The organism is Marinomonas sp. 63XJN7_7_ISO-PGPR-S23-202 (assembly GCF_056173505.1).
This window is the reverse complement of sequence record NZ_CM149677.1, coordinates 4585172-4700514: the sequence shown is the minus strand read 5'-3', so window position 1 is coordinate 4700514 and position 115343 is coordinate 4585172. Positions and strand designations below refer to the sequence as shown.

The following is a 115343-nucleotide window of genomic DNA, read 5'->3' as shown; positions in this document are numbered from 1 at the left end:
GGATTTTTGGAGAGTACTATTGAGCATAGATTAATCAGGTGACAGTAATATGACAAAGCAATCGACTGATCCTAGCGTCTTTTTAAGATGTCATACAAAAGCGAGGTGGGATGAATGTATGGTTGAGGCAAAGTGAGTGGCGCAGCTAAAAAACGTTACTCGGATGTTGTATCGGGTTGGAAGCGATAGAAATAGTTCCATAGACAGTAGCCCGTAAAGCCTAATGCGATCACGCCCCAAAATGAGTTACCGCTAGACCATTCCATGTATGTCCAGCCCAGAGCCACTAGGGTTGCTGCGATACGGCGCCATAGTGGGCGCATAAAATTATATTCAGAGGTGTTCACAGTCGAGACTCCTTTATCCATCGACACAGAAAGGCGTTTATTTCAACGGACTGTAGATGAAAGGACAGTCGTGCCTAGCAACGAATAGTAGCCGATTCTACGGGGAAATAACATGGCAAGAGATCCAGGATAAAACACTGGCAAAACAAAGAAAAACGAAAAGCTTATTGGCTTTTCGCTTTGCTGTTACCAAGGGAAATATGACGAGGGCCCGTTAGCTGAGATTGACCACTGACACCTGAGTCAATTTTGTTAATTTGTCCACCACGAGCAAGAAATTCTTGCATTTGCTTTTCAATGGATTCCGAGGTTTCCGATGCAGCGGGTTGCTTCTTTTTCGTCGCCATAGTGCTAATCCTTATATGAGTTGAGCAAAGAGTATACCATATTTTAAAAATGAAATCTTGCTATGGCCTAACGTCGGAAAACGTGTCGCTATTTTACGGCTTTTGGTTTTGCCCTCCTCAGTGGTTTGAATGGGGGTGATAACGCCGCATAATAGGGTTGAATAAGCGTGTCAGCCAGCCAGTAAACTCAATGGGAGAGTCCAGCACCGTAAGGCAAATGCATTCGGCGTCTTTGGTGACCATAGGTTTGTGTTTGTGGCTCGCATCTCGGGTAATAAAATCCCCCTGACGGTAGATGCCACTTTTATCAGAAAAGGCCCCTTCCAACACCAGCGTGATCTCATCACCTGTGTGAGTATGGGTTGGAATGCTGGCACCCGCTTTGATTCGGGTTAACGCGACCTGCGCGCCACCTTCTTCTTGACACAAAGTAGCGATTTTGACCGAAGGAGATAACGACATCCATTTGAGTTTGTCATAGCCAAAGGGAACAAACTGGCGAAGACTTTTTGGGACTTGATAGCCTTGCTCCCACGTTTGGAGTGTTTCTTCGCTCGGCATTTGGTCTGTTACCTCTTGCTCTTTTACTGGCGAACTCATGCCCTCAGAACGGTCTAGTTCTCGCAATTTGTCAAAAAATGACGCTTTCAGATCGACGATATTGGCGTCTTCTGTGGTCGTCTGAGTAAATAGTTGCCCGCCAAGCGTGGTGAGCTTGCGTATTTGTTGTTGGCACTCTTGGCATTGCTCAATATGCGTTGCAATGGACATAGAGTGTGTCAGGCTCAATGAGCCTGCGGCATAATCCGTCAGCATTTCAATGCTTGGGTGGTAGTGAATCGTCATAACTACCTCTTAATATAAATCGTCAGTTTGTGAAGCGCTAAGCGTACACGAGATTTAATGGTGCCTAGAGGCAGGGAAAGTTCTTCCGCCGCTTCTTTGTGCGTTTTACCTTCTAAATACACTTTAGCGAGTACCTGTTGTTGATCCTGTGGCAATTTTGCTAGCCCAACCTGGATACGTTCCTGATCGCGCTTTTGCTGGGCGTCTTTGAACGGATCTGCATTCTCATCTACTACATCGCGCCACAGATATTCCGGGTCAATATTCGATTGATGGCGGCTGTTTTTACGCAAATAATCAATCCGTGCATTACGTGCCAAGGTGAAAATCCATGTATTGAGTGATGCGGCTTCTGGTTTATAGGTATGTGCTTTTCGCCAAACCCGAATCATCACTTCCTGCGCTATGTCATCAGCCATCAGGTTAGCACCGGGCTGAGCGGCTAAACAAAATGCTCTGATTTTAGGCACATAGTGATCGAACAGCCGATTCAGCGCCTCTTGGTCGCGGTTTTGCGAAATGGCGAGCATGTCTTGAACCATGTGGTCATCAGAGTCAATCTGCTTGACGGTGTCCATTCATTACTCCCAGTCTATTGAAATTGAGGTTGATGCCGTTGCTTAAACAAGCATCGCGCTTATTCCCATTGTACGCGCTCGTTTTAAAAAGGGATCACATTGTTGATGCTTTTTTCTTTTTGTTGTTTTAGTTAAAAAGTGATCCAGCTCTTTATACGCTACGTTATATAGATAGCACCACAGTGATACGACTCTCTGTGGGACCGATTAACAGATAAGGGCGGATGCTTCAATGGAATCTCAACAGGCATTAATGAATCGATTTAAAGCATTTTATTTGGATATTAAACAGGTTCCTTTGGCGGATATCGGTGAGTTGTACGCCAATGATGTAATTTTTAAAGATCCGGTACAAGAGGTTCGTGGTATCGAGAAGTTGTATGCCTACATGTCTGATTTATGTTTGAGTGTTCAAAGTGGCCGTTTTGAGTATCTAGATCAACAGGTTAGTGAAAATAAGGCCTACATAAAATGGAATATGCACTTTAAGCATCCTAAACTTGGTAATCAGACGCTCACGGTACGAGGTATGAGTCAGATCGAGTTCAATGATCGTATTTATTACCATGAAGACGTTTATGACCTAGGCTCTATGTTGTACGAGCACATTCCCTTATTAGGGCATGCGGTAAAAGGACTTAAAAAACGCTTAGCGATGCCATCCTAAACGTTAGCTCGATAATAAGGAGGATAGGATGAGTAGCAAAAGTGTGGTTTGGATTACCGGGGCGAGTTCCGGTATCGGTTTGTCACTGGCAAAGCGCTATCTCTATAGTGGCTATCGGGTGATTGTCAGCGCTCGTCATAAAGGGGAACTGGCACCCTTACTTGAGCAAAATGATGCGTTAATTTTTGTCCCGTTTGATGTGTCTGATAACACACAGATCGAGTCTGTTCGTGAAACGTTGTTATCCCATACTGATCATCTAGATTGTGCCATTCTTAACGCGGGCACCTGCGAATATTTTGAAATTGATTCGCCAGACTGGGACATGATGCAGCGGATTATGTCAGTGAACTATCTGGGGTTGGTGCATTGTGTTGAAGCCTGTTTGCCATTATTGCGTAAGGCCGCGAAGCCTCATCTTGTAGGGGTCAGTTCCCAGGCGGTACAAGCGGCGTTTACTAAAACTCAAGCCTATGGTGCCAGCAAGGCAGCCATTCGTTATTTTTTATCGTCATTACGTATCGACTTGAAAAAAGAAAACATCGACGTAACTTGCATTTTACCCGGCTTCGTCGATACCCCTTTAACGCAAAAAAACACCTTTCCAATGCCGTTTTTGATGCCAGCAGAACAAGCGGCCGCTCGCATTGAACGTGCCATAGAACGACGTCCATACGAATATGCGTTTCCTAAACGTTTAAGTGTCATGCTTTGGCTTGCACGACACTTCCCGAAACTTTGGTCGGCGTTAACGGCCCCAAAAGAATAATGATTGATTGCACTTTCACTGACGGGAAAGTGTATGAGGAGTGAATGAGTGAAAATTGCCATAATTGGTTCGGGGATATCGGGTTTAACCAGTGCTTACTTACTACAGCAAGAGCACGAGGTGACCGTATTTGAGTCGGCAGAACGTATTGGTGGCCATACCGCAACCGTTCAGGTGAAAGAGGGCAATACAACACGGAATATCGACACGGGCTTTATCGTCTTTAATGACTGGACCTATCCAAATTTTATTCGTTTGATGGATGAGTTGGGCGTCGAGTCCATTCCCACTGAAATGAGCTTTAGCGTGAGCTGTCAAAGAACCGGATTGGAATACGGCGGAAATAATCTCAATACTCTGTTTGCTCAGCGTCGTAACCTTTTTAATCTGCCCTATTTGGGGATGCTAAAAGACATCATGCGCTTTAATAAGGAAGCCATTGCCGATCTGGAAAGTCATCGTTTAGAAGAAAGTGTGACGTTAGGGGAGTATCTGAAGGAAAAGGGCTATGGCGACCTGTTTGCCAGTCATTATTTGATTCCCATGGGGAGTGCGATTTGGTCGTCTACCTTAGAGGAAATGATGGATTTCCCGCTGTTATTCTTTGTCCGTTTTTTTAAAAATCATGGTTTATTGAGTGTCAATCATCGCCCTCAATGGCGAGTGATCAAGGGCGGCTCTTCGGCTTATCTAACCCCTTTAGTGGCGGCGTTTAACGATAAGATTGTTCTCAATGCAGGGATTCGCCAAGTTGAACGCCTCGCAGATCGGGTGGTTGTGCACTTCGAACAGGGTGAGGCGCAAACCTTTGATCAAGTGATTTTTGCTTGTCACAGTGATGAGGCCTTGGCTTTGCTGGCAGACCCAAGCCAAGATGAAACGGCCATTCTATCGGCCATCCCATATCGAAATAATGAAGTGATATTGCACTCTGACACGCAGTTATTGCCTAAGAAAAAGCTGGCATGGTCCAGTTGGAACTACTACTTAGGTCACGAACAAGGCAAACCTGCAACATTAAGCTATAACATGAATATATTGCAGCGCTTTACTAGTGATACCACTTACATTGTGAGCTTGAATCAGACGGATCTGATTGATGCTAATAAAATTCTAGGGCGTTTTCATTACGCGCATCCCACTTTTACCTTAGAAGGTATTAAGGCCCAAAACCGCTGGCAAGAAATCAATGGTGTCAATCGTACTTGGTTTTGTGGTGCCTATTGGCGCAACGGTTTCCACGAAGACGGATGTTGGAGTGGGGTTCGCGTTGCGCAAGGCTTGGGGGTCGAATGGAAGTAACCTCGCTTATTCAGCACAGTGGCATCTATCAAGGGATGGTGCGTCATCGTCGCTTCTCTCCCCGTTACCATGAATTTCGTTATCAAGTGTTCATGATGTACTTGGATCTGGATGAGTTAGACAGTGTGTTGTCCTTGAGCCCTTGGTGGTCAGCGAAACCTTGGCACTTGGCGCGTTTTAACCGTGCTGACTATTTTGGTGATGAACAACGACCACTGAAAGCCTGTGTGTTAGAGAAAGTGAATAAGGAGCTAGGGACGAGCTTACGGGGCGCGGTGCGAATGCTCACCAACTGTCGCTATTTCGGGTTCATTATTAACCCCATCACCATCTACTACTGCTTTGATGAATATGAGCAATTAAGTGCCATGTTAGTAGAAGTGACCAACACGCCTTGGGGAGAACGTATCGCATATGTCTTATCTTGTGATCCGGGTCGCAATACGCAACGTATCCAATTTAGCAAGCAAATGCATGTGTCGCCATTTCATCCGATGAATCATTTCTATGATTGGCGTAGTTCGACACCCGGTAAAAAGTTGGCGATCCACATGCAAAATAAAGAACAAAACGAAAAACAGCGCTGTGTGTTTGATGCGACTTTATCGTTAAAACGCATCCCTGTGACAAGTTCATCGTTGGCTCGAGTGTTGTTTAACTATCCAATGATGACGATGAAAGTCGCCGCAGGTATTTATTGGCAAGCCGCTAAACTATGGTGGAAACGGGTGCCTTTTTACTCTCACCCTGACTCCCAGTCGGAAAAGGCTTCGAAATAGAAACGCCCAGCAGAGAAATGGCATTTAACAAGAGGCATGGTGAATGAATACAGTGAGTATGAGTAACCAAAAAGTAAAGCGTCGCCCTACTTGGTTTGACGGTATAGCAAAACGCATGGTGTTTGCCATGTTAAATAAATTGGAGGTCGGCCACCTAACCCTTGAAGAGGAAGGTGAGCTATATGAGTTTGGGCAAACAAAAGATAGTGCGGATTACATCGCGCATATAAAAGTACATGATAACGGCGCATATCGCGATATTTGCCTAAACAGCAGTATTGGCTCGGGGGAAGCCTATATGAAAGGCTGGTGGAGCAGCCCTGATATTGTGAGCGTGATTCGTTTAATGGTCGCGAATTTAAGTTTAATCAATAAAATGGACGCTAAACGACCCATTTGGAGTCGTATTGCCGCTAAAATCGCCCATAAACTTAATGCCAATACCCAGCGCGGCTCAAAGAAAAATATTTCTGCTCATTATGACCTTGGCAACGATTTCTTCTCCTTATTTTTAGATCCCACCATGATGTATTCGGCTGCGGTCTATCCAGATTGTAACGCTTCATTGGAGGACGCTGCGACACATAAGCTGGATCGGATTTGTCAGAAACTGCACTTGAGCGAGCAAGATCATCTGTTAGAAATTGGGACTGGCTGGGGAGGCATGGCGATTCATGCTGCCAAATATTATGGCTGTAACGTAACGACCACAACCATTTCCCAAGAGCAGTATGATTTTGCTAAAGCGCGAGTCGAAGCGGAAGGTCTAAGCGATCAAATCACCTTGTTATTAAAAGATTATCGTGAACTCACCGGTCAATACGATAAGCTGGTTTCCATTGAAATGATTGAAGCGGTTGGTCACGAATACTACGACAGCTACTTCACTAAATGCAGTGACTTATTAAAGCCTCATGGTTTGATGGTGATTCAGGCGATCACCATTGCGGATCAGCGCTATGATTACGCGCGCCGCTCCGTGGATTTCATTCAGCGGTATATTTTCCCTGGTGGTTGCTTACCTTCTAACCAAGTTATTGCGCATAAAATTGCACAAAAGACCGATATGCAAATCATTGCCCTAGAGGATATCACAGAGCATTACGCGAAAACCTTGGCTGATTGGCGTGAGCGCTTCCACGCCGCTCGACGAGAGGTGATGGACATGGGCTTTGATGACGTTTTTGTCCGTATGTGGGATTTTTACTTTGCCTATTGTGAAGGCGGGTTTAAAGAAAGGGCCATTAGTACGGGACAGTTTGTATTTGCCAAACCAAACTACCGTTTTGCCCTGGCAAATACCGTCCAATAGGCGACATGATGAAATCCTTGTTGCAAGCCATTTTGTTTCAAGCGACCTGGTTCGCTTGTGTTCTTGGTGGCAGTGTTTATGGGGTATTAGCGACTTTATTGTATTTATTTTTACATGATCATTACTTTTTAAAGAAACGTAAAGAATGGCAATTGATGCTATTGTTTTTCATCCTGGGTGTCATTGTCGACGGCTCATTTTTCCACTTCCATGTCTTTATATCCGCTCATCAAGAGACCGGATTAGCGGCGCTTCCACCGCTATGGCTATTATGTTTGTGGATTTGTGTGGCGACCTTGTTTACTCATAGCTTATCTTTTTTACAAGGGCGATATTGGTTGAGCGCTGGCTTGGGATTTGTTGGGCCGGTATTGAGCTACCTAACGGGATCGAGTATGTCTGATATTGAATTAGCAAAGCCTTTGTGGATAACGCTGGTCAGCATCGGTGCCGTGTGGTCACTTATTTTGCCGTTGGGTGTCTTTTTGTGTGATCAATGGGGATTATATTCTAATGAAGGTCGTATTCATGATTAGGTTATACGCTGGTCGTTTTCAGGTTGTTATTGCCCTTTTGTTAGGGTTGACAGGTAGTCAGTGGGTATTGGCGGATGCCTCTGTGGATCGAGTGGTAGGTAAAGCCTATGACCTGAAAACTGGAGCACTTTTGTATCGTGAAACACATACCCTGAATAATGAGATTCAGAATGTGGAATATTCTGAGCCAGATGGCCAAGTATTCGGGCATAAGAAAATTGACTATAGCCAGTCGAAAATCGCGCCTAGTTACACGCAAGTGAATGGACGCAATGGTGAGGTTATAAAAGTAGTCTCTAATTCACAGAAGATTACCATTTCATATCAAAAAAATCGTGAGTCACAACCTGAAGTGGCTACTTTACCCTATGAACAAGGTATGGTGGTTGACGCTGGTTTTAATAATTTTATAAAAGAATATTGGCAAGCATTGAATAACGGCACCAAGATGGATGTGAAGTTTGTTGTGCCGAGTCGGCTGACGGATATAGGTTTCGTCATTGCCCGCAGTCAGTGTAAACCTGGGACGCAAAAAGGGGCCGAGTGTTTTTCTATGACGCCCCGGGCGTGGTGGGTAAAACTGTTAGTCGATCCTATTGTCGTTGCCTATGACCCCAGCGATAAGCGTTTATTGCGTTACACAGGGCGTGGCAATGTAGCGAACAGAGACGGCGACTACCCAGATGTAGATATCCAATATCAGTATCTAAAAGCCCCTGTAAAAAAATAGTGACCAAAAGGTCATGTCTTAGGAGGCGAAGATGAGCATTCGACCAACTCAACAAGGAGATAGACATGGTGAAAGTGATGGCCAGAACCCTAATAAACCAAAAATGGCGAGTTTGCTTTTGGCTATTGGCTTTGGGGATGTTGAATGCTTGCTCTAGTCCAAATGTAGCGCTTTACGCGAAAAATAAGCCAGAATTCAAATTACAACAGTTCTTTAATGGGCCCTTAACGGCCCATGGTATTGTCAAAAACCGCAGTGGTGAGGTGATCCGTTATTTCAATGCCGATCTTGTTGGCTCATGGAAAAATGGTGTGGGGACGTTAAAGGAGCATTTCCTTTTTAATGATGGGGAAAAACAGCAACGCACTTGGACGCTCACTCCCACAAAAAATGGTCGATATGAATCGACGGCTGGTGATGTTGTTGGTAAAGGGTCGCTAAACATGGCCGGCAATGCGCTCTTTATGAAATACGTTCTGCAAGTGCCCTATGATGGTGATGTGATCAATGTCAATGTGGACGATCGCATGTATATGGTGAATCCAAATGTGGTCATTAACGAATCCGTATTAAGTAAGTTTGGCTTTGATGTTGGCTATCTTACCCTCGTCATTGAGAAAAGAGCATCACCGGAATCCTAGGGCGAATAACCAATATATTTAAAACTAACTATTGGTTTTATAATATTAATCTATTTTTTCTTTTATGGTGTGAGCGTTATAGTTAATGTAGCACTCAAGGAAGAGTGTAAGTGATTACCAACAATTATCACTGGCGGTTTGATGATAGCTAATCTTGCATTCAGCTTCATTCGCACAATCTAAGAAAATGGATGTTGTCAAAACAAAGTGGCAAAAATGGTTTTGTTTTGACGTTAGTTATTGGAAAGCCTTGCAATGTTATAATAAAAGGCCACCTCTGGGGTTTATAGTGCTCTCTTAAAGAAAGTATTTCTGTCCCTTGGGTGGCTTTTTATTGGCACGCTACTGCTTACAAATTGTATTTACCTCTGCCTTCTCTTATCCTTGCTGCGTTGTATCCTATGTTTCTATTTTTTCTGATGAAAGGCGTGTAATGGCCACTCTTGTGTTTCGACTTAAATTTGTGCCTGATGAAGAAGCGGATGATATTCGTCAGCTGCTAGCAGAGCACGACATTCCATTTTATGAAACCTCGGCAGGACGCTGGCAGATCTCTTTAGCGGGGATTTGGGTGAGAGATAAGGAACAAGCACAGAAAGCCTTGGTGCTGATACGAGAAGATCAGATCAAGCGCATGAGTAATCGACCACCACCAACTATGTGGGATTGGATTCTGGGTTATTGTCAGCATGCTCGACAAAACCCTGCGGAAAGTATCTTTACCTTTATTGGTGTTATATTGGTGCTTGCGCTGACGATTTTGCCTTTTTGGGCGTTACTCAAATAATCATTGAAAGGCCTTTATCGTCCTTTCATGTGTTGTGAGTGTGCGACTTATCTGAGTCATTTAGACAGGCACACATTTTTCCTGACTGTGAATCAGTGCTTTGGTGACTTGTCGACGAGTTATGATGCCAATTAAGCGATTGTCTTCTATTACTGGGTAAATTTTTGGTTTGGCTTCAACCATCAATTTTGCCACTTGTAATACATGATCGTTCGGGTTGACCGTCAGCACTTCACTTTGCATGACATCGCCCACCCGCCTTGGTTCGTCGCAATAGTAGGCGCTTTGTACTAGAGAAGGAAGCATGTCCTGCTCCGAGACAAAACCGATCAATTGTCCATGGTTATCGGCCACTGGAGCCCCGGATAACTTATGTTGAGCCAGTCCTAATACACACTGCGTGATGCTGGTTTCTGGATGCACAAAAAACGCACCTCGCGACATCACATCTTTGACTAGCAGTGTTTTCTCCTTCATACGGTTCTCCTTGCGGCTCAGCACAAAACGATTTTGTTGCTCCTTTCAGTCTAGTGGTGGATGCTTTATCCCGCTCTGTTCATCGTGATAAAAATTGTTGTTTTTCTATAACATTTTGTTGTCTTTGTTAACTGGTGACGAGTGTGCGTTTGCGTCGTGCCATGGTCACGCTTAAAAACTGTACGCTGATGGCGCTGGCCACGACCATCAACATGCCGAATAAGCTCAGTGTATCTGCATGGGATGAGGTAATAAGCGAAGGCCACCAGCCGAGTAACACACACAATTCGGTTAATACAAACGCCGTAACAGGGGTGAGGGCAATGGCAGCGCTCACCTGTACCGTTTGCCAGTAGCGTAAGGCTTGGGCGAATGCGCCATAGGCAATCAAGGTGTTGAGACAGCAAAACCCTGTTACTAGCCAATCGCTTAGCGAAATGCCAGAAAACTGGCTTGGTGAGGTAAATGGCAGCATCACAATGGCGGCATAGACATAGACCCCCAATAAAATATTGGAAGGGGATAAGCGGCTAAATAACGATTTTTGGAGCAAGGCGTAGATGGACCACGCCATGGCGGAGACCTGTATGATCGCAAAGCCCACCCAAATGGTATCGGCCTGCTGTGTACCAAAAACAGGGTGGAAGAAGATCAGCATGCCGATGCCTAAGGTAAGAAAACACAGCCACTGTAACCCACTGACTTTTTCTTTGAGAAAGAAAAGACCACCCAGTGCGAGGAACAAGGGGGCGAACTGAAAACTCAGTTGTGCTGAACCAGGCAGTAAATACCGCAAGCTCCAAGCGAAGCTGGTGTAATTGATGATTAAAAAACTGCCTGTGGCGATGAGTCTGCCGTAATCGCGACGTGTTAAGTGGCGAAACTCAGACAGTTTACCCCGTTGCCATTGCCATAGGCCAAGAATAATGCCCGCCACGAAAAAACGCAGCCAAGTCAAGGTAATGGGATCAGCAAATCCAGAGGTGAGCTTGAGTGCAATCGCCAGCATGCCCCAAAATAGAATGGTAATAACGCTGAAAAAAAGTCCATATAAAAAAAGCTGTTTTGGCGTTTGCATTGGGAATTCCTGGTCAGAAAAGTGTCAGTCATGTTTTCTTATTGCCATCATGACTTTCTTTATTGATGAAATCCAATGCATAATCATGCTAACTATTATGCATAAATCGGGTTTTGCTCAATGTTATCGAACGCCTTACAACAATTGGATTTAAAAACACTGACTGGGCTGTTGTATTTGTTGGAGGAACGGCATGTTGGCCGAGCCGCCGCCCGGCTTAATCTGAGTCAATCGGCGATGAGTCGCTTATTGAATCGGTTACGAGAAGCATTTGATGATCCTTTGTTTATTCGCACCGCTCAAGCCATGGTACCCACTGCAAAAGCGATGACCTTAGAAGCGCCGATTAGGCAAATGCTACAAAAAATAGCCAGCTTAGACGAAAGCGGTGCGTTTTCCCCCCATTCCAGTGAGCGAGTGTTTCGTCTGCAAACCACCCATTATCAGGCTCAAGCTTATGTCCCTGCGATTGCCGAGCGCTTTTATCAAGCCGCGCCCCATGCCATATTAGAAACCAGCACCCTCACAGAAGCGAGTTTATTAAGCCAGGCGCAAACCCGTGTGGATGTGGTGTTATGCAGCGAGTACGTGCGAGTGCCGACTTACTTTGAAACCAAGCTACTGGGTTATGAAACGTTTCGCTGTTTGATGGCAAAAGATCATCCATTGGCGAGGCAGGACAGCATTAGTATGGACGATTATTTGGCCTATTCGCACATACTGGTCACCATGGGCGGCTCTGGATGGGTGATCAGTGACAGTGTGCTAGGGGAGCGTGCTCAAGAACGACGCTTTGCTTTGCGTACGCCTTATTTTCTGGCCGCGTTAGAAACCGTTGGTAGAACGCAGCTTCTGATGAGTACCAGTGGCCTGTTGCCCGAGCGTTTTCGAGAACAGTTTGGCTTGGTTATGAAGCCTTTGCCCGTTGCGTTTCCCGATATTCGCTATTTTATTGGCTGGTCAAAATTTGTCTCGCAAGATCCTGCGGCCACTTGGTTCCGTCAGCTGGTGAGGGAGGTGGCAACCAGCTTGATTCCTTATCCTGAATCCGTGATAGATGGAGGGGAGATTTAAGGCCGTCTTTCACTGTACGGGGCAATTTCGGGTATACTGATTTTTTGCTCCAGTATTGACGGTATTATGGCGTTTTCGAAAAACAAATCCTTATCGGGTAAACGTTCGAATAAGTTAGAACTGCACCCTCGCAATCCCCATCAGGCGCGTTATAACTTTGCGCTACTGGCCGACTCATGCCCTGAGTTAGCTCCTTTTGTTCGACTGAATCAATACGGTAATGAGTCCATCGATTTTGCCAATCCCGAGGCGGTCAAAATGCTCAATCGTGCTTTGTTGAGTCACTTTTATGGGGTGTCGTTCTGGGATATCCCACCAGGTTATCTTTGCCCGCCGATTCCAGGACGAGCGGATTATATTCATTACCTCGCCGATTTGCTGGCCGCCAGCAATAACGGTGTGGTACCACGGGGCAAAGGCGTCAAGGCTTTAGATGTAGGAGTGGGCGCCAATTGTGTGTACCCCATTATTGGTCACCAAGAATACGGCTGGCAATTTGTCGGCTCCGATGTGAATCCCGTGGCCGTTGCCACCTCGGAAACCATCGTAAAATCCAACTCTTGTTTAAAAGGCGTGGTCAGCATCCGTCTGCAATCCCAACCAAGTAAATTATTTGATGGTATTTGGCACGACAAAGAGCGTTTTGATCTTGTGCTTTGTAATCCGCCATTTCATACCAGCGAGTCAGCCATGACCGGGGAAACCAAACGCAAATGGCGTGGTGTGAAAGGTGAAGCTCCTAAAACGGAAAAGCCTGTGCTGAATTTTGGTGGCACGGCGGCTGAATTATGGTGTGAAGGCGGTGAGGCGGGTTTTGTCTCGCGCATGGTCAAAGAAAGTGTGCAATACGCTGATCGCTGTTTTTGGTTTACCTCCTTGGTGGCACGGCAGAGTCATCTAGAGTCAATTTATCGGGTATTAAAAGACGTTGGCGCGACACAAGTGCGCACCATTAAAATGGCACAGGGGCAAAAAATCAGTCGGTTTGTCGCCTGGAGCTTTTTGGATGGGAGTCAAATGGCGTATTGGCAAGACAATTACTGGAAAAGCTAATGGTCTTGCCGAGTCGATAAATGGGCGTGTTTAGTGATAAGCACACAGTTGTTTAGCAATTTTAGTGGCCAGTTGCGCGTTATTAAACACAAGGCGAATATTACTCGCTAAACTGTTCCCACCGGTTAACTCCGCCACCCGAGCCAATAAAAAAGGGGTGGAATCCTTGCCAGAAATCCCTTGTTCGTCGAGCTCGCTCAGAGCCTGATTAACGGCCTTGTCGATGGTCGTTTTGTCCATGGCGAATTCTTCTGGAATCGGGTTGGCAATAACCGCCCCGCCATGCAGATTCATGCTCCATTTTGCCTGCAGGAATTCCCCAATGCTTTCCGGTGTAGGCATCGTAAAGTCGACTGTTTGGTCACTTTCACGTGTGTAAAACGCAGGTAGGGATTCGGTTTGATAACCCAATACTGGCACACCATGGGTTTCCAAATATTCCCTTGTTAACGCCAGATCCAAAATGGATTTGGCGCCTGCACACACCACGGCCACATCGGTTTGTGCCAGTTCTTGCAAGTCAGCGGAAATATCAAAAGTTTGCTGAGCGCCACGGTGCACGCCGCCAATACCACCCGTTGCAAAGACCTTAATGCCCGCCATGGCGGCGATAATCATGGTGGCAGCGACGGTGGTGGCACCGTGTTGTTTCGTGGCGACCACATAAGGCAGATCGCGGCGCGAGCATTTGGTCACCGATAAACCTGCTTGGCCTAATACATCAATTTCCGCTTCGCTTAATCCTGCCTTTAAACGACCATCAATAATTGCAATGGTGGCGGGAACGGCGCCGTTGTCGCGAATGATTTTCTCCACTTGTTTCGCCGTTTGTGCGTTCTCAGGCCATGGCATGCCATGGGAGATAATGGTACTTTCCAAAGCCACGACGGGCAGGTTGTTAGCGAGTGCGTGAGCCACTTCAGGGCTGATGTCTAAATACGTATTCATCGTGCTTTAATCCATTCTTGTATGTTATGTGGGGTAAAGTTGGGGTGGTTGGCGTGTTGGGATTCCAGTGTCATGCCCGCACAGGCAAGGCTGAATTCCAGCTGCTGTTGGCGTGGCCAACTTTGGCTTTGGGCGTACATAAAACCCGCCAGTAAGGCATCACCGGCGCCTGTATCGCTAATAGGTGACGTGCTGTAGCAAGGTACCAAAAGACTCTGCTCGTCATCTTGATAGAGCAGTCCCTGGCTGCCTAAGCTGAGTAACACGGCGCTGACCCCTTTGGTTTGCAGGGCTTGCGCAAGCTTTTTAGGGTTGTCTTCCGAGCTTTCTAAAATGGCGCGAGCTTCGTCTTGATTGACCTTGAGCAAATTGAGTTTTGACAGTACGGGGCGGAGCCGTGGCGCTTTGGTAGCGGATACCGCATCGGCAACCCAAAAGGCTTGAAAGTCTTGCTCGCTGAACCATTCAATGGCACTGAGGCTTAAATTGGCTTCGATCAGAATGTATTGGGAAGCATGAAAAAGCGGCAACTTACCGCTAAGTAACGGTTTGTCGAGGGCATCGATAATGTGCATATCAGCGATGGCGGCGACCAATTGCCCTTGGTGATCATTCACTGCCAAATAGGTACTGGTGGGATAATCGGGGTGACGAATCACATGTTGAGTATTGACGCCAGCAAGCCGTGTTTGTTCCAGCATCCAATCTCCAGAGGCATCTAAGCCAGCGATGGACACGAGGGACGCATTGAGTCCAAGCCTTGCCAAGTTTTCCGCAATATTGCGACCCACGCCTCCAGGGCTTTGCGACACATTTCCTGGGTTGGAGTCGTGTGGTAGTAGTGTTGCTGAGCTTTTGCCATGAATATCCAAATTACTACCGCCGACGACCACGATATTGTCTTGCTCCGGCACTATATAGCCTTTTCCCAAAATGAGCCCTTGTCGAGTCAGACGCATAATGTGTCCAGCAATGGACTCTCGGCTCATGCCAAGCATGTCGGCGAGCTGTTGCTGGGACGCCATGGGGTGACGTTTTACGGCATCGAAAACACGAGATTCTATTTCGGTCATAGGGGTACCAATAACTTATGTTATAAATACAAACATAAGTTAAGTATTCTCTTCAGGTCAAGCAAAAAGAATATAAAACCGCTGTTTTATGATGATGAAAATGTTTCTGTTGTGGTTAAAAAGTATCCATTTCGATAGAAACCTTCCCTAGTTATCCATTGACTTGGGTTGCTTTCAGACGCCTACAGGATAAAATCAGATTCATTATTATTTGAGGGTAAGGTAAACGTTATTATGTTGTTTCTAATACGGATATTGTTATTAGTCTTACTAATTATTGGGGTGACACTGGGTGGTATTATTATGTGCCTGTGTACTTTAACCTCAAAAGATAGGGTGTACCGTTTAGGTAAGATATTCTCTAAAGTGGCGACCTTGTTTGGCTTATCCGTAGAAGGGCGAGTATCACCAGAAGCTGAAGTCGTTCCGCAAGCTGTGTATATCGCCAACCACCAGAATAACTTTGACCTGTTCACTGTCGCTGCGGTTTTTCCTAAAGGTACGGTGACGGTAGGGAAAACTAGCCTGCGATGGATTCCTTTCTTTGGTGCGCTGTATTGGGCGAGTGGCAATATTCTTATTAACCGTAATAACAGCAAAAAAGCCATCCAGACAATCGACCAAGTGGTGACCAGTATGAAATCGACAGGATTGTCTATTTGGATGTTTCCAGAAGGCTCCCGTAGCCGAGGTCGTGGCTGGTTGCCTTTTAAACGTGGCGCTTTTCATGCAGCGGTTCAAGCGGGTGTGCCTGTTATCCCTGTGGTGTGCAGTAATACTCATGAGCAAGTGAAACTAAACCGCTGGAATAATGGGAAAGTGATTGTTGAGATGCTACCACCTATTAGCACGGAGGGATTAAAGGAAACCGACGTGGTGAAGCTCATGAGGCAATGTGAGTCACAAATGCATGAAACCAAAGCGCGTTTGGACGAGGAGCTAGCCAAGCGTTAATTGGCTGTTGCTATATCAAGAAGTTGCTCTGTCATGGCGGCTTTGAGAGCGTGATTCGCTGGTAAGCTTTGTGTCGCCCATTCTGGATGTTGACGCGCTTTTTTCCACAGCGGTTTTATCGCGTTAATAATGGTTTTGTTGGTGTCGTTATCGTCATGTTTATTGAGCGTAAAGGCGTGCTGTGAGGCATGACCCCGTTGGTCTAAATGAGCAATCAAGGCTAGGCCGCGTAAACACAAGAGACTCAATGTAGCACTGTCCGCACACAAATAATGGCGCTTGGTAAACTTGCTTTTCAGCGTGTCTTTATAGTGTCGTCCCGTTTGCCATGAAGCCCCAAGAATTGCCCCTAAGGAAGTGGCGGCACCAAGGGATAAGCCGCCAGTCATCACATCTACCCCTGCGCCAATGGCGGCCCCCGTCATGGCACTGGCACCCGTGCTCACGCCCCATGCTTTGAGAGTATCGAGTGCAAAAATATCCTGCTGCCATTGCCCACTTTGCACAGAAAATGCCGCCGGCATGACATCCTCTTCACGAAACTCGTAGAGGGTTAATAATGAATGTATAAATTGACTTTCTAGTTGGCGAATCTGTTGTTCAAAGGCTGTGGCATCGTCTGGTGCTGGTGGGTATCGGTCGCATACTTTGCGACTACTTGCGGCCTGAATCAGTAAGTCGGCAAGGTTATCGATGGCGAAGGTTTTGCGTGAGCGTGCGGCTTCTTCTCGGCTGATGAGCAGTGTTTCTATGTCATCATAGTGGTCTGGCATCAAACTTTGCAAACTCTGATAAAGGCGTTTTTCATCTTCAAAATAAAAGGCGACAGAATCGTAACGCACAACCGCATGAAGGTGGCGCTCTGCTAATACTTGTCGCCATGATGCTAAGTGCACGCTATCGGAGGCGCTAAAGTTTAAAATGGGCACAATGGGTTTACTGGCGCTGGCGAGTAGGGTGAGTTCGTCAAGATATTTCCCCAGCGGTGCTTGGCGAATGTCGATCACGTAGAGGATGATATCGCATTGGTTGAGCTGTTTAAGAATCTTGGCTTCTTGTTCGAAGTGGTCTTCTGCTAAATGGCTTTGACAGAAGGGAGCGATCCAACGGTTCCCTGGGTATTGATCAAAGGGGGCTTGTTGGCGTGCTTCCCATAAGCCAATCGAGTCTTCAAAGCCGGGCGTATCAATTAAGGTCAATAAGGTTTTGTTATTCACCTTGATGGCGACGCTTTCTACATGGCGAGTGGTGCCAGCTTGATTACTGATTTCGCCAAAGTTCTGTTGGCGTAACAAGGTTCGAATCAGTGAGGTTTTGCCCGTATTCGCGTGACCAACGACTAACAGTGAAATCGACATGGCTATTCCTCCTCAGCGAAACGAAAGATAGAATCAGGGTGAATGCCTGCTTCTAATCCAGTGCGTAACCAAGCGTCGACAAACAGTGACGTACTTTTCCCTTCGTCCCCTTCATATGCGTGTTCGCGAATTACCAGAGACACGTTAGGGTGTGCGCTGACCGCTTGAGAAAGAAAGCGTCGTGAGCCTCGGTCTGGGCTGTGGGTACCATCAACCAAAAGATAAAGCGGCTTGTGGTAAGTGGCCTGTAAAAAGGCCTGTTGCTGCGTGGCATCGTTTAATACCATCTGTTCTTCCGCCCCATAAAGGCTTTCTGGGATGGCTTGGCTCCATTCAAATAGGCCCCAAATTTGCCCAAGGGCATGAGTGTCTAGTGGCTGAATGACAGGGTTTTCAGAGTGGGTTGCCTTGTTTACTGAAGCGGGAGATGGAACAGCTCTCTCTTTATCAACCACACGTGCTTCGCTTTGTTCTTTATAGCGTCGTTCAATGGCTTTTTCTTGGGTGTTCTTAGGGAGCGTTAAGCGTTTTATTCGATACATAACGATACTTAAAGTACTCAATAAAAAGCGAGGTAGAACACCATAAAGCATGATACTGGCAAGCAACAGTGTCGCCCAATGCTGACGAGTGCTGGCGGTTTGTGACACCATGTCCACACGGCTGGCCAGTATGTCCAGTTGGTTGGGAACGCTAATGCCAAGCCAATGAGGTAGCGCGCTCAGTTGCTGAGTGATCCAGAGAAATTGCTGGTCGCCTAATAGAGTCGTCTCCCAAACAAAATTGACTTGATTCGTGAGCAGGAGCAGCAAGGTCATTAAAAAACCAGCCAGTAAATAGCTGAACCAAGCGATGTGTGAAATAGAACTCAATAGCCATTTATTAGAATGAGCAGGGCACTGCCAATGCCAAAAGGCCGAACTGGCATCTGTGTTGATATTGGAGTGTTTGCTGATCTTATTATTAATGAAGATTAAGCTGGTCAGTAACACACCTTTTGACTGTCTGGTGTTGTTACCCAGCGCTAACATGCCAATCAACCAAATGATTAGGTTAAGACCATGAAAACCCAGCATCACGATCAATAACCAAAAGATATTCACCTTGCCAGAGGATGACACGGCGAAGGCTGGGGGGACGGCCAATAATCCCAAAAGAAACGTCACAGCGAACAGAAAATAAAGGCCCAGTTTAAAATAGCGTTGTAGTTGTTCGCATTGTGCTAAGTAACTTTTGGCCGGTTTGGTCTCTGCTTGTGCGTTCTTGCCCAAGGGACGAGCGCTTTTCGTTTGCGGATCATCCAGTTTGCTTAAGGCGCCTTCGAGATTGGCTGCACGACTGGGTAAGCGAAAGTCGGTGTGACTTTCTAACCAAGCCGCGATAGACAATTTTCCACGTGTAGACAAAGCCATTTACAAAGATACTCGTTGGATCACAGTCGACGGTTGTCGTTGCATCAAAATCTTACCGTGACGCATATTGAATAATACCTCTCCTTGATTGCGTAGGACGCTGTAATCGTCTTCCCCATTGAGTAAAATGCCGTTGGCAGGATGACCTTCTTTCACACCGTAATTTTTCAACTGCATCAGTTTAGCACTGTTGTCGGTAATAAAATCTAATGCATGAACGAAATCGTCATAGCCCATCATTTGACAGATATGCAGTCCAAAATCCAAGGAGCGTAATAACTTGCCGTTACCCAGAGAATACCAAGGGTCGAAGATGGAATCCTGTGCGAAGCCCACATTCATGCCAGCGGCGGTAAGTTCTTTGACACGGGTTAAACCACGGCGTTTCGGGTAGGAATCAAAGCGGCCTTGCAAGTGGATGCTTTCCGTTGGACAGGAAACAAAGTGAATACCGGAATGTTTTAACAAACGGAACAGTTTGGAGCAGTAGGCATTATCGTAAGAATGCATGGCGGTAGTGTGGCTGGCCGTCACGCGGTCGCCTATGCCTGCTTGCATGGCTTCATGGGCTAAGAATTCTAGGAAACGCGAGTTTGGATCATCGATTTCATCGCAATGCACATCCACTAAACGGTCGTATTTGAGCGCGAGTTGAATCAGGGTTTTTACGGACTTTTCGCCCAGTTCGCGGGTGTATTCAAAATGCGGAATGCCACCAACCACATCCGCACCGATTTCCATGGCTTCTGTCATCAAGGCTTCACCATTGGGGTAGGAATGGATGCCTTCCTGCGGAAACGCGACCACCTGAATATCGAGCACGTCTTTTAGCTTGTCACGCAGTTCGCACAGGGTGCGCATGGCAACCAAAGAGGGATCCGTGGTGTCGATATGTGTGCGAATATGCTGCACGCCATTGTCAATCAGCATGGCTAAGGTGTCTTTCACGCGGCGATGGATGTCGGCAGGGCTTAGCATGGGTTTACGTTGCGACCAACGTTCGATGCCCTCGAACAAGGTACCGCTGCGGTTCCATTCCGGTTCTCCCGCCGTCAGAGCGGCATCGAGATGGATATGGGGCTCAACAAAAGGCGCACAAAACAGCTTACCTTGGGCGTCAATATCGTCGCCGGCAGTGGAGGCGTCTAAAACGACGGGCTGGTCTTGTTGTTGAATTGAAGCAAACAGACCGTTTTCGACTATGATGGTATAAAGTGCTGTTTGCTGTCTTAAGCGTGCATTGATGATCTTCACTTTCCACTCTCCTGATACGTCGTTCTGTTAGTAACCCTAGTCGCCTAGGCTTTTGTTTTACCTGATGCTTTTGCTAAAGGCAAAGGGACAGCGAACGTTTTCTCGCAAACTAACACGTGTCGTGTGTTGCATCTGCCGAGTTCTCCTTGTTGATTCATTAAAACCGTTGGATTGCGATGAGTTACTTGACTTAGTGTATTGTATTCGAAAAGAAGCGATCTTCAGAGTATCAATAAAGGTGTTATAAGCTTTTGTTTTTCATGACCTTATGAGTCAATGAACCTATGGTATGTCAATAAATTAAGTGTAAATCGCGATGGTGGCTATTGTATCTCCTTAGGCTGCGAGTAGAGTGTATTTTTCATACTACCGTTGTGTAAATTGATTGCATTCAGGAATGTATTTATGGCGACATTCGATGATCAACAGAAGCTCACTGATCAAAAAAGGCATCTTCGGGAAAAGGAAAGTGCTACGGTTATGCGGTCAAGTCCCGTGAATGTTTGGAATGAATGGGACCCGCTCGAAGAAGTCATAGTTGGTTCTGCGTTGGGCGCATCAACTAGGATGTTGGATCATTTTTGGGATTATGGTTCTCATATTCCTGGCAATAAACAATTATACCGACGGTTTTATCACGCTCAGCCAGCTCCAACCGAAATGGTTTTAAAAGCCGAGGCAGAGATTGAGGGGGTTATTAAGATCCTTGAAAGCGAAGGGGTCATGGTGCGAAGGCCATCGCCTGCTGACTCGCTTGCCTCCTTTTCTACTCCCTATTGGTCTGAAAAGTCTGGCTACAATGTTATGAATCCACGAGATCTGCTACTGGTAATAGGAGATCAAATCATCGAGAACCCCAGTGCGTGGCGACATCGATATTTTGAGACTTTTGCCTACCGACCTTTGATTCAAGAATACTATCAACGTGGTGCACGTTGGGCCGCAGCTCCCCGTCCCATGCTTCGCGATGAATTATACGATCCTAATGGTATTCGATCAGAACCCAATACCGATCCCAGAACATACCTTACCCGAGAAGATGAGCCAGTATTCGACGCCGCAAGTTTTATTCGCTGCGGAAAGGACATTATTGCACAGCGAGACCAATGTACTAATCTTGCAGGGATTGACTGGCTGCAACGGCACCTTGGTCAGGAGTTTACGATCCATATTATTGAGAATCAGCACAATAACCCTATTCATATAGACAATACTTTTGTTCCTCTTGCACCAGGCCGAGCGATGGTTCATCCGCTATGGTTGCAAAACATTCCGGATGCACTGTCGGATTGGGAATTACTTGTTCCGAATATTCCAATCGTTGACCCCAAACCAAATATGCTAGGCATTATGCCCAGTGTGTCGCCATGGATAGCGCTCAATGTATTGTCACTTGATGAAAAGTAAGCGTGTGGTAAACCACACATTTCAATCTTCTTCAAACTCCCTAAAGTCTGTTGTTTTATTGAATAGGAACAACAGACTCATGTTTACCGCGTCCTCTCAACTTAACGTTACTCTCATTTGTGGTCCCACTGACATGCGTAAAGCCATTGATGGTTTGTCCAATATTGTGGCTTATGACCTTGAAAAAGAATCTTGCAGCGAACAGTTGTTTGTTTTCTGTGGGCGAGCACGTGACAAAGTCAAAATACTGCAATGGTCTAATAATGGTTTTTGGCTGCATTACAAACGATTGGAAAAAGGTCGTTTCCAATGGCCGGGGATTGATGTAAGCGTGTGGCAAACCACACATTTTAATCTTCTTCAAACTCCCTAAAGTCTGTTGTTTTATTGAATAGGAACAACAGGCTCATGTTTACCGCGTCCTCTCAACTTAATGTTACCCTCATTTGTGGTCCCACTGACATGCGCAAAGCCATTGATGGACTCTGCAATATCGTTGCCTATGACCTCGAAAAAGAACCCTGTAGCGAACAATTGTATGTCTTCTGTGGGCGAGCACGTGACAAAGTCAAAATACTGCAATGGTCTAATAATGGTTTTTGGCTGCATTACAAACGATTGGAAAAAGGTCGTTTCCAATGGCCGAGGATTGATGATGAACAGTTGTCACTTCACATCTCACCTCGACAACTTAATTGGTTACTAGATGGCCTGCCTCTTCATTCTCAAGAGGCACATCCACATTTAACCTACCGATATCATGACGAATAGCCCATTTAGTTGGTATAATCCACCTCATGAAAGGGCTTCCTGATGACTTACCCAATGACGTTGAATTGCTCAAGACACTTTTGCTTGAGCAAGCATTATCGTTGGGTGAAAAAGAGGTGCAGTTAGCTCAAAAAGACACACAGCTTGTCGAATGGCAATCCAAGTATGAACTGATTTTAGAGCAATGGCGCTTGGCGCAGCAAAAGCAGTTTGGTAAAAGTTCGGAAGTGTCGCCTGGGCAAGGTGAGCTGTTTGACGAAATGGTGGCAGAGCCGGAAGACACCGACGCTGAGCCTGAAACACAAATCGTCTCTTACACTCGAAAAAAACCGAAGCGCAAACCGTTACCGAAAGACCTTCCGCGCGACATCGTGGTGCTTGATATTGCCGAGTCCGACAAAGTCTGCGCTTGTTGCCAAGGGACGCTTCATCGTATCGGTGAAGACCGTTCTGAAAAATTAGACTTTATCCCAGCACAACTGAAAGTCATCGAAACGCTTCGCCCTAAATATGCGTGTCGCGAGTGCGAACAGACGGGAACACAGAATGCCATCAAACAAGCGGTCATGCCGCCCTGTATTATCCCCAAAGGCATCGCCACCCCGAGCTTGCTGAGTCAAATCATCACAGGAAAGTTCCAGTTCAGCTTGCCCTTGTATCGACAAGAAGCCATGTTCAAGCAATACGGCATTGAGTTAAGCCGACGAACCATGTCGGATTGGATGCAAAAAGGTGCGGATGCCTTACAACCCCTTTATGATCGACTGCACCATATTTTACGACAGCAACCGGTTATCCAAGCGGATGAAACCACGCTCAACGTGATCAAAGAAGCCCGATCTAAATGTTATATGTGGGTGTATTGCACAGGTAAGGATGGACCGGATCCAACGAGCCCAGTCCCCAATATTGTTCTATACGACTTCCAGCCCACGAGACGCGGTCAATGCGCGGTCGACTTTTTACAAGGCTTCGACGGCTATCTTAATGTGGATGGTTACCAAGCGTACGAATCGACCAATGCCAAGCTGGCTGGTTGCTGGGCACACGCACGTCGAAAATTTATTGAAGCAGAAAAAGCCATGCCCAAAGGCAAAGCGGGAAAGGCGACTCTAGCGATCAGCCAAATCAACAAACTCTACGCCGTCGAACATCTAGCCAGCCAAGAGGACACGGTAGAAGGGAGGATAAAAGTCCGACAAGAACATGCTCCCACTATCCTAGCCCAACACAAAGCATGGCTTGAAAAGTCGATCAAACACGTGCCGCCAAGCACCACCCTTGGCAAAGCCATCCAATACAACCTGAATCAATGGGACAAACTCAACATTTACCTAACCGATGGACGGATCAACATCGACAACAATCGCGCTGAACGAGCCATCAAACCCTTCGTCATCGGACGCAAAAACTGGTTGTGTGTGTCACGAAGGAGACATTATGATGTAGAACAGATTGCAGCATAATGAATCCATGCTCTAAGTTGGATGGAGGAAGGCCCTCCGATCAGGATGTTCAGGCGCACTGATCAAACTACCTGATGCTGCTGTTGATTAAGGTCTTCGGTAGTGAGCGACTCAGGAAAAGGCGGAAATACTACCGTCATGTGAGTCTGGAAGAGTCGAACGAAAGTGAACTGTTCGAAGAAGCATCGAAATCTTAGGTGATGTCAAAAAGGGGTTGTACAGCCACCCCCTGATAAGTGTAGTGGATACCTGATAACTGACTACATGGCATCCGGTGTTAAGGCAGCGAGACTTCCAGACAGGCCAGCTTAGGGAACGTGAGAACCTACTGCTAGCACGTATCATACAGTAGGGACGGACAGACTCGTAGTAGTGTCGAATGCGCTGTAATGGCGCTGGAGCGAAGGGGTCTGGGTCGCCGAATTGGTTAGAACACAACTTTTTTTTTTTAAAGAGGATGACGTTTTAATGCAAGGCAAAGCATTTGAGATTCCCAAGTCTCTCGTGTGGCAATCGTATAAATCGGTCAAGCGCAATAAAGGTGCGCCGGGTTGCGATGGCCAAACAATGACGCAATTTGATCACAACAGAGACCGTAATCTTTATAAGATATGGAACCGTTTGTGTTCTGGTAGTTACCTACCGCCACTGGTTCGTGAAAAGCGAATTCCTAAAGCGGATGGTTCAGACAGAATACTGGGTATTCCAACAATCAGTGATCGTATCGCACAAGGGGCAGTCAAGATTTATTTGGAAACACGACTAGATAAGCTATTTCATCATAGCTCATTTGGTTATCGTCCCAATCGATCAGCACATATGGCGTTAACGCAATGTGAGCGTAACTGTCGCTTTAAAAGCTGGGTATTAGAGGTAGATATTAAGGCCTTCTTTGACCACGTTAGTCATGATCTGGTGGTGAAAGCGTTAGAACACCACGATATGCCACGTTGGGTAATATTGTACTGTCGTAGGTGGATGGAAGCCCCCATGATGGACTCAAGCAAAGCTAATACCCTAACCCAGAGTGCGCGTGGTACGCCACAAGGCGGCGTTATCTCGCCCATTTTGGCGAACCTATTTCTTCACTATGCCTTTGATCAATGGATGGACAAACATTGGCGTTATGTACCGTTTGAACGGTATGCAGACGACATAGTATGTCATTGCAGTCGAATGTCAGAGGCGGTGAAGTTAAAGGAAGCGATCCAACGACGAATGGAAGAAGTGGGATTGAGTATCAATGAGAGCAAATCGAATGTGGTCTACATAGATACGTTTCCACGCCATAATGTAAAGAAAGTCTTCACGTTCCTAGGCTATGATTTCAAGGTTAGAACGCTTAGGCGAAAAGACGGTTGTTTGTTTAGAAAATGCGCGGCGGGTGCCTCGATGAGCGCCATGAAACGAATCACTAAAACGATCACGTCGTGGCGAATACATCGATCATCTGGGGCCACATTGAAAGAACTTGCACAGAGGTACAATGCCTCGTTAAGAGGGTGGATACACTACTATGGCAAGTTTTGGTACCGACACTTCAGTTATCGTATCTGGTCTGTTTTTCAATCAAGATTGATTAAATGGGCAAGGTGCAAGCTGAAAATAGGCACGCGAGAAGCGGAGCGCAAGCTTGATCAAGTACGTAAAAGCATGCCAACGCTTTTTGCTCATTGGGAATTACTTCGTGCATCAAATGTGCGACCAAGAGCCGTATGACGGGAGACTGTCACGTACGGTTCTGTGAGCAGCTTGGGGGTGAAACTCCCCCTTGCTGACTCGACTTGCCAATACTGGCAATGGCGCGAGAGCCAGTGCCATGCTTTACAGTATTATCGAAACCGCCAAAGCCAATGGACTTATCCCGTACGATTATTTAGTCAGATTGTTCGACGCACTGCCGAAACGTAAAGAGGGAAAGAATCTGGACGATTTACTGCCTTGGAATATCAAGCTGGCTTAAGTTTGAGAATAAAGATAAAGGGTCTTCCTGCTGCGTCCTTGCAGCGACTGAGTCATCCTGAAAAGAGACAGAGTCTTCATCCTGAAAGCTAAGCAAATCCGTTTGCCCTCTGTCTGATAAATACCTTATCGAGATTATACGTCTGATGCAAGTTAGCAACAGCGAAATAGGTTCAGTCAAAAAACGTAACGTGTCTAGGTGGTGATTGCCGCACGCTTACAGCCTTACCATGCAAAGGTCTCTCCTTATATTCTCTGGCCTCGTAGAGTCCATGGCCCTGAGCAATGTTTATCTGTTCCGGATCAACAGGAAGAGATACACTCTCAGCTAAGGCTTGTTTAACCGCACGATGTAAGCCATCTTGATTACCTTTTACCGCTAAAAGGTAATCGCCTTTTTGTGTCACAATCTGCTTTGCAATATCTTTTTGACATCCCATGGCATCAATAGAGACAAGGCAGACTTTTATATCAAAAAGCTTTAGAAGCTTGGGGATGTCCGTGATTTCATTCGACTTTTCTTCTGTCTTTATTTGCCCCATGGCAACACCATTGGGTGTGGCGAAGGCACTTACCATGTGAATAGCGGATTGACGGTTCTCTCGGTTATAAGAACTTCTGAGTGTTTGCCATCGATGGCGACGATCTCTCCAGCGGTTCGTTTTGACACGGCTTTAGCCCAGCAGATAAAGCATTGTCGAAATTGGGTTGTGTTGAGAATTGATACGAGAAATGGTATCGTGAGTTGGTACACCTTGAGGAAAAAGCCCTTTTTCCTGTAACCAGAGGCGATGCTCTTCTCCAAAATTTTCAATATCCTCCCAGCCAGAAGCTCCACGCTAGTCTGATCTATCATGCCTGCCAGGATGTTAAGAATGTTTGAGCTCTTTAGCCGCCTCGGTTAATAGACCGGTTAACCATTGTAACCCTGGGTCTGCATCCCTCACATTATGCCATTGCATGCCTTCGATAATAGGTGGAAAAGTTTCCCAGGTGTGATGAAGTTTAATAGGGTAAAGCTTGGCGAAGTGCTGCGCGTAGCGACGATGCATGGTGGCGAGTCGTCTGGTGCCCACTACGGCCTGACACAGTGCACCGAATTCTGGGAGCTGGACTTCAACATGCCGCTTCCATCCATTGCTGATGATATGATTGTCTGCAATAGAGGGTCGGCGTTCAAGCCCAAAGGTTGCAACGGCATGGCCGGCGGCAAAAAAGGTTTCTTTATCAATCTTATCGAAGCCGGCTCCTGTCCAACTGATAATGACTTCTTCATCCTGCCAAAGCTCTATAAAGTTATGATTCGGTAATGAGAGTTTTTTAACAATGAGTAACAGGTCTATTTCTGCCCTATCGAAGCATTCATTGGTTTGCTCGTCAAGAGGAATAATTTCGAAGGTCACGGCAGGGGCTAAGGTAGCCGCTTTGGCAATGACCTCGGCGAGCAAGATAGTGTAGGCATAATCAGAAGCGGATATAACAAAGTGGCGTGTTGTTGTCGCCGGGTCAAAACTCCCCGCTCGGGTGATTTCCCCTCGGATTTGCAGTAGTGCTCGGTGAACTGGTTTGGCTAGGGATTCTGCCTTTGGTGTTAGGAACATGCGCCGACCACGTTGCACAAGAAGTTCATCATTGAAATATTCTCGCAATCGCTTCAGTGCACCGGTAACAGCCGGTTGACTTAAATGTATGCGTCTGGCGGCCGCCGAGACGTGCCGCTCTTCAATTAACGCCTCTAGGACCACCAGTAAGTTTAAATCTAATCCGTCGAATCTCATTCGCTGAATCTATCAGTCATACCTATTGCTTGCAAGCATAATTCTGATTGGACGCTTATAGGTATTAATGAAAGAGTAGTCCTATTCTCATCATAGGTGGGTCTTTGTATCTGTCTAAATGAGAGCATTGACGTTTATGTTTTCATTGTGAAATACGACAGTGAATGGCGTGTCTGTCTAGCATGCAGGATATCTGTCCTATAAAAATAATTATGATTAGGTTGAGTATTATGAATACTGATTGCTGTTCGAATAACAATGTCATTTCGGTTAATCAAAAAGGTAAGCATTTGGTGGTGGACATTCATTGCCATTTAAATGTGCCTGCCGCCGACAAAATTGTTCAGGCCAAATATCCTGGTCCACCACCAGGTATCCATGAATTTTCTAGCGAAAAAACCAACGAAGTCAATAAAGCGCAGTTTTGTACAATAGGGGCAACCTTAAACAATATTGATTTGCGCTTGGCGGATATGGATAAGCAGGGAATTGATGTCCAAGTTATCTCCCCAAACCCAGGCCAGTACTTTTATTATACCGATGCAGAAACCGGCTTAAAGGCGGCGCAAGCGGTTAACAATGGTATTGCAGAAGCGATTGCGACTAACCCAGAACGATTTGTCGGTATGGGAACCTTACCGATGCAAGACATTGATAGGGCGATTATAGAAATGACGCGCTGTGCCAAAGAGCTTAATTTGCGTGGTATTGAAATAAACACCAATGTGAATGGTAAAGACTTGCATGATGAAGAGTTAGGCAGGTTTTTTGCTGCGGCCGAAGTGCTTGGTATCTTGCTTTTCATCCACCCACTCGGCTTTACCCATGCAACCCGCATGAAAGAATATTATTTCAATAACCTGATTGGTAACCCATTGGAATCGACATTGGCGGTTGGTCATTTAATTTTTGGCGGTGTTTTAGATCGTTACCCAGGGCTAAAAATCTGTGTGGCCCATGGTGGTGGCTACATTCCCGGTTACTGGGGGCGTATGGATCATGGTTGGCGTGCCCGCGCTGATTGCAGTGAACATTGTAAAGAACTGCCATCCAGTTACCTTCGTAAATTATGGTTCGATACGCTGGTTTTCGACAAGGAACAACTGGCTTCTCTCGTCCGCACTCACGGCTCTGATCGCTTATGTCTGGGGACAGATTATCCTTTTGATATGGCCGAGCCTGATCCGCTAGGATTCCACGATCAGCTGGATGAAGAGGACAAGGCTAAAATTCTAGGGTTAAACGCCGCGGACCTTCTTGGGTTGAGTGTTAAATCTTAATAAAGCCTGAAGAACGGGCGGACTTGAATTTGCCTTAACCTATAAGTGTTGCCAATAGTAAAACTATTATTTTTATATTGGACGCTGATAGGTTTGGGCTTTATATTCATTACAAGGTTAGCGCGAATAGCCGTTTAGGAGGGCAAACCTATTTGTGCGTACCGATGACTTACTCAATTAAAAATAAATATAAAACAGGAGAATAGTATATGCGTATTAAAAGTCCTCATCATGTGAGGTTTCAGGTGCCAGATTTGGACAAAACAGAAGTTTTTGCCCAAGACTTTGGTTTGCTGACAGTAGAGCGAACTGAGCAACGTTTAGTGATGCGTACTGGTGGTGGCGATGCCTTTGCCTATACTGCTGAAAAAGGTGATGAAGCTAAGTTCCTTGGCCTCGCCTTTGAAGTAGAAAGTAAAAGCGATTTAGAAAGCGCTATTAGTGAGCACAGCGCGAGTCCAATTCGCGAGCTAACCACTCCGGGTGGTGGGATTGCCGTTACTCTACTGGATCCTAATGGCTTTGAAATTGATCTCGTTTATGGCATTGAACGAGTTAATCCAGAAGAAGCTTACAAGCACTTAGAAATGAATGCACCAGGTCAATATACTCGTGAAGGTCGTTTTGAGCCTAAACGTAATTTGGGACCTGCGAAATTATTTCGTTTAGGGCATGTGGGCCTATTTATCCCAAGCTTTGCCGAAACACTCCCTTTTTACAAAGAAGTATTAGGTCTCATACCAAGTGATATTTATCACGTTCCAGGTATGCCACAGGCCGAAATTGTCGGTTTTGTTCGACTTGATCGTGGTGAAGAGCTGGTAGATCACCATGTTGTCTCGCTTATGCAAAGCCGAAATGGGGAAGCGTCTTGTCATCATATTAGTTTTGAAGCACAAGACTTTGAAGCTCAGTTTATGACCCATCGTTATTTAGAATCTAAAGAATATGAATTGGTGTGGGGCGTGGGACGCCACCCTCATGGTAGTCATATCTTTGATGTATGGCGCGACCCAGATCGCAATCGCTTTGAAACCTTCTCAGATACTGATCGTATGAAAGCCAGTGACGGTACTCGAGTACATGACATATCTAAAGTAGAGATTGATGTATGGCGTTCCGATCCACCTGATCGCTATTTTGAATAATATCCGTTCGATAATAAATTTAATATAGGAATAGAAATTATGAGTAAATTTATGATGCATAAGGTAAAACCTGCCGTTGAACCTGAAAATATTAACCCTGCTACTGGGTTAGTTGAAGGCACATTTGGTATTGGTACTTATCAATTTAAAAATGAAGCCGTTTTCCCAGGGTTAGTTTTGCCAAATGGGGATGTTTTAAATGTTTCTGATCGTTATGCCGATACCCACGCCATTTTTAACGACTGGGATAATGCTTTGGTTTGGTTAAAAGAAGTTGCAGCGAAACAAGATCGTCCAGCCAAATCTTTAACTGACTTGAATATTTTGCCTGTTTTGGCGCATCCAAACTTTATTTGTGCCGCGTCTAACTATCGTCAGCACGTTGCTGAGATGATGACCTTTAACAAATTCAACCAAGACAAGCGTTTACCGGGTGAAGATGACGAAGCCTTCTTCAATCGTAACTACGAAGAAGTTGACCGTCGTGGCCGTGAAGGCACGCCTTTTTTCTTTACTGGTTTGCATTCCTCTTTATGTGGTGCCAATGACGATGTGCCATTACCTTTAATTGGCGAACAGCCTGATTGGGAGCTAGAGCTTGGTTTTATCCTTGGCAAAGGCGAGCGTTATGTAAAACCTGAAAATGCAGAAGATATGATTGCAGCCTACGTTATCGTGAACGATATCGGTACGGTTGATGAATTTAAACGTGCAGACATCAAATTCAACTTCGACTGGTGTAGTAAGTTCCAACCTAACTTCAAACCTTTCGGGCCTTTTGCTGTCCCTAAAGAGTTTGTTGATCGCAAGAAAATGCAAATCAGGTTAAATGTGAACGGAGAAAAGCGCCAAGATTGGCCAGCAGAAGATATGATCTTCGGCCCATCGCAAGTGCTTTCTCATGCCTCTGAGAGACTTCGACTAATGCCAGGAGACCTTTTCATCATGGGTTCTCCTCCAGGAAATGGTGCAAACTTTGGCGGAGCATGGCTGAAAGAAGGGGATGTCATGGATTCTGAGATTACCTACCTTGGCCGTCAACGTAACAAGATTGTGATAGAAGAGACCGAAGGTAAGTCTGTGACTTACGGCGCCTTCAAAACAGAATGGTAGGCGACTAAGTTACCATTTTAGTACGTTACTACCTTAGTAAGTCGCCATCGTAGGTGGCTTAAAGCCTCCCATCATTGAAAAATAATGGGGGGCTTTTTTCTGCTATAGGCCGAGGTCTTTGCGCGTAATAATCGTGAAAAAGTCTCTTCTAATATTGCTGCTCCACTTGATAAGAGAGAATACGACGATGGATGTTAATACACTGTTTTCTTTGCAGAACAAAGTGATTCTTGTGACCGGATCATCTGGCGGGTTAGGTTCCGCGATTGTCTCTGCTATGCATTCCCATGGCGCTAAGGTCATAGCGTCTGATCGACACAACCACAATAAGCCCCAAAGCGGCGTGGACTTTATTCCCTGTGATCTGAGTCGCAATGAAGACATAGACCAGCTTGTAGAGCGGGCGAAAGCACTTTATGGTCGCATTGATGTTTTGGTGTCAAATGCAGGAATACAAGGTCCGGCGGGCCCGATAGGTGCTACCACGGACGAGGATTGGGATGCTGTAATGTCGATCAACTTAAAAAGCGCGCTACGGCTTTGCTCTGCCTTGCTTCCTGACATGGCGGAACGTGGCCAAGGTTCGGTAATTTTAATGTCGAGTATCGCAGGTTTAAGAGGCAACAAAGCCATCGGGCTTTACGGCTTGTCTAAAGCCGGATTGGCTCAGTTAGCGCGTAACTTGGCAGTGGAGTGGGGGCCGAAAGGGATTCGAGTGAACTGTATTTCTCCCGGCTTGATTCGCACACCTTTAGCCACAGAGTTACTTGAAAACACTCCCTTTATGGAACGTAGATTATCCCTAACGCCACTGCGTCGAGTAGGGGAGCCAGAAGAGATCGCCGGCGTTGCAGTGATGCTCGCCAGCAAGGCTGGTGGCTTTATTTCTGGGCAAAATATTGTCGTGGATGGTGGCACCACGATCAGCGATGGCAGCTAATACAAAAGCATCAAAACAGAAAGATCTTATAAAAAAGGTTCGACCTTCCGGCAGAACCTTTTTATGTTGCTAGGCGGTTACGCTTGCGGTTATCTAAAAGGAACCTCCCACACTATGCCTTTTCAACTAACCTGTTGCCCTATAAATCTAGGGTCAACGTATCGCTCAGCGCTCTTGAACAACAAGGGGTGAATTGATCATTTTGTGCTTTTTCAGCGTCCGTTAAAAAATCATCCCTATGGTCGGGTATGCCATCCGTCACCTTAGTTAAACAAGCGCCACAGATCCCCATTTCACAAGACACATCCACCGCTACGCCAGCCGCATCAATCGCTTCCAGTGCGGTTTGATCCGCCGCCACGTCTAATTCCAAACCAGAGCGACTAAGAATGAGCTTAAAAGCACCATCTCCAGATTCCGACACCTTTGGTTCGGCTTTAAAAACTTCCTTATGCAGGTTTGTGTCCGGCCATGAATTTGCTCTAGCGCTGTCAAATACATAATCCATATAACCCACAGGGCCACAGGTGTACAAATGGGCATTGTTGGTAAAAGCACTTAAGGCATTATTGATTGCGGCGTCGTTTTTTTCACGTTCGCCCGAAAAATGACAGAATACCTTAGCAGCAAATGAACCGCTTTTAAGTTGTTCATAAAATGCCGCTTCAGTTTGTGATTTAGCGTGATAATGCAGTTCAAAATCAATACCAAGACTATCCAGCTCTATCGCCATCGACATAATGGGCGTAATACCGATACCACCCGCAAAGAGCATGACCTTGTCGCTATTCAGGTTGAGCGGAAAAAGATTGCGCGGTTCAGAAATGGTGAGGGTATCGCCAATTTGAACACGGTTATGCAGGGCGACAGAGCCGCCCCTTGATTCCTCATCATTCAGCACGGCAATCTTATAAAACTCATCAGACTGAGTATGATTAATCAACGAATATTGGCGGATCAAACCATCCGCTATATGCACATCAATATGGCTGCCAGTGGTAAAACTAGGCATTTTTTCATTACCTACATGCGCCAGTTCAAAGCTGGCGATGTTAGGTGTTTCTAAGGTTTTATTACGAACAACAACATCAAACATAATGTACCTCAATCGCTTTTAGAGCGATTTAGACGATTCTTAATCACGTCGTCAATTGACCAAGCACCTGGGCCTGCGAATAGGAAGTAAAAAAAGACGAAACAGAACATAATAGTAAGCTCCCCGCCATTCACCACGGGGAAAAAGGCTTTGGCAGGATAAAACATAAAGTACGCCACCGCCATTTGACCGGATAGTAGGAAGGCCACACTGCGAGTACACAAGCCCACTAGCAGACAAAAACCACCAAAGAACTCTAAAACGCCAGCAACGCCGACTAAACTAAATAACTCTAATGGACCTTGGTTATGGCCACCGGGTGGGTAATGGAAAAGTTTTTGCGCACCATGTTGCATAAACAAAAATGCGCTAATGACTCGTAGAGCGGCACGGCTGTATATTTCATATTTAGATAACATCATTGACGACTTCCTTTTTTATTTTTTTGGGTAGGGATGATGTGAATAAGTTTTTTTGATTGAGCCTTAGCAGATTTATTCGCACCTTGTTTTAAGCTTGAAAGCCTGACAGAGACGCTGATTAAGGCTCTCTGTCACGGCGGCTTAACGTTTACGCTTCTTCTAAGGGAATGTTTTCTGCCGCTAACATGGCTTCAATTCTCCGACGCACTTGTACGGCGGGTTTGTCGGCACCAACCAATAACTCTCTTTGTTGTGTGACGGCATAATCGAGGCGTTTTTCAACCGCATTAATGGCGACCACATCCTGACCACGAATTTTCTGGTCGGCGGCAAGTTGGAAGTTATCTAACGCTTCATCACCGAGTCTGAAGTTACGAGTAGAAAAACCAAAATAGTGGGTCGTGGTATCGGTTTCTGGGGTAATGCCGTGCAAAATCATTAACGCGCCTAATTCTTTTGGCACTTCTGCTTTACCGGGTACTTTAGTAATAATAGGCAAGCTGGTTGATATGAACTCAGGGCCAAAAAAGTCACTTTTAATCCAGAAATCGGCAAGGCCTTCGAATTCGGCTTCGGAACCAAACACCATTTTAAAATAGTCGTTCCAAGGCGCTTTTCCTGCTCTAGAGACGCGATAGCTTCTCTCACGGTCTTCCGTTTCGATTGGAATATCCGCCATCGCATCTTTACCGGCAATATGGTGATGCACATAGGGTAGGTGAGTAAGGTCCATCAAGTTATCGACCAACAACTGTGACCGACCTTCAAGATGAAAATAATTAGCAGAATGGAACTGACAATCTGGTTGTTCTAAACCAAAGTCTTCATAAGGAGGGATGAGATCAACATCACACCTGTCTTCATCGCCCATCCAGATCCAACAAATTGGCCCTTTCTCGACGATTTTATACACAGGCTGACAAATGTTACCAGTAACTTTAGGTTGAGAAGGGATTTGGATGCAATCGCCGTTATCGGCAAACTTAAAGCCATGATAACCACATACAATGTTATCCCCCTCTACTCGGCCTTCAACTAAAGGCAAATAACGATGTGGGCATAGTCCATACATGGCAACGGGCGTTCCGTCTTCTTTACGATACATAACAACTGGCTTGTTAAGCATGGTACGTTCCATTGGTTCACGGGTAATTTCAGTAGAGAACGCCGCCATGTACCAACGGTTTTTGACGATAGAACTTTTGTATTTGAATGGATACATAATGATAACTTTCCTATCTTTATTTTTATAATATAGGCGACCACTTCCTGCCCGGAGTGATCTTATTCAGTAAAATCTTACCGATGACATATCACTTCACACTGCGTTATAGCGTTAATAGCGGCGATGATTTTTCAGCAATATAACAATGCAAATCACGATGCACCAATCCTTAACAGCGCTAGCTGGTATCGCTAATTTCAATAGTAGAGGGCGAGCTTAAGTACCGCGCTTACTGGCTTAGTTAAGGTCGCCGTAAAATACATTCTATTTATTGACGAAAAGACATCTTTAAAATAGATTAACAAGACTCCTATATAACGATAAAAATAATGGTAAAGAGCTATGCGATTTAAAGGCCTAGATTTAAATCTGTTGGTCGCATTAGACGCGCTTATTGCGGAGCGCAATATAACGCGAGCAGGCGAGCGTATTCATCTGAGTCAGTCAGGCATGAGCTCAGCAGTCTCTCGGTTACGGGAATACTTTGATGACGAGTTATTTGTGCAAGTCGGTAGAGAACTGATCCCTACTTCCTTAGCAGAGACGCTGGCAAAGCCGGTACGTCGGATCCTTGTCGAGATGGAAAACACCATCATTAACCAGCCGAAATTTGACCCAACAACCGATGATCGTTGTTATCAAATTGTCGCCTCGGAACTCACCACCATGGTGCTAATGACTAGCGTTATTAGCCGCTTGGCTCACGAAGCACCCAATATACGCTTAGAGCTGTCATCCACCAGTGATATCGAATTAATCGACAAGGGCAGTGTTGACCTGATGTTTATCCCTCGTCAATTTGTTTTAGAAGACCACCCCTACGATGAACTCTATCAAGAAGGCTATAAATGCATTTGCTGGGAAGGCAATACCTCGATAGGTGACAAAATCACCTTTGAGGATTATCAAACAGCAGGTCATGTTGCCGTAAGCTATGGTAAAAATCACTCCCCCGCCTTTGATGGGTGGTTTATGAGCAACTATGGCATCAGTCGCAGAGTCGAAATTACCACCACCAACCTGCTTGCGCCGCCGGCACTGATTATTGGTACTCAGCGTATCGCCACCGTCCATAGTCGGCTAGCCAGCATAGTGCGCAAATCTCTGCCTATAAAAATTTTAGAGCCACCCATGAATATCCCCATGCTAACGCAAACTATGCAGTACAACCGTAACCGCGAAAACGATGCTGGCCTGACTTGGCTACGACAACTCATCGTAGACGTTGCTAAAACCATTTGACGTCGCAAAGACCATTTAATGGTTTTTATAACAATCCAAGAGCGAGGGCGGGAAACACAATATACTTTTAAGCACTTATTGTTTCGTATCCCGCCGAAATGCCAGTGGTGATTTCCCCATTCGTTGATTAAAAATGCGTCTAAAGCTACGGTCAGAGGTCCAACCTACCATTTCTGTAATGTCGCTTATCGAGTGCTTTGTCGTTTGCAGGAGTTCCGCTGCTAACTGTATACGCCAGTTGCTTAAATAGGCTATGGGGCCAACGCCAACTAATTGTTGGAAGCGTTGTGCAAAACTGGATCGAGACATTCCTGCATGACTCGCAAGTAGAGTGACGCTCCACTGTTTTTCTGGGTGTCGATGAATCGCGGCTAAGGCTTTACCGATTTTTTTATCCAATAAACCTGGCAGCCAACCTTTGGGGTGCTTTGTTTCTGACAAGATATAAGAGCGAAGTTGGCCGATGATAATCAACTCTACTAATTGAGCTGCAATAGCCACAAAACCCGGTTGCTTATTACTGGCATCCTGACTAAGAAAAGCAATGGCAGATTGAAAGGAGGGAAACTCCGTCCCTTGGTACTGTCGCAGAATGATCGCGCTGGGTAATGCCTTTAATAGGTCGAGTTGCACATTAGGCTGAAATTCAAAGGCAAAGGAGAGCAGTGTTGTCTTTGCCCCGCCGCCGCCCCAACTTACCTGATGCAATTCACTCGGCAGGTAGTGATCAAAACCTGCAAAATTATCTCCTTTCCATAGGGCGTGTAATGGTGCTATCGGTGCATTATCAGACGAGTAGAAATTAAACTCACCTCCGATCGGAACCAGAACAGAGTCACCGGCGAGCAATAATTCTGGCTCACTGTCAGGCGCAGAAAACCAAAGCTCTCCTGCAACAATATTAAAGCAATACCCCGCTGGGAATGACTGGGTTTCAAAACCCCAAGGTTCACTCAACTGCCAGTTCGAGATAATAGTAGAGCGTAATTTCAGCGATAAAAGTACGTCACTCAGTAAATCCATAATGAAGTCTATACGTTTATTTTTGGATTATATGACCGATAATATGGATTATGTGGTGTATATTGTCCAATTTATATCTCCTATTCTGTTCTTCCAATAAAAATAAGAAGGATAAGGGCATGAAATTTCTTCGAAATACGTGGTATTGCGCTGGTTGGAGCCACGACTTACTAGATAAACCATTATCTATTACATTACTTAATGAACCTGTTGTGCTTTACCGCGGAGAAGATGGCACAGCAATCGCTTTAGAAGATCGATGTCCTCATCGGTTTGCACCTCTAAGCAAAGGCAAAGTACAAGGCAATAATATTGCTTGTGGGTATCATGGTTTGGTATTCGATTCTAAAGGAAACGGGACGCACAACCCCCATGGCGATGGAACCATCCCGAAGGGGTGCAGCGTTAAAAATTACCCAGTCATTGAAGCACAAGGCGTGATATGGATTTGGATGGGCGAGGCAAGCCAAGCAGACCCTGCCAGTATTATCGATATTGGTGAGAGCGATAACCGTGAAGGTTGGACAGCAGTACATGGTTACCTCAATGTAAAATGCCACTACGAATTAGTGGCAGATAACCTGCTCGACCTGAGCCATGTTCCTTACTTACATTCTTTTCTTGCCTCGGATGGAGAGCCGCCAGCAGGTTTTAGAGAGGAGCGTAAAGTAGAAGTAGACGGCAATACCGTGTGGTCCATGCACTGGAATTATAACTGCCCAGTGTCGCCATTATTTTCTCTGCTTTGGGACGACGCTCCCGCGATTGGTACTCTGCGTGCTCATATGTGCTGGCAGCCCCCTGGTGTGCTGTATTTGGATACAGGCTTTTCAGCAGAAAATGGCACCATTGAAGACGGTGCCTGTTTCCCCGGTATTCATTTAATTACCCCAGAAACCGAGCATTCCTCCCACTATTTCTATGCGGTTGCCCGCAATAAGAAACTTGACGATGCCGGTTTAAGTGAAGGTATACGCACTCAAATCAATAACGCGTTCGAGTTTGAAGACGAACCTATGGTCGAAGCGTGTCATGAACGCATGCCAGAAACAGATTTGATCGCACTAAAACCCGTGTACCTTCCCGGTGATGTGGCTGGTATGCGTGCGAGGCGCAAATTACAGGAATTGATCCAAGCCGAAACAAGTGAATAAAAAATAAGCTTACAGATAAAGTAAGAGCCTACTTGTTCTACTTTAAAGAGGCTGAGTGTTAAAGGAATACACTCAGCCTTAGTCGACTTATTTTCTTCTTTAATGGCTGTTTGTCTTTTGGGGCATTTCCACCGTGTTAAGTCACAATGTAAGTGTTCGCCGAGGGCAATTCTAGGGGAGATAATCCTCCTTCTTTTTAATCGTCTTAAGTAGGTAGATAAGAGAAGTGTTGTAAAAAAGGGAATGCCTTAGAAAAGGTATTCCCTTTTTTGTTTCTAGCGATTTTCTGTTTACGACAAATCAACACCACCTGCAAAAATAAACTCTCGCAGTAACTTAGCGGTTTTCACATTCACCTTAAACGGTGAAATAACCTCGCCTTCACTGGCTTCAAAATAGGTCTTGGCTTTGGCTTTATCCACCGACTCTTTTAATGCATCAAAACGGCCAAACTCATTAATATTGTCTGCCGTCACATGGGTGTTCATCATGGCTTTTAATTGCAGCGCATCCACACCAAGGGCATTAACCAGTTTATTAATTTGTTCCAGCTTTTCTTTCGATTGGTATTCGCTAATGTACTGCCTAAAGCTTTTGTCCGCTTCTGGCGTGACATCGCCACGTTGCACATCGTTTAGGAATATATTGGCTTGTTTTTGCTCATCCTGAGTTAATGATGCAAAGGATTGATGTAACTCATCCACAGCCCTTTGAATATCGGCATAGCCTGTCCCAGAACGTAGTGTTTTTAAGTATTTATCGAAACGGGTATTCATATAATCCGCATCAATCTTACCCGTATCAATTTCGGTTAGATGGTTGGCAATGTCAAAAGGAACTTCGTCTTCACCCTCACCACCTCCAGAACTTGTGGGCAGTTCTTTATAACGCAATGCGATCACTAAATAGTGCTGTTCATTAAAGCTCAGTTCAATATCACTTAGTGTTTTTAATTTGTCATCATCCCAAGTAAAGCGCTGAATTCTCGCCGCTTCTAAATATTCATTCAGCTGTCTAAACAACTTAGCGAATTGCCCTCGCACGGCATTGTCATCAGGCAATTTTTCAAAGTTATGCACACCAGCGTTTTTAAATAACTGCTCAATCTCAGCAAAAGTGTCATTCATTTTTTTAAGATTAGCGTCGAGCTTATCGGCATACAAACCAATCGCCTTATCACCTGAATACAACTTAACCGCATCGTTAATATTGCGTTCCATTGTGTGCGGATAACGATAATAACGAACGGTGCCAAAGGGTTTATCTGGCCCAAATAAACGATTGGTACGAGAAAATCCTTGAATAACCGTTTCATACGTCAGCACCTTATCCAGATACAAGGTATTGAGCCATTTTGAATCGAAACCGGTGAGCATTTGATCCACCACAATCAGCACATCAATTTGCTGTTCTGGCGTTTGGTCAATGCGTAAATAAGGCTTTTTATGGGGCCACGTCTTTCTTAAATTTAGCATGACTTGCCAAACTATAATCAAAACCATAACGGGCATTATAGTCTTCAATAATTTCCACTAACCCCGCTTGCTTAAAGGCTGATTTAGTTTGGTAGTCATCCCCCTCGGGAATAGTCGGGTCAAATAAGGCCGTGACTTTTAATCCATGACTTGCTTCATCAGCGGCCTGTTTAAATAAACGATAATAGTGAATCGCATCGGCAATACTATGGGTGGCTAAAATGGCATGAAACTTATTGTTTCGGCTGAGTGCTGGCCATTGTTCTAATAAGTCCGCCACCACCTGCTTTTTATGCCCATCAGCATATTGTGACTGTGGCACCTCATCTTCAATGCCTTTAACGTACTTACCTGCATCATCGGTATAACCCGCCATTGGCACATCATTAAGATATTTATAATACACCGCTGCTTTTTTAGGGTCGTTAAGCGCCTCGCTTTCGGTATTGGCTTTGGCTTTTAACAAACCCACTTCACGGCGTAAGTCACCTTTTTTAAAGGTTTCAACCATATACGGATCAAACCCAAGTACGTTTTTATCCCGTATGCCATCGGCAATACTGTAACGATGTAACTCATCACCAAACACCATAGCCGTGGTGCTTTTTTTCTTTTGGTTTTCGTCATGGATCGGCGTACCAGTAAAACCAAAAAACAAGGCGTTAGGAAAGGTCGCTTTAATGCTAATGAGCATATCGCCAAAGGTAGAACGGTGCGCTTCATCAACAATAAACACCAAGCGTTTGTTATTGATGGTGGCTATATCATCACTGTTTAAGCTAATGCCTTCATCGTTCACGTCTTGATTAATATTACTCATTTTTTGAATCGAGCTAACAATCAAGGTATTGGCAGGATCACTGCTTTTTAACTTAGTCACCAATACGCCGCTGTTTTCTGTGGCTTGCACGCTTTCATCATCACCCGCAAAACCTTGGTATTCCCGTAGCGATTGCACACCCAATTCAATACGATCCATCAAAAAAATCACTTTATCGGCATCTTTTGATTGGGCAATCAGTTGTGCCGATTTAAAACTGGTCATGGTTTTACCCGACCCCGTGGTATGCCACACATAACCCCCTAAAGGGTTTGGTGCTGACCAGTTGGTTTTTGCTACTTTGTCAGAGATTGCATTGGCGGCATAATACTGATAGCTGCGCATCACTTTTAGCACACCATCTGAGCCATCGGCCACGGTATAAAAACCAATTAACTTATGCGCCATAGGGATAGACAATAAACTCGTGGTGATTGCCTTCCACTTGTTGATCGGCTCGTTATTAAAGTCTGCCCATGTAAAATAATAATCCGAGTTAAAGCGACCGTCTTGCCCTGCATTGGCAAAGTACAGGGTTTCTTCTGGTGACATGGCCACAAACACCTGCACCAAGGCAAACAAGCCCGTGAATACACCCTCAGCGGAATATTTTTCTATTTGATTGGTGGCATGGCTAATGGGCACACCGCTGCGTTTTAGCTCGATGTGAATCAGCGGCATGCCGTTAATCAGCAGCATGACATCGCCACGGCGATCATTGAGAATGTTGGACGTTTTAGCAAAGCGCGGCTGTTGTACTATTTGATAACGACTTTGCCCGCCTGATATTTCATGACGGTCGTATATTTTTAGGCTCACCTCTTTACCTAAGTGCAAGGGATCCGCAGGGTTATCACGGGTAATCGACACGGTTTTGCCGTTAATAAAACCATTGAGTTTAAGCGGCGTTTTTAACTCGCGTATTTGCTCAATAATTTGCTGCATTTCGGTGTGGGTTAATTCGGCCCCATTTAAGCGATCTACCGTGTCGTTATTCTCAAATAAAATCTTCGCCCAGTTTTTGAGTAAGTCGGCCTCGGTCGGGTTTTTCAACACGCCATTTTTCCAGCCTTTGTTGTTTTTTAATTCTGCGATTAAGGCGGCTTCAAATTTAGCTTCGCTGGTGAATGTCATGGTGCGTCCTTATACAAACATTTTTTCTAAACAAGCTTGTTTAATGTTGTTGAGCTTGGTGAGCTGGGCTTGGTGTTGAGAGATAAGCGTGTCGAGGTGTGTGAAGAGCAGGCCTATTTTGGTTTGTTCATCCACACAAGTTGGAACCGTTACGTTTACAGTCGCCAAAGATTTTTGACTAACACCTTGAGCGGTACCCCCACTTGATAATGATGTGAATTTTCTTTGTATCGATGGTGTTCTAAGCATTACAGCTAAAAAATTTTCTTCTACTAACTCAGGCTTTACTCTAAATGCCATTGTTCTTTGACTAAGAATATACTTTTTATCATCTGGAACTTGAGCTACATTCCCCATCGGAGCCTCAGTTGTAAAAAGCACTTGGTTTTTATGCAGCTCATTCCCCTGCATCCACTTTTCATATAGCTCATTATTCCCATAATGTGCATCTAGACTCATGTCAATAAATCCATTCTTTACATTCAAGGCTGATAACGCCAGATACCCCGTTACGCTCCAGTCTAAGCCCAGTTTTTTAGGCGTTCTACCTCTAAAGTCAATTATTCTTTCAAAATTATCAAGTAGTTTTCTCTCCTCCCACTCCCCACTAAAGCCTTTAAAGCGAATAGCGGGTTCGGTTTGGCCTTGTTGCGGGAAGCATTTTTCCAGCAGGGATTTTTTAATGTTTAACAGCTTGTCGTGCTTGTGCTGATGCTGGGCGATGAGGGTATCGAGCTGTTGGAAGGTATTGCCTATCTTGGTTTGTTCTTTACTTGTAGGCGGCTCAGGTATTTTAACCTTACTTATTTCGTTCATATTGATTTTTTTAGGAAACGCAATATGTAAAGTTCTGTGCCAAATATCTTTCCTTACTGTATTACTCGTAATGCTATTTTTAAGAAAATAAGGGTCTAACCCTGAGGTATCCCCACAAAATCTCAATATAGATCAAAAAGTTAGTGAAAGAAGGGAACGTTCATAGCCCTTGGTGATCAATTATTTCGCCAAAAACAAACTTTCACTGAGAGCTATGAACGCAACCGCTATATTGAACAAAATCCTCCCCATTGTCAGCCCTAACATGCATAAATCTCGGCTTAAAGCCTTATCCGCTTGTGTGCTTAGCCTTGCCGAAGGGAGTTTTTGCTCTGTCACCAACATTGGCAGAGGAATCCGATCAAAGGCCTTTGAGAAGCATCGAATTAAACGTTCAGACAGGCTGTTATCCAATCATTCATTACGCCAAGAGGCCCTGACAATATATGCCTCAATGTGTCAAATATTTATCCCTCAAAAACAGCCAATCATAAGTGTCGATTGGTCAGATCTTGATGCTCGTGGAGAACATTTTTTAATTCGTGCGACAACCGCTTTTGAAGGTCGTCCTATTACGCTCTATGAAGAAGTACACGACAGGCTCACGAAAGAAAAATCAAAGACACATAAGTATTTTTTGAAAAGGCTGAAAGCCCTAATACCTGACACGGCAAAGCCCGTTATTGTTACCGATGCAGGTTTTAAGACACCTTGGCTGGATGCCGTCGCTGATTTGGGGTGGGACTATGTAGGACGAGTGCGTAAGCCACGAAAATACTATGATCAAAAGAAGCAATCGTGGCGTTGCATCTCGACACTTTATTCTAAAGCAAGCTCTCGCCCGAAAAGAATATCACTGATTCATCGCCAAACGAACCCAATCACTAACGAGTTTGTGCTCTATAAAAGTCAGCCAAAAGGGCGTCATTCAACGAATCAAAAAGGCAAAATTAGAACCTCGAAAACTTCTCTTACAGCAGCGAGAGGTGCTAAAGATCCGTGGTTATTAGTATCTTCTCTTCCTGTGAATCGACATTTTTCTAAGCGTTGTGTCAACGCATACAAAACTCGGATGCAAATAGAAGAAGGTTTTCGGGATATGAAAAGCAGTCGTTTTGGTTTGGGATTTGAGCAGAACAATACTCGCAAAATGGATCGGTTGAAAAACCTTATTTTACTGGCCACGTTGGCGTCGATGATACTCATTCTTATAGGAAGTGTTGTTGCTTCGAAAGGCTATTCCTACCGATTTCAAAGCAACAGCACGCGAAGTCGCCGAGTTCTGTCTTACTTTTATTTAGGAAAGCGAGCAATCCATACAGACTTAAATATCCCCAAAGCAGACTGGCAAACTGGAATACGACAGTTTGCAGACCAACTTGGGGTATTGGAATGCTAATTAAATTTGTGGGGAGAGACTGTAACTAATTTTGTGTAACTGCCTACCACAACATATTCTATTAAGAATTAAGGATAGGTAGATGCAAATGAACAAAAAAGAACTTGAAGCGTTCGCAAAAGAAGCCGCCAAGGGAATTAAAACGCCTGAGGATCTCAACGAATTTAGCCAAATGCTGAAGAAGATTACCGTTGAAGCGGCATTGAATGCAGAAATGGATGACCATCTGGGTTACGAGAGACATCAAAAGTCCACCTCAACCAATAGTCGTAATGGCAAGAATAGCAAGCGTATTAAGACGGAAGATGGTGAGTTTGAACTGGATACGCCTCGTGACCGAGAAGGCTCTTTTGAACCCAAGCTGGTCAAAAAACACCAATCCCGATTCACTTCTATGGACGATAAAATCCTGTGGCTCTATGCGCAAGGCATGAGTACCCGAGACATCGTCAATGCCTTCGATGAATGGTATGGTGCCGAGATATCTCCAACACTGGTATCACGCGTTACCAATGCGGTCATTGAGCAAGTGACTGAATGGCAAGCACGCCCTTTGGATGCCATCTACCCCATTGTGTATCTTGATTGTATTGTGTTGAAAATCCGCCAAGATAAACGCGTCATCAATAAATCGATCTTCTTGGCACTCGGTATCAACACTGAAGGTCATAAAGAACTCATGGGCATGTGGATTGCGGAGAACGAAGGTGCGAAGTTCTGGCTCAACGTCCTCACTGAGCTTCAGCAGCGCGGCGTAGAAGATATTCTCATCGCTTGTGTTGATGGTCTAAAAGGCTTCCCAGAAGCCATCAATGCTGTTTTCCCACAAACTAACATCCAACTGTGCATCGTACACATGGTACGCAACTCATTGAAATATGTATCATGGAAAGACTATAAAGCAGTGACGGCGGATTTAAAGCAAGTTTACCGCTCCGCAACGGAAGAAGAAGCCTTGCTAGAGTTAGATCGTTTCGGCGACATCTGGGACGATCAATACCCGCAAATTACCAAATCATGGCGCAATCACTGGCATCACCTCAATACGTTGTTTAATTACCCTGACGATATCCGAAAAGCGATCTACACAACGAATGCGATTGAGTCCCTGAACAGTGTTATCCGTAGAGCCATTAAAAAACGTAAAGTCTTCCCAAGCGATGATTCTGCGAGGAAAATGGTATACCTTGCCATTAAAGAAGCCAGTAAGAAATGGACGATGCCAATTCAGAACTGGCGCCAAGCAATGAGTCGATTTATTATTGAGTTCGAGGAGCGTCTCGAAAAGCACCTTAACTAAATGGCAGTTACACAGAATCTGTTACAGGGTCTGTGGGGATACCTCAGGGTCTAACCCTTTATACTTCAATAAAGCTAGTGTCACATAAAATGCTTTTGGCGTATTAGTCTCCACCACATTTGCTGTTCCTACATCCCCTATACGCGTCATCAATACATCATTTTTTTGAGGAAAAACTTTAAAGTCTCTTTCAAAATCACTTTTAGGTATAAACTTTTTCGACTTTAAGGTTTTAATGTTTTCAACAGAAAGAAACATTACACCTGAACTTCTATAGCGGGGTGTTTGATGCGTGCCATCATAAACATTAACCACCTCTCCAAGAGTTCTTTCCTCCCATTCCCCACTAAACCCCTCAAACCGAATCGCAGGCACGTTGTTCTCTGTAGTCATCTTATTCACCCAACAAAAAGCGTTGTAGTTCGTCTAAGCCTTGCTGGTCAAACTCATTTGCGGTGAGTTCGCCTAATAGTCCCGCTAGGGCCTGCTCGCTTTGAGTGATGTCTTTGGCAACATCGGCGCAGGTGGTGGCGTATTTTTCGGCCAGTGCGTGCACTTGGCTGGTGAGGCGAAAAATGAGTTGGCTAGGCAGTTGGCTCAGTTCATGTAATAACGGCGTTATCCATTTGGCGTGCAGCAGGTCGCAGGCTTGCTCATCGCTTAAACTTTCTATCGTGCGTTTGGTTTTTAGGTGCAGCGCGTCGGTGTCGGCTTTTATGGCTTTTTTCAGTGCTTTGTCTTCGTTGATTAAGCCATCGACTTGCAAGATTTTGGCTTGATAGCTGTGTTCACTGTCGCCGTGTTCATTAAAGCCACCGTTTGTTTTGGCGGCTTGTTTCAGTTGCTTCGCGGCTTTGGCAACTGCGGCATTAATAAAGCTATCGCCGCCTTCATTAATAATGTCATTAACGGCATCGGTTTCTTTGTCGTCTTCGCTTAGGCTTTCAAAAATGGCTTCGATTTCACCGCTAATGTCAGCAAGGCGGGTTTCTTTTTGTTTGAGTGCTGCCAGGTCATCACTCAATAACTCGGTTTGCACGAGATCAAACGGTAACACATGCCCAAGCCAGCCTTCTTGTACTTCGGTGTCTTTGCCTTTCACTTTTTTGATGACCATATTCGGGTCAACCTGTTTGCTGGCGGCAAAGCCTTCGGTTTGCAAAATCTCTAAATCAGTCGCCATGATTTGCCATTGATTATTCAGCAGTTGATACGCCTGATATTTGTCGATTAAATCAATGCCATTCACTGCTGTATTAGCCATGCGCGTAAATAAAGCACTGCTGAGTTTGGCCTCGTGTTGGTTGATGTTGATACGGCTTAGGCTATCGGCTTGTGTTAGCGGTGTAATCAATTCCTTATGTAGATAGCCATCAAAATCACTAAAGGCCTGTTCATAGACTTGGGCAAAGTGGGTGACTTCGCTGTGTTGGGTAATGGTGGTGTTCATGTCATCCACCGCTACGGCTAAATCCACATAGTGGCTCGATTTATCGCTAAACAAGGCGGCGCGTAAGCCAGGAAAGGCGTGCCAATAGTCATCAAACTGGCTGAGTTCACTCACGGGCATGCCGCCTAGCATGGTGGCGTGTAAATCCCATGTGTCTGCTGCGGGGGCAGAATCGACATAGCGCGGAATATTCAGGTTGTAGTCGTTATCGCGCAGGGTTTGCTTGCTAACTAATTGAGAAAACTTAGGGTTGTTCTCTCTATTGATCACGGTATCGCTAATGCGTTTAATGTCAGACGCTTGCAGTTTGTTGTTTTTGCCGACTTTTAAGAAGTGTTTTGAGGCATCCACAATCAGCACGTCGCTTCGTTCACGTTTTTGGCGTAACACTAAAATAACGGTGGGAATGCCAGTGCCAAAGAAGATATTGGCAGGCAGGCCGATAATGGCATCAATGTGATTGTGTTCTATCAGTTGCTTACGGATTTGACCTTCTTCTCCGCCTCTAAAGAGCACGCCGTGGGGTAAGACAATGGTCATCATGCCATCGGGCTTTAGGTGATATAAATCGTGTAGCAAAAAGGCATAATCGGCTTTGGTTTTAGGCGCAAGACCAAAGCGTGAGTAACGTGGGTCGGCGTCTTTATGTTCTGGATCCCATTGTTGAGAATAGGGCGGATTAGACACTACCGCATCGACATATAAGGTTTTATAGGATGCGGTGGGGTCGTTTTCATCAAAGAATGGCCAATCGTCTTCTAGGGTGTCGCCGTTACGGGTAATGATGTTGTCGGGCTTAATGCCACGCATGATGAGGTTCATGCGGGTTAAGTTGTAGGTGTTGGCTTTTAGCTCTTGGGCATAGTATTCAATATTGTCTTGACCATCACTGTGTTTGGCGACGCTGTTACCAATGTTGATCAACAGGGAGCCACTACCACTTGTTGGATCGTAGATGCGAATTTTGTCTTGGTCTTTCACATGGTGGGCGATAATTTCTGACATGAGTAAGGAGACTTCATGGGGTGTATAAAACTCCCCTGCTTTTTTGCCTGCGTTGGAGGCAAATTTTTCAATCAAGTATTCGTAAATATAACCCAGCACGTCATAGTCTTGCTTGCTATCCATTGGGATGTCTTTAATCAGTTGCAGCAAGTCACTGATGGCTTTGGTTTGTTTGGCGGCGCTTTCGCCAAGTTTGCTTAGGCCGGTTTGCAAGGTGGTAAAGATGCCATCGTATAATTTTTTATGTTTGGTGGAGATGAGGCGTTCAAAGGCAGACAGCGCATCACGCACGTCGGCCACATCAAAATCACGGCCTTTATCTAACCATGTTGAAAACAGATTGTCGTGGGCAATGAAGTAGCCAAGTGGCTCTCTGAGATGATCGACTATTTCTTGGTCATCCTCATTAAGCTGGGCAATTTCAGCATCAGACATGCCTTCCGCTTTTGCAAAGGAAACCATTCGGTCAGACAGGTATTTGTAGAAAATAAAGCCTAATATGTAATCTTTGTATTCGTTGGCTTCTATTTTTGACCGCATTTGGTTAGCGGATTCCCAAATTTTGGCGGCGAGTTGTTGTTTGTTCATAAAGACAATACGTTCCTAATTTTTGTAAAAAAGAGTACTGAGCCTTTTTTTATTACAGCTCTTCGGTTTTAAATTCGCTGTAGCCTTCGTAGTAGTAGCTTACGTCTATGCCTTTCATAAATACCGCACGGTCGTGGATTTTATCGGTTAGGGCTTCTTTGAGTAACACTTTGATTTCAATGTCTTTGACGACGCTACGCTGCATGGCTGAGAGGTAATCGTCTTTGTCTACTAGGTTCCAGTCTATAACTTGTTTGACCTCGTTCTTGAGTATCAGGTCAAGCCATATTCGTGTAGCGCGGCCATTGCCTTCGCGGAATGGGTGGGGGCGATGTTCATTTCTACGTATTTCTCGATGATCTCGTCCACAGTGCCTTGGGGTATGGCGTCGATGTGTTTGAGCGAAGGTTCTAGATACATGAGCGGAGCAAATCGGCTTACATTTTCAGAATCAGCACCTTTAGCGATGTTTACCTCACGAATTTTGCCAGCAAAGTGGTAAATATCATCAAATAAATAGGCGTGGATATAAGCTAACCCTTCAAACGTACCGACCTCAGCTTTTTCTATGTCATGAGAGTCAAACAGCTGCTTGGCTTTTTGTTTACTGAGTTTTTCTTCTGCTTTCGCCAGTTCTATTTGGTCAGTGATATTGAGTTTATTATCCAATAGCATCTTAAATACCTTCTATTTGCACACTTTTGGCTATATCTGGTTAATTCAGATCGAAGAATTCTTCGTCTATTTTCTTAATATGTAGCGTCTCTTGTGTATGGCAGCCTATGTTATAGCTCAGCATTAAATTCGCAAGCTGTTTGCCGTTTATAAGTACCACTTGTGCGCTGAACTTTTGTGATTCAGTTATGGCGTTAGCTGTGAAGTCTGATGTGGTAACAAAAATACCTTTTCTTGATTTCACTTTGTCTAAGGCTCCCGCGAAACTGTTCATTTGTTCTGGCGTTATGTTGCGGCCTTCAGCGTAACGTTTTGCTTGGATGTAAATTTGTTCAACACCCAATGGATCTTGGTTAATTACGCCGTCTACACCACCATCGTATGCGCCACCTAAGCGATGCGCAGAACCATTCATGCCGTAACCCATTGCTAATAATAAGTCGATAAGCAGCTGTTCGAAGAAAGCAGGGGAGACGTTGCGGGTTTTGCTGAGTAGGTCGTCTGCCAGTGTGTCGTTAATGGTTTTGTAGGCGCGTCTTAGCGCTTCGTCTGGTGTGTCTGTTGTATCTGGAATAGCGATCGTTTCATCATTTTGAGTGTCTGCAACGGCTGTTTTGTCGGTCTTTGTTCCGTTGCTGGTGTTGGTAAAGTCGATGAATTCTTCAAACTGTTTTAAGTAGTGGTTGTTTATTTCTGCGTTTGAGTCGCTAAGGGCATTTAAACCACGTTGGGTAATGGTAAAGTGCGCACGGCGTGGGCTGTCGATGAGCCCCGCTTTGGCTAAATACGTACGCGCCCAGCCAACACGGTTATCAATAATGGCTTGTTTGCCGCTAGGTAGCGGTTCGGTTCTTTCTTCTTCAGTAAGCTGAAAATGATCGCTGATTCCATTGATGATATCGCGAAGTTTCACCTCTGTGCCGTTGGCTTGTTTCAGTAGGGTGAGAAAAGGCTTCATGCATTCTTGGTAGTTTGGAATCACGTCTTTTCCTTAAGCAGTCTTTGGTTGTGAATTATCTTACCTTAAACGGTGTCGGTTTTCTTTAAGGAAAGATTGCATAACAGTCCTTTTCGCGGACGCTTTTTTGAAGGGAAGGTGGGTAGTAGACAGAAAAAAGGAGCGCTTTATTCAGGGCGCTCCTTTTTTTGGCTTTGTTGTGTTTAAAGCTTAATGTTTAACGTTTAGTCTTCAAAAATCGCTACGGCGCGGATAAAGCCCGCCGAGCCATTTTTGATTTTATAAGGGAAGCAAGACACCATGAAGCCGTCGGCAGGTAGGCTTTCTAGGTTAGACAGTTTTTCCATTTGTCCGTAGCCAATATCTCGTCCGGCTTTATGGCCTTCCCAAATGATGGAGGCATCGCCTGATTCGATAAACCTTTCTCTGGTGTACATAAACGGAGCGTCCCAACTCCATGCGTCGGTTCCGACGACTCTTACACCACGTTCTAGTAAATACAGAGTGGCTTCACGCCCCATGCCAACGCCTGCGGCTAAATAGCCCGGTTCGCCGTAAATGGCCCCAGCACGAGTATTAACCAAGACTATGTCTAATGGCTGTAGTTCGTGGTTAATGCGTTTTAGCTCGGCTTCTACTTCGGCAGCGGTAATAATGTGACCATCAGGGAGGTCGCGGAAGTCCAACTTCACGCCCGGTTGCAAACACCAGTCTAATGGCAGTTCATCGATACCATAAGCGGGCTTGCCGCCATCTGTGGTAGAAGCATAATGCCAAGGCGCATCCATGTGAGTACCGTTGTGTGCGCTCATTACCATTTTTTCGACCGCCCACGCTTCGTCACCCGGCATGTCTTCTTTTTTCAGACCGGGGAACATGTTCGCCATTTCTGGCCAGCCTTCTTGGTGATCTGTGTAATCAATTTTTGGTAACAGCGGAGGTGGGTCTGTGTATGGGTTGTTGTCTAATGTGACGGACAAGTCGACAATGCGTCGAGTGCTAGATGGTTTCATTGGGTATACCTCTTGTTATTATTTTTGAGTCTCTTGCACTAGGTCGTGAATACAATAATTGTGCAAAGGTCTCTATTATTATTTTTAAAACTAGGCGTCATAGTAGGAAAAAAACAGCTGTTCATTAAGTTGATAATAGCCACGCAACCTGTTGATAAAATCCACTTGACTTTTATGGAAAAAACTAATTTATATTGTGTTTGCTATGTCGATGTATCTTTCAGTTGCTTAATGATTCTGCGAGCTCGGTTCGCGCCCACATCAACGTGTATGTCGATCATTTTTTTGTCGCCAAAGTGTTTCATATTGGCGTATTGTGCTTCGATAACGACCTTGTCTTCATCAAAGGTTAATGCGGTTTGTTCGATAACCAGCTTCATGTTTTCTGCTCGATTGCTGGTCGGGTTACTGGCCTGTGTCCAAATGTAGAAACTGGTTTCGTCGGTTTCTGGGGTAACACCATGGAAACCTTTCAGATGGAAACCGCCACGATTAGGGTCATCCAAAGAATCCGTATTGACATCCACCGCCCCTGTCCAGATTTCCAGATGAGAAGGGTGAAAGATAATCTCTTGCCAGCGATCAACCTGACCTTTAAAAGGATAAGCATCGGTGTAAGTTGGAGGTGGTGTCGAGTTAGGCATATAGCGGGTTACTTGAACAGAGTCGCCTTCTTGCTCTACTTTCATTTCGGCATTCATATGAATTTTGGCATTACCGCCAATGGTATGCACGTGAACATATCCAAGGTGGCTTAAATCTAATAGGTTGTCATGGATCAGTTGGTAGGGTGCTTCATAATGATAAACATCACCATCATATAAATAGCGTTCATCCGTATGAACTTTATATTTAGGCGGCTCGCAAGTAGGTTGAGGGTTGTCTTTAGAGCCGAACCAAATCCAGATAATAGAGTCTTGTTCTTTGACTGGGTAAGCAGACACTTTCGCTTTAGAAGGAATTTTATCTTGCCCAGGAATTTCTATGCATTTACCAGAACTATCGAACAGTAATCCATGGTAACCACAGCGTATGCCGGTTTCTTCTAGTGTGCCTAGAGATAAAGGTAAAGCTCGGTGGCAGCAACGATCTTCTAATGCGCCAACTTGGCCATCAAGAGCGCGGTAAAGTACCACGGCTTCGTTTAGCAAAGTACGCGCTAAGGGCTTATCTTGTACTTCTTTGCTTAATGCCGCCACGTACCACATATCGAGCGGGAAAGACGAGCGGTCAGGTATGGGAGCGGCTGTCATTGTTTTAGGATTCACTTGTTCGACTATCATGATGACCTCTTATTATGGAAGGGCTTTGTTGGCTGCGTTATTAGCTGTGTTATAAATCGATGCTGAGCGAATCGGTCACAGCTCGTGAGCAGCAAGGGGTAAATTGATCATTGAGTGATTTCTCACTGTCGGTAAGAAATTGATCTCGGTGGTCTGGCGTGCCATCGATCACCTTGGTGATGCAAGCACCGCAAACGCCTTGTTCGCATGAGGAGTCCAGCTCAATATCGGCGTCTTCTAATACTTCTAGCACGGTTTTATCGGCTGGTATTTCAAGGCTAATGTCAGAGCGAACCAGGTTAAGGGTAAAGCGCTTGTCGCTGTCGTCGAGTTCGATAGGCGCGGCATTAAAGACTTCCTTATGCAGATTGTCATCTGACCAGCCCTGCGACTTGGCCGTAGAAAAAATAAACGCCATAAAGCCATTTGGCCCACAGGTATAAAGATGCTTATCGGTGTGTGTCTCACCTAACGCCTTCTTCACAGCGGCGGTTTTGTCATTTGTGGTGTCGCTAAAATGGAAAAACACCTTATCCGCGAAACTCGACGCCATCAGCGCTTGATGAAATGCCGCACTGTTTTTGGAGTGAGCAAAATAATGCAGTTCAAAATCTTGGCCTAGCGCGTTGAGCACATGGGCCATAGATAATAAAGGCGTGATGCCTATGCCACCCGCCAACAGCACAGTGCGTTGGCTGTCTGTTTTTAGGGGGAATAGATTGCGAGCCGCTGAGATGTGAACCGTATCGCCTACCTGAAAAGAGTCATAAACCGTGACAGAACCACCACGAGAGTTCGCGTCTTTTAACATGGCAATCTTATAGGTGTGGTGATCTTTAGGGGCGTTGTATAAAGAATATTGGCGTACGATACTGTCGTTCACCTGTACATCAATATGCGATCCAGCTTCAAAAGCGGGCAGAGCAGAACCGTTCTTTTTACCGAGTTCAAAACTGAGAATATCAGCTGTTTCTTGTTTTTTACTGAGAATAGACACTTCCAACATAGAGCGGCCTTTGCGTATTTTTATATGGCGTTATTGGGTTGTTATTAATATAGTTGCGGTATCAACTATATTGCCGATCTAGTTGTTATGGCAACTAGATTTATGTGGTTATTTTAGGCTTATGGTTTTAGCTTTTTTAAATCAACCAGTTACCCAAAAAAACAGCGGGACTAAAATAAAGCAGGAAAGTTCACTCAATGAAACGCTTTTCATCCTTGGCAAGCATGAGTAGCATGACCGCCTCGGATGACTCGCCACAGGCAACAGAAAAAATAGCAAAAACAAACAACACGGGCCGATACCCAGAGAGCAGGGCAATGACGAAGCAATCAAGCGGAAAAAAACAACGGGCAAGGGCAAAAAAACAACTGGATTTAGACCACTACGTGCCGGCACTGGTGACCTTTCTCGCCAACAAACTGTCTAGCGGCGCCTCGGCCTGTTATCGAAAACACTTCGACGTGGGCGTGGTGGAATGGCGCTTATTGGCCCTATTGAAAGTCGAAAAAAACATCACCGCCAACCGCATGTGCCAAGTCATAGGTCTAGACAAAGCCGCCGTAAGCCGCGCCCTAAAGCTATTAAACGAACGTGGCTCCGTGACCTTCATTAAAGATGAAAAAGATGGCCGCTCCTCCTTGGTGTGCTTAACCCAAGACGGCGAAAAACTGCACGACAAAATACTGTGTGTTGCCCTAGAACGGGAAGCCCTACTACTGGGCGACCTAGCACCAGAAGAACTCGATACCTTGGTCATGGTACTGCAAAAACTCAACGCCAGAGTGGGGTTGGTCAACGCCTTTGAGCCGAGTGAGGGGGGGTAGAGCTGAGGTATCTCCACGAATTTAAACCATAAAACCGTCCCCCTTTATCAGTTCCTCAGCGAATTTCCGATTTCCTTCTCGCTATAGTTTGAGGGTGGTTTTTAAATTCGTAGACAGTGCTCTTTTTCCCAGAAAAAAGTGAGAGAGTACTCTGCGTATGCGAATGCTAGAAGATTGAAAACGATAAGCTAACCCAGCCAGTTCAACCACTACAGTTTTTCCTGCCAAATATAGAAAAGTGGTATTTGATGTGGCAGTAGACCAAGAACTAAAAGCTATTTGCTTGGAGATCAGGGTGAGAGCGTGAACATATTTTGATCAGCACGGCCCTATCTCACTCATTCTTCTGCCACGACTTTTAGGCCTGCCTCTAGCGCCTTATCTAAATCAGGGCGAGAGCGTGAACGTTTTTTGAACAGAAAGGCTCAATATTGTTGCTCATAAAACAGACAAAAAGTATGAGAGTTTAGCTGATACGCAATAGATGTATTCAAAATTGAGCTGTAATTTTCGCCCTAACACATCCAATTAGGTTAAAAATCAAGCAGCTCAGTTGATTATAAAGTATTCACGCTCTTGCCCTGTTATCTAAATACGCTATATCCATACTGGCGATTTTCTGTTTGCGCCGAATACTGGTTTTTTTGGTCGTTTCGGCTCGTAACATGTTTAAAGCAAAATGTATCATGGTGGCTAATATTTCGGCTGATTCTCCGTTATAGATTGGACATTTGTCTTCATTCATAGAGACATCAAGCACCCAGTGTAGGCTATTTTCTATGCCCCAATGACCCCGAACGGCTCCAGCAAATCTGGATAGGTCTAATTCAGCATAACTGATGTAGTAGCGGTATTCTAAAGAGTATTGCTGGCTTTTCTTTTCAAAGCGATACCCCAAGGCGACGCCAATACTTTTCAAGCCTGTCCATTCTTCGAATGACCCGACTAAAGCGGTAGCTGGTAATACCTTGAGACCTTTGCACGAAATGTTTTTAAATATGAGAATATAAACCGACACTCACAATCAATAGATCACCCCAATGGCTTGGAAAAATATTAAACAGCGTAGCTTAGCCGATGCGATGTTTGTTACACACGAAGCAATCAAAGAATTAGATGGACTAAATGAGCTCATTAATTGGTCCCGTGTAGAACCGCATTTATCACAGATCCATACTAGCCCTAGAGGCGAGAAAGCGTGGCCGCCTTTATTTATGTTTAAAGCTCTCTTACTTCAGTGTTGGTATAACCTGAGTGATCCTCAATTGGAAAAACAGCTCGCGAGGGACTTGTTATTCAGACGTTTTGTTGAGTTAGATTTATCGGAATCCGTCCCAGATCACAGTACATTTTGGCGCTTTCGTCAAACACTTGAAAAGTTGGAGTTAATGGAGGTACTTCTGTCAGAGATTAACCAGCAACTGAGTGAACAAGGCTTATATATCAAAATGGGCGAGGTCAGCATTATCGATGCCAGCGTGATCGAAGCCAACCGAAGTCGCCCTAATAAGGGAAAGGGTGGCGGTTCTACTCAAGATTCTGAAGCGGATTGGAACGTCAAAAACGGCTCAGATGGAAAGCGTAAAAGTACCTATGGCTTTAAGGCCCATCTGTGTGTGGATGAAGATGGGCCTTAAAGCAACGGATTACAGTAAAGGCAGCTCGCACGATTCGAATCACTTTATAGGGTTGCTAACGGGCGATGAACCCGCTGCTTACGCAGACAGCGCTTATCAGAGTGAAAAACATGAACAGTGGCTGGACAACCATGGTATTGAAAATCGCATGACCAAGCGGGCTTATCGAAATCGACCTTTGTCAGAAAAAGAGAAACGGTTTAACCGACTTCATAACGGTGTCCGCAGTACGGTTGAACGAGTGATTGGTGTCTTAAAGCAACACAATGGTATGGCAAAAGCGGGTTACCTTGGGATAGTTCGAAACCGTACACGTTTTGAACTGATGAGTGTAGCCCACAATATCAAACGAGGGTTCTCGATACAGCAAGAAAGTTGCGCCTAAAACGGGGGAAAGGTGATGGATATTCACTTACCTAGAAGTATTTAGGCCTAAATATACCCCCAAATACCTCAAAAATGCGCGGTTAGGAATTTGGTTTGAGCGAAGCCTTACCATGCAAAGGTCTCATTAAATGCAATAGGTCGAGGGTTTTTCAGGGGCGAATAATTGAATCTAATCATTCGATTTCATAAATACATTACTTCATTTTTAATGACTTGATATAAGGTTGGTTCGTGATATTTTTACCCTATAAATAAAAATAATAACGTAGGAATGGAAATATCTATGATGAATCAGTGCCAATACAAGACAGTAAAGTCTTTCTCTCAATGTAAACTTCCCTCGCTTTGTTTAAATTTGGTTGCCGCCTCGTTATTGAGTGTTTCAGTCGCTGCTCAGGCGGACAATACTCAAGCGGTGCCCGATACTCAAAGCCAAACTCGTCCTAATATTCTATTGATCGTCGCAGACGATTTGGGATACTCGGATCTGAGTGCGTTTGGTAGTGAAATCCAAACCCCCAATATTGATGCGTTAGCAAAACAGGGTCGCATGCTCACCAACTTTCATACCGCTGCTGTTTGCTCGCCGACTCGAGCTAGCCTGATGACTGGAGTTGATCATCACCTAGCTGGCATTGGTAATATGGCGGAAGTTGTAGGGCTTAATATTCTTCAAAATAAACCGATTAATGCGCCTTGGGGAAAATCTAATTCTTATGATTTTGATGATATTCCCGACCAATACGATGGCCATTTGAGCAAAAATACAGAAACCATTGCTGAGCTTTTGTCTGATGCTGGTTATCATACTTATATGGTAGGTAAGTGGCATTTGGGGTATGACGTGAAAGCACCAAATGCGAAACAAAAGCGTTGGTTTAGAGTCGATAAAAGTGCGTTACCACATGCTAGAGGGTTTGAAAAAAGTTACATATTAGTGGATGGTGCGGGTTCTCATTTTGCGCCTTCTACACCGCCAACCCCCCTTGATTTGACGCTTTATTCTGAGAATGGTCATGTATTTCCTGCCAAGAAATTACCGAAAAATTTTTATTCTACAGAGTTTTATACCAATAAGCTGATTAGCGATATTGATGCCGACCATGCGGATGGAAAACCTTTCTTTGCTTATGCGGCCTATACATCTCCTCATTGGCCTTTGCAAGCGCCTCAGGCTGATATTGATGCTCAAAAAGGGCGTTATGATGTGGGTTACGATGTGATTAGAAAGCAGCGTCTTGCTCGAATGAAAAAGTTAGGGTTATTAAAAGATGTTGATCAGCCTAATACTGGATCGATTGGGCCAAAACGTTGGAATCAGTTGACTCCGACCGAAAAACTAAAACAAGCTAAGGCCATGGAAATCTATGCGGCGATGGTGACCAACTTAGATCGACATATAGGCAAACTGATTACCCATCTTAAAAGCATTCACGAATACAACAACACATTGATTGTCTTTATGTCAGATAATGGGGCAGAAGGCGCGCCTGCTTTCTTATTGCCTATTCCTGGCACGAAAGTGGATAATTCTTTGAATAATATGGGCAAACCAGGCTCTGTTGTGGCTTATGGCCCTCGTTGGGCAGAAGTGAGTTCAACACCATTTCGCTTATTTAAAGGGTTTACTGGTGCAGAAGGAGGCACTTCTTCTCCTCTTATTATTAAGTTGAATGGTCAAACAGATCATCGGCCGGCATCATCGGCCCGTATGCAAGTGACTGATATTTTACCTACCTTGCTGGATGCGGCTGGGGTCCCTTTGCCAGGATCAACCTATAAAGGTAAAACGATTTATCCTCCTAAAGGAATCTCTTTCTTACCCGCTTTAGAACAACCTAATGGCTTTACGAACGTGCATGCGAAAGGGACGGTGTTGGCTGATGAGCTAATGGGAGCAAGTTATGTTGTACGTGACCGTTGGAAATTGGCACAGCAACCGCCTTTGGGCAAAAAACCTGTTTTTCGAAAAAATGTGCCTTTTGCTTTGTATGACATAACGAAAGACAGAGGCGAAATGAAGGATGTGGCTGCTCAGCATCCGAAAGTGGTAACGGAGCTGAAAAAAGATTATCAGAATTACGTTATCCAGAACAAGGTGTTAGAGCAAGCTGCCTCTTACAATGGTCGATAATAAATACTGGTTAGGTGGGTATGAGATGGTGGATATGCAACGGATTAACAACTTTGGCGTCATGGCCAAGCCCAGCAGCTCGGTATGCAATATAGACTGTACTTACTGTTTCTATCTGGAAAAAGAGCACCTTTATCCAGATAGGAAAAAGCAGTGGCGAATGAATGACGGCACCTTAGAAAACTATATTCGTGATCAAATTCAATCTCAGAAAGGGGATGTTATTGACTTTGTTTGGCAAGGAGGGGAGCCCACATTATTAGGTGTGGACTTCTTTCGCCAAGCAATGGCGTTGCAAGAGCAATATCGAGGTCATAAATCGGTAACCAATGCTTTGCAAACTAATGCCACCTTACTGGATGATGATTGGGCAAGATTCCTTAAAGAGCACCAGTTTTTGGTGGGTGTTTCCATTGATGGCGATCGTATTAGTAATGATACGTATCGACTTTCTCGTAAGGGAAAAAGTACTTTCGACGAGACTTTAGCTGGCATTGAATTACTCAAAAAATACCGAGTGGATTTTAATACTCTGACGGTTGTGAATGCAGAAAATGTCAAACGTCCATTGAATGTGTATGCTTTTCTAAAGCGTATCGGCTCTCAATACATGCAGTTTATTCCCTTGGTTGAGCGTCAAGCGATTCGTCCTGATCGTAATGGCTTAACGCTTATCCAGCCTACGTTTGAAGGGGAGTCCAATCTGGCTGAATGGTCGGTTCCGGCTAAAGCGTATGGTAAGTTTCTTAATACGATTTTTGATCATTGGGTCCAACATGATCTGGGCAAAATTTTTGTCATGAACTTTGAACAAACCATGAGTCAGCTTGTTGGACGTCCCGGTGCTTGTGTGTTTAATGAAACATGTGGCAATGGTTTGGCTATGGAATCGAATGGGGATGTGTATTCCTGTGATCACTATGTGTACCCAGAGCACAAACTGGGGAATGTGAATGAATCCTCATTGATCGATTTGGTTAACTTGCCGAAAAATCTGACATTCGGTCAAGATAAATTGACTAATATCAGTGTAGATTGCCTGCATTGTGAGGTGCGCTCTGTTTGTCATGGCGGGTGTCCAAAGCATCGCTTTGAATTCTCTAGCGATGGACGATTTAATCGTAATTATTTGTGTGATGGGTTTAAAACTCACTTTACTCATGTTGTGCCTAAAATGGCTGAAACCATCGGTTTGTTGAACCATCAACAGCCGATGAAGAAAATCAAGCATGAGATAAAGCGTAAATTCTATTCTTGAGGAGGTGATACAAAGGGCCTTATGGTAAGGCCCTTTGTAACAAGTAATGTTTTAATTATCCGCATTCATGTTGATGGTGGCGGTTTTGAGAATATTTCTTAGCCAGATAAGTCCTTCGTCGTTGTTTCTGTATTGGTGCCATTGAACACATTGTTGCATAGCAGGAATGTCAAAGGGTAAAGGTAGGATTTTAAGTGGCCATACTTTGGCCATTTTTTTGGCTAATCGGGCATGAATTGTTACGATATTTTCTGAGCCAATGACCATCGCAGGTAAGGCGACAAAGCTAAACGTCGTTGCGACTAAACGTCTTTTTATACCGTATTTTTGGGTAAATGAGGTTTCAAAAAAGTCTTTATTAATGCCTGCTGGCCGCATCAGAATATGACCCGCTTGGGCATACTTCTCTGGGGTTAATTTTCCTTTAGCGATCTCGCTGTAGCGCCATACGACACAGACAAACTCTTCATCATGAAGCACATCTCTTGGATGGTCTTTGGACATAAAGTCGGCAGGAATGATGAGTAAATCGGCGTTGCCTTTTTCCAGCTGTTCGTGTGGATTAACGACCTGTGCTAAAAATTGAAAACGTGCCGTGCTTTTTTGTTTACTGATGATCTCCAGTGCGTGAGGGGCAAGTACTGTTTGCGTATAATCTGAGCAGAAAATACTAAAGATGCGATCTGTGGTCATCGGGTCAAACGTGGGTTGGACTAGTATTGTGCTTTCTATGTTGTTCAAAGCGTTTCGTACATTCGTTTTGAGGCTTTCACCTAATGGGGTGATGACCATCTTCCGACCAATTTGGGTCAACAAATCGTCTTCAAAATAATCCCTTAATCGAGCAAGAGAATTGCTGAGAGCAGAAGGGCTCATATTGAGTTTTTCAGCGCCTTTGGTAATGCTTTGTTCGGTGAGTAGTGTGTCTAACGCTACCAATAGATTTAGGTCGAGTTTTTTAAAGCGCATGTTGATTCTCATTTCTTAATTATTTTTTTAGTATTCGATGGTATCGAATGGTTGATGTAATTTAAAGGGCTTTTCTGAAAGATCGTGGTTTAATATCATGCAGTTTGCCCATCTACCCATGAGAGCCTATCTATGGCCGCAGAATGGAGGATGAGGCCTTGTCTATCAAAAAACATGGAGACAGATATGGATAAGCCCAGCATTTTAACCGAGGTGCCTAATATCGCCCCAGGTGTGATTCCCGACGAAGTAAACTTGATGAATTCGGTAAATCTGGAAGGGTTGGACGTTCAGTATGCTTATCATTCCGGGCGAGCTTATAAGTTAACATTTTATGATGATCGGGTTTCGTTTACTCAACTTGATGCAGGACATATTCCTACCTTGACGGTTCCGTACCGAGCTAAAAAAATCCGTAAGGGGATGTTTTTGGTTCATTGGTTAGTCCCTGGGAGAATAGGCCATGTGACTCTCATTTTGGATCTAGATAATAGGTGTATTCATGCTTCAGCACTCATGCCTGGGCAAATGGAACTTTTTGATGAGGGTCCTATTGTTGATGTAAAACATGGCACATACACACAATAATCAGTTAACCGCACTTAGGTTTAAAGTCTATGAAATACTTTAACCAGTATCGTGACTTTTTGTGGCTCAATAGGGAATGATAAAGCGACGGTGATGATTGATGTTGTGAGCAAGCGCAGCATCAATTCATTTGTTATAATGCGACCAGCTTGTGCGGCTACTGAACTCTAATGTTTGCTTTCATATCAGTGCCATATTTCCTCACTTTTTCTCGTCTTTTACAGCGTGCCCCTCATGTTATTAGTTGCAGCGTTTTAACGCATGAAGGGAGCGCACCTTTATCAAGACTTAGGCTTGTCACTATGTTTCAAAGCCGCTTTCTTATTTTCATAGGACACCGTGTCATGGTGACACTCATGCTCACTTTGATGGTGTCTTTAATGATGTTCTATTTCGCTGGTTGGCGATGAAAGTCAGTAAGCAGCAGAAGCGATTGTTTTAAAATGCATCTGATTCTCATTACGGAATATTGTTGTCAACCATTCGATGGGGTCGAATGGTTGATTTAATTTAAAGGGTTTTCCTGAGTCATCGAGGTCATTTACCTTTATCGTGTTCTTGAAAGATAAAAATAAAAACTGAGAGGAAGAACAAGTGAAAACAATCAACTCAACGCCATTTCGACTCAAAGCTTTGGCTATTGCTGTCGTTTCTAGTGCTTCAACTGCTTACGGGTTTGAAATTGATACAAACAACCCTGATATCAGGGCGAGCCTCGACAATACGATCAAATACAGCACGGCGGTTCGAACGAAGAGTGCCTCCTCGGGGCTTACTCAGGGGCAAGCTGCTGCTAATTTTAATGATGGGGATAATAATTTTGATAAGGGTCTGGTGTCCGACCGTTTAGACTTGTTGTCTGAATTTGATTTGTCTTACAAAAATGTTGGTGCGCGTGTCAGTGCAGCGGCGTGGTATGACGATGTTTATCATCACCATACCGATAACGATATGGGGAATTCGTCAGCAAATCACTCACCAGCTAATGAATTTTCAGATCATACCAAAAAGGTCATGGGCGGCGATGCTGAGATCCTTGATGCCTTTGTGTACGGCCGGTTTCCGGTAAAAGAGGGTATGGAAGGTACGATTCGTGCGGGGCGTTTTAGTCAGCTTTGGGGCGAAAGTTTATTTTTTGGCTCTAATGGTATTGCTGGTGGTCAATCGCCAGTGGATGTGGTGAAGCTCTCTTCTGTCCCTAATTCCCAGTTCAAAGAGACCATCCGCCCAACAGGAAAAGTGTCTATAGACCTGCCTCTTTCAGAGTCTGTTTCAGTCGGTGCCTATGTTGGTTATGAATGGGAAAAGTCTCGTTTTCTACCCGCAGGCTCTTATCTTTCTACAGGTGATACGTTAGGTGGTGAAAGACTGCTTGCAGGGCAAAACGGCAGCTTTGCTAAGACTAATGATGAAAAAGGGTCTGACTCTGGTCAATATGGTGTGGAACTTAAGTGGAGCAATTACGATATTGATGCGGATTTTGGTTTGTATGCGATTCGTTACAATGCCACAGCACCTAGTAATCTTTACACCATTCTCAATTCTTCTTTTCAACCTAGTCAATATAAGTTTGCTTATGCAGATGGTATCGAAGCTTATGGTGCCAGTATGGCAAAAAGTGTTGGTATTTGGAGTTTAGCCGGCGAGGTTTCTTATCGCCATAATACGCCTTTATCCAGTACGTCACAAACCATATCACCTTCAACCCCACAATACGATAACGACAATAATCCAGGGTATGCGGTGGGTGAAACCGCCCATGCTCAGTTTTCTTGGATTGCCAGTCTTGGGCCAAGTTTCATTTCTAACGAAGCCAGCTTTCTTGGTGAGGTCGCTTGGAATACTCGCGTAAAAACCACCAAAAATAAAAGCATGTTAAATCCGAACGCAGATCGTTCTGCGGTCGGTATGAGAGTGGTATTTAAACCCACGTACCGTCAATTATTTGATGGAGTAGATGTATCACCTTCGATTGGTTATGGCCATACCTGGGGTAAATCTTCTGCGGTTGGCCCATCATTTGGCGTCGATGGTGGTGGAGACATCAACCTTGGTGTTAGTGCAATTTACTTAAATCGCTGGAAGGGGTCGTTAAGTTACATCAGGTACTTAGGGGATGAAGGTGTTTTCAATGAACAGGCAAGCAATGGCTCTAATGCAACCTTCAAACAATCACAAAAAGACCGAGATTTCATCTCTGCTTCTGTAAGTACGACGTTTTAATTTATGGAGACTGGCAATGTATAAAAATAAAAAACATGCGTTCAGTATTTTGTTTGCAGCAATGGCGTTAAGTTGTTTTTCAGTATTAACTCATGCGGCGGTAAGTGCAGAACAAGCGGCACGACTTGGTGCTGATTTAACACCTTTTGGTGCCGAAAAAGCAGGTAGCAGTGACGGAATGATTCCCGCTTGGACGGGGGGGTTTAATCATCCAATTAAAGGCGAAGTGCTAGGTGGTAAGCGTCTTGACCCTTATAAAGATGAGAAACCGTTATATACCGTTACGTTTCAAAACATGGCGAAGTATGCGGATCATTTAACAGATGGCGTTAAAGCCATGCTGAAAAAATACCCTAATACCTATCGCCTGAATGTCTACCCAACTCATAGAACCGCAACCGCACCAGGGTGGGTGTATGACTTTACAAAGCAAAATGCTTTAAAGGCTAAGTTAGAAGGACAGAAGGTCGTGGGGGCGTATGGTGGTATTCCCTTTCCGATTCCTCATAATGGTTTAGAAGCCATCAACAATCATCGCTTATCTTGGCGTGGAGTGAGCTGGGAAACTGACGTTAACCAGTACCAAATTACCTCTAGCGGCAAAGTCGTCTTGACCACAGACGGCCTCTTGAAGGTACAAAAGCCTTATTACTTTGAAGAAGGTTCAAGCAAGGATTTCGATGGCTATTTTTACGAAATCAACTTAGAAAACTATGGTCCGCCAATTCGCGCAGGTGAGCGTATTGTAGGTCGTACTAACTTAGATGCTGATAAATCAAAGTCTTATGTGTATTTGGCTGGTCAGCGTCGTGTGCGCCGATTACCTAATGCTTGTTGTGATACGCCGACGCCAGCGACGGCTGGTTTGATGTCATTTGATGAATTAAGTGTGTTTTCTGGTCGTACTGATGTCTTTGATTGGAAGTTGTTAGGCAAAAAAGAAATGCTGATTCCTTACAACGAAAATCGCTTTCTACAGTACCCAGATAAAGACATCATTACAGGCCATTTTTTGAATCCAGAAGCGGTGCGTTGGGAAATGCATAGGGTTTGGGTTGTCGAAGCTACTCTGGCTAAGGGCAAACGGCACCAAGCTGCTCGTAGTATGTATTACCTTGATGAAGATACTTGGCAAGCAGTATTAGGCGATCGTTGGGATTCAAAAGGACAGTTATGGAAAACGTTGTGGCAGTTAAATTACATCATGCCGGAATTCCCCGGTACTATTCCACAAACTTTTGGCTTCTATAACCTGTTATCAGGAGAAGCTTATGTGGCCAATGTCATGAACGACAAACGATTCCAAAATAAGCCAGTGAAGCGTTTCCCAACCAGTACCTTTACCGGACAAGGTTTGGCACGCCAAGGCAATAGATAAGATGAATTTGATGTTCATTTGAGCAAAAAACTGAGCATCTTAGGGCGAGTTTAGCTTTTATTTTCCTTTAAGTTAGCTGGCCTCTAGATGCGTTTTATACGGACTTTAGAGTCGCTATTGGAGTATTTATGTTTCGTTACTTTCCTACTAATTATCCATGGGATCTTTCTATTAATCTGGCTTTAGAGATGGGTGCTAGAATCGGTGAGATTGAAGAAATGTGTTCGCCGCTTCATGAGGCGGCTAAAGCGAAAGACGCCACTGGCTCTAAAGCTTTTCGTGATAGCTGGGAGCGCATGGCTGACAAACTCTGTGAATTAGCAAAAGAAGATGAAGAACGTGGTCGTTTCATATCTGCGGGTGATAAATACGGCCGTGCTGCGACGTATTATTCAACCGCTGAGCGTTTGCAGGGACATGGCTCACCGGGTCGCGTTATGTTATACCAGCGTTTTCAAGAAGTGTTTTTACTGGGTCTTAAACTTGCCAAAGAAAATTGTGAACGTGTTGAAATTCCCTATGAGGGAACGCATCTGTCTGCTTTGTATGTGCGTGCAGAAGGCGTTGACGGTAAGGCGCCCGTATTGGTTCAAGTGAATGGCTTAGATTCAACCAAAGAAATGAAATACCGCGTTGGCTTACCTGTGTGGCTAGCGAAACGCGGTGTGTCGTCTTTGATTGTCGATCAGCCAGGTACAGGTGAAGCAATTCGTTTGCAAGGTTTAACCGCGCGTTACGACAGTGAGCATTGGGCGAGCCGTGTGGTCGATTGGTTGGAGACACGCGAAGAAATTGATGCCAAACGCATTGGGATGGAAGGGGTGTCATTAGGTGGTTATTACTGCCCTCGTGCCGTGGCTTTCGAACCACGTTTCGCCTGCGGTGTTGTTTGGGGGGCAAACCATGATTGGCGTGATGTGCAAAAACGTCGTCTTGAAAAAGAGGGGAGTTTCCCTGTTCCACACTATTGGGAGCATGTGCGTTGGGTGTGGGGAGCGAAAGACATGGATGATTTCATGGACATTGCTGAGAAGGTCCATCTTGATGGTGTGCTAGATCGAATTAAGGTGCCGTTCCTAGTAACTCATGGTGAAAAAGATTCACAAATTCCATTGAAATGGGCGCACCGTACTTACGAGCAGCTAATCAATAGCCCAAATAGAGAGCTGAAGGTCTTTACCAATCGTGAAGGAGGTGTTCAGCATTCTAGTTTTGACAATTCTGCGAATGCAGGGGCTTACATCGCCGATTGGGTGGCAGAAACTCTGAATGGCCATACGGCTTAAGCGAAAAGAGGATAACAACAATGAAGATAGTCGGATTAGAAACCATCATTTTTGGTGTGGAAGATGTTCCAGCTTGTTCCACATTTTTAACGGATTATGGATTGATCCCAGTTGACGTTACGGAGACGGGTGGTCGTTTTGAGGCGCTAGATGGCACCGCCGTGGTGTTAGCTCAGGCCTCTGACGCAAGTATTCCGGCCAGCATCGGTAATGGCTGCATGATGCGAAAAACCGTGATGGGGGTTGCAGATCAACACACCATCGAAGCGATTAAAGAAGAGCTTGGTAAAGATCGAGAAGTGCGTACTCTGGCAGATGGTGCTATTGAGTCAACTGATGACTCAGGTTTTGTGATTGGTTTTCAAGTGACGCAACGTAAAACGCTGCATCTTGCTGGTGAAATTTCTAACGTACCAGGCTCGCCCTTCCAACGACCTGTAAACCACCTTGCTGTGCAAGATGACGTTGAGCAAATTCGTCCTCGTACCTTGTCGCATATCGTGTATTTCGTACCGGACCCCGTTAAAGCGGAGGCCTTTTATGTTGAGCGATTAGGTTTTCGTTGTACTGATCGCTTTGAAGGAACAGGGCCATTTTTACAACCAGCTGGCACGTTGGATCACCACACTCATTTTCTCATTGGTGCGCCACCATTTATGCAAGGCGTTGAGCACTTTACATTCCATTTCGGTGGGCCAACCGAAATGATGCAAAACGGTACTCGTTTTATTGAAAAGGGGTATCAAGCTTTTTGGGGCCCCGGTCGCCATATTTTTGGTTCTAACTGGTTTTGGTACTTTAACAGTCCATTTGCCTGTCACATCGAAATGGATGCAGACATGGATTTACATGATGAAAACTGGATTCCTCGTGTCGCTACATCGGATGCAGATACATCACAAACATTCCTAATGCGACATAGAGGTAAGTGGGCACCGGGTAAGGATTCAGGAAAGAATGGCGCTTATGAATAGCTCGATGAAACCTTTGTTCGAGACTTCTTGAAAAGGTTTCAATATTTAAGTAATGACAAATATAAAAAGTGCTTTTGGGGTGTGGTAGAGAGCCCTATATCCACCCCATTAGACACTTAGAAGCGACTTGTGTCGCCACCACCAGATAACAATAAATAAAGTGGATGGTAATAGTATGTTGATGATATCTGTGAGTTGTAGTATGTCTTCTTTTATGGATAAAAGAAAAATCGCCTCCTTTAGAGGGGGTGTATTATGAGCTATCGTTTTGGCTTTAAAGGCAATGTCGCACTGATGATTTCCAATTGTGCTGGTATGCTAGATTTAGTGGCCTTACCTTTATGGGTTGGCATTTTGGTGGCTTCTTATCATTTTAACAGTCAGCAAGCTGGTGGCTTAGTTACCTTGTTTTTGCTTGGTGCATTCTGTGCCAGTGTGTTGATTGCCCCGTGTTTTAACCGATTGAATCGTCGGTTAGTGTCCACGTCCGGTTTTATCTGCGCAGGATTGTGTTTCTTCGCCGCATCTCAAGTCGTCAGTTATGTTCAGTTGGCTGTTTTACATATTGTGGCCGGAATCAGCGCGAGTTGTGCGTTAAGCATGGCTCATGGCACCTTTGCACGAGGCGAGAACCCACATCGGTTATTTTCCATTGCTGGCTTTACTCTTGGGATAATGGGCTTCATTTTTATGGGGGTCACGCCGAACATTACTAAAGTTGCTGGTGGACACTCGTTGTTCATTATTTTTGGCGGTATTATGACGATTGCGTCTCTTGTATGCGCGTTCGCTTTTCCATCCTTACGCTTTTCCGAAGACGCATCGAAAAACGCACATCGCGTAACGAAACCGCTGACGAACATTCCGCTCAGTGTTTGGTTTGGTATGGTTGGCATCAGTCTAATGGCGGTTACTCAGGCGATGACGTTTAGCTTTATGGAGCGAGTAGGTCATTATCGAGGTTTTAGTCCAGACTCAATCACGGTGGTATTGGTGGTGTTGGCGTTGATTAATATCGCCGCGGCTGCTTTGGCGGGCATTTTTGAAAAGCGTCTGTCTGTTCGTGTTGTGTTGTTTTTTGGCCCTGCGTTACAAATTCTCTTATCCAATATTATGATGAACGCAACCGGTTTTGCTTTTTATGCGGTGTCGGCAGCGTGCTTTGTTTCCTTAATGATCTTCACTCATACCTTTGTTTTTGGTCTGCTTGCTCGTTTAGATACGTCTGGTCGAGCCATGGCCGCAACGCCTGCCATGCTGATGATTGGCGCGGCTGTTGGCCCTGTATTAGGCGGTACCATTATTAAATTATCGGGTTACTCCGGTATTGGTTTGGCGGCTTTGTTGTTCGGTACGATTAGTATCATTTGCTTCATATGTGTCTTTCGTCGAAGTGTCACCGTGGCTCAATCTGAGTCTGTGTTATGAGGGACACTATGTTTTATAAAAATAAAACGGTCGCAATGCTGGCGAGCTCTCATTTTTACCGTTGGTTCATGGCTTGTTCGCTGTTGGTTTTTTTGCTTTGTCGAGCGGGTAGCTCCTATGCCGCCGTTGCTGATGCCATTAATCGCCCAGCGACTTTGTCCAAATTAGGGGCACATTCCGTTCTTTTGGATGCGGCACTTGTTGGTAAACAGATCATTGCGGTTGGAGAAAGAGGATTGATCCTACGCTCTGATGACAATGGTTCAACGTGGCATCAACTTCCTTCACCTGTGAGTGTGACATTAACGGGAGTGAAATTTTTTGATACAAAAAATGGTTATGTTATTGGTCATGGCGGTATTGTTTTGCGAACCACAGACGGTGGAGCCACCTGGCATCGACAGTTAAATGGTCGTCAGCTAGCGGCGAATGTGCTTATTCAAGCGCAAAAAAGTCAAGATCAACCCGCTATCAAACGGGCAAAACGACTGGTTGCAGATGGGCCCGATAAACCTTTCTTAGACATGTTATTACTTGGGCCGAAACACCTTGTTGTGGTTGGTGCGTATGGTTTTGCTTTTGAGAGCAAAAATGCTGGAAAAACTTGGGTATCTTGGATGGGGCGTATTGATAACCCATTCGGTTTGCATTTATACAGCATTCGTAAACAAGGTGATCGTATTTTAATCGCTGGTGAGCAGGGCTTTGTTGCACTTTCTAATAATGATGGGCAAACGTTCAAAACAGTAGAAACGCCTTATGCAGGCAGCTTTTTTACCGCTCAGCTAATAGGAAAAAAGCAAATCGTGCTAGCAGGATTGCGTGGTAATACCTTCATATCAAACAATAATGGTCAAGACTGGAAAAAAGTAAAAAATCCTGTGAGCTCGTCGATTGTCGCATCGATGGTTCAACCCAATGGCCGACTTATTATGGCCGATCAGGCGGGTATTTTGTTGGGCTTGAAAAATAACATGCTGGTGCCGTTGATACGAAAACGTCTCCCTTCTCTGACGAATATTATTGAAACATCACAAAACAGTGTGTTGGCGTTAAGTATTCAAGGACCGATTAGGATGGGAGAGTTAAAATGAAGCATCAGACGTCAGAGTCCGTATCACCAGAAGAGGATTTTGATCCTAAGACAGGGTCTTTTATTGAACGGGCATTATTTAACCACCGTTTGATCGTTATTATCATCTGTACATTGTTGACAGGGTTATTGGGTTGGCAAGCGACCAAACTAACGATTAATGCGAGTTTTAAAAAAACCTTGCCGACGCATCAAGCGTATATTCAAAATTATCTGAAATACCAAAATGAATTAACAGGGTTAGGAAACGCATTACGGATTGCGGTTGTGAATCCCAAAGGTAGTATTTACGATGCGCATTATTTAGAGTTATTGCGTCAATTTAGCGATGAAGTGTTTCTTTTACCTGGTGTCGATCGAGTACAAATGAAGTCCTTATGGACGCCATCCACACGTTGGATTGGTATCACGGAAGAAGGGCTTGACGGTGGTCCGGTTATTCCAGAAGACTACGACGGCTCGCCCGCCAGTCTACAAGAGCTAAAAGCGAATGTGGCGCGTTCTGGACAAATTGGTCGATTGGTTGCAAAGGATGCCCATTCCACCATTATTTACATGCCGTTATTAAGTCAAGATGCCAGGGGCAAACCATTGGATTACGCAAAATATTCCAAAGCACTGGATTCGTTGCGTGATAAATATCAGAAAAAAGGTCTAGAAATCCATATTACTGGTTTTACCAAGGTGATGGGTGATCTCATCGCGGGAGTTCAATCGGTATTGTGGTTTTTTGCCTTGGCCGTGTTGATCGCGACCATCATGGTGTATTGGTATACACGCTGCGTTCGCTCTACCGTATTGGTGGTGTTTGCTTCCTTATTGGCGGTGGTTTGGCAGCTTGGGATACTGCCGGCGTTGGGGTATGTCTTGAACCCTTATTCGATTCTGGTTCCGTTTCTCGTGTTCGCCATTGGCATGAGTCATGGGGCACAGAAAATGAACGGCATTATGCAGGATGTTGGTCGTGGCTTTGATAAATTGGTGGCGGCACGCCTTACCTTCCGACGTTTATTTCTCGCTGGCTTAACCGCATTGTTGGCAGATGCCGTTGGTTTTGCCGTTTTGTTGGTGATTGATATTAAGGTGATTCAAGAGTTGGCCATTGCTGCCTCTATTGGGGTCGCGGTATTGATTTTTACTAACCTGATTTTATTGCCGATTATGCTGTCTTATGTTGGGGTCGGCAAAAAAGCGGCACAACGTAGTGTCATAAATGACATTGATTCCGCGCAGTCAAAAAAAGCCCCAGTGCTTTGGGTCTGGTTAGATAAATTTACCCAGCGCAAATGGGCGACTGGTGCGATCATCGGTGGGGTGCTGTTGGCTGTCGGTGCCTTTGCATTAAGTACCCATTTAAAAATTGGCGATCTTGATCAAGGAGCGCCAGAGCTACGTAAAGACAGCCGCTATAATCAAGATGTGGCGTTCATGAATCAGTATTATGCTGCGTCCAGTGATGTGTTGGCGATTATGGTGAAAACGCCAGATGGTGCCTGTTCGCAGTACGATACATTGAAAAAAGTAGATGCACTTGAATGGCAATTGCGGCAGTTACCCGGCGTGGAATCAACGAATTCACTGGCGTTGCTATCACGTCGTGTCTTATCGGGTTTAAACGAAGGTAATCCGAAATGGTATGAGTTCTTGCCGAATCAAAGTATGTTGAATTACATCACGGCTGGCGCACCTCGCGGTTTGTATAACAGCAGTTGTAATTTGTTGACACTTTATGTGTACTTAAAGGATCACAAAGCCGACACCCTAAGCAATATTGTGAATCACGTTACTGCCTTTGCCAAAGACAACGACACTAAAAATGTCAAATTCTTATTAGCAGCAGGTAGTGCGGGCATTCAAGCAGCGACCAACATCTCAGTGAAAGCCGCTTGGTATCAAATGCTGTTTTTGGTTTATGGTGCTGTTGCCTTGTTGTCTTTTATTACTTTTCGTTCAATTAAAGCCGTTATCGTGGCGATTCTGCCTCTTATGCTGACATCGATTATGGTGGAAGCTTTGATGGTGTTGCTTGGTATGGGGGTCAAGGTCGCTACATTGCCAGTGATTGCACTAGGGGTAGGGATTGGTATCGACTATGCCTTGTATATTTTATCCATCACTTTAATGGGATTACGTCAAGGCAACAGCTTGTCTACCTCTTACTTAAGAGCCCTTAATTTCACTGGTAAAGTGGTGATGTTGACGGGGATTACCTTGTCCGTTGGCGTTATTACTTGGGTGGCCAGTCCCATTAAATTCCAAGCGGATATGGGTTTACTACTCGCCTTTATGTTCATTTGGAATATGCTCGGCGCGCTGATTTTACTGCCTGCCCTTGCGCATTTTTTGCTCAAAACGAAATACGCAGGCAGTCTAGAAAGCAAGAATGAGCTTGAGGTATGAATCAGGAGACTGAGGTGAAAATACTGTGTCATATTAATGACCTTGAAGAAGGGGGGGCAAAAGGCTTTTTGGAAAACGATACAGGGCATGATTTGTTCTTCGTTGTAAAAAAAGAAGGTCGGCTATACGCGTGGCGTAATGCTTGCCCACATGTTGATGGCGCACCCATGGCATGGCGCAAAGACGCTTATATGGATGCACAAAAAACACACGTTACCTGTCATGCCCATGGCGCATTATTCGATGCAAAAACAGGTTTGTGTATCCAAGGCCCTTGTCTTGGTGAAAGTTTAGAGCGTATGCCTGTTCGCGTTAGTCAAACAGGCGATGTGACGATTTTATTAACCGATATTAGTTAACAATCTTTAGCGCTAATAATTGAGCTAGAACAACAAAAATAAGGAGTAGCAAGATGGCTGCAGTAAACAAAGTATTAGTCATTGGTGGTGGTTTCTCTGGCATGTCCGCAGCGATCAAAATGCGCAGTCATGGCATTGACGTGGACCTAGTAGAGATTGATCCAGAATGGTGTGAACTGGGTGCAGGGATCACCATTAACGGGGCTTCAATGCGCGCACTAGAAAACCTTGGATTGTACGATCAAGTGGTAGAACAAGGTTGCGTGACAGATGGCGTCGCTATTCATCTAGCTCACGGCCCACTAATAATGGAATTACCAACACCAAGCCCTGTTGGGTCAACCGTTGGTGGCAGTGGTGGTATTTTCCGTCCAACGCTGGCGCGCATTATGTCAAGCGCGACCCTTGAGTCTGGTGTCAATGTGCGTTTGGGTTGTACCTATACCGAGATCAAGCAAGAGCCAACCAGTGCCACGGTCACTTTTACCGATGGTAGCACGCAAACTTATGATCTAGTGGTCGGTGCCGATGGTGTGCATTCGACAATCCGCAAAGAATTCTTCCCTGAAGAAGCCGATCCTGAATACATAGGTCAAGGGGTATGGCGTGCCATTATGCCGCGCCCAGCCGAGATAGACCGTGTTCATATGTGGATGGGGAATCACCTAAAACTGGGTGTGAATCCGGTGTCTGATACCCATATGTATATGTTTATTACCGAAGATCGTCCTACTAAAGAACATATAGATAAGGCAACTTGGCCACAGGTCTTTGCAGGCTTAATGGAAGAATTTCCAAACCCAACGGTGAAAGCACTGATTCCTCATGCTTTGGCAGAAGGCGCAAATATAGATTATCGCCCGTTGGCTAATCTGTTAGTGAAAGCGCCTTGGAACCGTGGTCGTTTGATCATGATCGGCGATACGGTTGCCGCGACCACGCCACACTTAGCATCGGGTGCGGGTATTGGTATCGAGAGTGGCATCGTGTTGGCGGATGAACTTGCCGGCAATGAGGACCTTAATGTGGCGCTGGATAAATTCCATGAACGCCGCTGGGAGCGTTGCCGCATGGTGGTCGAAAACTCGGCTCGCTTGTGTCATATCGAAATCAATGGCGGCGACAAAACCGAGCATTCAAAAATTATGGGACAGTCCATGATGACGTTAAGTCAACCGATTTAAAGCCTAGACTCTAACTCCCTTAGGCAGTGTGATGGTGTCTGCAACTGATCACTGCCTCTTTTTAAATATCAGAAACCTTTGCGCTATATCGAGTAAAGATTTCTATAAGTGTTTTAACTCTCTCAAGCATTAAAGGAGCCGCCATGAGCTTTCCCGATATTTATCGAGTTGTTACGGGGCATGATGAAAATGGCAAATCCATTATTGTCGAAAATGGCCCACTCAAAACCGTTATGGACCTAGAAGCCGTACCCGGAACGACATTCCATGAAGTGTGGAGCACCAGCCATACACCAGCGCCTATTTCCCATATACAAACAGACCCAACACTTGGCCCTGTTGTGTTACCTCCTGCTCCTGAGGGCACTCGCATTCGCTATGTAGACATACCGCCAGACAGCGAGGAGTTCTTAAATCAGGGACATGGAAAAATGAAAGACATGTTTTCTAAAGTGGGTGACGAAAGCGCATCAACGGTAAAAGACGACTCACCACACCCACTTATGCACCGTACTGAATCCATTGATTACGGCATCGTCATCGAAGGGGAACTAACCCTTATCGTCGACAAAGACGAAGCCATTTTAAAACCTGGTAGTGTTGTTGTTCAGCACGGCACTAACCATGCTTGGGCGAATCGATCAGGAAAAATGTGCCGTATTTTGTTCATCCTAGTGGGTGGTCAATACGATAACGAATTGGCTAACGACATACTTTAAAAAAGAATTTCAAAAGAGCTAAAAATGAGCTTAAAAAGCGAATCAAGGAGAATTTTATGAAATTTGCCACTTTGCCTAATGGCACTCTAGATGGCCGTTTAATCATTGTTTCGAAGGACTTAACCAAAGCAGTAGACGCAAGCTCTATTGTTCCTAATTTATTATCCGCCGTACAAAACTGGCAAAATAAATGGATAGACCTGCAAGCCATGTATGACCTTTTGAATGCAGGAAAACTGGATTCGGCTTTTGACTTTGCCCCATCCGCTTGTATTGCGCCATTACCAAGAAGCCCACAATGGCTAGACGCCTCGGCTTTTTTGAACCACGGAAAATTGATGGAAGAAGCCTTTAACACAGACCCGATTGCTGACTTCGATACGATTCCTGTGATGTATCAAGGCGCCAGCGATGACTTTCAAGGCCCAACGGTAGACATTCCCATGCCAAGCGAAGCCGACGGCATCGACTTTGAAGGGGAATTTGGCGTGGTGATGGCCGCAGTGCCTATGTCAGCAACACCGGAGGAAGCCGCCAAATCGATACGCTTGATAGTGCAAATTAACGACTGGAGCTTACGTGCCCTTGGGCCACGTGAAATGAACTCAGGCTTTGGCTTCTTACAAGCTAAACCCTCTTCTAGCTTCGCGCCTGTGGCGGTAACGCCTGACGAACTAGGTGATGCCTGGGCAAATGGCCGAGTGAACATGCCATTGCACGTAAGTTGGAATGGCGAACGTTTCGGCGAGCCCCACGGCAGCGAAATGAACTTCTCCTTCCCGCAACTTATGGCACACGCCGCTCGCAGCCGTAAACTGATGGCTGGCTGTATTTTAGGTTCTGGCACCGTATCGAATAGTGCTCGTGAAGCGGGTTCTGCCTGTATTTCTGAGCGCCGTGTCATCGAAAAAATCGACCTTGGAGAAATCAAAACCACATTTATGAAATTTGGCGACACAGTACGCATGCAAGCTAAATTTGATGATGGAACCGATGGTCCATTCGGCGTAATCGAACAAAAAGTGGTTTCTAACTAATCAGAAGGGTTAGGCGATGCATGTAGTGATAACGGGTGCGAATGGATTTGTCGGCCAAGGGTTAACAAAGCGATTACTTGAGGTCGGCCAAATAGGGCAGCAAAGCATCACCCGTTTGACCTTACTTGATCGACAGTTTGACGAGGCGCTTTTTAACGAAGCGTCTTTCACTGAAACCGGCGCTATCAAGATGGAAAAATACGCGGGTGATCTGGCCGATGACGCTTGGTTGTGGGACACTCTGAGCGCTGCCACCATAGATGTGTTTTTTCATTTAGCCAGTATTCCCGGTGGTATGGCAGAACAAAACGAAAGTTTAGCCCGTCATGTCAATATTGATGCCACCATGACCTTGCTGGAGATTGCTAAGGCACAAACGGAAAATGGCCAAGGTAAACCCGTCTTTGTGTTTGCCAGCAGTATCGCGGTGTTTGGTAAAATGCCGGATTGGGTCAGCGACGACACGCAGCTTAAGCCTCAGCTCAGCTATGGTGCCCATAAAATAGTCGGTGAAGTAATGATCAACGATTTTAGCCGTCGTGGTTGGGTCGATGGTCGCTCCTTACGCCTAGCAGGGGTACTGGCACGTCCACCGGCAGAAACCGGTCAGCTATCGGCCTTCTTGAGTGACATTATTCGCGAACTATCCCAAGGCCATGAGTTTGTGTGCCCTATGTCGCCGCAAGCGAAAACTTGGGGCTCTTCCTTGGCGAATATCATCGATAACCTCATCCATGGTGCTGTGGTAGAAGAAAGCAAAATACAAGATCACCGAACACTGACCTTGCCGACACTCTGTTTTAGCATGGCAGAGTTGGTGGTGGCGATTGGCTCGGTTTATCAACAACCTACGGATGAGCTTATTCGTTATGAAGTGAACCCAATGATTGAAACCCTGTTTGGTTGTTTTCCTCCCCTAGAAACACCAGCGGCGGATGGTGCTGGTTTTCAGCATGATGGGGATTTGAACAAGCTAGTAGAAAGGGCGTTGTAAGTAGGTAGGTTTTCAAATGTCATAAAACGATATTAGTTTATACCTGTTAAAACTAGACGTTTTTAACAGGTATGCTTTCAGGGCAAGAGCGTGAATGTTTTTCAACCAATTCAGTGTCAATTTAGTGGGTTGACTTGCTAATAAGTCTAGAGCAGTCTTACGCCTTTTTAAGGTGAAAATTCTGGACATTGACGCTTTTTCTCAGCATTTCAAGAACATTCAAGACCCACGACAAGCGGCTAAAATCACCTATTCTCTGTTTGATGTTCTATTTTTATCAATTTGTAGTGTGATTAGCGGAGCTTCTGGCTGGGAGGACATTGAAGATTTTGGAGAAGCACATCGCCTCTGGTTACAGGAAAAAGGGCTTTTTCTTCAAGGTGTGCCCACTCACGATACCATTGCTCGCATCATTTCTCGGCTCAACACCACTCAGTTTCGACAATGCTTTATTAACTGGGCGAAATCTGTCTCAAAACGAACCTCTGGGGAAGATCATTGCCATCGATGGCAAAACACTCAGAGGTTCTTATAACCGAGAGGATCGCCAATCTGCCATTCACATGGTCAGTGCCTTTGCGACACGCAATGGTGTCGTCATGGGGCAAATAAAGACAGAAGAAAAATCGAATGAAATCACGGCTATCCCAGCGTTATTAAGGCTTTTGGATATAAAAGGTTGTCTTGTTTCTATTGATGCCATGGGGTGTCAGAAAGACATTGCAAAGCAGATTGTGACACAAAAAGGTGATTACCTTTTAGCGGTAAAAGGCAACCAAGATGGCTTGCACCGAGCGGTTAAACAAGCCTTGGCTGAGAGTATTTCTCTTCCTGTTGATCCGAAACAGATACAAATTACTCAGGGGCATGGGCGCTACGAGGCCAGAGAATATAAGGTATTACCTGCTACGGCTTTAGTGGGGGAATTTGACGAATGGGCAGGGTTGAAAACCATTGGCGTCGCCATGGGGTACCGCTTTGAAAAGAAAGCCCTGCAATACTCTTTAGAATACCGCTATTACATCAGTTCTGCAGACTTAGACACATCCCGATTTGCCGATGCAGTTCGAGGCCATTGGGGCATAGAAAATAGCCTACACTGGGTGCTTGATGTCTCTATGAATGAAGACAAATGTCCAATTTATCATGGAGAATCGGCCGAAATATTAGCCACGATGAGGCATTTTGCTTTAAACATGCTGCGAGCCGAAACGAGCAAAAAAGCCAGTATTCGGCGCAAACAAAAAATCGCCAGTATGGACATAGCGTATTTAGATAAGGTGCTAGCGGCAGGTCTAAAAGTCGTGGCAGAAGAATGAGTGAGATAGGGCCGTTCTGATCAAAATATGTTCACGCTCTCGCCCTGCGGAAATATTGAGTATTCTCACTACCCTTTATAGATTCATTTTTTTCAAAAACACCATTTCCCCAAAGCTTAACGGTAAGTTTTTTAGCTACATCACCTTTTGAACCCTTTATTCTACTTTCTTTTACGTTTTTGCCTATTCTCTCCTCTTCCCAAGCTTCAGTACCTTGAAACTCTGGAAACCTTAACGCGGGAACCAACCCTTTTTCCTTTACGTTACATAGCGGATGAACCATCGCTCGGCCTGGTGCAAGAGGAACAAAAGTATTGTCTATATGAATAGGGTTATTGTGCTGATTCTCAATAATATGGATCGTAAACTCCTGACCAAGGTGCCGTTGCAGCCAGTCAATCCCTGCAAGATTAGTACATTGGTCTCGCTGTGCAATAATGTCCTTTCCGCAGCGAATAAAACTTGCGGCGTCGAATACTGGCTCATCTTCTCGGGTAAGGTATGTTCTGGGATCGGTATTGGGTTCTGATCGAATACCATTAGGATCGTATAATTCATCGCGAAGCATGGGACGGGGAGCTGCGGCCCAACGTGCACCACGTTGATAGTATTCTTGAATCAAAGGTCGGTAGGCAAAAGTCTCAAAATATCGATGTCGCCACGCACTGGGGTTCTCGATGATTTGATCTCCTATTACCAGTAGCAGATCTCGTGGATTCATAACATTGTAGCCAGACTTTTCAGACCAATAGGGAGTAGAAAAGGAGGCAAGCGAGTCAGCAGGCGATGGCCTTCGCACCATGACCCCTTCGCTTTCAAGGATCTTAATAACCCCCTCAATCTCTGCCTCGGCTTTTAAAACCATTTCGGTTGGAGCTGGCTGAGCGTGATAAAACCGTCGGTATAATTGTTTATTGCCAGGAATATGAGAACCATAATCCCAAAAATGATCCAACATCCTAGTTGATGCGCCCAACGCAGAACCAACTATGACTTCTTCGAGCGGGTCCCATTCATTCCAAACATTCACGGGACTTGACCGCATAACCGTAGCACTTTCCTTTTCCCGAAGATGCCTTTTTTGATCAGTGAGCTTCTGTTGATCATCGAATGTCGCCATAAATACATTCCTGAATGCAATCAATTTACACAACGGTAGTATGAAAAATACACTCTACTCGCAGCCTAAGGAGATACAATAGCCACCATCGCGATTTACACTTAATTTATTGACATACCATAGGTTCATTGACTCATAAGGTCATGAAAAACAAAAGCTTATAACACCTTTATTGATACTCTGAAGATCGCTTCTTTTCGAATACAATACACTAAGTCAAGTAACTCATCGCAATCCAACGGTTTTAATGAATCAACAAGGAGAACTCGGCAGATGCAACACACGACACGTGTTAGTTTGCGAGAAAACGTTCGCTGTCCCTTTGCCTTTAGCAAAAGCATCAGGTAAAACAAAAGCCTAGGCGACTAGGGTTACTAACAGAACGACGTATCAGGAGAGTGGAAAGTGAAGATCATCAATGCACGCTTAAGACAGCAAACAGCACTTTATACCATCATAGTCGAAAACGGTCTGTTTGCTTCAATTCAACAACAAGACCAGCCCGTCGTTTTAGACGCCTCCACTGCCGGCGACGATATTGACGCCCAAGGTAAGCTGTTTTGTGCGCCTTTTGTTGAGCCCCATATCCATCTCGATGCCGCTCTGACGGCGGGAGAACCGGAATGGAACCGCAGCGGTACCTTGTTCGAGGGCATCGAACGTTGGTCGCAACGTAAACCCATGCTAAGCCCTGCCGACATCCATCGCCGCGTGAAAGACACCTTAGCCATGCTGATTGACAATGGCGTGCAGCATATTCGCACGCATATCGACACCACGGATCCCTCTTTGGTTGCCATGCGCACCCTGTGCGAACTGCGTGACAAGCTAAAAGACGTGCTCGATATTCAGGTGGTCGCGTTTCCGCAGGAAGGCATCCATTCCTACCCCAATGGTGAAGCCTTGATGACAGAAGCCATGGAAATCGGTGCGGATGTGGTTGGTGGCATTCCGCATTTTGAATACACCCGCGAACTGGGCGAAAAGTCCGTAAAAACCCTGATTCAACTCGCGCTCAAATACGACCGTTTAGTGGATGTGCATTGCGATGAAATCGATGATCCAAACTCGCGTTTCCTAGAATTCTTAGCCCATGAAGCCATGCAAGCAGGCATAGGCGACCGCGTGACGGCCACGCCTAGGCTTTTGTTTTACCTGATGCTTTTGCTAAAGGCAAAGGGGCAGCCGTTTTCACTGAGCGAATGGCAAAATGACTTTGAATGTCTTTTACATGGGGTAACGATTGCAATGCTTTTAAAATGCGCTCGTAATCTTGTAAATCCACTGCCACCACTTCCAAACGGTAATCAGCAATGCCTGATACTAAATGTGCGCTGATAATGTCGTCCATTGCTAATATCGCGTTTTCAAAGGCAATGTGTTTGTCGTCCGCATGGCTTTTTAAGCGCACTTCGACAAATACCGTCATGGAAAAGCCCGCTTTCTGCCGATCAATGCGAGCATGGTAACCTTCGATGACCCCCGCGTCTTCTAGTTGCTTTACACGACGTAAACAAGGGGAGGGGGAAAGATGAATTTCCTCTGCCAACGCTACGTTGGTTAGCCGTCCATCGGATTGCAGATGAGAGAGTATTTCTAAGTCAGTTTTATCCATTTTGGCACACTTAGTATTTTATCTATTGAATATAGGCATCTTATGCTAAAAATCTTACTTTTTGGAGTGTGAATAGCAAGGACATGCTCCCCCATCTACCTTGATAATAGGCTAAATATTGTTTAGCGAGGTGGATATGTCTCAGGTCGTCACACACAGCACGTCATCAAATGTGGCTCAAGAGCCACCCAAATACAAACAATACGCCACAGGCTGGGGCTTTCGCTTTGGGTTGGTCGCCGCCTTGGTGAGCATCTTGATTTGGGCATCGTGGCTTGTCAGTATGCGCGCAGACATGACCAATTCATTAACAGTATTTGATTTGGGAATTCTGCGTTTCTCACCGCCTGCATTATTATTGTTCCCTTTTCTCTGGCGCGCTCGGGCACAAGTCAAAGCAGTACCGCCTATTTTGCTTTTGGGCATTATTTGTGGAGCGGGTCTGCCATTTTTCTACTTAAGTGCAACCGGTTTGCGCTATGCCCCCGCCTCCCATGCGGGCTTGTTAATCTTGGGGGCTTATCCCTTTTTTGTGACCTTGTTGGCGGTGCTGTTTTATCAAGAAACTGTGAGCCGAGCCCGTAAAATCGGCTTGAGTTTTGTGTGTACGGGTGTGATTCTTTTGCTCGTTTTGTCGTTATTAACCGCCCCTGCGGGCACGTGGAAAGGGGATTTACTTCTATTGGGCGCCAGTGTTTTTTGGGCCATTTATACTGTTAGTCTGCGTATTGCTGGCTTGCCACCGCTAGTGTCTACGGCTCTGATGGGGCTGTCTTCAACCGTTATTCTGCTCTTTATGTGGGGAACAGGGTTGGTTTCCTGCCATTTGGCGGATGCATCGTGGGATATGTTGGCGGGTCAACTGGTTGTGCAAAGTCTATTAGTGGGGTTATTAACTGGCTTCACCTATGGTTACGCCATCCATAAATTGGGGGCGGAAAACATGGCGGCCATCGGCGCTTTTACCCCTGTCCTCGCGGCACTGATTGCCATTCCTGTGCTGGGCGAGCACCTAGAAGGCTACTCCGTCGTTGGTCTGATACTTGTCAGCGTTGGTGTTGTCATCGCCAGCGGTATATTGAAACAGCGCAAGTGAGGCTGAAGATCCGTAGAGGCTGTATTGGATACAGCCTGCTAATCAGATATTAGTCTACTGAGATTCGGCTCATTGGTTCTCACTATTTTGGTGGGTGATGACAGATAGCAGTTTGATGGGGATTTCGAGCAGTTCTTCTGGGCCGTGTGGGATTCCTGAATTGAACGACAGAGAGTCGCCTTTTTCAAGGTGATAAAGTTTGTTGCCGTGACGATACATGATTTCGCCTTCTAGGATATAAATAAACTCTTGTCCAGGGTGTGAAAAAGTAGGAAATACCTCACTCGCGTCATCCATGGAAATCAAGAATGGCTCGACTAACTGGGTTTCACCCCGGGTGTAGTTTAATAAATGATAGGTATGTCCCTTTTCCGTGCCGCGCCGGACCACTTCCATTCCTTGTCCTGACTTAGTATGTTGAGCCCCACCTTCTGGCCGATCATAATCCGCAAACAGTTGTGAAATGGACAAGCCTATGGCATCACATAGTCGTCCTAATGTGTCCAAACTGGTAGAGACTTGTGCGTTCTCAATTTTACTGACCATACCTTGGCTTAGTTTAGCGATTCTGGCGACGTCCGCAATTTTAAGGCCCTGAGCAATGCGTTTACGTTTTACCTGCATAGCGATGTAGTCTTCTAGCTTAAGTCGTGGGGAGCCGACTCGCTCCTGGCTAATCTCTCCTTCTTTTAGTGCCTTAATATGTCTCGATGGAGCGTCTTTTTTCATTTTGGAGGCCTTAAATCATAATGGTACAGATTGTATCCGTTTTTCGTTTTAGGGTGGTGTCCTGTGGAGATAGAACTATATTCCTGTAAGAAATTTTAATTTTCCTTCCGTTAAATGTCGTCAGGCTCATTGCTTTCTTTTAAAGAATGGTACTTTCTTTGTGGGAAATGTTTAAGTGGGCTCGATCAAATAACGTATTTCCAATGTATTCCATAGGTCTGCAAATGCACTTAGGGTTTGTGGGTAAGTGACGATTTTGTCTTTACCATTGTCTTCAATGTCTTCTCCCACTCTTGCTGAACACAGTCATATCCACAAACTGCTCTCGCGTTTATTTATCTTAGTTTTTTTGTTGTTTATTCGGGTTTTTAATTTATAACATCATGATTTTAAAAATAAAAAAATACTTTAATTATCCTTTTTAGGTAGTGCTAAGGAGGTATTTCTAATCCGAAAGAGGCTCTGTAAAGTGAATGGATATTGGCTAAATATTACAAAAAAAGGAACCGTTAATTATGACAAATTCATGGCGTCGAACTGTCCTTGCACCAAGACATTTGGCATTGGGCTCAAAACTGGAAGATTGGAACGGTATGGAAACCGCATGGACTTATGAGACAAGTGTCGAATCGTCTTATGAAGCAATCCGTACCAAAGCGGGATTAATGGATGTATCAGGTTTAAAAAAGGTTCACTATGTTGGTCCTCACGCCGAAAAACTGATTGATTACGCCACAACGCGGGATATATCTAAGCTGTATCCTGGTAAATCGGTTTATGCTTCGATGCTGAACGAACAAGGCAAATTTGTCGATGACTGTATTATTTATCGAACAGGTCCGACGGCGTTTATGGTGGTTCATGGTGCGGGGCGCGGCTATGAAATGCTGACAAGTGCGGCTCAAGGGTTACAAGTCGCGGTTTTATTTGACGATGATCTACATGATATTTCCCTTCAAGGCCCTCTTGCTGTGGATTTCTTGGAAAAATACCTTCCAGAGGTACGTACGCTTCCTTACTTTCATCACATGCAAACTCGCTTGTTTGGTTACCCTGTCATGATTTCTCGAACCGGTTACACCGGTGAGCGAGGCTACGAGATATTTTGTAAAGCGTCTGATGTGACCGCCATTTGGGACACCATTCTTGAAGATGGTGCCCCGATGGGCATCAAACCTTGCTGTTTTATGGCGTTAGATATGCTGCGAGTAGAGAGTAGTTTGCTGTTCTTCCCAGATGATAACTCAGAAACCTACCCATTCGAGGATGAGTCCGCTGGCGATACCTTGTGGGAATTGGGTTTGGATTTCACAGTTTCCAAAGACAAAACCGAGTTCCGTGGTGCGGCGGAGCATTTCCGTTTGAAAGGTAAAGAACGCTTTAAAATCTTTGGCGTGCTTCTGGAGGGTGAAGTCGCAGCACAAGCGGGTGACACACTTTGGGCAGAGGGCAAAGAAGTGGGGGTGATCACCTGTGCTATGTATTCCCCACTGTCTAAAAAATCCATGGCGATTGCTCGATTTAACGTGGCTTATGCTGAGCAAGGCACACCATTAGCGGTGAAGGGCAGCCTTAACGTGTCTGCTATCGCCCATGTTTTACCATTTTATGATCCTGATAAGAAAAAACGCACAGTGAAAGATTAATTGACTTAACCATGTTAATGGGTCTTCAGGCTAAGGAGGAGAATATGGGGACGGATGTGAAAAGCAAACCGTGCTATCAATCTATCGACATTGATCCGGTGACAAGCTGTGATTTGTTTGTTGGTGAAAATGGTCGATCTGGAAAGATGATGGAACTGTTTGAACAGTCGGATGCCAATAAAAAACTCAGTTTGAATCTAAGTTTGCGTGATTGGTCGACTGAGGCAGCAAACAAGCAGCCGCCTCATTCGTTAGTTCAAGTGCTATCTGAGTTGCCGATGACTTCCAAAATTTACCTATTTGGATCAGAGGCGTTTATGTGGGATGTACATAATTTTGCCTTGAATGCGGGTTTTGTGTCTGAGCAGATTCGTCTCCATGAACCTACCTCGTCAGTGAGACGTGTGTTCTGTACCCACTGCTATGGTGTGATGGAAGACGTTAGTGTTACGCCAGTAACATGTCAAGGGTGTGGTTTATTGCTATTGGTGAGAGATCATTTCTCCCGTCACCATGGTGCGTATGTCGGTTTAAATATCAATGCTGAAGACCCGTCTGAACGGTTTGAGGAGGAGGTATTGTAATGAGCAATCACACCATTCAAGTGCGTATTACGCAAATTAAACATGTTGCGCCAGCGATTCGAGAATTTAGCTTAATGGCCGAAGATGGCAGTGATCTATTGCCATTTTCTTCAGGTTCCCATGTGGTGGTGGTCATGCGAGACGGTGACGCTGTCTGGCGTAATGCCTATTCTTTGATTAGTGATCCAAGTGATTTATCTCAGTATAAAATTGCTGTGCGCTTGCAAGATCCGTCCCGTGGGGGCTCAGCCTTTATGCACCGTGTGGTAAAAGAAGGGGATGTATTGGCCATTCATGCACCAACCAACTTCTTTGCGCCACCTAGAGCGGCGAGAAAACATCTCTTGCTCGCGGGCGGCGTGGGCATTACTCCATTCATGTCTTATTTGCCCCACTTATTGTCCTCAAACAGTGAAGTGGAGCTCCATTATATGTATCACAGCAGCAAAACGGGTGCCTATCGCCAAGAGCTAAGAGAACGGCTTGGTGATCGACTGTTTTGCTACGACTCAGATGAGGGTGTGCGCTGTGATCTGCACGAGGTTTTGTCGAATCAACCAGTGGGTAGCCATGTCTCTATCTGTGGGCCGCAAAGTTTGATTGATGGCGTGTTGGAATTGGCTGAACAATTGGGCTGGCCAAGAGAGGCGATTCATTTTGAAACCTTCAAGGCACCAGAACCCGGTCAGCCATTCGATATCGAATTGAAGCAATCAGGGCGGCGGCTTCATGTCAAAGGGGAGCGCAGTATTCTAGAAACATTGGAAGCGGCGAATGTGGCTATCGAAAGTTCCTGTCGTGGTGGTGTGTGCGGACGATGCTTTACAGCGGTGTTAGCCGGTGACATTGAGCACCGTGATGAGTTTCTATCCGCTGATGAAAAAGCCAGTCAAACATGCATTATGCCGTGTGTTTCTCGTGCTCTTGGTAAAACGTTAGTCTTAGATTTGTAGGAGTGTTGAGATATGCGATTAGCGCCTAAACCGGTTCAAACGTTCCGAAATGATTTCACCTATCGTAATTCTAAAAACGCGATAGAACGCTTTCCGTTTCCGTTTCCAGAAGACGAATACCGCTACTCGGTCAATATTGAGCCACACCAGTCTAAAGGTGGTGCTGGGTCCGTGTACGAGTATTTTTATGATGTCGATGAACATTACTTGTCTGAAATGGCGGAGCGCTCGATCGTGATGGAAGAGCGCCCATCAAGCTGTCTCATGTTGCCTCACATGGATTTAGCGTGCTGGGATTTCATCGACGTGACGATGCATTCTCTGGCGAAGGATTATCCTGATTACTTTGCCTTAGAGAAACAGGGCGATCAATGGCTGTGGAAAAATCATCTATTAGAACGTGAAGATCGATTCACTTTTGGTGATTCGAGCACCTTACCTGAAGCGCCATTAGCTTATATGGGTAAGCAAGTGCAGGGGGATATTGCCTTGTTGGATCAGCGTGAAAACAATTTGTTTATGGATGCTGGGTTAATTACCTGCCCTGCCGATTGGTCGTTAGCGTTTAATGTCGGGATGACTTTTGCTCAATGGCATGGTCCTGTTCCCTTTGTGCATAGTGATGGCATTATTGATCGTGCGTTGAAGTTTCTAATGTCGATTCCTCAAAAGCAGCCTACGCGTCGTTTAAATTGGACGTTAACTATCAACCCAAGAATGGATACTTCGCCAGAAACGTACCCTAATTGGGGCAGTGATCGGACCACCGTCACACCTGAAAACATCGGTGAGAAAGTTTATCTAAGAGTAGAGCTACAGGTATTTGACCGTATGCCGCGCAGTAATGCACTGATGATGAATATTCGTACCTATTTGATCAGTATGAATGATCTGGTGACCAATCCGCAATGGGCGCAACGGATGCATCGAACCATGCGATCTTTACCGCCAGAACTTGTTGATTACAAAGGGTTAACTCGCTACCACTCCATGTTGGTAGAGTGGTTGTCGCAGTTTGATCAACAACCACTTACTAGTCTAGCAAGATAAGTATGAGCAATATAAGGGCGCCGCATTCCTGCGGCGTTGTTATGATCTGTCAGAATGACTGACGTGATGGCGTGACTCCATTGTCTGTTGGCTGGCATCGAGCATTGCTTGAATCTGGTGAGTGGCGTTCTGGGTTTGGTTTGCGAGTTGTTTTACTTCGTTGGCAACCACTGCAAAGCCGCGTCCTGCGTCGCCTGCTCGTGCAGCTTCAATGGTGGCGTTGAGCGCCAGTAAGTTGGTACCACTTGAAATATTGGTGATCACATTGACAATGTGAGATATCTGCTCGTAGTTAGACTTCATTTGCTCATACTCTTGCCATTGCGCGGCCTCTGTCTCTTTTTCTACAGAGATATCCGCTGCACTACCTACGACTCTAAGCAGAGTACCATCCTTGTCTCGTAGGCAAGCACCACGCTCTCGAAACCAAATGTACTCTCCATTTTTGTGTTTCATGCGATATTCGGTGACATATTCATGAGATGGGTCATCGCTTACCATTAACTGGTTAAAAGCACTCATGGTAGCGTTAAGATCGTCTGGATGAGCAACTGAGAAGTAGCTATCCCAGCCATCTGGAAACTCTTCCTTTGAGTATCCTATTAGCTCTCTAAACTTACTTGACCAAGTAATAACATTGGCTTCGTTATCTGGGTCCCCTTCGATGACTTTGAGATCCCAATATCCCTCGGAGATAACGGTTTGTGCTAGTTCCCAAGCACTTTGATTTTGCTTAAGTATTTGATATTCCTGTTGCAGACTTTCGTGATGGGATAAATCGTGTTTAAGCGCATCTATTTGTTGCTGGGCCTCCTGTAACTGAGCTTTGTTATCTTGTAACTCGTATTCTACCTCCTCTAATTCATTTTCTAGTGAACGGATGCGAGCTTCTAGGGATCGCTCAGTTTCTTTTTTAATGCCCCATAACGTCTGTATTTTGTTGATGATTGCGGTGTAGGAGGTATCGCCGCTTGTTGATTTATGATGGTCTGGTACTGGTTCATTATTCATTAACTCATCAATCGCTTCGCTGATTTTGTGTAGAGACGGCTTCAAGTGATTAAAAAATGGCATGATGGGAGCCTACATTGTTTAACATTAAAATGAGTGAAGAGAACCTGATTTTGATTCGCCTTTCGGCCAAGGGTGAAAACCGATTGTGGAGAGAATCGGTTTTTCCCGAGTCACTAACATATTGATAGGTTTATAGATCGCCAAGATAGGCTGCTAGAGAGTCATCTAAAGCATCAATCCATGGGGTATGATGTGTTGGTGACATAGTGCCTGTCATGAGTGAGCGATAAGAATGATTGCGGAACCCCATAATGTCCTCCTTCTTATGATGTTTCCATTCTAGGAACGTTTGACGTACCCCTTCTATATCGAATGTTGGGTAGTCCGTTGCTTCAATCAGCTCAAGAATGTAGTCACCTTGGAAGGTAAACATTTCTTCAGCGGTGACTAGGGTCGACTCGCGCTCGCGCCATAGTAGGCTGTGCTCAAGCATGTCTTGGTAGGTGTTTGGTAATTTGATACGGTCTAGAATAATGTCGCGGACGTACCACGCTTGGGCGTCGAACATATTGAAGGTGTACCACTGGTCTTGCATGCCAAGGTAAAAGAGCTGCGGATTCTTTTCCCATACCACTCCCTTATATAACCCAAGTGGCCAGAGACGGTTGTCGGTTTTTAAGCACAGAGATTCTGGTAAGAATGGGAAGTGATGGAGGTAGCCAGTACAAAGGATAATGGCATCAATATGCTTTGAGGTTCCGTCGCCAAAAAAGGCCATGTCACCTTCTACTTTTTCCAGTAATGGTTTTTCTTCCCAGTTATCAGGCCATTTAAAACCCATGGGGGAAGAGCGGTAGCAAGAGGTGATGGTTTTAGCGCCATATTTATAGCACTGTGAACCCACGTCTTCGGCAGAGTAGCTGCTGCCAACAATAAGAACGTCTTTGCCTTTGAACTCTAGGGCATCACGGAAGTCGTGGGCATGTAAAATGCGTCCGCCAAAGCTTTCAAATCCTGAAAAATAAGGGGTTTTAGGAGTAGAAAAGTGCCCGGAGGCGATGACAACGTAGTCAAATTCCTCGGTATAAATGGTATCGTTTGTGTGATCGTGTACTGAAACTGAGAATTGTTTTGTCACTTCATCGAATGTGACGTTGCGTACCGCCGTATTAAAACGGATATATCGACGAACGTCGGCCTTTTCGACTCGTCCTTTAATGTAGTCCCACAGCACTTCTCTAGGAGGGTAAGAGGCTATGGGTTTACCAAAGTGCTCTTCAAAACTGTAATCAGCAAACTCTAGGCATTCTTTTGGGCCATTTGACCAAAGGTAGCGATACATGCTGCTATGGACGGGTTCGCCGTTTTCATCTAATCCTGTTCGCCATGTGTAATTCCATTGTCCTCCCCAGTCTTGCTGTTTTTCAAAACAAACCATATCTGGAATGCTTGCCCCTTTCGCGTGGGCCGATTGGAAGGCACGTAGTTGAGCTAAACCACTTGGTCCGGCACCAATAATTGCAATACGTTTTGACATTGTATTTCTCCTGTCTTCTGTGAGCGATGTTCCGTTAACCACATCATTACAAACAGAGTAAGAATTATTTCGTGTCGGTGATATTCCTCAAAAAGGATAAGTAAAAGAGGGTATAAGAGTAACGCTAGAGGGTTTAAATAAAGGGAGTCTGGTAATAAGCCGTTGCGTATCAGCCTTGCTTTTGTACTTTTTGACTTTTAGTGCAGGGATTAAGGCAGTTTGAGAATAAGGCCTTCTATACTCAATACCGCGCCTGTTGCAGAATAAATGCCTTGACCTTTTTCGATAACGTTTTGATAGTGGCCATCTGTGTGACGGAGCCGATAATTCAATTCAAAGTATCTGTGTTGCTGGATCGCAAGTTGTACTTGTTCCCAAACGTGTTGGGCATCGTCAGGGTGAATCAAATCACCAAATGAGAATTGAGTTTGGTTAATGAGTTGTTCTGGAGTATAGCCCGTTAGTTCAAAGCAGCCGTCGCTGACATATTCCATCGTCCATTGCATATTGTTACGGCCACGATACAGGATAGCAGGCATACGGCTAACCAGTCCCGAAAGATTACGATGCCCAGCTTTGTGTATCTCAAGTTGCTGCATTTTGTACGTGACATCACTCAATATCATGGTTATTGGGGAGTCTTGCTGGGGGTGCATAAGCTGAAGTTGCACTTCGGACCACTTTACTTCTTGATCAGGGGGGAGAATACGCAGTGTGAGCTGGGTCGATTTTAAGTCATGAACAAGCGACTGAATCGCGTAGTGCCACTTAGCATGATCATCTGGATGAATGTAATCAATAAACAGTGAATCGAGGATATACTTACTAGGGCGCTTAATGATATTGGACCAGCAGGTGTTAAAGTGTTGTATAGCATAATTGTGGTCCAGCACTAAAACGGCGTCATTTAGGCTATTGAGTACAATCTCTGGCTCTTGATAATAGGATTTTTTCTTTTTTTTAAGGAATAAAAAATCGAGTCCAATCATATAGCTACTCCGACTGGCTACTTTGGTTGGCGTGGGCCCATGCTGCCAGTTCGAGTCGTGATCCTAAATTCAGTTTTCGTAATAGATTTTTAACATACACTTTTACCGTGCCGTCACTGATGCCTAATTCTCGGGCAATAAGCTTATTGCTCATTCCTTGGGTAATCAGCTGAAGTGTTTGTTTTTCTCGTTCTGTGAGTTCTAGTTGGTTGTCTTGGGGGGAATTACGTGAAGCGACATTGGAACCTTGACTAATATAGCGGGCAAGCATTGTTACGCCTGTTGAGTCGATGGCAATATTATCTTCGCGCAAAGTATCGAGACGGCTGATAATCTCATCGGGACTTGAGTTTTTTAATAGATAGCCGTTCGCCCCCAAGGTAATGGCTTCAAATAATTCAGAGCTGTCATCTGAAGCGGTAATAATGACGACCTTAAGCGGATACTGGGAGGCTTTGACTTCTTTTAGTATATCGATGCCTGAAATTTTCGGCATGTGTAAGTCGAGCAGTAACAGATCCGTTTGAAGAGGAAAGGGGGAGTGCAAAAATTCAATGCCATCATCAAAATCTGCCACAACTTCAAATATATTGCTCTCATTGAGCAATTCTACTAAACCTCGCCGAAACAATGGGTGATCGTCTACGACGACGACTTTTGTCGCTTCTCGACCTATCATGATGTTACCTCAGGTATGCTCACGTCTACACGAGTTCCGCCGCCTTCTCGTTGGGAAACGTTTAATGTTGCTGATAGCTTCTGGGCCCTTTCGTGCATTATTTTTAGTCCGAAGCAATCGTGGCGCTTCTTTTCTTGTATGCCCTGACCATTATCTTCTATGCGAATCAACAGACGGCCATCATCGTGTTTTTTAATAGTAACCCGAGCATGAGTCGCATGAGCGTGGCGCACAATATTGCTGAGTGCTTCGCGAATGATATAAATTGCTTGTCCATCGTTCGATGTGGTCAAGTGATCACTTACGCGATTATCGAGCTCGAATACAATGCTGGAACGCTGCTCGAAATCCTTAATCGCATTATTAATAAGTGTGCTCAGATTGTCTGATTCTAGTGTGGTGCGGGAGGTTGTAATGATATCTCGCACTTGTCGGTAAGCGAGTTTCACTTGTGTCGCGACTTCCTCACTGACATCCATAGCGGCGCTATGTTCCATGGTTTTGCATTCCTGTACTAATTGGCATGACTTTATTCTTAGATAACCTAAGGTTTGTGCCAGGGTGTCATGTAATTCTGCCGCATAGCTTGCATGAATACTGTCTACCGTTTCTTGAACCTTTGCTTGCTGCTGATGCCAAGCCCCTAATCCTTCCTCAAGCGCACAGACTACTTTCTCCAGATGGAACTGAATTTTTTCCTCAGAAGGTTTGGCTTGTTTAAACGCGAGAACTAACCAGGTTTTTTGACTCAAGGTAGATGTGTGTTTGCTGTAATGAATGGCTGCAATATGAAACGCAAGTGCTTGGGAGTTTTGAATAAAGGTGGCTGAGTGATTGAGTGAGTGGGGAGAGAGTAGCTTGTTGATATTTTGTAATAGTGTTGGATTAGGAACGAGATGTTTGGCGTGAAGCCACTGGGTACGCTTTGTTGTGGGACTCAACACAAATATGTCTGCATTGAGCCTTGCTTGAATATAGCTCTGCACCTCTTTGAGCTCAACGGCTAACGATTGATTAATGTCAGTACTCAAGGCGAGATTGAGGATTAATCGATCAAAGCTCTCAATTGAATGTTGCCTATCAATCGTTTTTTTCCTTGAGAAGAGCTTTGGAAAACCATTATGCAATAACAAAGATAGAGAGTTAGCCATCGAGCTTTCAACCATTTAGTTAAGGAGTGACTGGTCATAGAGAGTAAGCAGTTAGTGTGCCAAGTGCGGCAAAATGGATGGGATAGAGGCGGGATACTCCTTAGGTCTTACCCCTTACTGAGCATTGAATAAAAAAACACCATGAGTAAATATTTTTAACTGTTGAGAATTATTTGTGGTGTGTTTTGTTGAGTTTCTAAAGCGCACCAATGTGGACCTAAGACCTCAAATTTGCATCTTTTCAGTTCGACTGATGACGTAATAGATGTGTTAACGCATGTGGGAAGTAAAGATGAATAGGCAGCAACGTCAGCAAAATGACCATCTAGTAGTCGGCAAGGTTCGCTGTCATAGGGTCGACAGTCAAAGCGCTGTGCGATTACACATTAAGTCGGGTGAGTCTCTTGAAATTAGCTCCTTTGATCAGCAGCAAGCTTGTGAATTGCTTGTTTTGACGGAGACAGCTAACGCGAAAGAGTTGCCTGGGTATGATCTCGTGGCTGCAAACAATGCGCTTGCTCAAATTGAGCAGGACACGTTGTCGGGTGAGTACTTACGTCAATTATTGGCGGATTGGAATATATCGTTGGATGCGCTTTATCATGCCTATGCGTTTTCAAGTACCGAGTTGCCGACGGTGTATCTTGATGAAGATGTGACCGTGATTGTGTTGTGCTGTGGCCCTAATATGGCTGTCGATGATCAGCAGCCAATCACTGAGCTTATGGTGACACATCACCTAGTTGACACTTCAGGTTACGATGATTTACCCGCTCCGTTAGCGACACCGATTCACGAGTATCGGGTGCCTCGCTGTACGGCACAAAGCTATGTCGTCAAAAAGGGCGAATGGATACAAATTATTGATGTCGAAGGGGAACAATGCTCAGACTTTGTTGCGCTAGATTACCATGCTTTGCAAGAAGGGGTTGAGGTACTGATTGATGCGGCTGCCACACGCACGACGGGCAGTCGAACGACTCCGCAACCAGGGCTACATTCCAAATTTCAAGACTCAAATCAGCTGACAATGCTTGAGTTGGTACAAGACACGGTAGGTCGGCATGACAGCTTTTTATTCGCCTGTAACTCGAAGTTCTACGAAGATCATGGTTATTTAGGTCATGTTAACTGCACGGACAATATCAATAGCGTGTTATCCAAATACGGTGTCGAACCTCGCCTAGGTTGGCCCGCAATTAACTTTTTTTTCAATACTCAAGCCAGCGATTGCGGTCAGATCGGGTCTGAACAGCCGTTCTCGAAAGCGGGGGATTATATTTTGTTACGGGCCAGTCGTGACCTTTTGTGTGTTTCTACCGCATGCCCTGATGACATAGATCCCGCTAATGGCTGGAACCCAACGGACATACATGTGCGTGTATACGCAGCGGATTCTGAATTTTCACGTTCCATTGGACACAGGCTTACCCCACAGGACTTGCCTCGTATGACTAAGCAAACAGGTTTTTATTCACGTACCTCTGCATTAACCAAGCAATTTATTGAATACCGAGGGTATTGGGTGGCTTCACAATACGAAAATTGGGGAGCTAACACGGAGTATCTCGCCTGTCGCGAAAAAGTTGCCATGATTGATTTATCGCCTTTGCGTAAGTTTGAAGTCTTAGGGCCGGATGCAGAGGCATTTCTGCAAATGGCCTTGACTCGAAATGTGCGGCGTATGTCGGTGAACGAAATAGTCTATTCGGCTATGTGTCACGAAACAGGAGGCATGATTGATGATGGCACCTTGTTTCGCATGGGGGAGCAGGCATTTCGTTGGGTTTGTGGCGATGCATACAGTGGTGTGTGGCTGCGTGAGCTTGCCCAACGAACGGGCCATCGAGTCAATATTCGAGAATCAACGGACCAAATTCACAACGTTGCCGTGCAAGGACCCAATAGTCGGGCTTTGCTTCAAAAGCTTATCTGGACAGCAGAGCATCAAACCTCACTGGTTGATCTCAAATGGTTTCACTTTTTAGTCGGTCGATTGGGGGCTGAAGATGGCATCCCTTTGATGGTCTCTCGCACTGGCTATACCGGAGAGTTAGGCTTTGAAGTGTGGTGTCATCCTGACAATGCCCCACAAGTGTGGGACGCCATTTGGCAAGCAGGGCAAGAGTTTGATATTGCTCCAATGGGTTTTGATGCGCTTGATATGTTGCGTATCGAAGCTGGCTTAATCTTTGCTGACCATGAATTCAATACCGAGATCAATCCCTTTGAAGCGGGGATTGGCTTTACCACCCCTCTTAAAACACAAGAAGAAGATTTTGTTGGCCGTAGAGCCATTGAGCAGCAGGCACCCGCTAGCCGGCATCGTTTGGTTGGGCTGTTTATTCAGGAGAACGATTTAGTTCGTCATGGTGATCGAGTCTTTAATGGGCGTTTTCCTGTCGGTGTTGTCACTAGCTCTATGTATTCCCCTTTGTTGAAAAAACAAATTGCCATGTGCCGTATGTCTCCAGGGTTCGTCGAGCCCGGAGTGGCTCTTGAAATTGGTCAATTGGACGGTCATAAAAAGCGCATCAAAGTGGAGGTGACCTCGCTGCCGTTTTATGACCCTGAAAGGACTCGGGTACGAAGTTAGTGCCTTCCTTAGTGATGGCTATGCCCGTTGCGGCAACGTAGGTAAAAGAGCGTTTCATAACATTAAATAACGATGAGAGGAACATATCATGGAACAAATAGCACCGACGTTATCTGGGCTTCAGGCGCAGATAACCACGATGAACTCCGTCAATATGGAAGTTTTTTATTGGTGGTGTACAGCGTTGATGATCATTATTCATGCTGGATTTCTAGCGTATGAAATGGGGGCTTCGAGGCTTAAAAATACTTTAGCGTCAGGGGTGAAAAACATCTTAGCGTTTGCATTTATTATCCCTACTTTCTTTTTCTTTGGCTGGTGGATTTACCTCGCTATGTACAATGGTTTTACTCCAGACTTTGCCGCAGCAAAAGCAGGAGTACCTTGGTCGGCATCAATGGGGCCAAATTTGTCGGATCAATCTAACGGCATATTCTGGGGGGCATTTGTGTTGTTTGCCGCGACAACGGCCTCTATCTTTTCCGGTGCCGTGATCGAGCGTATTAGGATGAGTGCGTTTCTAATACTCGCCATTATATTAGGTTCTGTTTTGTGGGTTTTAGCGGCGGCTTGGGGCTGGCATCCTGATGGCTGGCTTACGAAAGACTGGGGCTTTCATGATTTTGGTGCTGCCGGTTGCGTACATATGGTTGCGGGATTCTTTGCGTTGGGCGTGACAATTAACCTTGGTGCACGTATTGGACGTTTCTCCAAAGAAGGTACCCCCATTGATATCAAAGGCCACAATATGCCCATGACAGTCATTGGCTTAATGCTAATTATTGTTGGTTTCTTCGGCTTTCTGGGCGGCTGTATTATTTATAATGGTTCTACAGGATGGACAACGATATATGGCACACCTGTGACGTTATCTGCCATTAGTTTTAACACTTTGATGGCCGCTTCTGGAGGGATTATCGGTGCGTACTTTATTACACGCCAACCGTTCTGGATGATGTCCGGTGCTCTAGTTGGTGTCATTTCATCTGCTCCCGGTTTAGACCTTTATTACCCTCCGTTAGCTTTTTTGATTGCAATGTTTGCCGGCGTTGTAGCCCCTTTAGCCGATAAATATTTAACCGAGAAATTTAAAGTTGATGATGCTGTCGGCGCTTTTGCTGTTCATGGTGTGGGTGGCATGATTGGTGTTATTGCTTTGGGTGTATTTAGTGGCTTTCCAAATGTTATTCAAGGAGCGCCAAATGTTTCTTTCTTAGGGCAATTAATAGGGGCATTCGTGATGGCGGCACTTGGTTTTATTCCTGGGTACGGATTGTCTTATGTGATGGCCAAGTTCGGCTTTTTACGAGTGCCACCAAAAGCAGAAATCGCTGGATTAGATTTGGTAGAAGTATCACTGGAAGCTTACCCATCGGAAATGCCACATATTCATTCAGACGTCGACGAAAAACCGTTTAAAGATCCAAATATTCAATCCCCACTGTCTATCTAGGAGACATATTATGAATGCGAGTCCAATTACAACATGGCATGGTGCTGAAGCCTACTTTACTTTTGCCAATAGTCCGTCCGCTCTGGCGGTTATCCTATCGCTCTCGGTCATCGTGACGTTCGGCGTAGTGGCATTAAGTGTGGTCCATGAAAACAAGACTTATATTGATTATAAGTAGAGTCATCAACTTTTAAATAGGGTGTTGAAAAGGTCAATGGTCTTTCTCAACACCCAGTATTTCATGGATATCCTGAAGTGATGAAAAGTCTGCTGTGTCTGAATCAAAAGAGTTTGTTCTCGCAGCACTGATTGCCTCCCTGTGCTTGTCGAACACCTAGAAGGCGACTTAGTCGTTGGTCTGATATTTGTCAGCATCGGCGTAGTCATCGCCAACGGTATTTTGAAGAAGCGTTAGTCTGTGTGATCACCTCAGTACATTTCACCCCGCTTGCCCACAGTAAGCGGGGTTTTGTCTTTTTAGGAGCGCCATCAGCTCATAGCTTTTGATTTTTAGAGTTATTGGGGTTATACAATAAAGCAATGAGTTTTTAAGGGTTATCGGAGTTATTATGATTTTTCCTAAGGAAAGGAATGGCGAAAAGGATTTATATGAAAAGCCGAGAGGTAATCCAGATGCTAGTCGAAGATGGATGGTATGAAGTTAGAGTAAAGGGCAGCCACGTGCAGTTTAAGCATCCTAATAAAAAAGGCACAGTGACCGTTCCCCATCCAAAGAAAGATTTACCGATTGGTACTTTTAACAGCATAAAGAAACAAGCTCAGCTTTATTAATAGCTTTAGCAGAGGTGCGAACCATGAAATACCCAATTGTATTACATACCGATAATGGCGTTAGCTACGGCGTGACTGTGCCAGATGTGCCCGGCTGCTTTTCGGCTGGCGATACATTTGATGAAGCACTAGAAATGGTCGAAGAAGCGATCTTTTCTCATCTTGAGCTTTTGTTGGAAGACGGTGAAGACATTCCAACCGCCAGCCCAATCTCTGTTCATAAAGACAACCCAGACTACGCCAATGGTGTGTGGGCGGTGATTGACGTGGACATCACGCCATTGCTGGGTAAAAGTGAAAAAATCAACGTCACCTTACCACATTTGCTGATCACCAAAATCGATAAAATGGTGGCGGCTAATCCAAAATACAAATCCCGTTCTGGCTTCTTAGCCGAGGCGTCTAAGAAAGTGCTACAGCTAACCTAAATAGATTTTTTAGGAGTAGATATAAATGCCAATGATTAGTCGGATAAAAAAAGAAGATATGGATCCTAAAGTCTATAACTTATTTGTTGCTATCGTTTTCGCAATGGAACAAATCAAATTTAGGTTTGAATCTATAGAAAAAGAGGTTTGTTCACACTATCAGGCTAATACATCTCAGATACTTGCTTTGGGCTGGGATGTAATTGATTGGGCAGAAAAACTAAGAAAGTTGCTCAATGTAGGGAGAGGGCTAAAGAGGAAAGACAGTTGGTTTAAGGAAATAGATAGAATATTATCGGCGCTGAAAGATGTCAGAAATTTTATCCAGCATTTTGATAAAGAAATTAATAAGCCCGAATATATCGACGTTACACTAATGGGAGAGTTGCATCTTAGGCTTACTGGAAAATATCACCCGCATCTTGGTTCTTTGTCGTTTAATGCTAGAGGAGGAATGGATAGATTTAAAATAATTCAACTAGAATGCGCTAATAAACAGTTTAATTATGATTGGATTTCGATGTCGGGAGATGTTGTCGATAGTGCTACGATCAAACTGGGTGGTTCAAGTGTCGATTTGAGATCTTTAGTTTCTCAGGTTCATCATGCTAGACAGGGTTTTAATGAGCATCTTGTAAAACAGTATTGGAAAAAGCCAACTACCTGAGAGGTAGTTGGCTTATTAACATTACGCATCAATACGTTTGTATTTAATACGTGTTGGTGTGGCATCTTTACCGGTACGAGACTTGTAGTCGGCTTCGTATTCTTGGTAGTTCCCTTCGAAGAAGACGGCTTTCGAGTCGCCTTCGTAGGCCAAGATGTGGGTTGCTACACGGTCTAGGAACCAACGGTCGTGGGAAATCACAACGGCAGAGCCTGGGAAGGCGAGAAGCGCGTCTTCCAGTGCACGTAAGGTTTCGACATCAAGGTCGTTGGTCGGTTCGTCCAATAGCAAGACGTTGCCGCCTTCTTTCAAAAGTTTGGCAAGGTGCAAACGGTTACGCTCACCACCGGATAGGTGTTTGACCAATTTTTGTTGGTCAGAACCTTTGAAGTTGAAGCGGCCGATATAAGCACGGGAAGGTACTTTCCAGCCGTTCACTGTGATCATGTCTTGGCCATCGGAAATTTCTTCGAAAACCGTTTTTTCGCCGTCCAGTTCACGCATTTGATCAACGTAAGCGAGTTGAACGGTTTCCCCAATGGTCACGGTACCTGAGTCGGGTTGCTCAAGACCAGCAATCATTTTGAAGAGTGTGGATTTACCCGCACCGTTACCACCGATCACACCGACGATCGCCCCTGGTGGTACGACCATATTAAAGTCTTCCACCAAAACGCGGCCATCGAACCCTTTGGAAACGTTCTCGATTTCGATGACTTTGTTACCTAGGCGTGGGCCAGGTGGAATGTACAATTCGTTGGTTTCGTTGCGTTCTTGGAACTCTTTTGAGTTCATTTCTTCGAAACGGGCCAAACGGGCTTTGGATTTGGACTGACGACCTTTGGCGTTTTGTCGAACCCACTCAAGCTCAGATTTGATGGCTTTTTGGTGAGACGCTTGTTGTTTTGCTTCGGTTTGTAGCCGAGCGTCTTTTTGTTCCAACCAAGAAGAGTAGTTGCCTTCGTATGGAATACCGTGGCCACGGTCAAGCTCAAGAATCCAGCCTGCTGCGTTATCAAGGAAGTAGCGGTCGTGGGTAATGGCGACCACGGTGCCTGGGTAATCTTTCAAGAAACGCTCTAGCCAAGCAACGGACTCGGCATCCAAATGGTTGGTTGGCTCGTCGAGCAGGATCATGTCCGGTTTGTCTAGCAGCAGACGACATAGGGCAACACGGCGACGCTCACCCCCGGATAAATGCTCAACGTTGGCATCCCAAGGTGGCAGACGCAGGGCATCGGCGGCGACTTCTAGCGCACGGTCTAGATTGTGGCCATCTTTTGCTGTGATCAGGTTTTCAAGCTCGGCTTGTTCAGCGGCCAGCGCGTCAAAGTCCGCATCCGGATCCGCATACGCCGCGTACACATCATCTAGACGAACAAGGGCATTTTTTACGTCGGCAACGGATTCTTCCACAATGCCACGCACATCTTTCGATGGGTCCAGTTCCGGTTCTTGTGGCAAGTAGCCCACTTTTAACCCAGGCATGGGGCGGGCTTCACCGTTGTATTCCTGATCAACCCCCGCCATGATGCGCAGAAGCGTCGATTTACCTGAGCCGTTAAGCCCTAAAACACCGATTTTCGCGCCGGGGAAGAAAGAGAGGGAAATGTCTTTGAGAATTTCGCGTTTAGGGGGAACGACTTTCCCTACGCGGTTCATGCTGTAAACAAACTGAGCCATAAGCGAGTAGTTTCCTGATAAATGGTTTGATAGCTAGTGTAATAAACTGATTGTCTGAATAAAATGCCCACAGAGCGATTTCGTTACGCTCGGTTTGTGAGGAGTTTCAATGCAATAAAGTTCGCTAAGAATAGCACACTTCCTGTTAGTTCAGAATAACGCCCCCGGCCTGCCTTATTGGCCGCTGAGCACAATTAAAGCGGCGCCAATCACAACTAAACTGGCTCCTATCCAGGCACCAAGTGCAGGACGTTGTTTGGTGGTGATCCAAAGCCCAGGCAAAATCAATACGGGGACAATGGCGGATAATGTCGTGACGATTCCGACATCGGCGTGACCAACGCCCCATACTAAGACGCTCATACCGACGACCATGCCGATGGTTGCCAAGGCGGTAATACCGATAAAATCTGAGCGGGTTAATTCCGAAAAAGGTAGGCTACTGGCAGGCCTTCTATGACGATAATAAAGCCCATAAGCCAGCAGTAAGGCGATGGCACCAGCGCTGACTCGTACCGTCGATACAGCGATGGGGTCGGCACCATCCAACAAGGCGGGTTTGCTTAATAGAGCACCACAGGCTTGGCCTAGGGCACCACCAAGAGCGAAGAGGACGCCAGTACTGAGCTTACCTTTGGTTTGCTCCCACTCGTGCAGTTGCTCACGCCTTTTGCCGAATAGAATCGCGATAATGACGCCACTGAATACTAAACCACAGGCAAACAGCTGTGTCAGTGAGAGGGTTTCGTTGAGAAAAAGCCAGCTGAGGAAAATCGACATAGGGGCATTGGTAGCAAATAACACACCCGTTCGACGCGGCCCCAGACGGTGAACGGCCGTAAATAGCATGGTATCACCAAGGAAAATGCCCAGCAGCCCAGAGAGAATCACTAATGGTGAGTGTTGCCATAAAGACGCATCAAAACGTTGGCCGAGTAGGCTAATCAAGATCAGAAGACAACTGGCAATGGTAATACGTATTGTGTTGAAACGCATGGTACCGAAACGATGTATGAGTCTTGGAGCCATCAAACTTGAAATGGTCCAGCATAGGGCGGCAACCAGACCTGATAATTCTGCGAAAGGCATGATAATTCCTTATGAACGACTGGCTGTTCGTTATTTAGAACAAAAGCCGATCTCTGTTAATGGCTTACAATAAAACCGACTTCCTGTTAATAAGGCTGACATCATGGCGCGCAGTGTCACGGTATGTACCATGATATAAATCACCGTCTGCTAAGATGGCCAAGTGTTGATTGGTAGCTATATTAAGGTGAGATTGGTATGATTCCGAGTATAAAATAGAGCCGTTTAATTGGTTTGTAAACTTCATTTTTTACTCATTTTGGAACCGTCATGCGATGCCCGTTTTGTGGAATGCAAGATACCAAAGTTCTTGACTCCCGCCTAGTATCTGAAGGAGCGCAAGTGCGCCGTCGTCGCACCTGTAGTCATTGTCAGGAGCGTTTCACCACGTTTGAAGTCGCCGAGCTCCAAATGCCTAAACTCATAAAAAGTGATGGCAGTCGTGAGCCTTTTGATGAGGATAAGCTGCGTAGTGGCATTCTTAAAGCGATAGAGAAACGCCCTGTTAGCAGCGAATCGATTGAAACGGCGATCTCACGAATTAAAGAAAAAATGCAAGCAACGGGTGAGCGTGAATTACCGTCTCGTTGGACGGGGGAGGCGGTTATGGAAGAACTGCAGCGCCTAGATCAAGTGGCGTACGTGCGGTTTGCTTCTGTCTATCGAAGCTTTAAAGACATTAGTGAGTTTCGTGATGCCATTGATCATCTTGAAAATCGTCGAGACAGTGGGTCACTGTCTGACGTCAAACAAGAAGGGAAATAAGTTATGATTCAGAATCATGAATACTGGATGGCGAAAGCCATTAAACAGGCTCAAAAAGGTCTTTATTCTACCCATCCTAACCCTCGTGTTGGCTGTGTAATAGTGAAAGACGGGGCGTTACTCGGTCAGGGCTATCATGTTCGAGCGGGAGAAGGTCATGCTGAGGTGAATGCCTTAGCCGATGCGAAGAGCCGAGGGAATCAAGATATCACGGGTGCCACCGCCTATGTGACACTTGAGCCTTGCAGTCATCACGGAAAAACACCACCTTGTGCCGACGCACTAATTAAAGCGGGCATCTCCTGCTTGGTTTATGGGATGCAGGACCCAAACCCAGAAGTGTCGGGCAATGGTTTGAAGCGTATCGCCAAAGCCGGTATTGAAGTGGTTGGCCCAATTTTAAAAGCACAATGTGAAGCCTTAAATCCTGGTTTTATCAAGCGGATGCGCGAAGGGTTGCCTTTTATTCGGGTGAAGCTTGCCATGAGTGTGGATGGTCGGACTGCGATGGAATCCGGTGAAAGTCAATGGATTACGGGACCAAATGCGCGTCATGATGTACAGCGTTTACGGGCTCAAAGCGATGCAGTTGTGACTGGGATAGGCTCTGTCTTGGCGGATAATCCAAGTATGACAGTGCGCATTGACCATAACGATCAACCTGTAGACGCTAAAACGGTGCGTCAACCATTGCGTGTGGTAATGGATACGGCTTTATCTATTTTACCGGACGCCAAGATTCTTTTTCCCACACAGCAAGCCTGTGTATTTTGCGTGGAAGAAGAAGTGGAATCCGAGTACTTGGATCTCTTACAAGAGCGGGGCGTGAGGGTACGCTTTGCGAATCGTGGCGAGGATGGTCGATTGGATTTGTTGACCACCATGGAACAATTGGCCGATGATGGCATTAACGAAGTACTCGTTGAAACCGGAGCGGAACTTGCTGGGGGGGTTTTACAGGCAGGCTTGGTGGATGAAATTGTCGTGTATATGGCTCCTAAGTTACTCGGATCAAGCGCACGTCCGATGTTCCAATTGCCTTTGGATACCATGGCGGAAGCTTTGGATCTGGAACTTAAATCGGTACGCCAAGTTGGCCAAGATGTGCGCTTGGTCTATGTGCCACAATACCTTGAATACGATGATGGGCTGTTGGACATTGATGAATGGGGCGTGGCGCAAGACGCTTAACCTGCGAACAAACGATAGCTTGTCCTAACAATAAGAAGTGAGATTACGATGGCGTTAAACAGTGTAGAAGAAATTTTAGCCGATATCCGTCAAGGTAAAATGGTCATCTTGATGGATGACGAGGACCGAGAAAACGAAGGGGACATAATCGTCGCTGCCGAGTGCATTACGCCAGAGATTATCAACTTTATGGCAGTCCATGCCCGTGGCTTGATTTGCCTAACGTTAACGCCTGAGCGTTGTAAGCAATTAAATCTCCCTTTGATGGTCAACGACAATGGTACGGTGTATTCCACCAATTTCACGCTGTCTATCGAAGCGGCTGAAGGGGTAACCACTGGTATTTCGGCAGCCGATCGTGCACTGACGGTAAAACGTGCCGTAATGGCGAATGCCAAACCTTCCGATATCGTTCAGCCAGGTCATGTTTTCCCATTGATGGCTCGTGCGGGCGGGGTATTAAGTCGAGCGGGTCATACAGAAGCCGGATGTGATTTAGCGCGTATGGCAGGCTACGAAGGGGCCTCTGTGATCGTGGAAATCATTAATGACGATGGCACTATGGCAAGAAGACCAGATTTAGAGAAGTTTGCCGAGAAACATGGCTTAAAAATTGGTACAATCGCTGACCTGATCCATTATCGCACGTTAAATGAGACCACCGTAGAACGTGAAAGCGAGAGCGTGGTACAAACGGAAGCGGGCGAGTTCAACTTAATTACTTATCGCGATACCGTTCAAGGGCTTTCTCACCTTGCGTTTGTGAAGGGTGAGATTGCTGCGGATGAACCGACGTTAGTGCGTGTGCATGTGGCGGATCCAGCACGTGATTTTGCTGGCATTATTGGTGAATCGGATGAGCCGCGTTGGTCCATGAGTAAAGCATTGGATTATATCGGGCACGCTGGCAAAGGTGTGGTTGTCTTAGTGGACACCCATGACAAACCGATGGATTTAGCGAGTAGCTTTGCCACATCGATTCATCCACCGGCAGGTAAAGGGCCGGATCAGAGTGGTTCCGGTACGTATTTGACGGTTGGGACTGGATCACAAATTTTGCGCGACCTTGGCATTCGTAAAATGTGCTTACTAAGCTCGCCTAAAAAGTTCTCCGTGACAGGGTTTGACCTTGAAGCAGTAGAGTTTATTCCTTACGCGGGGGCGCCTGACGCAACCGTTAAGCAAGATTAGAAGAGAGGTTGTCATGAAGGATATTACGACTTACGAAGGGCATTTTTCAGCGCCTGGTGCGAAATTTGCGCTCGTAGTTGGCCGTTTTAACAGCTATGTTGTTGAAAGTTTGTTAGATGGTGCGGTTGATACTTTGATTCGTCATGGTATTCGCAAAGAAGATTTGACGATTGTTCGTGCCCCTGGTGCCTTTGAGATTCCGGTGATCGTTAAGAAAGTAGCGGATCAAGGTAAGTACGATGGCATCATTGCATTAGGTGCGGTCATTCGAGGTGGTACGCCGCATTTTGAGTATGTGGCAGGTGAATGTGTGAGTGGCCTTAGCCACGTTGCATTACAATATGGTATTCCGGTGTCGTTTGGCGTGTTAACCGTCGACACCATTGAGCAGGCGATTGAGCGTGCGGGCACGAAAGCGGGCAACAAAGGGGCAGAAGCGGCAATCTCTGCTCTTGAGACCGTGGCTGTCCTACGTAGTCTGGATAACTGAGGCAAAAAATGAGCGAAGTGGAAACAACCAACGACCAAAACCCGGCACCGAAACGTAAGGATAAAAAACCTTCACGTTCTCAGATGCGCAGCGCGTCTCGTGGTTTGGCATTACAAGCGGTCTACCAATGGCAGATGAACCAATCTTCTGTTAGTGAGATCGAAACACAATTCACCTTGGATCAAGACATGAGTGCTTGTGACAAGCTGTATTTTCGTGAATTGCTGCAGGGCGTTACCAGCCGTGCAAAAAAACTGGATGACCTGTTCGAAGAGTTGTTAGATCGCCCTTTGAGCGAGCTCGATCCCATTGAATTGGCTGTGTTACGCCTTGGCGCGTTTGAATTGTCTGAGCGTTTGGATGTTCCCTATCGTGTTGCGATCAACGAAGGCGTGGAATTGGCGAAAGGCTTTGGCGCAACCGAAAGCCATAAATATGTCAATGGTATTTTGGATAAGCTGGCTCAGCGTCTTCGTCGTGAAGAAATCGCTGCTCGTCGACAGTCCAATAAGTAATCAATAAACGGTGAGTTAATGCTCACCGAAAGTATGATTAACTGATAGTTTAAAACCCCATTATTCGTTAGTGAATAATGGGGTTTTTTATGTCAGCTGTTCGTCCTTTCTCTAACCCTTTCAAGTTAAACAAAATATTACGTATCAACACCAAAACCCCATAAGCATTCCGCCAGCTTTTGACTAACCTGAAAAGAGAGTAGGCGATCAAAGTGAGAAAGCGTATGAGAGGAAGCGTTTTTACTAACTTCCAAGAAATGGTGGAAGAGCAATTTGGGATTTCATGTTGGGAAACCTTGCTGGCAAATTGTGACTTACCCAGCGGCGGTATTTATACCGCATCTGAAAACTATGATGACCAAGAGATTCTGTCTCTGGTGGTTGCTTTGTCAGATGACACCAATATCCCGGTGAATCAACTCGTCGAAGCCTTTGGTCGTTATTTGTATAAAGGTCTAATGCACAGCTTGCCGCCCTCAATGAGAGATTACCCGGATCTTTGGACGCTGTTAGAGGCGGTGGATTCTGTGATTCACGTGGAAGTACATAAGCTCTACCCTGATGCGGTGACACCTAAATTAATTGTTCAAGAGAAGTTTGATACAGGCGTGAAGCTATATTATCAGTCGCCTCGTAAAATGTGTTTATTAGCCATTGGCTTGGTGCATCAGGCGGCGGAAAGTTTTGGAATGTCTGTTTCCATAACACATGAATGTTGTATGCATGAAGGGGCAGATCACTGTCTATTGCTGGTCGAGCAAGAACAGGTCAAGCAAGACTAAATTTTCAGGGGGGCGATCATGGATTATGAAGCGGCTTTTTTACGTGAACGCACCGCTCGCAAAAGAGCTGAGAGTATCCTCGAGGACAAAAGTCGAGAACTCCATTTGGCCAATCAATCTTTGAATGACAATGTGGAATCCCTGGAACTGGCTCTGCGAGAAAATAAGTTTCTTATTCACATTGGCCGTTATGGCCTTGAAAAACCGCGATTACGGGACTTTTTGCCAACGATAGTGAAGGATATGTTGCGCTTGAGTGAAGTGCCATTTGCTGTGTACTTTCATTTTCCCTTTGATCCTAATCAAGCGGATTTTCGTTCTGATTTACTGCGTAATGAAGAAAATTTAAGTATGGGAAATGCTTCTATTGCTCGCTCCGACTTAGATTTGTTGGCCTGTGAGATTGAGGAGAAGGTTAGAGAGTCAAGAAGAACGCATTTTCAAACGGTAGCGGTGACGATTGATAACGTCGCCATCGATACGGCAGTGGCTCTGCCCATTATCAGCTTGGACTATCTTAGTGGCATCATTATTTTGTTTAGCCAAGGGTTAACATCAAGACAGCAAAAAGAAATCGAAATGTTCCGCGTTGGTATGAAGCAGCTGGCGATTATGATGGAACACCGTTATCAAGAAGATAAATTGTTGGCGAGCTATGAAAACGTCAAAGTTGCCAATGATGCGCTGAAAGAGACCCAAAAAAAGTTAGTGCAATCGGAAAAAATGGCTACCGTTGGTCAGTTATCAGCAGGTATTGCACACGAAATTAATAATCCGATGGGATTTATTAAAAGCAATATGGGGGCCTTGAGTGGGTATGTTGATGATTTTGTTGAGTATGTGACAGCGGTAAAGTCATTGGTGGATCAGGCCTTGTTAAGATGTGACTCGCTAAGTGAATCGGCTAAAGTGTTGGATACCCTGTGGCGGGATATTGATATGGAGTTTTTGTTGGAGGATAGTAAGAGCTTACTCGAAGAGTCCCAACATGGTGTGAAAAGAATTCTGGATATTGTGGGTGGGTTAAAGCGCTTTTCGCGGCAATCGGATCATCAAAAAGAGCAGTGCGATATTGTTAGCATCATTGATGAAGCCTTAAACATGGCCCATAACGAGCTTAAATATAAGGGAAAAGTCATCAAAAAAATGGAAACTGTTCAACCTGTGATGGGGAAAAGTGGCGAATTGTTGCAGGTGTTTTTAAACCTGTTCGTGAACGCTTCTCATGCGATGAATGAGCAGGGTAAGTTGACGGTGAGTGTTGAGAATAAAGAGAACGGTGTACAGATTAGTGTCGCCGATAATGGCAGTGGCATTGATCCCAAACACTTGGACTCTATTTTTAACCCTTTCTTTACAACGAAAGAAGTGGGGGTAGGGACAGGGTTGGGCTTGTCTATTTCTTATGGAATCGTTGAAGCGCATAACGGCACGATCGATGTAACGAGTGAGCTTGGTATAGGCACGGTATTTAGTATTTGGTTGCCTTACCTGAGGTAGCAGTACAACGATCTCTGAAGAGGGAGAGTGAAGATGACAAATACAATGATTGATCAGACTCATGTGGTAGAGGTTCCCAGTATATTACTGGTCGATGACGAGGCAAATGTGCTTTCATCCCTGCGTCGGCTCTTCCGTAAACTCAAGTGCACCATATACATTGCCAATAGTGGTCAAGAAGGACTGGACACTCTTAAAGAGCACACCATTGATGTGATCATTAGTGACGCACGTATGCCCGAGATGACAGGGCCCGAATTTCTGGCGATTGTCGCCGACACCTACCCAGACACAACCCGTATTCTCCTTACTGGTTATGCCGATATAAGTGCGATTGTGGATGCCGTGAATCGAGGAAAAGTCTCTCACTATGTTGAAAAGCCGTGGGACGATGAGAGCTTAATATCTTTAGTGGAAAGTGCGCTGACAAACACCCAACTAAAGAAACAAAATGCGCAATTACAACGTGTGGTACAAGAACAAAATACGAAGCTTAAAGCGCTGAATGACTCTTTAGAAGCGACCGTGAAGGAACGCTCCTCCAAAATTATTCAAATTAATGAAAACTTAAAAGAAAACTACCGTAATGTCATTGATTTGTTCGCTGGGTTGCTGGACATGCGTCAGCCTAAATCTGAGATACATGTGCCTGATATTGTATCATTGGTAAGAGATATGGGCACTCGTTTGCAGATGACTGAGAAAGAAGTGGATGTTCTACAAGGCGCGGCCAAAATGCGCTATATCGGTCAAGTGTGTTTGTCTGATGAGATTCTGAAAATTCCATACGAGGAATTAACACCCGAGCAAAAGGAAGAATACGAACAGTATCCTATGATGGGCAGTACCTTATTAACCTGTGTTCGGCAACTATGGCCGATGGCTGAAGTTATTCTTCAGCATAAAGAATACTTAAATGGTAAAGGCTTTCCTAATGGGGACTGGGAAAAGTTTATATCGAGGAGTGCGCAAATATTAACAGTAGCGAACGACTACATAGAATTGATGAATGGTCGGATGCTAGCAGAGCCTTTAACTCATGTTGAAGCATTGCGTTATTTAAGTGCTCGAGTGGGTGAAAATTACGCAGCAGATATTGTCGAAACCCTGAAAGTAGTGTTGTCGACTTATCAATTAGAGGAACCCATCAATGACCAGCGAATCTGGTCGCAACAGTTGGTTCCTGGCATGGTGTTATCGAGAAACCTAGAAAACCATAAAGGGGCTTTTTTGCTGTCTAAAGGGCATGTGCTGACTGCACACATCATTGAAAAACTGGTTGAATTGGAGCAACAATCTAAGGCTGAATTTAAGTTTTTTGTGATTGTTCCAGAGGGAGTGACCATTCCAGAAAAGTAGGGGCTGCAGCCCCTTCTTTCTTTCGGACAGCCACATGGATAGTTATCGAGTATATTAGGTTTTATTCCATTACCCTTCTAGTAATAGGCACCATTAAAAATATTTTTGTAGCCAAATAAAGTATTTAATTTTATCTGCTAATCTTTTTCTATCTTATTGATTCCTCTATAAAAAATATCAAAACAATTTTTTATATAACCTATTTCGCTTTTTAACTTCTCTTTTTAATTATGGTGTAATTTTTTTGTCGTTTTTTTGTCATTATAAAAAACTACTATGACCAAGCAGTCAGGATTGATAAGCGTTTTTTATTTTTTGCAGTCTAAATTTTTAGTGCTGTATAGATTTTTATTGTCATTTTAATGGTGTTTTAAATTATGCGAAGTTGGAACGAGCCCACTAAGAAGCGTCTTCATATTGAAATTATTCCAATGATTGATGTGATGATGTTTTTATTGGTTTTTTTTATTTTGATTAGCTTGAATGTTATACCTGCATTGGGAATTAAAACATCTCTTCCTGAATCAGGCCACGCTCAAGTATTAAAGCCTCAAAATAACGCTATTATCACCTTGGGCAAAAATGACAGATTGCAGTTAGATGGGAAAGATATATCGAAAAGCAAAATGCTTGATAGTTTAAAGCAGCTAAAAGAGAAGAATAAAAATTTAGTGATTATTATTCGATGCGATAAAGGAATCGACGTCCAGCGCTTAGTGTCGATAATGGATTTGCTAAAAGGCAGTGGCTTTAAATCCATTTCTATCGCAACAAAAAATAAAAACTAATAAGAACGACAATATGTTTTTTATATATAAAAATCGTTATTTTCTGGCATGTTTGCCAGTTTTTATAGTGTTAGGTTTTTGTCTATATTTGATACAGCAACCTTCATTAGACATAAAACAAAAATATGACCTATCAACTGTTAATGTCGCCCTTGTGAATGCTGCTTATGCTAATACTTCAAGCTCAGCTCCTAACCCTGTTGAAACTCCTCGGCCAAAGGTAATAGAAACGCCACCACCTCAGCCTGTTGAGCCGCCAGAAAAGAAGATAGAAGAAACGCCAAAGCCAGTTGAGAAGCCAAAACCAAGGTTGGTTGAGAAACCAAAGCCAAAACCGGTTGAGAAGCCAAAGCCAAAGCCGGTTGAGAAGCCAAAACCAAAACCGGTTGAGAAACCAAAGCCAAAGCCGGTTGAGAAACCAAAGCCAAAGCCGGTTGAGAAACCAAAGCCAAAGCCGGTTGAGAAACCAAAGCCAAAGCCGGTTGAGAAACCAAAGCCAAAGCCGGTTGAGAAGCCCAAACCAAAGCCGGTTGAAAAGCCCAAACCAAAGCCGGTTAAAGCATCTCCAAAAATTAAAAATATAAAAACAGATAAAAATAAAGTGGCTAATAATGAAAAATCGTTAATGAAAACTCGATCTGATAAAAAAATATCAGGGAAAGTAGGCTCTGAAGTGATTTCTAAAGAAAAAGGCATGCATGCCTCTTCAAATCAATCACCTTCGTTAGAGGCTGAATATATACAAAACATACGTTCAGAATTGGAAAACTATAAGCAATATCCAAGAGGGAGAGCGGCCTCATTACAACGACCACAAGGAAGTGTTGTTGTATGGCTTAAAGTAGATAGAGCGGGAAATATTATAGATCGAGGGATAGAAAAAAAATCTCGTAGTATGTTGCTTAATAGAGCAGCTTATCAAAGTCTAAGACGGATAGAACACGTGGCACCTTTTCCAAAAGGTAGTTTTGATGGACATAACTATTATCGATTTACAGCGACATTTGTATATACGGTTGGTCAATAAGGTATCAATGAGTTGACGATCCGTTCATAAATTATTAAGAGGAGTTAATAAATGAACAATGGTAGGTTTTTCCTAGGACTAATGGGCGTTGGCTTAATTGGTAGCGTATCCAGCTATGTATTTGCTAGTGACTCAGTCGATGTCGGCACAGTGAGTGTGGAAGGACAAGCGAAGGACAGCGGACAAATGGTCCAGGAAGACGCTGCCAAAGCTCGTTCTACCGTCACAAAGGAAGCATTGAATAAACAGGCGTCGACAGAAAATGGCATTGATAAATTAAAATATACACCTGGTATGTCTGTTATCAGTAATGATGATACGGGTCTTAGTGGTTTTCAATTCACTATGCGAGGCATGGATGCAAGCCAAATAGGAGTGACAATGGATGGTATTCCTATTAATGACTCAGGCAATTATAAGGTATATCCTAACTTGTTAGGTGACCCTGAAAATCTGGAGGAAGTTTTTGTTACTCAAGGTACGTCAGACAGCGATGCTCCCCATATAGGATCTAGTGGTGGCAATATAGGATTGGTTTCTGTAAGACCAACGAAAGATTCAGGGGCTTTTGTTAAACAGATTTTCGGCAGTCATAACTTAAAGAAAACATTTGTACGTTTCAATACTGGTAATATTGGTGGTTTTGAAAACTATTTATCTCTGTCTCACGCCACCTCGGAAAAATGGAAAGGTCCTGGTGATATAAAAGCAGATAAAATAGAGCTTAACTCTCTTTGGAGAGGAGATGATGGAAATAGCGTTAATGCTATTATTAAATGGCATAGGCAAGAAGGTATTGAATATGGAACACCAACATTATCTCAATATCATGCCAACCACAAATTCGACCTTCCTGATAGAATAGAAACTAAAACTAAAAATGGCTCTCGATATATTTCAGGTAGCTATTATAAGCAAGCTCAGAACCCGTTTGAAAATATCACCTCTTCCGTTACTGGACGGTTTCATATTAGTGACTCTTTGCTTTTTACCGTTTCTCCCTATTTCTATGTGGCAAATGGTGGAGGGGCGTCAGCATTTATTCAGAATCTAAACAGTGGTTCTAATAAAGGTGGCATATATGATCTTAGTAATCTAAAAACTTCAAATCAATATAAAGAAGATGGCGTATTGACATCAGGTAGCTACTATCGCCCCTTTTGGACTGAAACCTGGCGCCCAGGTATTACGACAAAATTCGATTGGGCTTCCAGTATGGTCAATAATGTTGAAGTGGGCTACTGGTATGAACGAGCAAGACAACGTCAAAGTAAGCCTTATATTCCTCTTAATAGTGATGGTAGTCCATCAGATATATGGGCTAATTTCGATAACCCTAATCAAGTGAAAGATGCGAATGGTAGAACCGTTCAAGGGCGCCAGTATATTACGATTACGCCAGCGCAAAAGATTTTCTTAAATGATACTTGGAATGCCACCGATAATTTGACTTTATTTGGAGGTGTAAATTATACCCATGTTAAGCGCGAAGGTAATAATAAAGGAAGCTTGTTTGATCAACCTAAAAAAGTGTCGGCCACTTATTCCCATGTATTACCGAATGCAAGTGTTAAATATCAAGTGAATAATAATAATTCGGTTTTTTATAATGTATCTGAAAATATGCGTACACCACAAAATTATGCTCTTTATAATGCTGGTGATTCTATTAGTACAAAACCAGAGCTAAGTTGGAATAATGAGTTAGGCTGGCGTTATCAATCAGATGCTATCAACTACAGTGCTACACTCTATCATTTAGCCTTTACGAATAGACAAATTTCTACTAAAAACAGTGATAACCAATATATTATGAAAAATATTGGTAAAGTGGTTAACTCGGGAATAGAACTTGAGCTTAGTGGTCTGCTTCCTCAGAACTTTAATTATTATGCTTCTTATACTTATACAAAGTCTGAGCAAAAAAATGATATATCCTCTAATGGCGTGACTTTGCCAACAAAAGGTAATCAAGTTGCTGGGGTACCAAAGCATATACTTAACCTTATGTTAGGATATGATAATGGTATCTATTATGGGTCACTAGCTGAGCATATTGTAGGGAAACAATACGGCGATATGACAAACGAACAGTCTATTCCTGGTTACGGTATTCTTGATCTTTCGCTAGGCTATCGTATTCCATATGTATCTACGACAATAAAAAAACCAACAGTGCGTTTATCTGTCAATAACTTGCTCAATAAAGACTACCTTTCTGGTGTTGATTCGAACTCTTTCTCTTCACAAAAACATACAAGTAATGGTAATACCTATAAAGCGAGTAGCCCACGATATTTAGTGGGGGAGGAGCGTTTTTTTGAGGTTTCACTAGAAGCTAGTTTTTAATTTAGTCTAAGAAAAATTGTTTTCAAATCAATTTTTTATTGTTAATAGGGTTTTTCATGAATATAGATATGAATTTTATACATGACGCAACATTTTACATCATGTATTTTGCTTCCATTGTTGGTGTTTTTGTTATTGTTGAGAGAAGTATTTATTTTTCGTTTACCTTGCGTCAGTCTCGTAAGCTTGAAAAAGTATTAAAACAGCGGATTCGCCAATTTGATGATATTCCGGAGACAGTTCGAAGTAAGAATTGTTTACCTCTTGCTCTACTGAAAGAGTTTTTTGAAGGGGTTGGCGAAGTCAGTTCCCATAATGAATTGGAAGATTTAAGCCAAGCCATTTACATCTCAATGAGAGGGCTGCTCGTCAAAAGGTTGTGGATTTTAGAGGCTATCGTTGCCGGGGCTCCATTGCTTGGTTTGCTGGGCACTATTTTTGGTATTATTGATACATTCAAAGCGTTGGCGGAGTCTGGAGTATCTGACCCTAGTTTGGTGTCTAAGAGTATTGGTTCGGCTTTATATGCAACGGCGTTAGGTATTGGTATTGCCGTTGTGGGGCTGACCTTCAATCATCGTCTACAAGATCGCCTTGAGCTGATTAATGATCACTTAAAAATACTGTTACTTCGTGCTGGTTTAGATATTAAGGAGCAAAAATAGCCCCAAAAGGGGTGATAAATTATTCACAATTTAGTTTACTATGATTTCTCTGGTTTCTATAAGGTTTTATATTTTTATAAAATATTACTGTCATGGATGACTATTAGACTTTCTATTGTGGGTACAAAAACTTACCTACATTTAGAAGGCACTCGGTTCATATTATTAAATAATTATTCTTAATTTTTACCTCTCTCAAATGACGAAATAAATGCAGTTTCTGGAGCTAGTGCAGGTGCTATTGCGGGGTTTGTCGAAGGTGGGCCAGTTGGAGCTGTTGTGGGATGAGGTATAGGCTATGCGAGTTATGAGATTGGTGAATGGTTGGATTCACGAGCCAAGAAAGTGCAGAGCTATTTAATAATGGCTCTGCACTACTTATGGAAAATATAAAGAGGTGTTTTGTGATGTTGAAATTTTTCGAGAGGCTTTTGGTTTTTCTAGGAAAAAACCGTATAGTTATTTTTACAGGGCTTATACTTCCATCTCTATTTGGTGTTATCTTCTCAGTGCAAATACCTGAGTTGTTTTTATTAATATGGTATGTTTTTTTAGGAGTGGTTGTAGCTGCTAGGTATCGCAATAAAAAAGATAATATAGGATGGTCAATCTATCCTATTGTTATAATATCAATACTTATATTATACAAAGTAAGTTATTTTTTGGGAGAGTGGGCGGATAAATTAATTCATCATTAAATTTTTTTGTTTTTTTACCTGAACTAAAACAGGAAAATAATTCGCTATTTTGGAGTTTCTATAGTAGAGGAAAACTTTATTTTTGCTCATCATAGATCTCTAAAGAAAAGGTAAGCGTTTGATTTTTAGGAGAGGAGTTGTTGCAAGAAATAATATTTTTCCAATAGAGTATGTTTTTCTATTTGGCTCCTTCGTTAATGCTAGCTTCAAACCTTATTCTTATATTGATGTTGTCAATTAGGTGTCACACGAGTGGTGATTGCTCATAGACAAGAGTCTATTCAGTTAGCAGAAAAAATATTTGATGTGGCTAATGCTAATATCCATCAAGCGGTGACTCAGCCAATAACAATTTAACAGTGCCATTCTTAGAAGTCTGACTCCACTCTGTTTTTTCTTTTTTTCTGAAAGCCAACAATATAGATTACTGCTCAATATGTAATCTGGACATAGGGTGAAGAGTAATTGAAAAGGTGTTTCTTATTAGACGATACCTTCTTTATTTTTATAAAAATCCCTGGTCGATGTCCTGTGTTGTTCACTTAAGAAGAGAGCGTTGAGATCTACAGCTTAGCGGCTTTTTGAGATTTTAACCGTTTGAGGTGTTGCTGTCCTCTCGAGCGTCTTTCAAAAAAACACCATTCTCTGGGAGTGTACTTTGGTGATAAATTTCTTCAATAAACGTTAACGTCACAAATCAGGGGCGGTCCGTTATCACGCGATAGGCCTTGTTTTGCTTCTGACATCCACTCCACAATCTAGTATCCTTCTGCTTTCACATTACACTTGCCAAACATCAGGATGATGATCTGGTCGGTTATGTCAGTAGTAAGGGTAGGTTTTTGAAAGAATTCGAGTTGATCAAACATATCTTCCAGGCCTCGATGATGGCGAATACGCGTGGTCGTGAGGATATTTTGCTGGGGATTGGGGACGATTGCGCTCAGGTACAGGTGCCAGCAGGGCAAAGTCTAGTGTTTTCCATGGATACCTTGGTGGAAGGGCGACATTTTCCTTTTGATGCGGATCCTGTGGATATTGGTTATCGAGCGGTGGCAACCTGTGTGAGCGACTTGGCTGCTATGGGGGCAAAGCCCGCTTTTTTTACCTTGGGACTGACGATTCAGGAGTCGGATCCCCAGTGGTTAGCAGGGTTAGCCCAAGGGATGGCGGAGTTGGCCGAACCAATAGGGCTGATTCTAGTGGGTGGAGATACCACTAAAGGGCCGTTAACCCTTACTTTGCAAGTACATGGATACGTGGAGGCTGATCAAGTACCATTACGAGCTAATGCCAAAGTCGGTGACGATATCTACATCACTGGTTTATTGGGCGATGCCGCTGCCGCTGTTCCAATCGTGACTGGAGAGCTGCATGTGACCAGTGAACGATTTGATTATTTTTATGAGCGCTTTTGGCGGCCTCAACCTCGCTTAATTGCTGGTATGGCGCTTAAACGTGTTGTGCATTCCATGATGGATATTTCCGATGGCTTAGCACAAGATATTCAGCATATTTTAACGGCTTCCAACGTGGGAGCGCATTTGGAAGCAAACGCTTTGCCAATTTCGTCAGAGTTAGTGGCGTGGCAACCCGAGTCGGCGTTATCATTAGCCTTAACAGGTGGTGATGATTATGAGTTGTGTTTTACTGCCCCATCAAGCGCTGCCCAAGACATTCAACTGATCAT

Annotated in this window: 104 protein-coding genes and 7 pseudogenes (1 of these 111 cut by a window edge); 70 read left to right on the top strand and 41 right to left on the bottom strand. The window is 44.7% G+C overall.

What is annotated here, in order from left to right:
• Positions 1-155 precede the first annotated feature (155 nt).
• From AC0VYG_RS21640 to AC0VYG_RS21625, 4 genes are all read right to left on the bottom strand, one after another.
• Positions 156-347 carry a hypothetical protein gene (locus AC0VYG_RS21640; RefSeq protein ID WP_475429943.1) on the bottom strand — a complete coding sequence of 64 codons (192 nt, stop codon included), beginning with the start codon at positions 345-347 and terminating at the stop codon, positions 156-158.
• Between the two features lie 164 nt (positions 348-511).
• Entirely contained in the window at positions 512-694 is a 183-nt protein-coding gene (locus AC0VYG_RS21635; protein ID WP_067018828.1) for a hypothetical protein, read from the bottom strand.
• Positions 695-811: 117 nt separating this feature from the next.
• Entirely contained in the window at positions 812-1540 is a 729-nt protein-coding gene (locus tag AC0VYG_RS21630; RefSeq protein ID WP_475429942.1) for a ChrR family anti-sigma-E factor, read from the bottom strand.
• 2 nt (positions 1541-1542) lie between these two features.
• Entirely contained in the window at positions 1543-2118 is a 576-nt protein-coding gene (locus AC0VYG_RS21625; protein WP_475429941.1) for a sigma-70 family RNA polymerase sigma factor, read from the bottom strand.
• Positions 2119-2350: 232 nt separating this feature from the next.
• Between AC0VYG_RS21625 and AC0VYG_RS21620 the strand changes: the two genes are divergently transcribed.
• From AC0VYG_RS21620 to AC0VYG_RS21580, 9 genes are all read left to right on the top strand, one after another.
• Positions 2351-2785, top strand: coding sequence for a nuclear transport factor 2 family protein (locus tag AC0VYG_RS21620; RefSeq protein ID WP_475429940.1), 435 nt, complete (start codon positions 2351-2353; stop codon positions 2783-2785).
• Between the two features lie 28 nt (positions 2786-2813).
• Positions 2814-3554: an SDR family NAD(P)-dependent oxidoreductase gene (locus AC0VYG_RS21615; protein WP_475429939.1), complete on the top strand. Its 741-nt coding sequence runs from the start codon at positions 2814-2816 to the stop codon at positions 3552-3554.
• Positions 3555-3602: 48 nt separating this feature from the next.
• Positions 3603-4856, top strand: a complete 1254-nt coding sequence (locus AC0VYG_RS21610) for an NAD(P)/FAD-dependent oxidoreductase (RefSeq protein ID WP_475429938.1) — start codon at positions 3603-3605, stop codon at positions 4854-4856.
• Positions 4847-5635 carry a DUF1365 domain-containing protein gene (locus AC0VYG_RS21605; RefSeq protein WP_475429937.1) on the top strand — a complete coding sequence of 263 codons (789 nt, stop codon included), beginning with the start codon at positions 4847-4849 and terminating at the stop codon, positions 5633-5635. The genes AC0VYG_RS21610 and AC0VYG_RS21605 overlap by 10 nt, the downstream gene beginning before the upstream one ends.
• Before the next feature lie 43 nt (positions 5636-5678).
• Positions 5679-6947: a class I SAM-dependent methyltransferase gene (locus tag AC0VYG_RS21600; protein WP_475429936.1), complete on the top strand. Its 1269-nt coding sequence runs from the start codon at positions 5679-5681 to the stop codon at positions 6945-6947.
• 5 nt (positions 6948-6952) lie between these two features.
• Positions 6953-7483, top strand: coding sequence for a DUF2878 domain-containing protein (locus AC0VYG_RS21595; protein ID WP_475429935.1), 531 nt, complete (start codon positions 6953-6955; stop codon positions 7481-7483).
• Positions 7476-8213, top strand: a complete 738-nt coding sequence (locus AC0VYG_RS21590) for a hypothetical protein (RefSeq protein ID WP_475429934.1) — start codon at positions 7476-7478, stop codon at positions 8211-8213. The genes AC0VYG_RS21595 and AC0VYG_RS21590 overlap by 8 nt, the downstream gene beginning before the upstream one ends.
• Before the next feature lie 65 nt (positions 8214-8278).
• Positions 8279-8854 (top strand): DUF3833 domain-containing protein, encoded by a 576-nt coding sequence (locus tag AC0VYG_RS21585; protein ID WP_475429933.1) that lies wholly within the window; start codon positions 8279-8281, stop codon positions 8852-8854.
• Positions 8855-9287: 433 nt separating this feature from the next.
• On the top strand, positions 9288-9641 hold the full coding sequence (locus tag AC0VYG_RS21580; protein ID WP_475449878.1) for a DUF6164 family protein: 354 nt from the start codon (positions 9288-9290) through the stop codon (positions 9639-9641).
• Positions 9642-9701: 60 nt separating this feature from the next.
• On the opposite strand, the gene AC0VYG_RS21575 is transcribed toward AC0VYG_RS21580, so the two are convergent.
• Positions 9702-10118 carry a CBS domain-containing protein gene (locus tag AC0VYG_RS21575; RefSeq protein ID WP_475429931.1) on the bottom strand — a complete coding sequence of 139 codons (417 nt, stop codon included), beginning with the start codon at positions 10116-10118 and terminating at the stop codon, positions 9702-9704.
• Positions 10119-10245: 127 nt separating this feature from the next.
• Positions 10246-11196: a DMT family transporter gene (locus tag AC0VYG_RS21570; RefSeq protein ID WP_475429930.1), complete on the bottom strand. Its 951-nt coding sequence runs from the start codon at positions 11194-11196 to the stop codon at positions 10246-10248.
• A 120-nt stretch (positions 11197-11316) separates the two neighbouring features.
• Here AC0VYG_RS21570 and AC0VYG_RS21565 point away from each other — a divergent pair, with 120 nt between their 5' ends.
• Together AC0VYG_RS21565 and rlmF are read left to right on the top strand one after the other, a co-directional pair.
• Complete coding sequence (locus AC0VYG_RS21565; RefSeq protein WP_475429929.1) at positions 11317-12270, top strand: LysR family transcriptional regulator; 954 nt, start codon at positions 11317-11319, stop codon at positions 12268-12270.
• A gap of 66 nt (positions 12271-12336) precedes the next feature.
• On the top strand, positions 12337-13323 hold the full coding sequence (gene rlmF / locus AC0VYG_RS21560; RefSeq protein ID WP_475429928.1) for a 23S rRNA (adenine(1618)-N(6))-methyltransferase RlmF: 987 nt from the start codon (positions 12337-12339) through the stop codon (positions 13321-13323).
• A 30-nt stretch (positions 13324-13353) separates the two neighbouring features.
• On the opposite strand, the gene AC0VYG_RS21555 is transcribed toward rlmF, so the two are convergent.
• On the bottom strand, positions 13354-14271 hold the full coding sequence (locus AC0VYG_RS21555) for a pseudouridine-5'-phosphate glycosidase (RefSeq protein WP_475429927.1): 918 nt from the start codon (positions 14269-14271) through the stop codon (positions 13354-13356).
• Positions 14268-15344 (bottom strand): PfkB family carbohydrate kinase, encoded by a 1077-nt coding sequence (locus tag AC0VYG_RS21550; protein WP_475429926.1) that lies wholly within the window; start codon positions 15342-15344, stop codon positions 14268-14270. The genes AC0VYG_RS21555 and AC0VYG_RS21550 overlap by 4 nt, the downstream gene beginning before the upstream one ends.
• 234 nt (positions 15345-15578) lie before the next feature.
• Here AC0VYG_RS21550 and AC0VYG_RS21545 point away from each other — a divergent pair, with 234 nt between their 5' ends.
• Positions 15579-16298, top strand: a complete 720-nt coding sequence (locus AC0VYG_RS21545; RefSeq protein ID WP_475429925.1) for a 1-acylglycerol-3-phosphate O-acyltransferase — start codon at positions 15579-15581, stop codon at positions 16296-16298.
• Here AC0VYG_RS21545 and AC0VYG_RS21540 read toward each other — a convergent pair.
• From AC0VYG_RS21540 to codA, 3 genes are read right to left on the bottom strand one after another with little or no spacing between them, the layout of a single operon-like run.
• Complete coding sequence (locus AC0VYG_RS21540) at positions 16295-17656, bottom strand: DUF3482 domain-containing protein (RefSeq protein WP_475429924.1); 1362 nt, start codon at positions 17654-17656, stop codon at positions 16295-16297. The two genes, AC0VYG_RS21545 and AC0VYG_RS21540, sit on opposite strands and share 4 nt — an antisense overlap.
• Before the next feature lie 2 nt (positions 17657-17658).
• Positions 17659-19068 carry a DUF2868 domain-containing protein gene (locus AC0VYG_RS21535; RefSeq protein WP_475429923.1) on the bottom strand — a complete coding sequence of 470 codons (1410 nt, stop codon included), beginning with the start codon at positions 19066-19068 and terminating at the stop codon, positions 17659-17661.
• Positions 19069-20322 carry a cytosine deaminase gene (gene codA, locus AC0VYG_RS21530; RefSeq protein ID WP_475429922.1) on the bottom strand — a complete coding sequence of 418 codons (1254 nt, stop codon included), beginning with the start codon at positions 20320-20322 and terminating at the stop codon, positions 19069-19071.
• A gap of 405 nt (positions 20323-20727) precedes the next feature.
• Between codA and AC0VYG_RS21525 the strand changes: the two genes are divergently transcribed.
• From AC0VYG_RS21525 to AC0VYG_RS21500, 6 genes and pseudogenes are all read left to right on the top strand, one after another.
• Positions 20728-21729 carry a hypothetical protein gene (locus tag AC0VYG_RS21525; RefSeq protein ID WP_475429921.1) on the top strand — a complete coding sequence of 334 codons (1002 nt, stop codon included), beginning with the start codon at positions 20728-20730 and terminating at the stop codon, positions 21727-21729.
• A gap of 79 nt (positions 21730-21808) precedes the next feature.
• The gene (gene tnpB / locus AC0VYG_RS21520) at positions 21809-22102 is read left to right on the top strand and encodes an IS66 family insertion sequence element accessory protein TnpB (protein WP_475429920.1); all 294 of its coding nucleotides are present in this window, start codon (positions 21809-21811) and stop codon (positions 22100-22102) included.
• A gap of 35 nt (positions 22103-22137) precedes the next feature.
• On the top strand, positions 22138-22500 hold the full coding sequence (gene tnpB, locus AC0VYG_RS21515) for an IS66 family insertion sequence element accessory protein TnpB (protein WP_475429919.1): 363 nt from the start codon (positions 22138-22140) through the stop codon (positions 22498-22500).
• A 26-nt stretch (positions 22501-22526) separates the two neighbouring features.
• Positions 22527-23966, top strand: a complete 1440-nt coding sequence (gene tnpC / locus AC0VYG_RS21510) for an IS66 family transposase (protein ID WP_475429918.1) — start codon at positions 22527-22529, stop codon at positions 23964-23966.
• Positions 23967-24434: 468 nt separating this feature from the next.
• Positions 24435-25685 carry a group II intron reverse transcriptase/maturase gene (ltrA, locus tag AC0VYG_RS21505; RefSeq protein WP_475429917.1) on the top strand — a complete coding sequence of 417 codons (1251 nt, stop codon included), beginning with the start codon at positions 24435-24437 and terminating at the stop codon, positions 25683-25685.
• 79 nt (positions 25686-25764) lie between these two features.
• A pseudogene (locus AC0VYG_RS21500) lies at positions 25765-25929 on the top strand (transposase domain-containing protein); the annotation flags it as partial.
• Between the two features lie 172 nt (positions 25930-26101).
• Here AC0VYG_RS21500 and AC0VYG_RS21495 read toward each other — a convergent pair.
• From AC0VYG_RS21495 to AC0VYG_RS21485, 3 genes and pseudogenes are all read right to left on the bottom strand, one after another.
• Positions 26102-26542, bottom strand: a pseudogene (locus AC0VYG_RS21495) (ISAs1 family transposase); the annotation flags it as partial.
• Positions 26543-26602: 60 nt separating this feature from the next.
• Positions 26603-26752: pseudogene (locus AC0VYG_RS21490) on the bottom strand (hypothetical protein); the annotation flags it as partial.
• Positions 26753-26797: 45 nt separating this feature from the next.
• A complete protein-coding gene (locus AC0VYG_RS21485; protein WP_475429916.1) occupies positions 26798-27706 on the bottom strand; it encodes a LysR family transcriptional regulator in 909 nt (302 codons plus the stop codon).
• Between the two features lie 230 nt (positions 27707-27936).
• Between AC0VYG_RS21485 and AC0VYG_RS21480 the strand changes: the two genes are divergently transcribed.
• The 4 genes from AC0VYG_RS21480 to AC0VYG_RS21465 all read left to right on the top strand — a co-directional run bounded on the left by AC0VYG_RS21480 (position 27937) and on the right by AC0VYG_RS21465 (position 32187).
• On the top strand, positions 27937-28986 hold the full coding sequence (locus tag AC0VYG_RS21480; RefSeq protein WP_475429915.1) for an amidohydrolase family protein: 1050 nt from the start codon (positions 27937-27939) through the stop codon (positions 28984-28986).
• A 209-nt stretch (positions 28987-29195) separates the two neighbouring features.
• Complete coding sequence (locus AC0VYG_RS21475; protein ID WP_475429914.1) at positions 29196-30134, top strand: VOC family protein; 939 nt, start codon at positions 29196-29198, stop codon at positions 30132-30134.
• Positions 30135-30173: 39 nt separating this feature from the next.
• Positions 30174-31247, top strand: coding sequence for a fumarylacetoacetate hydrolase family protein (locus tag AC0VYG_RS21470; protein ID WP_475429913.1), 1074 nt, complete (start codon positions 30174-30176; stop codon positions 31245-31247).
• 187 nt (positions 31248-31434) lie between these two features.
• Positions 31435-32187, top strand: a complete 753-nt coding sequence (locus AC0VYG_RS21465) for an SDR family NAD(P)-dependent oxidoreductase (RefSeq protein ID WP_475429912.1) — start codon at positions 31435-31437, stop codon at positions 32185-32187.
• Positions 32188-32326: 139 nt separating this feature from the next.
• Here the strand turns inward: AC0VYG_RS21465 and AC0VYG_RS21460 are convergent, their stop codons facing one another.
• The 3 genes from AC0VYG_RS21460 to AC0VYG_RS21450 all read right to left on the bottom strand — a co-directional run bounded on the left by AC0VYG_RS21460 (position 32327) and on the right by AC0VYG_RS21450 (position 34927).
• Positions 32327-33283, bottom strand: coding sequence for a PDR/VanB family oxidoreductase (locus tag AC0VYG_RS21460; protein WP_475429911.1), 957 nt, complete (start codon positions 33281-33283; stop codon positions 32327-32329).
• A gap of 8 nt (positions 33284-33291) precedes the next feature.
• Entirely contained in the window at positions 33292-33705 is a 414-nt protein-coding gene (locus tag AC0VYG_RS21455) for a DoxX family protein (protein ID WP_475429910.1), read from the bottom strand.
• Between the two features lie 148 nt (positions 33706-33853).
• Positions 33854-34927, bottom strand: coding sequence for a Rieske 2Fe-2S domain-containing protein (locus AC0VYG_RS21450; RefSeq protein WP_475429909.1), 1074 nt, complete (start codon positions 34925-34927; stop codon positions 33854-33856).
• A 345-nt stretch (positions 34928-35272) separates the two neighbouring features.
• Between AC0VYG_RS21450 and AC0VYG_RS21445 the strand changes: the two genes are divergently transcribed.
• Positions 35273-36172 (top strand): LysR family transcriptional regulator, encoded by a 900-nt coding sequence (locus AC0VYG_RS21445; RefSeq protein ID WP_475429908.1) that lies wholly within the window; start codon positions 35273-35275, stop codon positions 36170-36172.
• Between the two features lie 75 nt (positions 36173-36247).
• Here AC0VYG_RS21445 and AC0VYG_RS21440 read toward each other — a convergent pair whose 3' ends face one another.
• Positions 36248-37195 (bottom strand): helix-turn-helix domain-containing protein, encoded by a 948-nt coding sequence (locus AC0VYG_RS21440; protein WP_475429907.1) that lies wholly within the window; start codon positions 37193-37195, stop codon positions 36248-36250.
• A 119-nt stretch (positions 37196-37314) separates the two neighbouring features.
• Between AC0VYG_RS21440 and AC0VYG_RS21435 the strand changes: the two genes are divergently transcribed.
• Positions 37315-38349: a Rieske 2Fe-2S domain-containing protein gene (locus tag AC0VYG_RS21435; protein WP_475429906.1), complete on the top strand. Its 1035-nt coding sequence runs from the start codon at positions 37315-37317 to the stop codon at positions 38347-38349.
• Positions 38350-38639: 290 nt separating this feature from the next.
• Here the strand turns inward: AC0VYG_RS21435 and AC0VYG_RS21430 are convergent, their stop codons facing one another.
• From AC0VYG_RS21430 to AC0VYG_RS21420, 3 genes are read right to left on the bottom strand one after another with little or no spacing between them, the layout of a single operon-like run.
• Positions 38640-39824 carry a type I restriction endonuclease subunit R, EcoR124 family gene (locus tag AC0VYG_RS21430; RefSeq protein WP_475429905.1) on the bottom strand — a complete coding sequence of 395 codons (1185 nt, stop codon included), beginning with the start codon at positions 39822-39824 and terminating at the stop codon, positions 38640-38642.
• The gene (locus AC0VYG_RS21425) at positions 39793-41778 is read right to left on the bottom strand and encodes a DEAD/DEAH box helicase family protein (RefSeq protein ID WP_475429904.1); all 1986 of its coding nucleotides are present in this window, start codon (positions 41776-41778) and stop codon (positions 39793-39795) included. The genes AC0VYG_RS21430 and AC0VYG_RS21425 overlap by 32 nt, the downstream gene beginning before the upstream one ends.
• A 9-nt stretch (positions 41779-41787) precedes the next feature.
• Positions 41788-42594: a restriction endonuclease subunit S gene (locus tag AC0VYG_RS21420; protein WP_475429903.1), complete on the bottom strand. Its 807-nt coding sequence runs from the start codon at positions 42592-42594 to the stop codon at positions 41788-41790.
• Between the two features lie 214 nt (positions 42595-42808).
• On the opposite strand from AC0VYG_RS21420, the gene AC0VYG_RS21415 reads away from it, so the two are divergent.
• Both AC0VYG_RS21415 and AC0VYG_RS21410 read left to right on the top strand, forming a co-directional pair.
• Positions 42809-43993, top strand: coding sequence for an IS4 family transposase (locus AC0VYG_RS21415; RefSeq protein ID WP_475429902.1), 1185 nt, complete (start codon positions 42809-42811; stop codon positions 43991-43993).
• An 88-nt stretch (positions 43994-44081) separates the two neighbouring features.
• Positions 44082-45293 carry an IS256 family transposase gene (locus AC0VYG_RS21410; RefSeq protein ID WP_475432512.1) on the top strand — a complete coding sequence of 404 codons (1212 nt, stop codon included), beginning with the start codon at positions 44082-44084 and terminating at the stop codon, positions 45291-45293.
• 21 nt (positions 45294-45314) lie between these two features.
• Here AC0VYG_RS21410 and AC0VYG_RS21405 read toward each other — a convergent pair whose 3' ends face one another.
• From AC0VYG_RS21405 to AC0VYG_RS21370, 8 genes are all read right to left on the bottom strand, one after another.
• Positions 45315-45686, bottom strand: coding sequence for a restriction endonuclease subunit S domain-containing protein (locus AC0VYG_RS21405; protein ID WP_475429901.1), 372 nt, complete (start codon positions 45684-45686; stop codon positions 45315-45317).
• 1 nt (position 45687) lies between these two features.
• On the bottom strand, positions 45688-48336 hold the full coding sequence (locus tag AC0VYG_RS21400) for a type I restriction-modification system subunit M (protein ID WP_475449877.1): 2649 nt from the start codon (positions 48334-48336) through the stop codon (positions 45688-45690).
• A gap of 52 nt (positions 48337-48388) precedes the next feature.
• On the bottom strand, positions 48389-48541 hold the full coding sequence (locus AC0VYG_RS21395; protein ID WP_475429899.1) for a hypothetical protein: 153 nt from the start codon (positions 48539-48541) through the stop codon (positions 48389-48391).
• Between the two features lie 68 nt (positions 48542-48609).
• Positions 48610-49011 (bottom strand): hypothetical protein, encoded by a 402-nt coding sequence (locus AC0VYG_RS21390; RefSeq protein ID WP_475429898.1) that lies wholly within the window; start codon positions 49009-49011, stop codon positions 48610-48612.
• A 40-nt stretch (positions 49012-49051) separates the two neighbouring features.
• Positions 49052-49993, bottom strand: coding sequence for a restriction endonuclease (locus AC0VYG_RS21385; protein WP_475429897.1), 942 nt, complete (start codon positions 49991-49993; stop codon positions 49052-49054).
• A gap of 200 nt (positions 49994-50193) precedes the next feature.
• The gene (locus AC0VYG_RS21380) at positions 50194-50982 is read right to left on the bottom strand and encodes a cyclase family protein (RefSeq protein WP_475429896.1); all 789 of its coding nucleotides are present in this window, start codon (positions 50980-50982) and stop codon (positions 50194-50196) included.
• 203 nt (positions 50983-51185) lie between these two features.
• Positions 51186-52265: a Rieske 2Fe-2S domain-containing protein gene (locus AC0VYG_RS21375; RefSeq protein WP_475429895.1), complete on the bottom strand. Its 1080-nt coding sequence runs from the start codon at positions 52263-52265 to the stop codon at positions 51186-51188.
• 49 nt (positions 52266-52314) lie between these two features.
• Positions 52315-53271, bottom strand: coding sequence for a PDR/VanB family oxidoreductase (locus AC0VYG_RS21370; RefSeq protein ID WP_475429894.1), 957 nt, complete (start codon positions 53269-53271; stop codon positions 52315-52317).
• 197 nt (positions 53272-53468) lie between these two features.
• On the opposite strand from AC0VYG_RS21370, the gene AC0VYG_RS21365 reads away from it, so the two are divergent.
• A complete protein-coding gene (locus AC0VYG_RS21365) occupies positions 53469-54095 on the top strand; it encodes a MarR family winged helix-turn-helix transcriptional regulator (RefSeq protein ID WP_475429893.1) in 627 nt (208 codons plus the stop codon).
• Positions 54096-54663: 568 nt separating this feature from the next.
• Here AC0VYG_RS21365 and AC0VYG_RS21360 read toward each other — a convergent pair.
• Positions 54664-55062: pseudogene (locus AC0VYG_RS21360) on the bottom strand (ISAs1 family transposase); the annotation flags it as partial.
• A gap of 73 nt (positions 55063-55135) precedes the next feature.
• Between AC0VYG_RS21360 and AC0VYG_RS21355 the strand changes: the two are divergent.
• From AC0VYG_RS21355 to AC0VYG_RS21345, 3 genes and pseudogenes are all read left to right on the top strand, one after another.
• Positions 55136-56117 (top strand): annotated as a pseudogene (locus AC0VYG_RS21355) (IS5 family transposase).
• Between the two features lie 285 nt (positions 56118-56402).
• Entirely contained in the window at positions 56403-58253 is a 1851-nt protein-coding gene (locus tag AC0VYG_RS21350) for an arylsulfatase (RefSeq protein ID WP_475429892.1), read from the top strand.
• Positions 58243-59511, top strand: coding sequence for an anaerobic sulfatase maturase (locus AC0VYG_RS21345; RefSeq protein ID WP_475429891.1), 1269 nt, complete (start codon positions 58243-58245; stop codon positions 59509-59511). The genes AC0VYG_RS21350 and AC0VYG_RS21345 overlap by 11 nt, the downstream gene beginning before the upstream one ends.
• A 51-nt stretch (positions 59512-59562) precedes the next feature.
• On the opposite strand, the gene AC0VYG_RS21340 is transcribed toward AC0VYG_RS21345, so the two are convergent.
• The gene (locus tag AC0VYG_RS21340; protein WP_475429890.1) at positions 59563-60480 is read right to left on the bottom strand and encodes a LysR family transcriptional regulator; all 918 of its coding nucleotides are present in this window, start codon (positions 60478-60480) and stop codon (positions 59563-59565) included.
• 186 nt (positions 60481-60666) lie between these two features.
• On the opposite strand from AC0VYG_RS21340, the gene AC0VYG_RS21335 reads away from it, so the two are divergent.
• The 14 genes and pseudogenes from AC0VYG_RS21335 (at position 60667) to AC0VYG_RS21270 (ending at position 77462) form a co-directional block, all read left to right on the top strand.
• A complete protein-coding gene (locus tag AC0VYG_RS21335; protein ID WP_475429889.1) occupies positions 60667-61068 on the top strand; it encodes a MoaF N-terminal domain-containing protein in 402 nt (133 codons plus the stop codon).
• Between the two features lie 594 nt (positions 61069-61662).
• On the top strand, positions 61663-63291 hold the full coding sequence (locus AC0VYG_RS21330; protein WP_475429888.1) for a DUF1302 domain-containing protein: 1629 nt from the start codon (positions 61663-61665) through the stop codon (positions 63289-63291).
• A 16-nt stretch (positions 63292-63307) separates the two neighbouring features.
• Positions 63308-64669, top strand: coding sequence for a DUF1329 domain-containing protein (locus AC0VYG_RS21325; protein ID WP_475429887.1), 1362 nt, complete (start codon positions 63308-63310; stop codon positions 64667-64669).
• A 128-nt stretch (positions 64670-64797) separates the two neighbouring features.
• Positions 64798-65955 (top strand): alpha/beta hydrolase family protein, encoded by a 1158-nt coding sequence (locus AC0VYG_RS21320; RefSeq protein WP_475429886.1) that lies wholly within the window; start codon positions 64798-64800, stop codon positions 65953-65955.
• Between the two features lie 20 nt (positions 65956-65975).
• Positions 65976-66929, top strand: coding sequence for a VOC family protein (locus AC0VYG_RS21315; RefSeq protein ID WP_475429885.1), 954 nt, complete (start codon positions 65976-65978; stop codon positions 66927-66929).
• A gap of 255 nt (positions 66930-67184) precedes the next feature.
• Positions 67185-68357 (top strand): MFS transporter, encoded by a 1173-nt coding sequence (locus AC0VYG_RS21310; protein WP_475429884.1) that lies wholly within the window; start codon positions 67185-67187, stop codon positions 68355-68357.
• Positions 68358-68365: 8 nt separating this feature from the next.
• A complete protein-coding gene (locus AC0VYG_RS21305; RefSeq protein WP_475429883.1) occupies positions 68366-69451 on the top strand; it encodes a WD40/YVTN/BNR-like repeat-containing protein in 1086 nt (361 codons plus the stop codon).
• Positions 69448-71850, top strand: coding sequence for an efflux RND transporter permease subunit (locus tag AC0VYG_RS21300; RefSeq protein WP_475429882.1), 2403 nt, complete (start codon positions 69448-69450; stop codon positions 71848-71850). Before AC0VYG_RS21305 ends, AC0VYG_RS21300 begins: the two co-directional genes overlap by 4 nt.
• Positions 71847-72209: a Rieske (2Fe-2S) protein gene (locus tag AC0VYG_RS21295; RefSeq protein ID WP_475449876.1), complete on the top strand. Its 363-nt coding sequence runs from the start codon at positions 71847-71849 to the stop codon at positions 72207-72209. The genes AC0VYG_RS21300 and AC0VYG_RS21295 overlap by 4 nt, the downstream gene beginning before the upstream one ends.
• Positions 72210-72262: 53 nt before the next feature.
• Positions 72263-73393, top strand: a complete 1131-nt coding sequence (locus AC0VYG_RS21290) for an FAD-dependent oxidoreductase (protein WP_475429880.1) — start codon at positions 72263-72265, stop codon at positions 73391-73393.
• A gap of 143 nt (positions 73394-73536) precedes the next feature.
• On the top strand, positions 73537-74112 hold the full coding sequence (locus AC0VYG_RS21285) for a cupin domain-containing protein (protein WP_475429879.1): 576 nt from the start codon (positions 73537-73539) through the stop codon (positions 74110-74112).
• 56 nt (positions 74113-74168) lie between these two features.
• A complete protein-coding gene (locus AC0VYG_RS21280) occupies positions 74169-75149 on the top strand; it encodes a fumarylacetoacetate hydrolase family protein (protein ID WP_475429878.1) in 981 nt (326 codons plus the stop codon).
• A 16-nt stretch (positions 75150-75165) separates the two neighbouring features.
• A complete protein-coding gene (locus tag AC0VYG_RS21275; RefSeq protein WP_475429877.1) occupies positions 75166-76143 on the top strand; it encodes an NAD-dependent epimerase/dehydratase family protein in 978 nt (325 codons plus the stop codon).
• 181 nt (positions 76144-76324) lie between these two features.
• Positions 76325-77462: pseudogene (locus AC0VYG_RS21270) on the top strand (ISAs1 family transposase).
• A 31-nt stretch (positions 77463-77493) separates the two neighbouring features.
• Here the strand turns inward: AC0VYG_RS21270 and AC0VYG_RS21265 are convergent.
• Positions 77494-78582 carry a hypothetical protein gene (locus tag AC0VYG_RS21265; RefSeq protein WP_475429876.1) on the bottom strand — a complete coding sequence of 363 codons (1089 nt, stop codon included), beginning with the start codon at positions 78580-78582 and terminating at the stop codon, positions 77494-77496.
• A gap of 405 nt (positions 78583-78987) precedes the next feature.
• Between AC0VYG_RS21265 and AC0VYG_RS21260 the strand changes: the two are divergent.
• Positions 78988-79773, top strand: a pseudogene (locus AC0VYG_RS21260) (amidohydrolase family protein); the annotation flags it as partial.
• Here the strand turns inward: AC0VYG_RS21260 and AC0VYG_RS21255 are convergent.
• Positions 79721-80197: an Lrp/AsnC family transcriptional regulator gene (locus AC0VYG_RS21255; RefSeq protein ID WP_475429875.1), complete on the bottom strand. Its 477-nt coding sequence runs from the start codon at positions 80195-80197 to the stop codon at positions 79721-79723. The pseudogene AC0VYG_RS21260 and the gene AC0VYG_RS21255 sit on opposite strands and share 53 nt — an antisense overlap.
• Before the next feature lie 136 nt (positions 80198-80333).
• Between AC0VYG_RS21255 and AC0VYG_RS21250 the strand changes: the two genes are divergently transcribed.
• A complete protein-coding gene (locus AC0VYG_RS21250; RefSeq protein ID WP_475429874.1) occupies positions 80334-81293 on the top strand; it encodes a DMT family transporter in 960 nt (319 codons plus the stop codon).
• Between the two features lie 69 nt (positions 81294-81362).
• Here AC0VYG_RS21250 and AC0VYG_RS21245 read toward each other — a convergent pair whose 3' ends face one another.
• Positions 81363-82022, bottom strand: a complete 660-nt coding sequence (locus tag AC0VYG_RS21245; RefSeq protein ID WP_475429873.1) for a cupin domain-containing protein — start codon at positions 82020-82022, stop codon at positions 81363-81365.
• Between the two features lie 515 nt (positions 82023-82537).
• Here AC0VYG_RS21245 and AC0VYG_RS21240 point away from each other — a divergent pair.
• The 4 genes from AC0VYG_RS21240 to AC0VYG_RS21225 are packed head-to-tail and all read left to right on the top strand — an operon-like array spanning position 82538 to position 86255.
• On the top strand, positions 82538-83668 hold the full coding sequence (locus AC0VYG_RS21240; RefSeq protein WP_475429872.1) for an aminomethyl transferase family protein: 1131 nt from the start codon (positions 82538-82540) through the stop codon (positions 83666-83668).
• A 44-nt stretch (positions 83669-83712) separates the two neighbouring features.
• Positions 83713-84252 carry a dimethylamine monooxygenase subunit DmmA family protein gene (locus tag AC0VYG_RS21235; RefSeq protein ID WP_475429871.1) on the top strand — a complete coding sequence of 180 codons (540 nt, stop codon included), beginning with the start codon at positions 83713-83715 and terminating at the stop codon, positions 84250-84252.
• Positions 84252-85205, top strand: coding sequence for a PDR/VanB family oxidoreductase (locus AC0VYG_RS21230; RefSeq protein WP_475429870.1), 954 nt, complete (start codon positions 84252-84254; stop codon positions 85203-85205). Before AC0VYG_RS21235 ends, AC0VYG_RS21230 begins: the two co-directional genes overlap by 1 nt.
• Before the next feature lie 12 nt (positions 85206-85217).
• On the top strand, positions 85218-86255 hold the full coding sequence (locus AC0VYG_RS21225; RefSeq protein ID WP_475429869.1) for a heme-dependent oxidative N-demethylase family protein: 1038 nt from the start codon (positions 85218-85220) through the stop codon (positions 86253-86255).
• 39 nt (positions 86256-86294) lie between these two features.
• Here the strand turns inward: AC0VYG_RS21225 and AC0VYG_RS21220 are convergent, their stop codons facing one another.
• The 5 genes from AC0VYG_RS21220 to AC0VYG_RS21200 form a co-directional block, all read right to left on the bottom strand.
• The gene (locus tag AC0VYG_RS21220) at positions 86295-87329 is read right to left on the bottom strand and encodes a methyl-accepting chemotaxis protein (protein ID WP_475429868.1); all 1035 of its coding nucleotides are present in this window, start codon (positions 87327-87329) and stop codon (positions 86295-86297) included.
• Positions 87330-87459: 130 nt separating this feature from the next.
• Positions 87460-88806: an NAD(P)-binding domain-containing protein gene (locus AC0VYG_RS21215; protein ID WP_475429867.1), complete on the bottom strand. Its 1347-nt coding sequence runs from the start codon at positions 88804-88806 to the stop codon at positions 87460-87462.
• A gap of 209 nt (positions 88807-89015) precedes the next feature.
• Positions 89016-89795: a PAS domain-containing protein gene (locus tag AC0VYG_RS21210; RefSeq protein WP_475429866.1), complete on the bottom strand. Its 780-nt coding sequence runs from the start codon at positions 89793-89795 to the stop codon at positions 89016-89018.
• Positions 89796-89799: 4 nt separating this feature from the next.
• On the bottom strand, positions 89800-90474 hold the full coding sequence (locus AC0VYG_RS21205; protein WP_475429865.1) for a response regulator: 675 nt from the start codon (positions 90472-90474) through the stop codon (positions 89800-89802).
• Complete coding sequence (locus AC0VYG_RS21200) at positions 90471-91625, bottom strand: sensor histidine kinase (RefSeq protein ID WP_475429864.1); 1155 nt, start codon at positions 91623-91625, stop codon at positions 90471-90473. The genes AC0VYG_RS21205 and AC0VYG_RS21200 overlap by 4 nt, the downstream gene beginning before the upstream one ends.
• A 292-nt stretch (positions 91626-91917) precedes the next feature.
• On the opposite strand from AC0VYG_RS21200, the gene AC0VYG_RS21195 reads away from it, so the two are divergent.
• From AC0VYG_RS21195 to AC0VYG_RS21170, 6 genes are all read left to right on the top strand, one after another.
• The gene (locus AC0VYG_RS21195) at positions 91918-94221 is read left to right on the top strand and encodes a DUF1989 domain-containing protein (RefSeq protein ID WP_475429863.1); all 2304 of its coding nucleotides are present in this window, start codon (positions 91918-91920) and stop codon (positions 94219-94221) included.
• 88 nt (positions 94222-94309) lie between these two features.
• Positions 94310-95674 (top strand): ammonium transporter, encoded by a 1365-nt coding sequence (locus tag AC0VYG_RS21190; RefSeq protein ID WP_475429862.1) that lies wholly within the window; start codon positions 94310-94312, stop codon positions 95672-95674.
• 10 nt (positions 95675-95684) lie between these two features.
• On the top strand, positions 95685-95852 hold the full coding sequence (locus AC0VYG_RS21185; RefSeq protein WP_475429861.1) for a hypothetical protein: 168 nt from the start codon (positions 95685-95687) through the stop codon (positions 95850-95852).
• A gap of 413 nt (positions 95853-96265) precedes the next feature.
• On the top strand, positions 96266-96466 hold the full coding sequence (locus tag AC0VYG_RS21180) for a type II toxin-antitoxin system HicA family toxin (RefSeq protein ID WP_475429860.1): 201 nt from the start codon (positions 96266-96268) through the stop codon (positions 96464-96466).
• A gap of 23 nt (positions 96467-96489) precedes the next feature.
• Entirely contained in the window at positions 96490-96894 is a 405-nt protein-coding gene (locus AC0VYG_RS21175) for a type II toxin-antitoxin system HicB family antitoxin (RefSeq protein WP_475429859.1), read from the top strand.
• Positions 96895-96919: 25 nt separating this feature from the next.
• Positions 96920-97561 (top strand): hypothetical protein, encoded by a 642-nt coding sequence (locus AC0VYG_RS21170; RefSeq protein WP_475429858.1) that lies wholly within the window; start codon positions 96920-96922, stop codon positions 97559-97561.
• 21 nt (positions 97562-97582) lie between these two features.
• Here AC0VYG_RS21170 and ettA read toward each other — a convergent pair whose 3' ends face one another.
• Positions 97583-99244 carry an energy-dependent translational throttle protein EttA gene (gene ettA / locus AC0VYG_RS21165; RefSeq protein WP_475429857.1) on the bottom strand — a complete coding sequence of 554 codons (1662 nt, stop codon included), beginning with the start codon at positions 99242-99244 and terminating at the stop codon, positions 97583-97585.
• A 174-nt stretch (positions 99245-99418) separates the two neighbouring features.
• A complete protein-coding gene (locus tag AC0VYG_RS21160; protein ID WP_475429856.1) occupies positions 99419-100333 on the bottom strand; it encodes a DMT family transporter in 915 nt (304 codons plus the stop codon).
• Between the two features lie 270 nt (positions 100334-100603).
• Here AC0VYG_RS21160 and nrdR point away from each other — a divergent pair, with 270 nt between their 5' ends.
• The 14 genes from nrdR to thiL all read left to right on the top strand — a co-directional run.
• On the top strand, positions 100604-101098 hold the full coding sequence (gene nrdR, locus AC0VYG_RS21155) for a transcriptional regulator NrdR (RefSeq protein ID WP_475429855.1): 495 nt from the start codon (positions 100604-100606) through the stop codon (positions 101096-101098).
• Positions 101099-101101: 3 nt separating this feature from the next.
• The gene (gene ribD / locus AC0VYG_RS21150; protein WP_475429854.1) at positions 101102-102289 is read left to right on the top strand and encodes a bifunctional diaminohydroxyphosphoribosylaminopyrimidine deaminase/5-amino-6-(5-phosphoribosylamino)uracil reductase RibD; all 1188 of its coding nucleotides are present in this window, start codon (positions 101102-101104) and stop codon (positions 102287-102289) included.
• A 48-nt stretch (positions 102290-102337) separates the two neighbouring features.
• Positions 102338-103480 carry a bifunctional 3,4-dihydroxy-2-butanone-4-phosphate synthase/GTP cyclohydrolase II gene (ribBA, locus tag AC0VYG_RS21145; RefSeq protein ID WP_475429853.1) on the top strand — a complete coding sequence of 381 codons (1143 nt, stop codon included), beginning with the start codon at positions 102338-102340 and terminating at the stop codon, positions 103478-103480.
• Positions 103481-103493: 13 nt separating this feature from the next.
• Positions 103494-103970: a 6,7-dimethyl-8-ribityllumazine synthase gene (ribH, locus tag AC0VYG_RS21140; protein ID WP_067020242.1), complete on the top strand. Its 477-nt coding sequence runs from the start codon at positions 103494-103496 to the stop codon at positions 103968-103970.
• Between the two features lie 8 nt (positions 103971-103978).
• Entirely contained in the window at positions 103979-104485 is a 507-nt protein-coding gene (nusB, locus tag AC0VYG_RS21135) for a transcription antitermination factor NusB (RefSeq protein ID WP_475429852.1), read from the top strand.
• Between the two features lie 224 nt (positions 104486-104709).
• Positions 104710-105267: a heme NO-binding domain-containing protein gene (locus AC0VYG_RS21130; RefSeq protein ID WP_475429851.1), complete on the top strand. Its 558-nt coding sequence runs from the start codon at positions 104710-104712 to the stop codon at positions 105265-105267.
• An 18-nt stretch (positions 105268-105285) separates the two neighbouring features.
• Positions 105286-106767 carry a sensor histidine kinase gene (locus AC0VYG_RS21125; RefSeq protein ID WP_475429850.1) on the top strand — a complete coding sequence of 494 codons (1482 nt, stop codon included), beginning with the start codon at positions 105286-105288 and terminating at the stop codon, positions 106765-106767.
• A gap of 33 nt (positions 106768-106800) precedes the next feature.
• Positions 106801-108126 carry a response regulator c-di-GMP phosphodiesterase, NosR family gene (nosR, locus tag AC0VYG_RS21120; protein WP_475429849.1) on the top strand — a complete coding sequence of 442 codons (1326 nt, stop codon included), beginning with the start codon at positions 106801-106803 and terminating at the stop codon, positions 108124-108126.
• 377 nt (positions 108127-108503) lie between these two features.
• Positions 108504-108914 (top strand): ExbD/TolR family protein, encoded by a 411-nt coding sequence (locus AC0VYG_RS21115; RefSeq protein ID WP_475429848.1) that lies wholly within the window; start codon positions 108504-108506, stop codon positions 108912-108914.
• A 13-nt stretch (positions 108915-108927) separates the two neighbouring features.
• Positions 108928-109941, top strand: coding sequence for an energy transducer TonB family protein (locus AC0VYG_RS21110; protein WP_475429847.1), 1014 nt, complete (start codon positions 108928-108930; stop codon positions 109939-109941).
• Between the two features lie 51 nt (positions 109942-109992).
• A complete protein-coding gene (locus AC0VYG_RS21105) occupies positions 109993-112290 on the top strand; it encodes a TonB-dependent receptor (protein WP_475429846.1) in 2298 nt (765 codons plus the stop codon).
• A 68-nt stretch (positions 112291-112358) separates the two neighbouring features.
• Positions 112359-112955, top strand: a complete 597-nt coding sequence (locus tag AC0VYG_RS21100; RefSeq protein WP_217491189.1) for a MotA/TolQ/ExbB proton channel family protein — start codon at positions 112359-112361, stop codon at positions 112953-112955.
• 320 nt (positions 112956-113275) lie between these two features.
• Positions 113276-113653, top strand: coding sequence for a hypothetical protein (locus AC0VYG_RS21095; protein ID WP_475429845.1), 378 nt, complete (start codon positions 113276-113278; stop codon positions 113651-113653).
• A gap of 842 nt (positions 113654-114495) precedes the next feature.
• Positions 114496-115343, top strand: partial view of a thiamine-phosphate kinase gene (thiL, locus tag AC0VYG_RS21090; RefSeq protein WP_475429844.1) — the 5' portion only. The gene runs 103 nt beyond the window's last position; only the first 848 of its 951 coding nucleotides appear in the window; its start codon is at positions 114496-114498; the stop codon falls past the right edge of the window.

Bases quoted from the DNA above. Each gene is read 5' to 3' on its own strand.
- AC0VYG_RS21635 (WP_067018828.1), bottom strand. From the start codon at position 694: ATGGCGACGAAAAAGAAGCAACCCGCTGCATCGGAAACCTCGGAATCC.
- AC0VYG_RS21630 (WP_475429942.1), bottom strand. From the start codon at position 1,540: ATGACGATTCACTACCACCCAAGCATTGAAATGCTGACGGATTATGCC.
- AC0VYG_RS21625 (WP_475429941.1), bottom strand. From the start codon at position 2,118: ATGGACACCGTCAAGCAGATTGACTCTGATGACCACATGGTTCAAGAC.
- AC0VYG_RS21620 (WP_475429940.1), top strand. From the start codon at position 2,351: ATGGAATCTCAACAGGCATTAATGAATCGATTTAAAGCATTTTATTTG.
- AC0VYG_RS21615 (WP_475429939.1), top strand. From the start codon at position 2,814: ATGAGTAGCAAAAGTGTGGTTTGGATTACCGGGGCGAGTTCCGGTATC.
- AC0VYG_RS21605 (WP_475429937.1), top strand. From the start codon at position 4,847: ATGGAAGTAACCTCGCTTATTCAGCACAGTGGCATCTATCAAGGGATG.
- AC0VYG_RS21600 (WP_475429936.1), top strand. From the start codon at position 5,679: ATGAATACAGTGAGTATGAGTAACCAAAAAGTAAAGCGTCGCCCTACT.
- AC0VYG_RS21595 (WP_475429935.1), top strand. From the start codon at position 6,953: ATGATGAAATCCTTGTTGCAAGCCATTTTGTTTCAAGCGACCTGGTTC.
- AC0VYG_RS21590 (WP_475429934.1), top strand. From the start codon at position 7,476: ATGATTAGGTTATACGCTGGTCGTTTTCAGGTTGTTATTGCCCTTTTG.
- AC0VYG_RS21585 (WP_475429933.1), top strand. From the start codon at position 8,279: ATGGTGAAAGTGATGGCCAGAACCCTAATAAACCAAAAATGGCGAGTT.
- AC0VYG_RS21580 (WP_475449878.1), top strand. From the start codon at position 9,288: ATGGCCACTCTTGTGTTTCGACTTAAATTTGTGCCTGATGAAGAAGCG.
- AC0VYG_RS21575 (WP_475429931.1), bottom strand. From the start codon at position 10,118: ATGAAGGAGAAAACACTGCTAGTCAAAGATGTGATGTCGCGAGGTGCG.
- AC0VYG_RS21570 (WP_475429930.1), bottom strand. From the start codon at position 11,196: ATGCAAACGCCAAAACAGCTTTTTTTATATGGACTTTTTTTCAGCGTT.
- AC0VYG_RS21565 (WP_475429929.1), top strand. From the start codon at position 11,317: ATGTTATCGAACGCCTTACAACAATTGGATTTAAAAACACTGACTGGG.
- rlmF (WP_475429928.1), top strand. From the start codon at position 12,337: ATGGCGTTTTCGAAAAACAAATCCTTATCGGGTAAACGTTCGAATAAG.
- AC0VYG_RS21555 (WP_475429927.1), bottom strand. From the start codon at position 14,271: ATGAATACGTATTTAGACATCAGCCCTGAAGTGGCTCACGCACTCGCT.
- AC0VYG_RS21550 (WP_475429926.1), bottom strand. From the start codon at position 15,344: ATGACCGAAATAGAATCTCGTGTTTTCGATGCCGTAAAACGTCACCCC.
- AC0VYG_RS21545 (WP_475429925.1), top strand. From the start codon at position 15,579: ATGTTGTTTCTAATACGGATATTGTTATTAGTCTTACTAATTATTGGG.
- AC0VYG_RS21540 (WP_475429924.1), bottom strand. From the start codon at position 17,656: ATGTCGATTTCACTGTTAGTCGTTGGTCACGCGAATACGGGCAAAACC.
- AC0VYG_RS21535 (WP_475429923.1), bottom strand. From the start codon at position 19,068: ATGGCTTTGTCTACACGTGGAAAATTGTCTATCGCGGCTTGGTTAGAA.
- AC0VYG_RS21525 (WP_475429921.1), top strand. From the start codon at position 20,728: ATGGCGACATTCGATGATCAACAGAAGCTCACTGATCAAAAAAGGCAT.
- tnpB (WP_475429920.1), top strand. From the start codon at position 21,809: ATGTTTACCGCGTCCTCTCAACTTAACGTTACTCTCATTTGTGGTCCC.
- tnpB (WP_475429919.1), top strand. From the start codon at position 22,138: ATGTTTACCGCGTCCTCTCAACTTAATGTTACCCTCATTTGTGGTCCC.
- tnpC (WP_475429918.1), top strand. From the start codon at position 22,527: ATGAAAGGGCTTCCTGATGACTTACCCAATGACGTTGAATTGCTCAAG.
- ltrA (WP_475429917.1), top strand. From the start codon at position 24,435: ATGCAAGGCAAAGCATTTGAGATTCCCAAGTCTCTCGTGTGGCAATCG.
- AC0VYG_RS21485 (WP_475429916.1), bottom strand. From the start codon at position 27,706: ATGAGATTCGACGGATTAGATTTAAACTTACTGGTGGTCCTAGAGGCG.
- AC0VYG_RS21480 (WP_475429915.1), top strand. From the start codon at position 27,937: ATGAATACTGATTGCTGTTCGAATAACAATGTCATTTCGGTTAATCAA.
- AC0VYG_RS21475 (WP_475429914.1), top strand. From the start codon at position 29,196: ATGCGTATTAAAAGTCCTCATCATGTGAGGTTTCAGGTGCCAGATTTG.
- AC0VYG_RS21470 (WP_475429913.1), top strand. From the start codon at position 30,174: ATGAGTAAATTTATGATGCATAAGGTAAAACCTGCCGTTGAACCTGAA.
- AC0VYG_RS21465 (WP_475429912.1), top strand. From the start codon at position 31,435: ATGGATGTTAATACACTGTTTTCTTTGCAGAACAAAGTGATTCTTGTG.
- AC0VYG_RS21460 (WP_475429911.1), bottom strand. From the start codon at position 33,283: ATGTTTGATGTTGTTGTTCGTAATAAAACCTTAGAAACACCTAACATC.
- AC0VYG_RS21455 (WP_475429910.1), bottom strand. From the start codon at position 33,705: ATGATGTTATCTAAATATGAAATATACAGCCGTGCCGCTCTACGAGTC.
- AC0VYG_RS21450 (WP_475429909.1), bottom strand. From the start codon at position 34,927: ATGTATCCATTCAAATACAAAAGTTCTATCGTCAAAAACCGTTGGTAC.
- AC0VYG_RS21445 (WP_475429908.1), top strand. From the start codon at position 35,273: ATGCGATTTAAAGGCCTAGATTTAAATCTGTTGGTCGCATTAGACGCG.
- AC0VYG_RS21440 (WP_475429907.1), bottom strand. From the start codon at position 37,195: ATGGATTTACTGAGTGACGTACTTTTATCGCTGAAATTACGCTCTACT.
- AC0VYG_RS21435 (WP_475429906.1), top strand. From the start codon at position 37,315: ATGAAATTTCTTCGAAATACGTGGTATTGCGCTGGTTGGAGCCACGAC.
- AC0VYG_RS21430 (WP_475429905.1), bottom strand. From the start codon at position 39,824: ATGCTAAATTTAAGAAAGACGTGGCCCCATAAAAAGCCTTATTTACGC.
- AC0VYG_RS21425 (WP_475429904.1), bottom strand. From the start codon at position 41,778: ATGACATTCACCAGCGAAGCTAAATTTGAAGCCGCCTTAATCGCAGAA.
- AC0VYG_RS21420 (WP_475429903.1), bottom strand. From the start codon at position 42,594: ATGAACGAAATAAGTAAGGTTAAAATACCTGAGCCGCCTACAAGTAAA.
- AC0VYG_RS21415 (WP_475429902.1), top strand. From the start codon at position 42,809: ATGAACGCAACCGCTATATTGAACAAAATCCTCCCCATTGTCAGCCCT.
- AC0VYG_RS21410 (WP_475432512.1), top strand. From the start codon at position 44,082: ATGAACAAAAAAGAACTTGAAGCGTTCGCAAAAGAAGCCGCCAAGGGA.
- AC0VYG_RS21405 (WP_475429901.1), bottom strand. From the start codon at position 45,686: ATGACTACAGAGAACAACGTGCCTGCGATTCGGTTTGAGGGGTTTAGT.
- AC0VYG_RS21400 (WP_475449877.1), bottom strand. From the start codon at position 48,336: ATGAACAAACAACAACTCGCCGCCAAAATTTGGGAATCCGCTAACCAA.
- AC0VYG_RS21395 (WP_475429899.1), bottom strand. From the start codon at position 48,541: ATGCAGCGTAGCGTCGTCAAAGACATTGAAATCAAAGTGTTACTCAAA.
- AC0VYG_RS21390 (WP_475429898.1), bottom strand. From the start codon at position 49,011: ATGCTATTGGATAATAAACTCAATATCACTGACCAAATAGAACTGGCG.
- AC0VYG_RS21380 (WP_475429896.1), bottom strand. From the start codon at position 50,982: ATGAAACCATCTAGCACTCGACGCATTGTCGACTTGTCCGTCACATTA.
- AC0VYG_RS21375 (WP_475429895.1), bottom strand. From the start codon at position 52,265: ATGATAGTCGAACAAGTGAATCCTAAAACAATGACAGCCGCTCCCATA.
- AC0VYG_RS21370 (WP_475429894.1), bottom strand. From the start codon at position 53,271: ATGTTGGAAGTGTCTATTCTCAGTAAAAAACAAGAAACAGCTGATATT.
- AC0VYG_RS21365 (WP_475429893.1), top strand. From the start codon at position 53,469: ATGAAACGCTTTTCATCCTTGGCAAGCATGAGTAGCATGACCGCCTCG.
- AC0VYG_RS21350 (WP_475429892.1), top strand. From the start codon at position 56,403: ATGATGAATCAGTGCCAATACAAGACAGTAAAGTCTTTCTCTCAATGT.
- AC0VYG_RS21345 (WP_475429891.1), top strand. From the start codon at position 58,243: ATGGTCGATAATAAATACTGGTTAGGTGGGTATGAGATGGTGGATATG.
- AC0VYG_RS21340 (WP_475429890.1), bottom strand. From the start codon at position 60,480: ATGCGCTTTAAAAAACTCGACCTAAATCTATTGGTAGCGTTAGACACA.
- AC0VYG_RS21335 (WP_475429889.1), top strand. From the start codon at position 60,667: ATGGATAAGCCCAGCATTTTAACCGAGGTGCCTAATATCGCCCCAGGT.
- AC0VYG_RS21325 (WP_475429887.1), top strand. From the start codon at position 63,308: ATGTATAAAAATAAAAAACATGCGTTCAGTATTTTGTTTGCAGCAATG.
- AC0VYG_RS21320 (WP_475429886.1), top strand. From the start codon at position 64,798: ATGTTTCGTTACTTTCCTACTAATTATCCATGGGATCTTTCTATTAAT.
- AC0VYG_RS21315 (WP_475429885.1), top strand. From the start codon at position 65,976: ATGAAGATAGTCGGATTAGAAACCATCATTTTTGGTGTGGAAGATGTT.
- AC0VYG_RS21310 (WP_475429884.1), top strand. From the start codon at position 67,185: ATGAGCTATCGTTTTGGCTTTAAAGGCAATGTCGCACTGATGATTTCC.
- AC0VYG_RS21305 (WP_475429883.1), top strand. From the start codon at position 68,366: ATGTTTTATAAAAATAAAACGGTCGCAATGCTGGCGAGCTCTCATTTT.
- AC0VYG_RS21300 (WP_475429882.1), top strand. From the start codon at position 69,448: ATGAAGCATCAGACGTCAGAGTCCGTATCACCAGAAGAGGATTTTGAT.
- AC0VYG_RS21295 (WP_475449876.1), top strand. From the start codon at position 71,847: ATGAATCAGGAGACTGAGGTGAAAATACTGTGTCATATTAATGACCTT.
- AC0VYG_RS21290 (WP_475429880.1), top strand. From the start codon at position 72,263: ATGGCTGCAGTAAACAAAGTATTAGTCATTGGTGGTGGTTTCTCTGGC.
- AC0VYG_RS21285 (WP_475429879.1), top strand. From the start codon at position 73,537: ATGAGCTTTCCCGATATTTATCGAGTTGTTACGGGGCATGATGAAAAT.
- AC0VYG_RS21280 (WP_475429878.1), top strand. From the start codon at position 74,169: ATGAAATTTGCCACTTTGCCTAATGGCACTCTAGATGGCCGTTTAATC.
- AC0VYG_RS21275 (WP_475429877.1), top strand. From the start codon at position 75,166: ATGCATGTAGTGATAACGGGTGCGAATGGATTTGTCGGCCAAGGGTTA.
- AC0VYG_RS21265 (WP_475429876.1), bottom strand. From the start codon at position 78,582: ATGGCGACATTCGATGATCAACAGAAGCTCACTGATCAAAAAAGGCAT.
- AC0VYG_RS21255 (WP_475429875.1), bottom strand. From the start codon at position 80,197: ATGGATAAAACTGACTTAGAAATACTCTCTCATCTGCAATCCGATGGA.
- AC0VYG_RS21250 (WP_475429874.1), top strand. From the start codon at position 80,334: ATGTCTCAGGTCGTCACACACAGCACGTCATCAAATGTGGCTCAAGAG.
- AC0VYG_RS21245 (WP_475429873.1), bottom strand. From the start codon at position 82,022: ATGAAAAAAGACGCTCCATCGAGACATATTAAGGCACTAAAAGAAGGA.
- AC0VYG_RS21240 (WP_475429872.1), top strand. From the start codon at position 82,538: ATGACAAATTCATGGCGTCGAACTGTCCTTGCACCAAGACATTTGGCA.
- AC0VYG_RS21235 (WP_475429871.1), top strand. From the start codon at position 83,713: ATGGGGACGGATGTGAAAAGCAAACCGTGCTATCAATCTATCGACATT.
- AC0VYG_RS21230 (WP_475429870.1), top strand. From the start codon at position 84,252: ATGAGCAATCACACCATTCAAGTGCGTATTACGCAAATTAAACATGTT.
- AC0VYG_RS21225 (WP_475429869.1), top strand. From the start codon at position 85,218: ATGCGATTAGCGCCTAAACCGGTTCAAACGTTCCGAAATGATTTCACC.
- AC0VYG_RS21220 (WP_475429868.1), bottom strand. From the start codon at position 87,329: ATGCCATTTTTTAATCACTTGAAGCCGTCTCTACACAAAATCAGCGAA.
- AC0VYG_RS21215 (WP_475429867.1), bottom strand. From the start codon at position 88,806: ATGTCAAAACGTATTGCAATTATTGGTGCCGGACCAAGTGGTTTAGCT.
- AC0VYG_RS21210 (WP_475429866.1), bottom strand. From the start codon at position 89,795: ATGATTGGACTCGATTTTTTATTCCTTAAAAAAAAGAAAAAATCCTAT.
- AC0VYG_RS21205 (WP_475429865.1), bottom strand. From the start codon at position 90,474: ATGATAGGTCGAGAAGCGACAAAAGTCGTCGTCGTAGACGATCACCCA.
- AC0VYG_RS21200 (WP_475429864.1), bottom strand. From the start codon at position 91,625: ATGGCTAACTCTCTATCTTTGTTATTGCATAATGGTTTTCCAAAGCTC.
- AC0VYG_RS21195 (WP_475429863.1), top strand. From the start codon at position 91,918: ATGAATAGGCAGCAACGTCAGCAAAATGACCATCTAGTAGTCGGCAAG.
- AC0VYG_RS21190 (WP_475429862.1), top strand. From the start codon at position 94,310: ATGGAACAAATAGCACCGACGTTATCTGGGCTTCAGGCGCAGATAACC.
- AC0VYG_RS21185 (WP_475429861.1), top strand. From the start codon at position 95,685: ATGAATGCGAGTCCAATTACAACATGGCATGGTGCTGAAGCCTACTTT.
- AC0VYG_RS21180 (WP_475429860.1), top strand. From the start codon at position 96,266: ATGGCGAAAAGGATTTATATGAAAAGCCGAGAGGTAATCCAGATGCTA.
- AC0VYG_RS21175 (WP_475429859.1), top strand. From the start codon at position 96,490: ATGAAATACCCAATTGTATTACATACCGATAATGGCGTTAGCTACGGC.
- AC0VYG_RS21170 (WP_475429858.1), top strand. From the start codon at position 96,920: ATGCCAATGATTAGTCGGATAAAAAAAGAAGATATGGATCCTAAAGTC.
- ettA (WP_475429857.1), bottom strand. From the start codon at position 99,244: ATGGCTCAGTTTGTTTACAGCATGAACCGCGTAGGGAAAGTCGTTCCC.
- AC0VYG_RS21160 (WP_475429856.1), bottom strand. From the start codon at position 100,333: ATGCCTTTCGCAGAATTATCAGGTCTGGTTGCCGCCCTATGCTGGACC.
- nrdR (WP_475429855.1), top strand. From the start codon at position 100,604: ATGCGATGCCCGTTTTGTGGAATGCAAGATACCAAAGTTCTTGACTCC.
- ribD (WP_475429854.1), top strand. From the start codon at position 101,102: ATGATTCAGAATCATGAATACTGGATGGCGAAAGCCATTAAACAGGCT.
- ribBA (WP_475429853.1), top strand. From the start codon at position 102,338: ATGGCGTTAAACAGTGTAGAAGAAATTTTAGCCGATATCCGTCAAGGT.
- ribH (WP_067020242.1), top strand. From the start codon at position 103,494: ATGAAGGATATTACGACTTACGAAGGGCATTTTTCAGCGCCTGGTGCG.
- nusB (WP_475429852.1), top strand. From the start codon at position 103,979: ATGAGCGAAGTGGAAACAACCAACGACCAAAACCCGGCACCGAAACGT.
- AC0VYG_RS21130 (WP_475429851.1), top strand. From the start codon at position 104,710: ATGAGAGGAAGCGTTTTTACTAACTTCCAAGAAATGGTGGAAGAGCAA.
- AC0VYG_RS21125 (WP_475429850.1), top strand. From the start codon at position 105,286: ATGGATTATGAAGCGGCTTTTTTACGTGAACGCACCGCTCGCAAAAGA.
- nosR (WP_475429849.1), top strand. From the start codon at position 106,801: ATGACAAATACAATGATTGATCAGACTCATGTGGTAGAGGTTCCCAGT.
- AC0VYG_RS21115 (WP_475429848.1), top strand. From the start codon at position 108,504: ATGCGAAGTTGGAACGAGCCCACTAAGAAGCGTCTTCATATTGAAATT.
- AC0VYG_RS21110 (WP_475429847.1), top strand. From the start codon at position 108,928: ATGTTTTTTATATATAAAAATCGTTATTTTCTGGCATGTTTGCCAGTT.
- AC0VYG_RS21105 (WP_475429846.1), top strand. From the start codon at position 109,993: ATGAACAATGGTAGGTTTTTCCTAGGACTAATGGGCGTTGGCTTAATT.
- AC0VYG_RS21100 (WP_217491189.1), top strand. From the start codon at position 112,359: ATGAATTTTATACATGACGCAACATTTTACATCATGTATTTTGCTTCC.
- AC0VYG_RS21095 (WP_475429845.1), top strand. From the start codon at position 113,276: ATGGTTGGATTCACGAGCCAAGAAAGTGCAGAGCTATTTAATAATGGC.